The sequence below is a fragment of the Acinetobacter sp. UBA5984 genome (genome assembly GCF_002429925.1).
In the GTDB taxonomy this organism is placed as follows: Bacteria; Pseudomonadota; Gammaproteobacteria; order Pseudomonadales; family Moraxellaceae; genus Acinetobacter; species Acinetobacter variabilis.
On sequence record NZ_DJBE01000072.1, the window covers coordinates 57,672 to 155,354 of the forward strand.

The 97,683-nt window shown below is 42.7% G+C and carries 88 protein-coding genes and 3 pseudogenes (1 of these 91 cut by a window edge); 52 read left to right on the forward strand and 39 right to left on the reverse strand.

Annotation, left to right across the window (positions count from 1 at the left end; translation table 11 throughout):
• The 5 genes from B3J29_RS11960 to B3J29_RS11980 all read right to left on the reverse strand — a co-directional run.
• A protein-coding gene (locus tag B3J29_RS11960) for an META domain-containing protein (protein WP_034702341.1) crosses the window boundary here: on the reverse strand, positions 1 to 9 show its beginning. The gene continues 453 nt to the left of window position 1, outside the view; 9 of the gene's 462 nt are visible here — the first part of the coding sequence; it begins with the start codon at positions 7 to 9; its stop codon lies off the left edge, out of view.
• Positions 10 to 112: 103 nt separating this feature from the next.
• Entirely contained in the window at positions 113 to 1,159 is a 1,047-nt protein-coding gene (locus B3J29_RS11965; protein ID WP_005232289.1) for a DUF4105 domain-containing protein, read from the reverse strand.
• A gap of 26 nt (positions 1,160 to 1,185) precedes the next feature.
• Positions 1,186 to 1,698, reverse strand: a complete 513-nt coding sequence (dfrA40, locus tag B3J29_RS11970) for a trimethoprim-resistant dihydrofolate reductase DfrA40 (RefSeq protein ID WP_005232285.1) — start codon at positions 1,696 to 1,698, stop codon at positions 1,186 to 1,188.
• 98 nt (positions 1,699 to 1,796) lie between these two features.
• Positions 1,797 to 2,639: a thymidylate synthase gene (gene thyA, locus B3J29_RS11975; protein WP_034169878.1), complete on the reverse strand. Its 843-nt coding sequence runs from the start codon at positions 2,637 to 2,639 to the stop codon at positions 1,797 to 1,799.
• 171 nt (positions 2,640 to 2,810) lie between these two features.
• Positions 2,811 to 3,302 carry a lipocalin family protein gene (locus B3J29_RS11980; RefSeq protein WP_005232256.1) on the reverse strand — a complete coding sequence of 164 codons (492 nt, stop codon included), beginning with the start codon at positions 3,300 to 3,302 and terminating at the stop codon, positions 2,811 to 2,813.
• Between the two features lie 388 nt (positions 3,303 to 3,690).
• Here B3J29_RS11980 and B3J29_RS11985 point away from each other — a divergent pair, with 388 nt between their 5' ends.
• Positions 3,691 to 4,236 (forward strand): CHAP domain-containing protein, encoded by a 546-nt coding sequence (locus tag B3J29_RS11985; protein ID WP_004781961.1) that lies wholly within the window; start codon positions 3,691 to 3,693, stop codon positions 4,234 to 4,236.
• 49 nt (positions 4,237 to 4,285) lie between these two features.
• Here the strand turns inward: B3J29_RS11985 and B3J29_RS11990 are convergent, their stop codons facing one another.
• From B3J29_RS11990 to lgt, 3 genes are all read right to left on the reverse strand, one after another.
• A complete protein-coding gene (locus B3J29_RS11990; protein WP_005232249.1) occupies positions 4,286 to 4,672 on the reverse strand; it encodes a hypothetical protein in 387 nt (128 codons plus the stop codon).
• Positions 4,665 to 5,057: a hypothetical protein gene (locus B3J29_RS11995; protein ID WP_005232248.1), complete on the reverse strand. Its 393-nt coding sequence runs from the start codon at positions 5,055 to 5,057 to the stop codon at positions 4,665 to 4,667. The genes B3J29_RS11990 and B3J29_RS11995 overlap by 8 nt, the downstream gene beginning before the upstream one ends.
• An 89-nt stretch (positions 5,058 to 5,146) precedes the next feature.
• Positions 5,147 to 5,959: a prolipoprotein diacylglyceryl transferase gene (gene lgt / locus B3J29_RS12000; protein WP_005232235.1), complete on the reverse strand. Its 813-nt coding sequence runs from the start codon at positions 5,957 to 5,959 to the stop codon at positions 5,147 to 5,149.
• A gap of 93 nt (positions 5,960 to 6,052) precedes the next feature.
• Here lgt and B3J29_RS12005 point away from each other — a divergent pair, with 93 nt between their 5' ends.
• Positions 6,053 to 6,835 (forward strand): NRDE family protein, encoded by a 783-nt coding sequence (locus tag B3J29_RS12005; protein ID WP_005232234.1) that lies wholly within the window; start codon positions 6,053 to 6,055, stop codon positions 6,833 to 6,835.
• A gap of 112 nt (positions 6,836 to 6,947) precedes the next feature.
• Positions 6,948 to 7,829 carry a hypothetical protein gene (locus B3J29_RS12010; RefSeq protein WP_004781969.1) on the forward strand — a complete coding sequence of 294 codons (882 nt, stop codon included), beginning with the start codon at positions 6,948 to 6,950 and terminating at the stop codon, positions 7,827 to 7,829.
• A gap of 258 nt (positions 7,830 to 8,087) precedes the next feature.
• Here the strand turns inward: B3J29_RS12010 and rdgB are convergent, their stop codons facing one another.
• The 8 genes from rdgB to B3J29_RS12050 all read right to left on the reverse strand — a co-directional run bounded on the left by rdgB (position 8,088) and on the right by B3J29_RS12050 (position 16,744).
• Positions 8,088 to 8,714 carry an RdgB/HAM1 family non-canonical purine NTP pyrophosphatase gene (rdgB, locus tag B3J29_RS12015; RefSeq protein ID WP_004781971.1) on the reverse strand — a complete coding sequence of 209 codons (627 nt, stop codon included), beginning with the start codon at positions 8,712 to 8,714 and terminating at the stop codon, positions 8,088 to 8,090.
• 106 nt (positions 8,715 to 8,820) lie between these two features.
• A complete protein-coding gene (locus B3J29_RS12020) occupies positions 8,821 to 9,051 on the reverse strand; it encodes a hypothetical protein (protein ID WP_004781972.1) in 231 nt (76 codons plus the stop codon).
• Between the two features lie 106 nt (positions 9,052 to 9,157).
• Positions 9,158 to 9,748: a tetratricopeptide repeat protein gene (locus tag B3J29_RS12025; protein WP_004781974.1), complete on the reverse strand. Its 591-nt coding sequence runs from the start codon at positions 9,746 to 9,748 to the stop codon at positions 9,158 to 9,160.
• On the reverse strand, positions 9,745 to 10,338 hold the full coding sequence (gene metW, locus B3J29_RS12030) for a methionine biosynthesis protein MetW (protein WP_004781976.1): 594 nt from the start codon (positions 10,336 to 10,338) through the stop codon (positions 9,745 to 9,747). The genes B3J29_RS12025 and metW overlap by 4 nt, the downstream gene beginning before the upstream one ends.
• Positions 10,338 to 11,498 (reverse strand): homoserine O-succinyltransferase MetX, encoded by a 1,161-nt coding sequence (gene metX / locus B3J29_RS12035; protein WP_004781977.1) that lies wholly within the window; start codon positions 11,496 to 11,498, stop codon positions 10,338 to 10,340. The genes metW and metX overlap by 1 nt, the downstream gene beginning before the upstream one ends.
• A 112-nt stretch (positions 11,499 to 11,610) precedes the next feature.
• Positions 11,611 to 13,308 (reverse strand): 2-isopropylmalate synthase, encoded by a 1,698-nt coding sequence (leuA, locus tag B3J29_RS12040; RefSeq protein ID WP_005232223.1) that lies wholly within the window; start codon positions 13,306 to 13,308, stop codon positions 11,611 to 11,613.
• 428 nt (positions 13,309 to 13,736) lie between these two features.
• Positions 13,737 to 14,420: a Fe2+-dependent dioxygenase gene (locus B3J29_RS12045; protein WP_005232220.1), complete on the reverse strand. Its 684-nt coding sequence runs from the start codon at positions 14,418 to 14,420 to the stop codon at positions 13,737 to 13,739.
• A 71-nt stretch (positions 14,421 to 14,491) separates the two neighbouring features.
• Entirely contained in the window at positions 14,492 to 16,744 is a 2,253-nt protein-coding gene (locus B3J29_RS12050) for a TonB-dependent receptor (protein ID WP_004781982.1), read from the reverse strand.
• A gap of 502 nt (positions 16,745 to 17,246) precedes the next feature.
• Here B3J29_RS12050 and tig point away from each other — a divergent pair.
• From tig to B3J29_RS12070, 4 genes are all read left to right on the forward strand, one after another.
• Entirely contained in the window at positions 17,247 to 18,578 is a 1,332-nt protein-coding gene (gene tig / locus B3J29_RS12055) for a trigger factor (RefSeq protein WP_005232218.1), read from the forward strand.
• A 190-nt stretch (positions 18,579 to 18,768) separates the two neighbouring features.
• Positions 18,769 to 19,374 carry an ATP-dependent Clp endopeptidase proteolytic subunit ClpP gene (gene clpP, locus B3J29_RS12060; RefSeq protein ID WP_004781985.1) on the forward strand — a complete coding sequence of 202 codons (606 nt, stop codon included), beginning with the start codon at positions 18,769 to 18,771 and terminating at the stop codon, positions 19,372 to 19,374.
• Positions 19,375 to 19,403: 29 nt separating this feature from the next.
• A complete protein-coding gene (gene clpX, locus B3J29_RS12065; RefSeq protein WP_005232215.1) occupies positions 19,404 to 20,714 on the forward strand; it encodes an ATP-dependent protease ATP-binding subunit ClpX in 1,311 nt (436 codons plus the stop codon).
• Positions 20,715 to 20,881: 167 nt separating this feature from the next.
• Positions 20,882 to 21,598, forward strand: a complete 717-nt coding sequence (locus B3J29_RS12070; RefSeq protein WP_005232213.1) for a DUF2846 domain-containing protein — start codon at positions 20,882 to 20,884, stop codon at positions 21,596 to 21,598.
• A gap of 61 nt (positions 21,599 to 21,659) precedes the next feature.
• Here B3J29_RS12070 and B3J29_RS12075 read toward each other — a convergent pair whose 3' ends face one another.
• Positions 21,660 to 23,186, reverse strand: a complete 1,527-nt coding sequence (locus B3J29_RS12075; RefSeq protein WP_005232211.1) for a fumarate hydratase — start codon at positions 23,184 to 23,186, stop codon at positions 21,660 to 21,662.
• A 722-nt stretch (positions 23,187 to 23,908) separates the two neighbouring features.
• Here B3J29_RS12075 and B3J29_RS12080 point away from each other — a divergent pair.
• Entirely contained in the window at positions 23,909 to 24,148 is a 240-nt protein-coding gene (locus tag B3J29_RS12080) for a DUF2171 domain-containing protein (RefSeq protein ID WP_004781996.1), read from the forward strand.
• Between the two features lie 307 nt (positions 24,149 to 24,455).
• Here the strand turns inward: B3J29_RS12080 and pta are convergent, their stop codons facing one another.
• The 3 genes from pta to B3J29_RS12095 form a co-directional block, all read right to left on the reverse strand.
• Positions 24,456 to 26,594: a phosphate acetyltransferase gene (gene pta, locus B3J29_RS12085; RefSeq protein ID WP_261635029.1), complete on the reverse strand. Its 2,139-nt coding sequence runs from the start codon at positions 26,592 to 26,594 to the stop codon at positions 24,456 to 24,458.
• 54 nt (positions 26,595 to 26,648) lie between these two features.
• On the reverse strand, positions 26,649 to 27,872 hold the full coding sequence (locus B3J29_RS12090; protein WP_005232206.1) for an acetate/propionate family kinase: 1,224 nt from the start codon (positions 27,870 to 27,872) through the stop codon (positions 26,649 to 26,651).
• Between the two features lie 405 nt (positions 27,873 to 28,277).
• Positions 28,278 to 29,543 (reverse strand): glutamate-5-semialdehyde dehydrogenase, encoded by a 1,266-nt coding sequence (locus B3J29_RS12095; protein WP_005232205.1) that lies wholly within the window; start codon positions 29,541 to 29,543, stop codon positions 28,278 to 28,280.
• 324 nt (positions 29,544 to 29,867) lie between these two features.
• Here B3J29_RS12095 and B3J29_RS12100 point away from each other — a divergent pair, with 324 nt between their 5' ends.
• The gene (locus B3J29_RS12100) at positions 29,868 to 31,205 is read left to right on the forward strand and encodes an alpha/beta fold hydrolase (RefSeq protein WP_005232203.1); all 1,338 of its coding nucleotides are present in this window, start codon (positions 29,868 to 29,870) and stop codon (positions 31,203 to 31,205) included.
• Positions 31,206 to 31,234: 29 nt separating this feature from the next.
• On the opposite strand, the gene B3J29_RS12105 is transcribed toward B3J29_RS12100, so the two are convergent.
• Together B3J29_RS12105 and nagZ are read right to left on the reverse strand one after the other, a co-directional pair.
• The gene (locus B3J29_RS12105; RefSeq protein WP_005232201.1) at positions 31,235 to 32,098 is read right to left on the reverse strand and encodes a class I SAM-dependent methyltransferase; all 864 of its coding nucleotides are present in this window, start codon (positions 32,096 to 32,098) and stop codon (positions 31,235 to 31,237) included.
• A 123-nt stretch (positions 32,099 to 32,221) separates the two neighbouring features.
• Complete coding sequence (nagZ, locus tag B3J29_RS12110) at positions 32,222 to 33,244, reverse strand: beta-N-acetylhexosaminidase (RefSeq protein ID WP_005232199.1); 1,023 nt, start codon at positions 33,242 to 33,244, stop codon at positions 32,222 to 32,224.
• 199 nt (positions 33,245 to 33,443) lie between these two features.
• Here nagZ and B3J29_RS12115 point away from each other — a divergent pair, with 199 nt between their 5' ends.
• From B3J29_RS12115 to B3J29_RS12150, 8 genes are all read left to right on the forward strand, one after another.
• Entirely contained in the window at positions 33,444 to 35,633 is a 2,190-nt protein-coding gene (locus B3J29_RS12115; RefSeq protein WP_005232197.1) for a carboxy terminal-processing peptidase, read from the forward strand.
• A gap of 427 nt (positions 35,634 to 36,060) precedes the next feature.
• Entirely contained in the window at positions 36,061 to 38,118 is a 2,058-nt protein-coding gene (locus B3J29_RS12120) for a bifunctional diguanylate cyclase/phosphodiesterase (RefSeq protein WP_005232194.1), read from the forward strand.
• Positions 38,119 to 38,406: 288 nt separating this feature from the next.
• Positions 38,407 to 39,999, forward strand: coding sequence for a peptide chain release factor 3 (locus B3J29_RS12125; protein ID WP_034703223.1), 1,593 nt, complete (start codon positions 38,407 to 38,409; stop codon positions 39,997 to 39,999).
• A 95-nt stretch (positions 40,000 to 40,094) separates the two neighbouring features.
• Positions 40,095 to 40,922, forward strand: a complete 828-nt coding sequence (locus B3J29_RS12130; protein WP_005232178.1) for a hypothetical protein — start codon at positions 40,095 to 40,097, stop codon at positions 40,920 to 40,922.
• 49 nt (positions 40,923 to 40,971) lie between these two features.
• A complete protein-coding gene (locus tag B3J29_RS12135) occupies positions 40,972 to 41,934 on the forward strand; it encodes an RsiV family protein (protein WP_005232176.1) in 963 nt (320 codons plus the stop codon).
• Positions 41,931 to 42,752, forward strand: a complete 822-nt coding sequence (locus B3J29_RS12140) for a TatD family hydrolase (protein ID WP_034169895.1) — start codon at positions 41,931 to 41,933, stop codon at positions 42,750 to 42,752. Before B3J29_RS12135 ends, B3J29_RS12140 begins: the two co-directional genes overlap by 4 nt.
• Positions 42,753 to 42,880: 128 nt before the next feature.
• Positions 42,881 to 43,687, forward strand: coding sequence for an enoyl-ACP reductase FabI (locus tag B3J29_RS12145; RefSeq protein ID WP_005232173.1), 807 nt, complete (start codon positions 42,881 to 42,883; stop codon positions 43,685 to 43,687).
• Positions 43,688 to 43,873: 186 nt separating this feature from the next.
• Complete coding sequence (locus B3J29_RS12150) at positions 43,874 to 44,272, forward strand: cytochrome b562 (protein ID WP_208461887.1); 399 nt, start codon at positions 43,874 to 43,876, stop codon at positions 44,270 to 44,272.
• A gap of 51 nt (positions 44,273 to 44,323) precedes the next feature.
• Here B3J29_RS12150 and secB read toward each other — a convergent pair whose 3' ends face one another.
• The 4 genes from secB to rsgA form a co-directional block, all read right to left on the reverse strand.
• A complete protein-coding gene (secB, locus tag B3J29_RS12155) occupies positions 44,324 to 44,782 on the reverse strand; it encodes a protein-export chaperone SecB (protein WP_004782070.1) in 459 nt (152 codons plus the stop codon).
• Positions 44,783 to 44,817: 35 nt separating this feature from the next.
• Positions 44,818 to 45,072: a glutaredoxin 3 gene (gene grxC / locus B3J29_RS12160; protein ID WP_004782071.1), complete on the reverse strand. Its 255-nt coding sequence runs from the start codon at positions 45,070 to 45,072 to the stop codon at positions 44,818 to 44,820.
• A gap of 21 nt (positions 45,073 to 45,093) precedes the next feature.
• Entirely contained in the window at positions 45,094 to 45,501 is a 408-nt protein-coding gene (locus B3J29_RS12165) for a rhodanese-like domain-containing protein (protein ID WP_005232169.1), read from the reverse strand.
• Between the two features lie 93 nt (positions 45,502 to 45,594).
• Positions 45,595 to 46,653, reverse strand: a complete 1,059-nt coding sequence (gene rsgA, locus B3J29_RS12170) for a ribosome small subunit-dependent GTPase A (protein ID WP_208461894.1) — start codon at positions 46,651 to 46,653, stop codon at positions 45,595 to 45,597.
• A 124-nt stretch (positions 46,654 to 46,777) separates the two neighbouring features.
• On the opposite strand from rsgA, the gene orn reads away from it, so the two are divergent.
• Positions 46,778 to 47,332: an oligoribonuclease gene (gene orn, locus B3J29_RS12175; RefSeq protein ID WP_004782074.1), complete on the forward strand. Its 555-nt coding sequence runs from the start codon at positions 46,778 to 46,780 to the stop codon at positions 47,330 to 47,332.
• A gap of 34 nt (positions 47,333 to 47,366) precedes the next feature.
• Here the strand turns inward: orn and B3J29_RS12180 are convergent, their stop codons facing one another.
• Positions 47,367 to 47,615 (reverse strand): hypothetical protein, encoded by a 249-nt coding sequence (locus B3J29_RS12180; RefSeq protein WP_005232166.1) that lies wholly within the window; start codon positions 47,613 to 47,615, stop codon positions 47,367 to 47,369.
• A 198-nt stretch (positions 47,616 to 47,813) separates the two neighbouring features.
• Here B3J29_RS12180 and B3J29_RS12185 point away from each other — a divergent pair, with 198 nt between their 5' ends.
• The gene (locus tag B3J29_RS12185; RefSeq protein ID WP_005232164.1) at positions 47,814 to 48,584 is read left to right on the forward strand and encodes a tRNA threonylcarbamoyladenosine dehydratase; all 771 of its coding nucleotides are present in this window, start codon (positions 47,814 to 47,816) and stop codon (positions 48,582 to 48,584) included.
• A 104-nt stretch (positions 48,585 to 48,688) separates the two neighbouring features.
• Positions 48,689 to 50,436 (forward strand): annotated as a pseudogene (locus B3J29_RS12190) (tetratricopeptide repeat protein).
• A 55-nt stretch (positions 50,437 to 50,491) separates the two neighbouring features.
• Here B3J29_RS12190 and B3J29_RS12195 read toward each other — a convergent pair.
• The 3 genes from B3J29_RS12195 to B3J29_RS12205 are packed head-to-tail and all read right to left on the reverse strand — an operon-like array spanning position 50,492 to position 55,249.
• On the reverse strand, positions 50,492 to 51,904 hold the full coding sequence (locus B3J29_RS12195) for an efflux transporter outer membrane subunit (RefSeq protein WP_005232159.1): 1,413 nt from the start codon (positions 51,902 to 51,904) through the stop codon (positions 50,492 to 50,494).
• Positions 51,905 to 51,914: 10 nt separating this feature from the next.
• Positions 51,915 to 53,891 (reverse strand): MacB family efflux pump subunit, encoded by a 1,977-nt coding sequence (locus B3J29_RS12200; RefSeq protein WP_005232157.1) that lies wholly within the window; start codon positions 53,889 to 53,891, stop codon positions 51,915 to 51,917.
• A 2-nt stretch (positions 53,892 to 53,893) separates the two neighbouring features.
• The gene (locus tag B3J29_RS12205; protein WP_034580270.1) at positions 53,894 to 55,249 is read right to left on the reverse strand and encodes a MacA family efflux pump subunit; all 1,356 of its coding nucleotides are present in this window, start codon (positions 55,247 to 55,249) and stop codon (positions 53,894 to 53,896) included.
• A 443-nt stretch (positions 55,250 to 55,692) separates the two neighbouring features.
• On the opposite strand from B3J29_RS12205, the gene B3J29_RS12210 reads away from it, so the two are divergent.
• Positions 55,693 to 56,082, forward strand: a complete 390-nt coding sequence (locus B3J29_RS12210) for a bacteriohemerythrin (protein ID WP_224214010.1) — start codon at positions 55,693 to 55,695, stop codon at positions 56,080 to 56,082.
• On the opposite strand, the gene holA is transcribed toward B3J29_RS12210, so the two are convergent.
• From holA to B3J29_RS12230, 4 genes are all read right to left on the reverse strand, one after another.
• Entirely contained in the window at positions 56,079 to 57,077 is a 999-nt protein-coding gene (gene holA / locus B3J29_RS12215) for a DNA polymerase III subunit delta (RefSeq protein ID WP_005232151.1), read from the reverse strand. The two genes, B3J29_RS12210 and holA, sit on opposite strands and share 4 nt — an antisense overlap.
• 9 nt (positions 57,078 to 57,086) lie before the next feature.
• Positions 57,087 to 57,620: a hypothetical protein gene (locus B3J29_RS12220; RefSeq protein WP_005232148.1), complete on the reverse strand. Its 534-nt coding sequence runs from the start codon at positions 57,618 to 57,620 to the stop codon at positions 57,087 to 57,089.
• 283 nt (positions 57,621 to 57,903) lie between these two features.
• The gene (gene leuS, locus B3J29_RS12225) at positions 57,904 to 60,525 is read right to left on the reverse strand and encodes a leucine--tRNA ligase (protein WP_214001584.1); all 2,622 of its coding nucleotides are present in this window, start codon (positions 60,523 to 60,525) and stop codon (positions 57,904 to 57,906) included.
• 120 nt (positions 60,526 to 60,645) lie between these two features.
• Positions 60,646 to 60,996 carry a DUF4124 domain-containing protein gene (locus B3J29_RS12230; RefSeq protein WP_005232144.1) on the reverse strand — a complete coding sequence of 117 codons (351 nt, stop codon included), beginning with the start codon at positions 60,994 to 60,996 and terminating at the stop codon, positions 60,646 to 60,648.
• Positions 60,997 to 61,678: 682 nt separating this feature from the next.
• On the opposite strand from B3J29_RS12230, the gene B3J29_RS12235 reads away from it, so the two are divergent.
• The 14 genes from B3J29_RS12235 (at position 61,679) to der (ending at position 76,672) form a co-directional block, all read left to right on the forward strand.
• The gene (locus B3J29_RS12235) at positions 61,679 to 63,406 is read left to right on the forward strand and encodes an acetolactate synthase 3 large subunit (RefSeq protein ID WP_034580267.1); all 1,728 of its coding nucleotides are present in this window, start codon (positions 61,679 to 61,681) and stop codon (positions 63,404 to 63,406) included.
• Positions 63,403 to 63,894, forward strand: coding sequence for an acetolactate synthase small subunit (gene ilvN / locus B3J29_RS12240; protein WP_004782091.1), 492 nt, complete (start codon positions 63,403 to 63,405; stop codon positions 63,892 to 63,894). The genes B3J29_RS12235 and ilvN overlap by 4 nt, the downstream gene beginning before the upstream one ends.
• A gap of 107 nt (positions 63,895 to 64,001) precedes the next feature.
• Positions 64,002 to 65,018 (forward strand): ketol-acid reductoisomerase, encoded by a 1,017-nt coding sequence (gene ilvC, locus B3J29_RS12245; RefSeq protein ID WP_005232140.1) that lies wholly within the window; start codon positions 64,002 to 64,004, stop codon positions 65,016 to 65,018.
• Positions 65,019 to 66,435: 1,417 nt separating this feature from the next.
• The gene (locus B3J29_RS12250; RefSeq protein WP_004782094.1) at positions 66,436 to 66,987 is read left to right on the forward strand and encodes a phosphatase PAP2 family protein; all 552 of its coding nucleotides are present in this window, start codon (positions 66,436 to 66,438) and stop codon (positions 66,985 to 66,987) included.
• An 88-nt stretch (positions 66,988 to 67,075) separates the two neighbouring features.
• On the forward strand, positions 67,076 to 67,276 hold the full coding sequence (gene iscX, locus B3J29_RS12255) for a Fe-S cluster assembly protein IscX (RefSeq protein WP_005232138.1): 201 nt from the start codon (positions 67,076 to 67,078) through the stop codon (positions 67,274 to 67,276).
• Positions 67,277 to 67,385: 109 nt separating this feature from the next.
• Entirely contained in the window at positions 67,386 to 67,817 is a 432-nt protein-coding gene (gene ndk / locus B3J29_RS12260) for a nucleoside-diphosphate kinase (protein ID WP_004782097.1), read from the forward strand.
• A gap of 121 nt (positions 67,818 to 67,938) precedes the next feature.
• Positions 67,939 to 69,174 (forward strand): 23S rRNA (adenine(2503)-C(2))-methyltransferase RlmN, encoded by a 1,236-nt coding sequence (gene rlmN / locus B3J29_RS12265; RefSeq protein ID WP_005232136.1) that lies wholly within the window; start codon positions 67,939 to 67,941, stop codon positions 69,172 to 69,174.
• Between the two features lie 14 nt (positions 69,175 to 69,188).
• Entirely contained in the window at positions 69,189 to 69,989 is an 801-nt protein-coding gene (gene pilW / locus B3J29_RS12270; protein WP_005232134.1) for a type IV pilus biogenesis/stability protein PilW, read from the forward strand.
• Positions 69,980 to 70,765, forward strand: coding sequence for a helix-turn-helix domain-containing protein (locus tag B3J29_RS12275; RefSeq protein WP_005232131.1), 786 nt, complete (start codon positions 69,980 to 69,982; stop codon positions 70,763 to 70,765). Before pilW ends, B3J29_RS12275 begins: the two co-directional genes overlap by 10 nt.
• A 23-nt stretch (positions 70,766 to 70,788) precedes the next feature.
• On the forward strand, positions 70,789 to 71,910 hold the full coding sequence (gene ispG, locus B3J29_RS12280) for a flavodoxin-dependent (E)-4-hydroxy-3-methylbut-2-enyl-diphosphate synthase (protein ID WP_005232130.1): 1,122 nt from the start codon (positions 70,789 to 70,791) through the stop codon (positions 71,908 to 71,910).
• A 3-nt stretch (positions 71,911 to 71,913) separates the two neighbouring features.
• Positions 71,914 to 73,209 carry a histidine--tRNA ligase gene (gene hisS / locus B3J29_RS12285; RefSeq protein WP_005232127.1) on the forward strand — a complete coding sequence of 432 codons (1,296 nt, stop codon included), beginning with the start codon at positions 71,914 to 71,916 and terminating at the stop codon, positions 73,207 to 73,209.
• A gap of 30 nt (positions 73,210 to 73,239) precedes the next feature.
• The gene (locus tag B3J29_RS12290) at positions 73,240 to 73,938 is read left to right on the forward strand and encodes a YfgM family protein (protein ID WP_005232125.1); all 699 of its coding nucleotides are present in this window, start codon (positions 73,240 to 73,242) and stop codon (positions 73,936 to 73,938) included.
• Positions 73,935 to 75,083 (forward strand): outer membrane protein assembly factor BamB, encoded by a 1,149-nt coding sequence (gene bamB / locus B3J29_RS12295; RefSeq protein ID WP_005232124.1) that lies wholly within the window; start codon positions 73,935 to 73,937, stop codon positions 75,081 to 75,083. Before B3J29_RS12290 ends, bamB begins: the two co-directional genes overlap by 4 nt.
• 176 nt (positions 75,084 to 75,259) lie before the next feature.
• Positions 75,260 to 76,672: a ribosome biogenesis GTPase Der gene (gene der / locus B3J29_RS12300; protein ID WP_005232122.1), complete on the forward strand. Its 1,413-nt coding sequence runs from the start codon at positions 75,260 to 75,262 to the stop codon at positions 76,670 to 76,672.
• 56 nt (positions 76,673 to 76,728) lie between these two features.
• Here the strand turns inward: der and B3J29_RS12305 are convergent, their stop codons facing one another.
• The gene (locus tag B3J29_RS12305; RefSeq protein WP_286965682.1) at positions 76,729 to 77,208 is read right to left on the reverse strand and encodes a hypothetical protein; all 480 of its coding nucleotides are present in this window, start codon (positions 77,206 to 77,208) and stop codon (positions 76,729 to 76,731) included.
• 353 nt (positions 77,209 to 77,561) lie between these two features.
• Between B3J29_RS12305 and B3J29_RS12310 the strand changes: the two genes are divergently transcribed.
• Positions 77,562 to 78,182 (forward strand): 4'-phosphopantetheinyl transferase family protein, encoded by a 621-nt coding sequence (locus B3J29_RS12310; protein ID WP_051069686.1) that lies wholly within the window; start codon positions 77,562 to 77,564, stop codon positions 78,180 to 78,182.
• A gap of 25 nt (positions 78,183 to 78,207) precedes the next feature.
• Here the strand turns inward: B3J29_RS12310 and B3J29_RS12315 are convergent.
• Positions 78,208 to 78,983, reverse strand: a pseudogene (locus B3J29_RS12315) (SDR family oxidoreductase).
• 89 nt (positions 78,984 to 79,072) lie between these two features.
• On the opposite strand from B3J29_RS12315, the gene mazG reads away from it, so the two are divergent.
• The 16 genes and pseudogenes from mazG to B3J29_RS12395 all read left to right on the forward strand — a co-directional run bounded on the left by mazG (position 79,073) and on the right by B3J29_RS12395 (position 95,312).
• Complete coding sequence (gene mazG, locus B3J29_RS12320; RefSeq protein WP_005232113.1) at positions 79,073 to 79,885, forward strand: nucleoside triphosphate pyrophosphohydrolase; 813 nt, start codon at positions 79,073 to 79,075, stop codon at positions 79,883 to 79,885.
• Positions 79,845 to 80,273, forward strand: a complete 429-nt coding sequence (locus tag B3J29_RS12325) for a ComEA family DNA-binding protein (protein WP_005232111.1) — start codon at positions 79,845 to 79,847, stop codon at positions 80,271 to 80,273. The genes mazG and B3J29_RS12325 overlap by 41 nt, the downstream gene beginning before the upstream one ends.
• A gap of 136 nt (positions 80,274 to 80,409) precedes the next feature.
• On the forward strand, positions 80,410 to 81,885 hold the full coding sequence (gene pcnB, locus B3J29_RS12330; RefSeq protein ID WP_005232109.1) for a polynucleotide adenylyltransferase PcnB: 1,476 nt from the start codon (positions 80,410 to 80,412) through the stop codon (positions 81,883 to 81,885).
• Positions 81,882 to 82,277, forward strand: a pseudogene (folK, locus tag B3J29_RS12335) (2-amino-4-hydroxy-6-hydroxymethyldihydropteridine diphosphokinase); the annotation flags it as partial. The gene pcnB and the pseudogene folK, both read left to right, overlap by 4 nt.
• An 81-nt stretch (positions 82,278 to 82,358) precedes the next feature.
• Positions 82,359 to 83,168 (forward strand): 3-methyl-2-oxobutanoate hydroxymethyltransferase, encoded by an 810-nt coding sequence (panB, locus tag B3J29_RS12340; RefSeq protein WP_005232106.1) that lies wholly within the window; start codon positions 82,359 to 82,361, stop codon positions 83,166 to 83,168.
• A gap of 1 nt (position 83,169) precedes the next feature.
• The gene (gene panC, locus B3J29_RS12345; RefSeq protein WP_005232104.1) at positions 83,170 to 84,018 is read left to right on the forward strand and encodes a pantoate--beta-alanine ligase; all 849 of its coding nucleotides are present in this window, start codon (positions 83,170 to 83,172) and stop codon (positions 84,016 to 84,018) included.
• An 18-nt stretch (positions 84,019 to 84,036) separates the two neighbouring features.
• Complete coding sequence (gene rapZ / locus B3J29_RS12350; protein ID WP_005232102.1) at positions 84,037 to 84,888, forward strand: RNase adapter RapZ; 852 nt, start codon at positions 84,037 to 84,039, stop codon at positions 84,886 to 84,888.
• Positions 84,885 to 85,154: an HPr family phosphocarrier protein gene (locus tag B3J29_RS12355; RefSeq protein ID WP_034169914.1), complete on the forward strand. Its 270-nt coding sequence runs from the start codon at positions 84,885 to 84,887 to the stop codon at positions 85,152 to 85,154. Before rapZ ends, B3J29_RS12355 begins: the two co-directional genes overlap by 4 nt.
• 2 nt (positions 85,155 to 85,156) lie before the next feature.
• Complete coding sequence (gene yjgA / locus B3J29_RS12360; RefSeq protein ID WP_005232100.1) at positions 85,157 to 85,690, forward strand: ribosome biogenesis factor YjgA; 534 nt, start codon at positions 85,157 to 85,159, stop codon at positions 85,688 to 85,690.
• Positions 85,691 to 86,344: 654 nt separating this feature from the next.
• Positions 86,345 to 87,613 (forward strand): sensor histidine kinase, encoded by a 1,269-nt coding sequence (locus B3J29_RS12365; protein WP_005232098.1) that lies wholly within the window; start codon positions 86,345 to 86,347, stop codon positions 87,611 to 87,613.
• 86 nt (positions 87,614 to 87,699) lie between these two features.
• Positions 87,700 to 90,450: a bifunctional [glutamate--ammonia ligase]-adenylyl-L-tyrosine phosphorylase/[glutamate--ammonia-ligase] adenylyltransferase gene (gene glnE, locus B3J29_RS12370; protein ID WP_034580256.1), complete on the forward strand. Its 2,751-nt coding sequence runs from the start codon at positions 87,700 to 87,702 to the stop codon at positions 90,448 to 90,450.
• A gap of 24 nt (positions 90,451 to 90,474) precedes the next feature.
• On the forward strand, positions 90,475 to 91,401 hold the full coding sequence (locus tag B3J29_RS12375) for a branched-chain amino acid transaminase (RefSeq protein WP_005232095.1): 927 nt from the start codon (positions 90,475 to 90,477) through the stop codon (positions 91,399 to 91,401).
• 501 nt (positions 91,402 to 91,902) lie between these two features.
• Positions 91,903 to 92,673 carry a hypothetical protein gene (locus tag B3J29_RS12380; RefSeq protein WP_005232093.1) on the forward strand — a complete coding sequence of 257 codons (771 nt, stop codon included), beginning with the start codon at positions 91,903 to 91,905 and terminating at the stop codon, positions 92,671 to 92,673.
• 21 nt (positions 92,674 to 92,694) lie between these two features.
• The gene (locus tag B3J29_RS12385) at positions 92,695 to 93,438 is read left to right on the forward strand and encodes a hypothetical protein (protein WP_005232091.1); all 744 of its coding nucleotides are present in this window, start codon (positions 92,695 to 92,697) and stop codon (positions 93,436 to 93,438) included.
• A 2-nt stretch (positions 93,439 to 93,440) separates the two neighbouring features.
• Positions 93,441 to 94,253 carry a glycosyltransferase family 25 protein gene (locus tag B3J29_RS12390; RefSeq protein WP_005232090.1) on the forward strand — a complete coding sequence of 271 codons (813 nt, stop codon included), beginning with the start codon at positions 93,441 to 93,443 and terminating at the stop codon, positions 94,251 to 94,253.
• Between the two features lie 6 nt (positions 94,254 to 94,259).
• Complete coding sequence (locus tag B3J29_RS12395; RefSeq protein ID WP_005232088.1) at positions 94,260 to 95,312, forward strand: glycosyltransferase; 1,053 nt, start codon at positions 94,260 to 94,262, stop codon at positions 95,310 to 95,312.
• On the opposite strand, the gene B3J29_RS12400 is transcribed toward B3J29_RS12395, so the two are convergent.
• Genes B3J29_RS12400 through B3J29_RS12410 form a run of 3 tightly spaced genes read right to left on the reverse strand, consistent with a single transcriptional unit; the run spans position 95,301 to position 97,552 of the window.
• Positions 95,301 to 96,401, reverse strand: a complete 1,101-nt coding sequence (locus B3J29_RS12400) for a glycosyltransferase (RefSeq protein WP_005232086.1) — start codon at positions 96,399 to 96,401, stop codon at positions 95,301 to 95,303. The two genes, B3J29_RS12395 and B3J29_RS12400, sit on opposite strands and share 12 nt — an antisense overlap.
• A 44-nt stretch (positions 96,402 to 96,445) precedes the next feature.
• Entirely contained in the window at positions 96,446 to 97,312 is an 867-nt protein-coding gene (locus B3J29_RS12405; protein WP_005232084.1) for a lysophospholipid acyltransferase family protein, read from the reverse strand.
• Between the two features lie 18 nt (positions 97,313 to 97,330).
• Positions 97,331 to 97,552 carry a hypothetical protein gene (locus B3J29_RS12410; RefSeq protein WP_005232078.1) on the reverse strand — a complete coding sequence of 74 codons (222 nt, stop codon included), beginning with the start codon at positions 97,550 to 97,552 and terminating at the stop codon, positions 97,331 to 97,333.
• Positions 97,553 to 97,683 lie beyond the last annotated feature (131 nt).

Genomic DNA, 97,683 nt, shown 5'->3' on the forward strand with positions numbered 1-97,683 from the left:
TTTTAGCATGAGAGAGACTCTAATTCTGAGTTAGCTATTTGTATATAAACAAAAAAATTAAATATATGCCAGTTGATTTTGTATCTTTCTTTAAGTTAGATAACTTGGAAAATTATCTGGAATTCGACTCAGGTAGGCCTTGACGCAGGCGTTGTGAATACTCCTGACTGGAGATCTGACCGGTATCTCTAACTCGTGGATTAACGTGTGCACGCTGATACCAGGTTTGTATATCCCAGCGTTGATCTAGCGCTTTTAAATCATATAAATAATCAGGTAAATACCCAGAAGCCAGCAAGCGGTAATCTGAAGGAAGCTGTTGTTGAGATACTGCCTGAGCCATATCAAAGACCAGAGTCGTGCAGTTACTGCTCAGGGTGTTATACCATTTAGGCTCTTTGGCCAGTTCATCAGCCTTACGCAGATATTCTTTAAATAGGGCTTGAGCTTCTGCTTGCGGCATTTTTACCGGAAAAAAGTAGACCTGCTCGCCACGAATATTGCTACGCGTATATACAATATCTTTCTCATCTGAGGCGACCAGACTTAGTTCATATTTTCGGAAGAAGCCGCCAATGGCAGAAAATTTCTCATCCTTTTCTTTGCGAATTTCGATCGAGAAGACGAGTGGTTTCTGATTGGCAAAATCAAAACTGACCAGCGTATGGGCAATTTTAGGCCCCATCCAGTAAGAGGTAATGATGTTTACTCCGGTAATGTCGTTCAGGTCAAAACTCCGGCTTTCCCAGCGTTCGGTATATTGCCCCTCTGCTTGCCAGTCAAAATTACGGATATTGTGCAAGGTGACTTGATTGCCTTGCTGCTCATAGGAGAGCAGTCGGGAAACTTCAGGATTCCAGTCACGATCCTGACGAGGCTCCATGCTTAAATAAGCCAGTAAGCTGAACAGAAAGGCCAGCAAATAAAGCACTGTATCCACCTGTCGGGAAATCAGATGCTTGGTGAAATAAATGCCCAAGACCACACAGGCAAACACAAGCCAGAGACCAACCAGAATGATGCTGCCAATTTTGCCCAAGGGTTGTTGTACCCAGAGCATCAGGCTCAGCCAAAGGCTTGAACACAGGACAAATACACTAAACAGACTCCCTAATAACCACAGGCTCCAATGCTTTTCTGAATTGTCTTGTCCTTGCATGTTCGATCTTTTATAGAAAATAGGCTTTATTTTCTGTATGTTGCGAACTCAAATGCAATACCGGTTTTGTCATCGATATGTTGTTCTGACGCAACTTTTTTGAACTCGGCCGGAATTTCCGGATAGTAGGCATGACCCTGTACATCCAGTTCAACATGGGTCAGTTCCAGACGATCAGCGATCTCCAGAGTCTGTTTAAAGATTTCACCGCCGCCAATGATAAAAATAGCATTCGGTTTTTCTGAAGCCTGCACATCGGCCACGGCTTGAGTCAAGGCATCTTCAATCGTATGCGCGACTTTGACGCCTTCAAAGGACCAGTCAGGATCGCGGGTAATCACCCAGTTCACACGTTTAGGCAGCGCACGGCCCATCGACTCAAGCGTTTTACGGCCCATGACAATTACGCCGCCTTGAGTGATTTCCTTAAAGTGCTTGAGATCTGCTGAGATATGCCAAGGCAGGTCATTGTCCTTACCAATACAGCGCTGCTGATCCATTGCCACGACATGAACGACTTCTAAATCCTGAAATGCCATACCCATACTCAAAAACAGATAAAAATTATTGCTATTAAAATGCAAAATCCCACTTTAAGCAAAGTGGGATTTGAATATTTTCCGGGGTTTAACAGGAATTAAACTGCAACTGGCGCTTTAATTCCTGGATGTGATTCATAACCCACAATTTCAATATCCTCGAATTTGAAATCAAACAGGTCTTTAACTTCAGGATTCAGTTTTAACTGGCACAGGCCTAAAGGCTCACGACTCAATTGAAGTTTAGCCTGTTCAAAATGATTGGCATATAAATGCGTATCACCACCCGTCCAGACAAAATCGCCTACATCCAGATCACACACCTGCGCAATCATATGAGTCAGCAGGGCATAGCTGGCAATATTAAATGGAACGCCAAGAAATACGTCAGCACTACGTTGATAAAGCTGGCAAGACAGTTTGCCATTATGTACAAAGAACTGGAACAGGGTATGGCAAGGCGGTAAAGCCACCTGACTCGCTTCATTCGGATTCCAGCCAGACACAATCAGACGGCGTGAATTTGGATTGGTCTTGATCTCATTGATCAGCCATTTGATCTGGTCAAAACCATCCTGATTGTAGCTGCCATCTGCATTTTGAGTGGCACCAAAATTACGCCATTGATGGCCATAGACTGGACCAAGTTCACCTTCTGGACGACCAAAGCGTGCGGTCTGTTCCGCAGTGGCCCATTCATCCCAGATGGTCACTTTATTATCCTGAAGATACTTTACATGGGTATCACCTTTCAGGAACCACAGCAGTTCAATCACGATCGAACGGAAATGAACTTTTTTAGTGGTAAGTAAAGGGAAGCCCTTGGAAAGATCAAAGCGCATCTGATGACCAAATACCGAACGTGTACCTGTGCCGGTACGATCGCCTTTATCGCCGCCGTTGTCGAGGATATGTTGTAAAAGGTCAAGATATTGGCGCATAGGTCTCTCTTAAAATCTGTTGCAAATTGCTTTTCTTTGAATTGGGCAATTTAAAATTGCGCTCATCATAACATTTTTTTGAGCACTTCCGCATAGCAGTGAAAATGATTAAACATGAGAGAAAAGGGCATAAAAAAGCACCCATGATGGATGCTTTTTTATTATCTTTTTTTAAGCCGTTGGCTTACCGGTATGTACCGTATGGATCAGATCGGACAGGTCATAACCCAGCGATTCAGCATAGGCCAGATATTCCTGTTTGGTCGTTTCATCCAGTGTCGGCTTACGATGCAGGAGCCATAAATATTTCATGTTTGGCTCACCGACCAAGGCGGTCTCATACTTGTCATCCAGTTTGAGAATCCAGTAATCCCCTTTGGTAAAAGGTACCCAGTGCAAACCTTCAGGCAAGAAACTGACTTTCAGTTTGCCATGTTCTGCATCAACAATAGTGGCTTCCCCAATAGATTCATCGAGTTTGCCCGCACCATCTAGACAACGGTTCTGGACGCGGACTGTGCCATTTTCATTCAGGCTGTAGGCTGCGGAAATATCAGTACTGTCTTCAGGTTGGTGTTTCATAGGCAGACGGGCAATTTCGTACCAGATCCCTAAATATTGTTCTAAATTGAAATTTGAAATAGTCTTTACATCATGACTCATATTTTTCTTCCTCATCATCTCAATTTAAATTTACTAAATCAGTCTAATACGAGAGTTGTTAGCCAGAATGATGTAATCCCGTAGTGAAATGTTGACTTTATTATCGTGAGTAAAATTACAGATTTAGTCAGAAAGGCGCTCAAATATTGATTTAGAAATAGTCTGAGCAGAATTGCTAATTAATTTGAAAAGTAGTGAATTTATAACTTTTTTGTGAAAATTGTAAATTTTATAAATCTAAAAGAAATAACAAGTTAAGTAAAATTAAATAAATGCGGAAAAATATATTTACATTTTTAACGTGAAAAGTAACATTTAACCGTCTAGTATTCACCGCGTGTTGAAGATTTGAAAGCCAAACTTACAGGCGAGGAGTACTTGGTCCAATATGATTTATGATCATCAAGTGAATATGAGCGAAGTGCATGCTCCTGTTCAAGCGAACGTCATAATTCGTTCCCAATCGGGACAAAATTCCAAACGTCAGCCTCAGCGCTATACCTCTGCGTCAGCTCGTAACAAAAACTCTGAATCTCGCAAGACTTTCGGTGCAATGAACGGCCAGCGTTTCGATATTGAAAAATTCACCAGCTACCTGCAAGGCATTACCCGCAGTACCAGTACACAGAAATGTGCACGCAGTATTCGCGTCGGATTGCAGTCTTCAGGCGCAAAAATTGTGAATCATCCTGTTGCCGCAGCTGACTGGGGTAACACCCTGCAGCAATTGGGCTATCGAAAAATCAACCTGTCTTTTGACCGTCCGAAAAAAGGTGATATCTATATTATCGACCGGACTTCACAGCATCAGTATGGTCATATTGCAGCGTATTCTGGTTCAGCCTGGGTTTCTGATTTTAAACAGAATGGCTATGCGGTCTATCGTAATTCCAATGTGAAATATACGTATTACCGTCTGGATTCCTATCTTTAAATCCGACGCTGAAAATTTCAGAACTTAAAAATGAAAGTCGCGAAATGGTTCAATCTTCGAAGCGTTTCGCACGTTGATTATAAATCGACACGATAAACAGTCCAATCGCCACAAAGCCTAAGCATTGTAGACCTAGCGCTACAGTTTCTCCGATCTCACCTGTTTTGGGTAAATAACCGATCAGGCTAATTACTGCCACAATCGGAATCGCCATCGTTAAAGCACGAAAACCTTCAGCATAAGGATTTTCAGGAGAAAGCTTTAATCTGAATTCACGCAAGACGTGCATCAGCATTCCAATCGCCAGACTGATTCCAACAAATATCGAACCCAGTTTCGTTACAGTCGATGCTATGTAAATTACGATACATACCGTAATAATAATGATGAGCTTGAGCTGACGATTGCAGTGTTCGGAATACCAGAATTCAAGCATGTGGTGAACCTGAATCCGGCTTGTTCTGATTAAGCAAAGACAGAGGCGAAAACAGGCAGATTGCCAAAGCCATAAAGGCAATTCCCTGAGCGCCTGGCAGCAAGATTTCACCCTGTTTCATGTTCATAAAAATCAGGCTGATTAATAAGGCAATCGGAATCCAGGTCAGGACACGATAGAACAGGCCAGTCGGATTTTTTGCTGCGAAATGAATTTTACAGTAACGACAAATCAGAAAAATAATTCCGGTACCGGCAAACATCAGGATGGCATCTAAAGGCAAAGGTTCCATCCAGTACAGACCTACGGCAATTGCAGCAATCACAACAAAGAACAGCAGTTTTTTCAGGATTGACACCTGCGGATTGAACCAGAACTCAAGCATGATGATGTGTGAACAGAAAAGATAAAAAGCACTTTAGCATATTTTAAATATAAAAAAGCGAGGCAGATGCCTCGCAATATTTAGCAAAATTATCCGTTATTTTTCTGTGGACCCCAGTCATAAACTTTCTTCTGATAGGCGTACCACAGCATCCACAGACCAATCAGGATCATTGGCAGGCTCAGGAATTGTCCTTTACTCATCCAGCCAATAAAGAGCTGACCATTATCCGGTTCACGGAAGAACTCGACGATAAAACGGGCCAGACCATAGCCGGTCAGGAATACCGCAGAAACTGCCATACGTGGACGGGGCTTGCTACTGAACCACCACAGTACAATAAACAGAATCAGGCCTTCACAGAGCGCCTGATACAGTTGTGAGGGATGACGTACCAGTTGCAGCGGATCGGTCGGGAAAATCATGCCCAAAGCAAAGTTTGGATCAGTCACTTGACGGCCATAGAGTTCACCACCAATAAAGTTACCGATCCGGCCAAACATCAGGCCTGTCGGAACGCAGGGCGCAATAAAGTCCAGTGTCTGGAACCAGGCCATCTTATATTTCTTGCACCACCACAACATCGCTACGATTACGCCGAGGAAACCGCCGTGGAAACTCATGCCACCGGTCCAGATCTGGAACAGCCAAAGTGGATTTTCCAAAAACTGAGAAAAACCGTAGAATAAAACATAACCAACCCGGCCGCCGATGATCACACCTAGCGCCCCAAAGAAAATCAGATCCGAGACCATATCTGGTGTCCAGCCGCGTTGTTTAGAGCGATAAGTCGCCAGTCCCCAGGCAAATAAAAAAGCCAAGAGATACATCAGTCCATACCAGTGGACTTGCAAAGGTCCGAGCGAAATTGCAACGGGATCTATGTTTGGATAGGTGAGCATTCCTGTTCCTTGTGATTCTGTTTTGCACAGATTTTAGCTGAAAGCGAAGAAAAATGTTGTACATTCAATGTGTAAAGATCGAGAGCATCAATTATGTGTATTGTGGCACTGGCTTGGCGGGTTCTGGATGAAACGCCATTATGTCTGATTTCAAATCGTGATGAGTTCTATCAACGTCCAACCCAGGCATTACATGAATGGGAGAACAGTCTGATTATTGCCGGGCAGGATCTTCAGTCTGGTGGTACCTGGATGGGTATAACGGTTTCAGGACGATGGGCAGTGATTACCAATTTCAGGGAGGGTAATGACAAGAATAACTACCCAACTTCACGTGGACATATCATTCAGCACTTTCTGGAATCCGAATTGACACCTATCCGGTTTGCTCAAGAACTGGAAAAATGTCAATGTGATTATGCGGGCTTTAACCTGTTTGTCGGCGATCGAGAGCAGGCAGTCTATATGAGTAACCGTGGTGAGGCACCACAAGTACTAGCACATGGCGTGTATGTAGTGTCCAATGGCTTGCTCACGGAACATTGGGAAAAGACTCGACACCTGCGCAAGCGTTTTACCCAGGAATTTCTGCCCATGCTGCAGTATCCAGATATGCCTGAATCTGATCTTTATTATGCCGTTTGGGATATTCTGGAAGATGAACGCAAGATCATTCCGGAGTTGTTGCCGAAGACCGGGATTTCACATGAACTGGAACAGTTGTTGTCTTCAACCTTTATTCAAAGTCCGGCTTATGGCACGCGCTGTTCCAATTTCCTGAGAATGAAAACCGATGAGTGGCAGTGGCTGGAAAAATCCCAGCAGGGTGAAACAGCAGGACAGATCGTTGAACAAGTTATTCCGATTATTAGCTAAATAACAGTATTGGTGATGATATTTATAAAAAGATCAGTTTAAACAGTGAACTCTGAAAACAGATAGGTATGCTAGGATAAAGCCCATCTATCTACGCATTTTCAGCTTTCCTATGGCATTGCTCCTTCCGCTTATTTCATTTCTGATTGGATTCTGGGGCGTTCATTATTTAAAGTCGATCCGTCCATTCATGGCGGCCTTGCTGGCACGTCTTTTGATTCCCTTGATTGTCATTTACAACATGGTGTTTTATAAGCCGGGCAGTTTGTGGCTGATCGGTTTTAGTATCTTTAGCTCACTGTTTCTATTTGGCCTGTTCTTTCTTTTCTCCAAAGATAAATTGCGGGCATTATGTTTTAGTTATTTAAATGGGGTCTGGCTTGGCTTTCCTTTTGCCTTAGCTGTATTTGGTCCGGATGCCTTAAATACTATTGTTGCTCTTTATATTGGTGGTTCCTTATTTGGCAATGTCAGTGCAGTAGTGGCAGTCAGTGCTGAAAAACAGGCTCCCCAATTCATTATTAAAAATATGCTGAAATCCCCGCCAGTGATTGCGCTTTCTATTGCAGCGATTCTGTCCTTCTGGGATTTTAGTGCCTATGAAGCGCATCCGCTGATTCAATGGGGCTATGCAGCCAACAAGCTTCTAGTGACTTTTGCCGGTATGTGTATTCTGGGAATGTGGCTGAGTAAAGTCAGGATTCAACTGAGTGATTTAAAACGTAGTTTGATCTTGATCAGCGGTCGTTTTGTGCTGGCTCTAGGTCTGGCGGCAGGGGCTTATTTCTTGTTACCGATTCCACATCAAGCCCTGATTTATGCTGTGATGATGATGTATTTCCTGCTTCCACCCGCCGCGAATATTGTGGCACTGGAGACCCATTATCAGGGCACAGGTTATTCAGCCAAATATATCGCTTCAGGAACGATTGCGAGTTCAATTTTGATTGGAGTATATGGGGTGGTGGTGCATATGTTGGTACCGGGTTTATAAATTTAAAAGTTCTCTCTCCCTCTGGGAGAGAGTTAGAGAGAGGGTATAAAGTTTTTGAAAGTCCTTCCTTTATTAGGGAAGGGATTGAGGAGGATTAAGTTCTTTGTAGAAATGAATGAGAATAAAAAGTAAGGGGTGAGATGGAAGAATCCCTCCCAACCTCCCTTTGAAAAAGGGAGGGCTCCTTCTCCCCAAGGGTGAGGGAATGACCTCTAACTCCCTCCTAAAAGGAGGGAGGACTCCTTTTAGGAATTAGATTTATTTTTCCAAACTCGCCTTAAACAGTTTCATCGCCTGACCACGATGGCTAATTTTATTTTTTTCTTCTTTGCTCAGTTCCGCACTAGAAGTTCCTAGTTCTGGTAACCAGAATAATGGATCATAACCAAAACCATTTTCACCGCGTGGTGCTTCCAGAATTTCACCTTTCCAGATGCCCTGGAAAATTTGTGGCAGTGGATCTTCAGCATGCTGGACTAAGGCCAGTACACACACAAACATACCTTCAATCGCTTCACCATCTTTGCGTAACGGTTTTAGTCTGTTTAAAAGCTTTTCATTATTGGCTGCATCATTGCCATGTTCACCGGCAAAACGGGCTGAATAAATTCCTGGCATACCACCGAGTACGGGCACACAAATTCCTGAGTCATCGGCAATGGCTGGTTTACCCGAAATTTTGGACGCATGACGCGCCTTGATAATGGCATTTTCTACGAAGCTTAAACCGTCTTCAATCGCATCTCCGATATTTAGCTTGCCTTGAGGAATCACTTCAACCGGTAGTTTAAGCTCGGCAAACATCTTTTCGAATTCTGCAATTTTGCCTTTGTTATTACTTGCTAATACCAGTGTGCCTTGGGATAACCAGTCAGTTGAAGTCATGTTGAATCTCGTTGTTGAACTTTAAGGGAGGGACTATTTTAACCTTGCTTGCCAATTTACGTGAAATAAACCGGTAATAAAAAAGCACCCGAAGGTGCTTTTAATTTTATCTATTTCTAAAACCTTGAGCCTTCATACAGTTATTAACCATATCTTCTCTATCCATTGCATCAATTTTGGCTAAGCCTAAATCATATTTACATTTTGCGAGAGCATTATCTGCTTCATATCTAGTTATGCCAGGCTTATTCCAAGTGTTGTAAGAAGTTGTTGAGACTGTACATGCGACTAATGGAAAAAATAACAGCAATGATGCATATCCCTTAAATTTTTTCATGTAAATTCCCTTTATAGGCTTTAGAAATAGTTTATTATTTTTAATATGTTACAGTTTTTTTAAAGTATAAAAAAAGCACCCGAAGGTGCTCTTTAAAAATTTTAGCTTATTGTGCCTGAATCCATTTGTCTGCACGGTCACGTGCCTGACGGATCTGTTCTTGGGTTAAGTTAGCTGCCAATGCAGTTTTCTTACCTTCAGATAAAGTAATCACTTTATTGTCCAGCATGCCATCGCGGGTAGAGAGTTCATACCACTGGTAAGCACCCATGTAGTTTTTCTTCTTTTCTTCCATCATGGCCAGATTGAAGCTGGCACGGTTATCACCACGGCTAGCTGCTTTTTCGAAGTACTGGCGAGCCAGTGTTTCATCTTTTTTGGTACCAATACCATCTGCCAGCATACGGCCAACATTCAGTTGAGCCACTGCCAGACCTTGGTCGGCAGCAGCTTTGTACCATGCAAAGGCCTGACGTTCATCTTTCTGGACGTCTTTGCCATATTGATATTTGGTTGCTAAATAAAATTGTGCACCAGGCTGACCCGCTTTAGCTGCTTTAGTCAGACTATGAATGTCCATTACTGAATATTGCGCTGCTTGGCTGGCCACAGAAGGCGTTGGTGCAACGTAATCGGCATGGGCCTGCATGCCAAAAAGTCCAGCCAGTAGCGTCGTACTTAATAATAATTTTTTCATAGAGCGCTCACTCGATAAATTGCGACTTCACCAAACAGATTTGGGAGATGTTTGCTAAGCAAACTATCTTCTTGATTCCCATTCACAGCGAGTCGATTAATAATTTTTATGTTGTTTTCCGCGCATAATGCTTCAAAGTCACGGAAAGTACATAGGTGAATGTTCGGGGTGTTATACCACATATAGGGTAAGGCTTCCGAAACCGGCATTTTCCCTTTTAATGCCAAGAAAGAACGAGTCTTCCAGTGCGCAAAGTTTGGAAAGGTAATAATGGCCTGTTTCCCTACACGCACCATGTCACGCAATAATACGTCTGGTGCATCTACAGCTTGCAAAGCCTGTGCCATCACCACATAGTCAAAAGACTGGTCAGCAAAACGGCTTAAACCGAGGTTTAAGTCCTGCTGGATGATATTTAACCCGCGACTGATCGCAATTGCAATCTTTTCTTGATCAATTTCTAATCCATATGCACGAATATTGTGCTTTTTGCTCATATGGGCCAGCAGTTCGCCATCACCACAACCGAGGTCGAGGATACGTGAACCGGGCTTGATCCATTTTTCAGCAAGTTGTTGGTCAATACGCATTACACAGCCTCCTTCGGTGTTGATCGCAGATGTTCTTCACCGCCCAGGAAGGCGCGCAAGGATTTTACATACAGAGGAATCGGGAACAGGAAGGAGTCATGGCCTTGCTCAGCATCAATATCCAGATAGCTGACAGGCTTATTATTGGTAATTAAGGCGTCTACGATTTCAACAGAACGTGAAGGTGAGAACCGCCAGTCTGTGGTAAATGAAACCACCAGGAACTTACATTTGGTTTGCGCCATCGCTTTGACCAGTGACTGCTGATATTCACGTGAAGGATCAAAGTAGTCTAGTGCTTTGGTCATGATCAGATAAGTATTGGCATCAAAGTTACGGCTAAACTGTTCACCCTGATAACGCAGGTAGCTTTCGACCTGGAATTCCACATCGAAGCCATACATGAATTTGCCAGATTTTAAATCACGGCCAAATTTCTGCTTCATGGCTTCCTCAGACAGATAGGTAATATGACCGACCATCCGTGCCAGAATCAGGCCTCGTTTTGGATAGCTGTCATTTTCTAGATAACGGCCATGATGGAAGTCCGGATCAGACAGAATCGACTGACGCGCGACTTCGTTAAAGGCAATATTTTGTGCAGACAGTTTCGGTGCACTGGCAATAATCACGCATTTTTGCAGACGGTCCGGATAATCTACCGACCATTGCAAGGCCTGCATGCCCCCGAGTGAGCCGCCAATGATGGAATACCACACATCAATCCCCAGACGGTCAGACAGCATCGCCTGAGTTTTCACCCAGTCACGCACAGTGACTAGCGGAAAGTCTGGACCATATGGGCGGTTATCATTTTCGGGATTAGGAGAGGTAGGACCAGTAGAACCATTACAACCGCCGATATTATTCAGCGCCACCACAAAGAATTTATTGGTATCGATTGCCTTACCCGGGCCAATACAAGCATCCCACCAGCCTGGTTTTTTATCATCTTCATGATGATAACCTGCAGCATGATGATGGCCAGACAGGGCATGGCAGATCAAAATGGCATTGGACTTATCGGCATTCAGTTCGCCATAAGTTTCTACCATCAGTTCAAAACGTGGGAGGATGCGACCGCATTCAAGCTCTAACGGCTGTTCGAATTGGAACTTTTGTGGGACAACAAGGCCCACTGAGTCAGCTGGAAAAGACACGGGAATGATTCGCCTTAAATCTTTAGTATGAATAAATAAAAGGATACCATTTGCAGGTATCCTTCTAAAGTCTTTTTACTGCTATGAATTATCGCTAATTCAAATACCGGGTTTAGACGGCAGCAGCAATCACCTGTTCAGTGCTTAACACATCCTGGTCGATCAGGCGGTTGGTACAGGCAATAATCGCTTCAATTGAAGAGGTCACGATGTTGTCATGTACGCCCGCACCAAAGGCAGATTTACCTGTGCCTTTTACTTGAAGTTCAACCAATGCCAATGCTTTGGCATGTGCACCTGAGCTGATGCTACGTTCTTCATAGTTCAAGACATCAATCGGCAATTGTAAGGCATCCAAGATTGCAGAGATCGGACCGTTACCTTCACCACGCAAGTGCTGGGTTTCACCATTCACTTCAATATCCAGCTCAATCACCTGATTACCATTTTCATCTGACAATTTGTAGTTTTTCGCTGAATAATGTGCATCTTTCGCCGCAACATATGTTTCTTTGAACAAGCTCCAGATTGCTTGTGCTGAAATCTCAGTACCATCTTCATCAGTTTTTTGCTGCACGATTTGCGAGAATTCGATCTGTAAACGACGTGGCAAGGTCACGTTGTAGTTCGATTCTAACAAGTAAGCGATACCGCCTTTACCAGACTGTGAGTTCACGCGGATGACAGCGTCATAGTCACGGCCCAAGTCTTTCGGATCGATCGGCAAGTACGGCATATCCCAGATTTCCTGGTTTTTCTGGAATTCGAAACCTTTTTTGATTGCATCCTGGTGTGAACCAGAGAATGCTGTGAAGACCAAGTCACCCGCATATGGATGACGTGGGTGTACAGGCAAGCCAGTACATTCTTCAACAGTCGCAATAATTTCGTTGATATTCGAGAAATCCAAGTTTGGCGCAACACCCTGGGTGTACATGTTTAAGGCAATTGCTGCCACGTCCACGTTACCGGTACGCTCACCATTACCGAATACACAACCTTCGACACGGTCAGCACCGGCCATGATCGCCAATTCAGACGCTGCGATCCCACAGCCACGGTCATTGTGACAGTGAACTGAAATGATCACGCCATCACGACGCTCGATGTTACGGTGCATCCATTCCACTTGGTCGGCATACACGTTTGGTGTAGAGACTTCGACAGTGGCTGGCAAGTTCAAGATCACTTTGTTTTCTGGAGATGCTTCCCAGATTTCAGTCACAGCGTCGCAAACGTCTTTCGCCACTTCCAATTCAGTTGCAGAGAAACATTCAGGGCTGTACTGGAAAACAAATTCAGTTTCAGGCTGTTTTGCTGCGTATTCTTTCACTTTTTGCGCTGCATTAATCGCTAACTGTTTTGCACCTTCAACATCTACGTTCAACACTTTTTGACGGAAGGTTGGAGAGTTAGAGTTGTAGATATGCACGATTGCGCGTTTCGCACCTTGTAAAGATTCAAAAGTACGTGCGATCAAATGGTCACGTGCCTGAACCAGTACTTCAATGTAAACATCAGCCGGAATATGACCTTCTTCAATCAATTTACGGGTGAAGTCGAAATCAATTTGAGATGCAGAAGGGAAGCCGATTTCAATATGTTTGAAACCGATTTTTACCAACATCTGGAACATTTTGAACTTCTGCTCGATGTTCATTGGCTCGAAGATCGCCTGGTTACCATCACGCAGGTCAGTACTCATCCAGATTGGCGCTTTAGTGATTTCATTGTTCGGCCATTGACGGTCTGGTAAGTCCACACGTTGATACATGCGACGGTATTTTTTACTTGGATCAGCCAACATCATGAGAGAGCTCCTTAGGTAGCCTGGCAAATTCGCTTGGTGCAGCAGTTGCTCGGTCTACAGTATAGATTTTGTCTATATATTCGTTTACAGGCAGGTGTGGGTAAATAAGATCAATCCTGTATTTTTTAAAGTCTTGATCATCAGGATCGACCAGACACCTGCATGGTGAACCTATAAGATTAATTTTAGTCCAGAAAACGTGAAAAGTTTTTGCTTTTTCTATGGATTTTAGTCGTATGTTAATAAAGATTTTCTTATAAACTTTAAGAATTGAAAAATATTTTCACTTATTCTAAATATTGTATTTTATATTTTCTTAATTTGGACATAATGCGTTATTTATTACGTTCAATTGTGCCACAACTCAGTATATTTTGATAAACAATAGATCCAGTTGTTTATAAAGATCATTGAAGACAGAGCCTCTTTTAAAGTTCAGCCCATTTACGCATTAAATTATGATACAGGTTGGTCAGTTTCATAACTTCTGAATGCTGATCACCCAGCTGCACTCTCAAGTTTTGAATACTCTGATCCAGATTAAACAACATATGCCGCTCTGCATCATCCCTGATCATGCTTTGTACCCAAAAAAATGAAGCAATTCGACAACCGGAAGTGATTGGCGTAACTTCATGCAGGCTGGTGGATGGATAAAGAATCATATCGCCGGCAGGCAATTTTACTTCGTGATAACCGTAAGTGTCTTCGACTACCAGTTCACCACCGACATATTCGTCCGGCTCGCTTAAAAAAACCGTACAGGATAAATCCGTTCTGAGGCGTTCACTGCTGCCGCGAATACGACGAATTGAATTGTCGACATGAAAGCCGAAAGATTCATTATTTTCATAGCGGTTAAAAAGTGGGGGAATAATATCCAGTGGAATCGCCGCCGATAAAAACAGAGCATGCTGTCCCAGCGATTCCAGAATAATATTGCTGAGATGATGAGTGAGTGAATGATCTTCAGGTAATTGCTGATTCTGTTTCACGGTGGCAGAGAGCGTACCCGCGGTAACCTTGCCATTGACCCACTCAATCTTATTCATCTCCTCACGGAAATATTGCACCTGTTCTTTGCTCAGTACATTTGGAATATGATGCAGCACGAGAAACCCCTGAATAATCGTCTTTTAAAAATAACATAGCCCCCATCAGGAGGCTATGCGGTTGCATTGAATTAATATTTAAAGTTGACTGCTAACACTGCACTACGTCCTTCTGCTTCAGTAGCATAGTGAGAAGCATAGGCTTTAGTGAAGTAACGTTTGTCAGAAAGGTTATTTACATTCAACTGTAAATCCACATTTTTGTTAACGTTATAACGCGCCATAGCATCGTAGCGTACATAAGATGGAGCCCATTTGATGTTTGCAACATCACCATAAACTTTGTCTGAATATACTGCACCACCACCCAAAGTTAATTGCGGCAATATCTTATAGGTAGTCCATAATGTTGCTGCTTGTTTAGGTACATTAGGCATTTGGTTGCCATTATAAATGGCATTATCTGTACAAGTTGCTGTTGAACCTGAACCACGGCATGATTTACCATTTTTTGTTAATTCACTATTAAGATAAGTATAACCTGCCGAAATATCCCATTTATCGGTAATTTGACCATTTAATCCTAATTCAACACCATCAACTTTACTTTCACCTACATTCGCATAAGTTGTTGGGTCAAGTTGTACACGAGTATTTTGTTTTTCAGTACGGAAGATCGCTGCTGTTAAATTCAAACGATCATTTAACAAGTCCCACTTAGTACCTAACTCGTAAGTTTGTGCTTCTTCAGGATCGATCATTTGGTTATTAGCATTTATGGTTTCGCTGTTATCTCCCCAACCAGCATTTAAGCCAACAGGACTGGCAGAGGTAGCATAACTTGCATAAATTGAACCATTTTCAACAGGTTTAAAGGTTATACCTGATTGATATGTAAAGAAGTCTGAATCATTGTTAGCTGTATATGCAGCAGCTGAAGATGTAGCACGAAAGTTTTGTGCAGCTTCAAACTTGTCCCAGCGCACACCAAGATCAAGTAACCATTGTGGTGTGATTTCAATACTATCTAATAAATATACAGAAGTGCTTTCAACCGTGGCATCAAAGTCTTGGCGGGCTTCTAGACGATCTAAAAATGGTTTTTGAGTTGGATTGTTTAGAGAAGTACACCAATTGCTTGAAAGGTCTTTACAGTCGCTGTAAAACCCAGTTGAGGAAACTTTGCCATCTTTACTGTTAATGATGTTATAACCACCTTTGTCAGTTTCTTGCTTGCTGTATTCAGCACCAACATTAAAGCTATGATTAATGGCACCTGTAGCAAATTTACCTATCAATGCTAATTGATTTGTAAAGGTATCGCTATCTGTGATGGCAGAGTTTTGACGATGCCATACTTGGCCATTAGCTACATTGCCTTTAGAATCATCAGGGTTTGTCCAGACATAATCATTTTTAGATTTGCTGTACATTGCAGTGTTTGTAACGGTTAGATTGTCAGTTAAATCATGTTCTAACTTGATTGTCCCTGCTTGGTTCTCTTGTTTTTGGAAGTCACGATCTTTCCAACCATAATAAACGCCTTGTTTTACTTCCGCAGGTTTACCTTGTGGTTTACCTAAACCAGCATCCCAATATGGTATACCTGAATCGGGAGTATCATCCGATTTTAAATAGTAATAACTTAAAGTTGCACGAGTAGGGGTGTCTAAGCCGAAAGTAATACTAGGGGCAATACCAGCACGTTTATATTCAGCACCATCAGATTGACCTGCTTTCTCATTCATGTGGCCCATAACGGCAACACGTGTAGCAATCCCATTGCCAAAATCTTTGTTGCCATCAAGCGTCACACGTGCGTAAGCATCTGTACCGCCAGCAACAGTACCTTCTAAAAAGTCACCTTTTTTGGCCACTTTAGAAATCATGTTGATGCTACCGCCAACAGTACCTGCACCACCCATAGCAGAAGCAGAACCTTTGGTGACTTCAACTTGTTCTATGGCAAACATTTCACGGTTTTGTGAGGTTGAATTACGAATACCATCTAAATACATTGAGCTTTCAGAGCTATAGCCACGGATAAATGGACGGTCGCCATTCGGGTTGCCGCCTTCACCCGCACCCAAGGTAATACCCGGTACAGTACGTAAAGCATCAGAAAGTGTAGTGACTTGAGTGTCTTCAATCAGTTGTTTAGAAATGACTGATACAGATTTAGGTGTATCCAGTAAGGGTGCAACAAATTTCTTATTTGCGGAATTATCTACTTTTAAACTTGGTGTCTGTTCAGCTTTAACTTCTTGATGAATAGTTTCGAGCTTGACCACATTTTCATCAGCCACAGCATTTACAGTTACGATCGAGAGGGAAGAGGCAATCGCCGATGAAACGAGTTTTTTACGTGATTTGATAAACGACATGTGGGAACCCGAAAAAAGCATAAAATTTATGTATGCGAATAATAATAATTCTTATTTAAATTAAGAATTACTTTTAGATAGGAAATGACGATTTTAAAAATTATATTAATTGCCTTTAGCGATGTTATGGTGTATCAAAATGTTTCTAAGTTAATGTATTTAAACTAAATCTGATTAATAGATTATTATCTTTACTTTTATTGAGATTATTAGAGTTTAAAAAAATTGAAGAAAAGATAAAGAAAAGTTTACTAAAAGCACTATAAAAATCCATAAATGCAGATTAAAGAGATGATCTGTCCAGTTTCAGTAATCAATATATCTATTCTTATTTGAGGGAAGGGATATTTAATCAAAGAAAAATGAATTTGACTGAATAAATTTGATTATTACAGCATTAATAAAGACGATTCAAGTATTGTGTTTTGTATATCTGCAAATGTTGTCATATAATGTGGCACATTTTTATAAACCTGTTATTACCAAATATATAGAGGAAGCCATGCAAGTAACTTCTGAAGCGGTTTCGGGCGTTGCCCGTCGTTTAAATGTTTCTGTACCGACGAGCCGTATTAATGAGCAATTTGAAGCTCGTTTAAAACGCACTGCTAAAACTGCGAAGATCAACGGCTTCCGTCCAGGTAAAGTACCTGTAAACGTAGTTCGTCGTGAATACGGCGCTGGTATCTACCAAGAAGTTGTCAACGACATCATTCGTGACACAGTTTTCGAAGCAATCCAACAAGAAAAAATCAACGCTGTTGGTATGCCAAACATCGAAAAAACTGAAATGAAAGACGACGCTTTAGTTTATGAAGCGACTGTTGAAGTTTATCCAGAAGTTGAAGTGAAATTCGAAGGTCTGGAAGTTGAACGTAAAGCGTCCGAAGTAAATGACAAAGACGTTGAGAAGATGATTGAAAATCTTCAAAAACAACGCGCTTCTTGGGCTGAAACTAAAGGCATGGCTAAAAAAGACATGCAAGTAACTTTCGACTTCGAAGGTACTGTTGATGGCGAAAAATTTGAAGGCGGCGCTGCGCAAGACTTTAAACTTGTTTTAGGTTCTGGTCGTATGATCCCTGGCTTCGAAGATGGCATCATCGGTATGAAGAAAGGCGAAGAGAAAGTGATCGATGTTACTTTCCCTGAAGATTACCAAGCTGAAAACCTTGCTGGTAAACAAGCTCAATTCAAAATCAATGTAAAACTTGTTGAAAAACAAAAACTTCCAGAAATTGATGCTGAATTCCTGAAAATCTTCGGTATTTCTGAAGAAGATGGCGTTGAAAAACTGAAAGCTGACGTTCGTAAAAACATGGAACGTGAAGTGAAAAACGGCCTGCGTAACCAGGTTAAAGGCGCAACTTTCGATGCACTTGTAGCTGCAAACGAAGTTGAACTTCCATCTGCAATGGTTGCTCAAGAAATTGACCGTCAACGTCAACAAATGATCCAGCAGTTCACTCAACAGTTCGGTGCTCAAGGCGCGAAAGCATTTGATTCAAGCATGCTTCCAGATGACCTGTTCAAAGAACAAGCTGAGAAATCAGTTAAACTTGGCGTATTGGTAAGCCGCATTCTTGCTGATGCGAAAATTGAAGTAGATCAAGCGCGCGTTGAAGCTTATATCGAAGATATGGCTTCTTCTTACGAAGATCCAAATGAAGTGATCGAATACTTCAAAAATGACAAGCAACAACGTGCTCAAATCGAAGCAGTTGTACTTGAAGACCAAGTTGTTGATCACATCCTAGCATCTGCTAAAGTGACTGATGCGACTGTAAGCTATGAAGACTTATTGAAAGAGCAACAAGCTCGTCAACAAGGCTAATTCAAGCTTTCCCTAAAAAGGCGCTTCGTGCGCCTTTTTTCATATTAGTAATTTCTTGACATATCTGATTTTCACAAAACTAATGCAAAAAATATGATGGAATTATTCGCGATTATTTTGCAATTTCATTGATTATCCCTCATATTGTGATTATGGATTAAGTCACAAAAATTTAGGAATAAATAAACCTATGTATGTTCCAACGATTGAAAACGCTTTAGTGCCAATGGTGGTAGAACAATCCTCTCGTGGTGAGCGTTCTTTTGATATTTATTCACGCCTTTTACGTGAGCGGGTAATTTTTCTGACAGGTGAAGTTGAAGACAATATGGCCAACCTGATCGTTGCGCAAATGTTGTTTTTAGAAGCTGAGAACCCAGATAAAGATATTCATTTATATATCAACTCACCGGGTGGTTCGGTGACTGCTGGCATGGCGATCTACGATACCATGCAGTTTATTAAACCGGATGTTGTGACTTATTGTATGGGTCAGGCAGCATCAATGGGCGCATTCCTGCTCAATGCAGGAACTAAAGGCAAACGTTACTGCCTTGAAAATGCACGTGTCATGATTCACCAGCCTTTGGGTGGTTTCAAAGGCCAGGCATCAGATATTGAAATTCACGCACGTGAAATTCTGTTTATTAAAGAACGTTTAAACCGTTTAATGGCTGAACATAGCGGTCAGGACTATGAAAAAGTGGCACGCGATACAGACCGTGACAACTTCATGACTGCTCAGCAAGCGAAAGAATACGGTCTTGTGGATGAAGTTCTAACGAAACGTCCATAAGTTTTAGAGATTGAGATATTGGAGTAAATATGTCCGAACATCCTCAAGGACAAAAGCATTGTTCATTTTGCGGTAAAACGCAGTCTGAAGTCGGAAAGCTGATTGCAGGCGAGGACGCATACATTTGTAATGAATGTGTGGACGTATGCTTAGATTTGGTTCAAACCAGTCAACAGGTCGAAACCAATGACTGGGCGAACCGTCCTTTACCGAAACCGCATGAAATCCGTGCGGCGCTCGATCAATATGTGATTGGTCAGGACGTAGCGAAAAAGACATTATCTGTGGCCGTATACAACCATTACAAACGTCTGAAAGTACAGACCAATGGTAAGAAAGCAGATGATTCCGTTGAAATTGCCAAAAGTAATATCCTGCTGGTGGGTCCGACCGGTTCAGGTAAAACCTTGCTGGCACAAACCCTTGCCCGTCTTCTGGACGTTCCATTTGCCATGGCAGATGCAACAACCCTAACTGAAGCGGGTTATGTGGGTGAAGATGTTGAAAACATTGTACAAAAGCTTTTGCAAAAAGCTGATTACGATGTCGAAAAAGCGCAAAAGGGCATTATCTATATCGATGAAATCGATAAGATTACCCGTAAATCTGAAAACCCATCCATTACACGTGATGTATCAGGTGAAGGCGTACAGCAAGCCTTGCTGAAAATGATCGAAGGTACGGTTGCTTCAATTCCACCACAAGGTGGTCGTAAGCATCCGCAGCAGGAATTCATTCAGATTGATACCTCGAATATCCTGTTCATCTGTGGCGGTGCATTCTCAGGTCTTGAGAAAATCGTACAGCAGCGTCAGGAGAAAGGTGGTATTGGCTTTACTGCAGAAGTCCGTAATAAAGACGAAAGCAAAAAGCTGTCTGAATTGTTCCGTCAGGTCGAAGCGACTGACTTAGTGAAATTTGGTCTGATTCCAGAATTCATTGGTCGTTTACCAGTGATCGCGACTTTAGATGAGCTGGATGAAGAAGCTTTAATGCAGATTCTGACTGAGCCGAAGAATGCATTAACCCGTCAATATAAACATCTGTTTGAGATGGAAAATGTGGACTTAATCTTTGAAGATTCAGCACTACGTGCGGTTGCGAAAAAAGCATTGGAACATAATACAGGTGCGCGTGGCCTGCGCTCGATTCTGGAAAATTCATTGTTAGAAACCATGTATGACTTGCCGAGTCGTAGCGATGTAGGCACTGTGGTAGTCAATGAAGCAGTCATTAATGGTGAAGCTGCACCAGAATTTCTTGCTGAACGTCAACCACATGATGAACCAGAAACAGCGGTAAAAGTTGATTTAAAGGTGGTGAATAGCAAATCTGCTTGATTGCTATTCGTCAGAAACGTGTGAAAACCCCGTGTTTTCGCACGTTTTTTATTTCCAAAAGATAAAAGCAGATGCTAATCTCAACATCTAGGCGTGGATGCCGAAAGCTATAAAAATATATCGCAAAGTACTTACATACAAGAATAAAGACGCAGTGAGGGATAAGCATGCGTGGAGTCGCAATGGTGCTCATCGGCAGTTTGGCGCTGATGGGTTGTCACGGTAAAAAAGCCGTAGTTGAGCCTACACAGCCACTCAGCACTTTAAAAAATATTGATCTTGAAAAAAAACCGGGCTTCGTCGAACAGCATCGGGTGGGGATGTTTACGATTGGTGGCTGGGTCAACCAGAAACAGGGTAATCATTTTCAGGCAGTTAAACCTCAGCATGAGGATGCTGCAATCGTTTATTTATACCGCCCGGATTCCAAATGGAACCGTCAGGAAATTGTCGCTGCCAGCCTATTTATCAATCAGCATCGTATTCCGAGTTTATTGCATAATCATCATTACTGGATTGAGTTGCCTGCAGGTACTTATCGCTTGAGTACCAGTCGCCCTTTAGGTGCGTTGCACTTCCAAAAACCTAAGTATTTGGACTTTACAGTAGAAGCGGGTCAATCCTATTTTATTAAGTATGATGAAGAAAATTTAAGCACCCGTCGTAGTGTTCCGGGACCTCTGATGCTAATGCCAAGCAGTATGGGACTCAATGAAATTGCTTTTACCCAGTTAAAATCGGACAGTTTTAACTTTTTTGCACAGGATCAGGAAACTGGGAAAATCCGCAAGAAAGCCCAGAAAATTAAGGCGACTGAATATGATCCATCTACAGATGTACAGTTAACCACACCGTTTAAACTCTGGGATCCAAGAACCTGGTAATTAATTTTAAAATTCCAATAAAAAAGCACCCATTAAGGGTGCTTTTTTCATGCAGCTTAAATTAGCCTGCAGCAGCGTCAACTACTGGAATCTTGCCAATTTTCGCTTGCCAGATTTTTGGAGCAGTCGCGTGTACAGATGTACCATTTACGTCAACTGCAACAGAAACAGGCATATCTTTCACTACGAACTTGTAGATCGCTTCCATACCCAGATCAGCAAATGCAACCACTTCAGCTTCACGGATTGCTTTAGATACGAGGTATGCAGCACCACCAACCGCCATGAGGTAAGTTGCTTTGTTGTCTTTAATTGCTTCAACAGCAGCAGGACCACGGTCCGCTTTACCGATCATGCCGTAAAGACCAGTTGCTTCTAATACCTGACGAGTGAATTTATCCATACGAGTCGCAGTTGTTGGACCTGCAGGGCCTACAACTTCGTCACCTACTGGATCAACAGGGCCTACGTAGTAGATAAATTTGCCTTTCAGATCAACAGGAAGTTCTTCACCGTTGTTCAGCATGTCTACCATACGTTTGTGTGCAGCATCACGGCCAGTATAGATCGTACCGTTAAGAAGTAATGTATCACCTGGTTTCCAAGAGTTCATTTCTTCTTGGGTAATGTTGTCTAGGTCAACACGTTTAGAAGATGAGGAATCCCAAGTGACTGATGGGTAGTCTTCAAGGCTTGGTGCTTGAATATGCGCAACACCTGAACCATCAAGCGTGAAATGTGCGTGACGGGTTGCAGCACAGTTCGGGATCATGCCGACTGGTTTGCCCGCAGCGTGACAAGGATAATCTTTGATCTTGATGTCTAGAACAGTGGTTAAACCGCCAAGACCTTGAGCACCAATGCCCAATGCGTTTACTTTCTCGAAGATTTCGATACGAAGTTCTTCAAGTTTGTTTTGTGGACCACGACGCAGCAATTCGTCCATGTTGATCTCTTCCATCAATGCTTCTTTTGCAAGCATCATGGCTTTTTCAGCAGTACCACCAATACCGATACCCAGCATACCAGGAGGACACCAGCCTGCACCCATAGTTGGAACAGTTTTCAGTACCCAATCTACGATTGAGTCAGACGGGTTCAACATTGCCAGTTTAGATTTATTTTCTGAACCGCCACCCTTAGCAGCAACAGTGATGTCTACTTTGTTACCTGGAACAAGTTTGTGATAGATCACAGCAGGCGTGTTGTCTTTGGTGTTCTTACGGCCAAAAGCAGGGTCAGCCAGTACAGATGCACGAAGCACGTTAGAGTTTTCAAGATAACCTTGACGTACACCTTCGTTGATCGCATCGTCCAGGCTCATGGTTAAATCAAATTTAACATCCATGCCCACTTCAACAAATACGTTGACGATACCAGTATCCTGGCAGATAGGGCGGTGGCCTTCTGCACACATGCGTGAGTTAATTAAGATTTGCGCGATCGCATCTTTCGCAGCTTTGTTCTCTTCACGGTCGTACGCACGGCTCATCGCTTGGATGAAGTCTTGTGGATGATAGTAAGAAATGAACTGAAGCGCATCTTTAACCGATGTGATCAAGTCATCTTGCTTGATAATAGTTGTCATACAAATATCTCTTGAGCGGGCTGTTAGCTAGCGGGCTAAATTATAAGACAAATGAATCTGGTTGTGGGCGTTTTGCAGGGACATTGGCCAAAAGTTTATAGTTTAAGCAATAAGGCATATTACTTTGGCTGAAAGATTGGTTAAAAATGACCGGTTTTTGTCATATTTACTGTCATATTTCAGCTTAAAGTTTATTTGAATATAATTAAATTTATTATAAATATATGATTTTTATTAATTAATTAAAATTATGGAAATTTCATCATTGTCATATAACTGTCATAAAACTTTTACATAATGCGCTTATCAAATGAATGATGAGTTTTCTTTATGACCCTGACTAGTGTATTGATGGTAATTGCTTTTAGTCTTTATATCGCTGCTACTTGGTTCTACGGCCAGAAAGAAGATCAAGCTTAAGCTTTATCTTCTTTTTTACATTTTAAGAGCTAAAAAATTAGCCTATCTTCAAATCTTCAAATCTTCAAATCTTCAAATCTTCAAATCTTCAAATCTTCAAATCTTCAAATCTTCAAATTACCTTAATAAAAAAAACAATATTTCAATCATCTTGGTCTTGCCACAACATGCCTGTGACACAGTTATTTTTCTTCATTACATTATTAACCTAGAAAAACCCAAAGCCTGAAAACCCTTACACACAGCCAATTTTTTAGGGCTTAAACTGAGGTCTCTCAACTTCTATAAATAGGGCAATTGGAATGAGTAACTTTAATACAAATGACATCAAAGAACATGCTTCAGTAATTGCTTCAGATGGTACTCAAGTTGGTAAAGTGGATCATTTAGAAGGTCAGGACAAGATTAAATTGACAAGAAGTGATGACGAGAATAATGAGCATCATCTGATTCCGATTAGCTGGGTAAGCGAAGTGAAAGATGACAGCGTGATCTTGAATAAAACAGCAGAAGATGTGCACAAAGAATGGACCACGGTATAAGTATGATCGTTGCCTGACTTATTCTGGTTTGGCTTAAATACTCAAACTGGATGTAAGTTTAAAATAGGCAAATCTGATCTGTTAAAGTGGTAAATGCCAGCCCGATCGGCTGGCATTTCTTTTGTGTCATCAATATTTTTATTTTAATTTTATTTACTCATAGAGCAGATTACGAACTTGCATAATTTTTTGAGCTAGACAATCTGTAGATTATAGCTCCTTCAATGATTATTGAGAAAGTTTGTTAAATAGATCACTAAAAAACCACCCGATCTTTTGACCGGATGGTTGTGAGTGTTAAAGAAAATTAATTAGCTTGCTGATCTGCCTGAATCGCAGTTAAAGCAATGGTAAACACAATGTCATCGACCAGCGCACCACGTGACAGGTCATTCACCGGCTTGTTCAAACCCTGTAGCATCGGACCGACACTTACGACATTTGCCGCACGTTGTACTGCTTTATAAGTGGTGTTACCGGTATTTAGGTCAGGGAAGATAAACACATTGGCACGACCAGCCACTTGTGAGTCAGGTGCTTTCTGACGGCCCACACTTTCAACTGAAGCGGCATCGTATTGCAGTGGACCATCAATCAACAGATCAGGACGACGCTGTTTAGCAATCTCAGTCGCTTTCGCGACTTTTTCTACGTCTGCACCTGTGCCTGAAGTCCCGGTAGAGTAAGAAATCATAGCAATACGTGGATCAATGCCAAAGGCTTTTGCAGAGTCAGCAGACTGAATTGCAATTTCAGCCAGTTGTTCGGCATCCGGATCTGGATTAATCGCACAGTCACCATAGACATAGACTTCATCTGGCAGCAGCATAAAGAATACAGAAGAGACTAATGAATATTCAGGTGCTGTCTTGATCAACTGGAAAGCAGGACGAACGGTATTTGCTGTGGTATGTACTGCACCAGAAACCAGACCATCCACCTGATCAAGTGCCAGCATCATAGTACCGAGTACGACAGTATCCTGTAGCTGTTCACGTGCCTGCAATTCGTTGATTTTGCCTTTACGCAGTTCAACCATTTTTTCGACATAATTCTCGCGAATCAGGTCGGGATCAATAATTTCAAGATCGTGCGGTAAGTCAATATTACGTGCTTTGGCAACTTCAACCACTTCTTCCGGTTTTGCCAGCAAGATACAGTGCGCAATCCCGCGAGATTGACAGATCGCAGCCGCCTGAATGGTACGTGGCTCATCACCTTCCGGAAGCACAATACGTTTTTTCGCAGTAATCGACTTTTGTACTAGCTCATGACGGAATGCAGAAGGAGACAGACGTGGCTTGTAAGAACCATTAATTAGCTGTGCAATCCATTCTTCATTTAAATGACTGGACACAAAACGAGTGACCTGTTCAGCACGTTCAGTATCATCACATGGAATTTCATTGCTTAAATTGGCTAGACTTTGGGCAGTTTCAAAAGTGCTGAGTGGCGTATGCAGAATAGGCAGACCATGTTTAATCGCTGTCTGGCAGAACTCCAATACAGTCGAATTTGGCTCATAATGTTCAGTCAGCACCAAACCTGCCAATGGAATGCCATTGCTGCTCGCCAGGCTACTTGCCAGCAAGACATCAATCCGGTCTGATGCACTGATAATCAGTTCGCCAGCCACGAATTTATGTAATTCATGTTCAATATTGGACGCAATTAAACTGCTGTGTAAAACACGGCGCTGCTTTGCTTCACCCAGATTGACCCAGTCTGCTGAAATATGTGCTGCTAGGTCAGAAATACGTGGCACACTTAAAGTATTGCTGAATGGAACCAGACCAATGACTGGAAGCTTTTCAGAACCAATATGGGCATGGGTTTTCTGAATAGCTGCTATAAATTTGTTGGTATCACTGATCAGGCGTAAACCGGGATCAATAGTCACCGGGATCTGTGCAGAATCTTCTGGTAAGCCTTTGGTGCGCATAAACAATACGCCAGCCATACGGGTAGAAGAGGAACCACCTAAATAACGTAATTGGCTTTCAATTTTTTCAGCTGCCACTTCAGGCTGGTTGATATCAGCATTGCTGACAATGATGACTTTGGCATCTAGTGCCTGCGCCAAGGCTGCATTAAAGCTTGGCGCAAAGGTATCGCGGCTATTTGGTACCAAACCTTCAACAATAATCAGGTCGTGATTTTTGGCAATCTCACGATGCAGGCGTACTGCATCTTCAAGCAATTCATCTGTTTCACCCAGATTAAAGCGTTGAATCAGGCTTTCATAAGCAATCGGTTCAACAGTTTCACTTTGGGATAAATGACGATAGAGTGCTGTAGTGCGATCTGTTTCCTGGCTTTTTTCCTGTGAAAAAGGTTTCACAAAACCTGCTTTTACCCCTTGGCATTCTAAAGCATATACCAAACCTAAACAGGCTGAAGTTAAGCCGACGCCTTCCCCGGTCGGCACCAATAAAATCGTTTTCATAAGTAATATCAGTCGCGCAATAATAGAAATTAGGTAAAAGGGAACCGGGCTTGCTTATGCAAGCGCAGCTTCAGGTTCAGACTTTTTTGCAGTAGCTTGCTCCACTTCATGCTCTACCACATAATGAGTTTCTTTTGCGATTCGGCCTTCTTCATCAGTCGGAACTACCCAGATTTGTGGGCCTGTACCGTTATCGATCCGGCCTTCAGTGCCGCGCTTCAAACTGCTATTAGCGTCTTTATCCAGGTTGAAACCGAAATGTGGTAAATAAACCATGGTTTTTTCACGAATATACGCCGAGTTTTCACCAATACCACCGGTAAAAAACAGACCATCAATACGTGGCAGACCACAGCTTAAAGCAGCTAAAGATTTCGCCAGACGGTAGCAGAATACTTCAATCGCAAGAGTCGCATCTTCATTGCCTTGTTCTGAGGCTTCAATCAAAGTACGCATGTCATTAGACAGATTGTCAGATAAACCAAGCAAGCCACTTTCTTTGTTGAGCATCTTGTCAATTTTATATACATCCCAGCCTAAGTTTGCAGCCAGGAAGCTATGCAAACTTGGATCGACATCGCCACTACGGGTACCCATCACCACACCTTCAAGTGGCGTCAGACCCATTGATGTATCTACACTTTGGCCATTCCATACGGCACAGGTCGAACTACCATTACCGAGATGCGCTGTTAACCAGCCACCTTGTTTGAAGCTGCCCGCAAGTTCAGAACCGCGATCTGATACATAAGCATGGCTGGTACCATGGAAACCATAACGACGTACGCCATATTCGGTATAAAGGAATTTAGGCAGGGCATAACGGTAAGCATGTGCCGGCATGGTTTGATGGAAAGCTGTGTCGAATACTGCGACTTGTGGCAAATCTGGGAATAAACGTTTAGTCGCTTCGATTCCGATCAGGTGAGCCGGATTGTGTAAAGGCGCAAGTGGAGTTGCTTCGCGAATTTTTTCAATAATCTCGTCAGTAATCAGTTCTGCCTTGGTCAGGCTGCCGCCATGTACCACACGGTGACCAATGGCATCCGGCTTGTAATTCGCTAGACGCTCTAAACCTACTTCTAGCGCTTTCTTATGATCTGCAAAAGGAATATGAATATCGACGGGTTCATTACCGACAGTCACACCTTTAATACGGGCATTTTCTGTGCCTAAGTTCTCAGCTAAGCCGTGAATACGGAAATTCTGTTCTTCAAGCAATAGGGCAAACTTGATTGAAGAAGAGCCACAATTAATAACTAATACTGATTTAGACACGATTGTTTACCCGATTCTAATTAAAATTCTCATCCATTTCGTTGACCTGTCTGCTGGCAAAAGCGACACAAGATAGGTCTGTGATCATGTTTTAACATGGGTTTTTTTACTGTCCTAGATAGACTTTAGCCGATTAGACTTAAGCATTATCGACCATAGCGACAATAATAATTAAAATTTATCAGTTCATAGTTTTCATTTATAAATAAAATACTGTTAAAAAATGATCTATCAAACTGTAGCTTATATTTCTTAAAAATAATGTTTATTTATTCTATCTTTTAGGTATGGATATGAAGAAATTATATGCAATTTTATAAAGGTTGCATATTTACTTGAACATGTCTTTTATCAACTCAATGCATAAAAATCAGCCTTGCGAACAAGGCCGATTTTATTATCTATTTACTGACGAATCTGACCATCACCGAAGACTACCCATTTCTGGGAAGTCAGGCCTTCTAAGCCAACCGGGCCACGGGCATGAATTTTATCTGTCGAAATGCCGATTTCCGCACCCAAACCATATTCAAAACCATCAGCAAAACGGGTAGAAGCATTGATCATGACTGAACTCGAATCTACACCAGCTAAAAATTCGCGAGCGATGCTGTAATTTTCCGTAATAATTGAATCGGTATGATGCGAGCCATATTTATTGATATGTTCAATAGCTTCCTCAACACCTGATACGATTTTAACTGCCAGAATCGGACCTAGATATTCGGTGTACCAGTCTTCCTCTGTTGCTGCGACTACCTGATTGCCCAAGATACGCTGGGTTTCACGACAACCACGAAGCTCTACCTGTTTTTCCTGATACAGCTCAGCAATTCGAGGCAAGAAGTCTTCTGCAACTTTCTCATCAACCAGCAAAGTTTCCATGGCATTACATACGCCATAACGATGGGTTTTGGCATTTAAAGCAATGGGCAGTGCTTTGAGCAGATCAGCCTGTGCTTCAACATAAACATGACAATTCCCGTCCAGATGTTTAATCACAGGCACACGTGCCTCTTCAGTAATGCGCTCAATTAAGCCTTTGCCACCACGCGGTACAATCACATCGACAAATTCAGTCAGGGTAATCAGCTGGCCAACCGCAGCACGGTCAGTTGTATTAATCACCTGAACTGACGCTTCAGGCAAACCTGCTACTTTCAAGCCATGCTGGATGGCAGTTGCAATGGCCTGGTTAGATTCCAAAGCTTCTGAACCGCCACGCAGAATAATCGCATTTCCGGATTTCAATGCCAGTGAAGCAGCTTCCAGAGTTACATTGGGACGTGATTCATAAATCATGCCCACTACGCCTAAAGGCACACGCATCTTGCCAAGCTGAATGCCTGTAGGACGGTAAGCCATATCGGTAATTTCACCAATTGGATCTTTCAGGCTGATCACATCTTTCAGGCCCTGTAACATACCTTTAAAGCGTGCGGGGTTGAGTTCTAAGCGATCAAGCAGGGCACTGTCCAGATTGTTCTGGTGAGCTTTATTCATATCAATCTGGTTGGCAGCCAGAATAGCGGCCTGACTGTTTTCTAAAGCGGTATAAATTGCTGACAATGCGCTGTTTTTAGTTTGGGTAGACGCACGAGCCAAAATGCGAGAAGCCTGGCGTGCCTGCTGTCCTACCGTTTGCATGTATTGTTCAATAGACTCTTGCATAGCGGTTCAATCACTTAGAAATTTCACTTTGATATTAACAGTCTGATGCCGGACAATGAAGCCCATCACTTAAAAATCATAAGCTTTTCACTGTTTCTAAACATTTTGAAATTGTTTTATCTTTAAAAGCAGATAAGTGGTTGTCGAATCAGTTGCTTGTGAAAAGCCGCTCTGTATAGAATGAAATGTAGCGACATAGATGTCATTGATATAATTACTACAGCGCAGGATGCGTGTTCAGGATAATCGGAATAATCCTGAAGCATAAGATCTGTAAATAATGACTTGCACAATAAAAATAAGGCAAGGACGGAGGAAAGGAATATGAATTCCATTATCCAGATGGATGCCCAGGCATTGGACCAACATAGCCATTATGGTTTTTTTGATCTTTATGATAAGCACAGTTTCAAGCAACCAGCACGTACGACATGGATCGATGGCTGGAAAATCGAGTATATGGCCATTGCGCGTTCTGATACTTTGCATATGCGCCCAATGGTGATTATTGGGGGAGCTTTTCAGAACTTTAATTCTTACAAATATTGTGTAGAACAGTTATTTGATGCGGGACCTATTATTTTAATTGATTTACCTTCCATGGGGGCCAACCAGCAAATTACTAACGTTGATACCGGCTTATCTGCAGGAACACTTGAACTCGAAGATCTGGCCGCGATGCTAGGCCAATGGCTGGATCAGATGCAATTGCCTAAGGTGGCTATTCTGGGAATGTCTCTGGGTTCAGTGGTGGCTTCCTGTCTGGCGGATCAGCGCCCTGAACTGGTAGACCGTATGATTTTAATGGGTGTGATGCAAAAGACCCGTAAAAGCTGGCGCATGCTGCTGGAAGAATCTCTGCATTTAATGAAAGAACAGCGCATGGATGAATTCGGCCAAGCGGTGATTCTGTATCTGGTCAATCATGCACGTTTAAAAGAAACCCGTATGTCGCCAACAGCAAAACGGTTGTTCTTTAAGCAGATGTCCGAGTTTACTGCCACTGAGCAGGACCGCTATGATATCAACTGTAACCGTCTTTTAAGACTGACCAATGTACCGATTCCTCAATGCAAAGTTTTGGTGGCTTGTGGGCAATATGACAGCTTTACCTTGCCACATGAGAATGCCAATTTTGCCCTGCAATGTCCAAACATGCAGTATGTGCAGATTGCTTCTGCAGATCATGTGCCTCAGTTACAGCGCCGTAAAGAAACCATGCATTTGTTTGCAACTTTCTTGCGTGATGAACCGGTTGATCAGCTCGAAGGTATTATCCCGTTCACCCGTGAACAGATGCAGCAGATCGAACGGCGCGGTGAAGAGCGGATTACGGTTCAGGATCCACAGCGTTATTTAAGTCATCGTCATTCTGATCTGGTACTCAAGGCAGAAATTATTGATATGAATTTCTTTGGGGTATTGCTGGAATTGGAACCTGGATTAACCGATCTGGCAGCCGCATATCCACGTGATCTGGCTTTGTATCTGGAAGATGAAGAAGGCGAATTCAAGATCGAATGTTTGATCTTCGAACATGATGATACTCAGTTACGTGCTTTGTTCAAGCATGGCAGTTTTGATGTGGCAGAGCGTTTACTACGCTTTGTCCAGAAAGAGAAAGCCCTTCAACAGGCTGAAGTATTCGATGCAGTCATCTAAACAATAGAATTCATAAAAAAACAGCGTAATTAAACGCTGTTTTTTTTCACTGCATGAATCATCCAGACCAAATCGCCTAGATGTTCATCCTGTTCATAATGAGGATTCTGCTGTCGAGGCTCTGCAAAATAACGTTTTGGTTGTTCGACCTCCACCTGCATAAACCCAGCTTGCTGAAAAAACTGCTGTAGTTCTTGAGGTGATTTAAAATGAAAGGTAAACGCACTGCGTGACATGAATTTCAGCAGACGGCTGCAGGCCCAGATAAAGCTCGCCAGTTTATTTTTGACCGGTTCAGGATAAATATCACTGAGATAATGCACTTCACTAAAGTCTTGACCATATTCGGTAATGCCTTTGAGTAAAGTAAACAGCATTTTTTGATCAAAGTAATTGATCAGGCCTTCACTAATAATAACGAGAGGTTGCTGCGGGTCAAAGACTTTAAAAATATTCGCCAGTTCTGCACTAAAAATATCGGCACTCAATACTTCCGGGGCATCCTGATCAATCTGCTGCAAAGCATTGGTTTTGATCCTAGCCATATCGGGCAGATCCAGCTCCCGATAATTAATCCCGGGAAATTTCTGTCTAAAATTCCAGCTGCGTGGGGATAAGCCACTGGCAATTTCCAGTACCTGTAATTGAGGATATTCACTAATTAACTGACCTAGGTGTTCGTCAATCATTTGATGACGCTGTTTCAGGGTGGTGCGCATACTGCCGCCTACATGACGTTCAGCCCATGACTCCAGTGGATGAACCAGTTTGGCAAGGAATTTACCTTTAGAGGTAGCAAATACCGGATGTGAAATCCCCATTTTGTACCAGATATAGCCAGTATAGTGTGCAGTAAAAGAAATATGGCGATGTTGTGAAAGAGATTCTGTCATGTCGTCCTGACCTTATTGTTGTTTTAATTCAATGCTGCTCATTAATATAGCAGTCTTTTCAACATGATAATAAAAAAGGAACACCTTGTCGTGTTCCTTTGTCGTATTCAGATCATTAAAAAATTACAGAACCTGATCTTTAAACTGGCTGATTTCATCACGGATCTGGCGCCATTCATCTCCAAGATCCAGTTCAGTGCCGATCCGAATCTCTGGAATTTTTCCGCGCATGCGTTCCAGGCGGTGCTGATTGGGCAATAGCAGATCCTGAATGCCCTCAAGTGCAATACACTGTGCTGCGCGATCATTACAGACCAATCCCATATCACAACCTGCTTTTAATGCCGCCTGAATCCGGGCATCAGCACCGCCAGCCACACAGGCAGCCTGCATGCTTAAATCATCCGAGAACAGTACGCCGTCGAAGCCAAGTTCTTGACGTAACACTTTCTGAATCCAGAATTCTGAGAAACCGGCTGGATTTGGATCAACCTGACTATAGATAACATGGGCAGGCATAAGCGCATCGAGTTGTGATTGTAACTGGATAAAAGTCTGCATATCCTTTTGCTGGATTTCTTCATAGCTGCGCATATCAATGGCAGCGGCCACATGCGAATCGGCCTTAACCGAACCATGTCCCGGGAAATGTTTGCCAGTCGAAGCCATACCAGCACGTTTCATACCTTTCAGGAAAGCACCAGCCAGTGGAATAATATCCTGAATATTTTTAGCAAAGCTACGGTCGCCAATCACATCACTAATATAATTCAGATCCAGCACAGGCGCAAAACTAAAGTCAATTCCGACAGCCAGTACTTCGGTGGCCATTAACCAGCCACATTTCTCGGCCAGTTCCAGTGCTTTTTCACGATCAGTCTGGTAAAGCTCACCAAATTTACCCGTAGCAGGCAGCAGGGTAAAGCCCTGTTTCAGGCGCTGTACACGGCCACCTTCCTGATCCACTGCAATCAGAATATCTGGACGAACCTGGCGCATATGATCAGTCAAGGCACGGACTTGGGCAGGAGATTCAATATTGCGACCGAATAAAATCACACCACCGACTTGTGGTGCACCCAAGAGTTCAATATCTTCTTGAGTAAGGGTAGTGCCTGCGATGTCGAGCATCAATGCGCCAATCATATGCGGAATCCATTTTAGAATTTTCGGGGAAAACAATACCTGAATTCTGCAATGATTTGCTACACTTTGTCAGCACAGAATATGATAAAACTACACGACATAAACATATTAAGTTGTTTAAGATGCTGAATACTTTAAGTTCTGCTCGAAAAGCAACACGGTCAAATTGGTCTTGAGGCCAAGGAAGTACGAATTATTTATGAAATTTCAAACAATAGCTTGTGCAGTTGCGATTGCGACAGGCGGATTATTTTTTACCCATGTGGTGAATGATGCAATTGCAGCTGATGGTAAAGAAGTAGTCAGCAAAGCAGTGCTTCAACCTTCTCAAGAACAGGCATTGGTATCCCGACAACTGGCAACTCTCGTTGATCGCCAACATTATTTGAATATGCGTCTGGATGCTCAGACTTCACAGCGTATCTTTGATTTTTATATTGACAGTCTGGATGCAGATCACAGTCTTTTTCTGGCATCTGAAATAGAAGATTATAAAAAACGCTATGGCGCTACTTTCGGTGCCAATCTGAAAGCTGGTAATTTGTCTGGCCCTTATGAAATTCATGCACAGTATCGTGAGCGTTTAGCCCAGTTCTATACCTTTATGCTGGAAGAACTGAAAAAACCGCAAAACCTGAATCAGAAGAATGTATATATCGAAACGGATCGCGAAAAAGCGCCATTCTTTAAAACTCAGGCTGAACAACGTGCTCACTGGTCAAAAATGCTGCTTTCTCAGCTGATTAACCTGACGATCAGTAAGGAAGAAGAGCAAGCTAAGCAGAATGCACTCAAAGCCAATCCAGAACTGGCAAATGGCCAGGATCTGACTGGGCCGGAAGATTTAACACCTGCTCAAACTCTGACTAAGCGTTATACCCGTCAGTTAGAACGTCTTAGCCGGATCAAGAGCGATGATGTACTGGACAAAACCCTCAACGCGATGATGCTGACTTATGATCCGCACAGTAATTATTTCCCGCCTGTAGATGCGATGGAGCTGAACCGTCAGACTACATTGCAGCTGGAAGGGATTGGGGTGTCGATTCGTCCGGAACGTGGTAATGAAGATTACACCAAGATTGAAACCATTGTAGAAGGTGGGCCTGCCAGCAAATCAGGACAGGTAAAATCAGGTGACCGTATTGTTGGCGTTGCTCAAGACGGCGAACAGATGGTCGATGTAATCGGCTGGCCGAGCAATGAAATTGTTGGCCTGATTCGTGGTAAGCGCGGCACCAAAGTAACGCTGAAGTTATTAGGCCCGGGTGCGACCATGGGACAGGCGCGTAATGTCAGTCTTGTACGTGATGTGATTCAGGAAGAAGATGCCGGGGTTAGAACCCGTACCGTTGAAATCCAGCGTGATGGTAAAAAATATCAGTACGGTGTGATTGAAATTCCATCTTTCTATCTGAACTATCGTGCCCGTCGTGCGGGTACCGACTATCGTTCAGTATCAGAAGATACCAATAAAGCTTTGAAAGAACTGGCTGCGAAGAATGTTGCCGGTATTATTGTGGACTTACGCAATAACCCGGGTGGTTCACTTGAAGAAGTGGCACGCATGCTGGGACAGGTCATCAAATCGGGTCCTGTAGTTCAGATTCGTGATGGTAACGGTAATGTCAGCGTCTTTGAAGATGATGATGGCGGCGCACAAACCTATGCTGGCCCATTGGCAGTAATGGTGAACCTGGCTTCTGCATCTGCAAGTGAAATTTATTCAGCAGCAATTCAGGATTATGAACGCGGCATCGTGATTGGTAGTACCACAACAGGTAAAGGAACTGCACAGGTTCAGCTGGATAGTTTGGCGCATGGTCAAGCAACGCTGACTCAGCGTAAATTCTACCGTGTGACCGGTGGTAGTACCCAAAATAAGGGCGTGATTCCGGATATCAAACTGGTCGATATCTATAACGAAGAATTTGGTGAACGTAAGGCTAAAAATGCCCTAGAGTGGGATACGATTCCAACTGCACCATTTAAACGTGAAGGTGTGGTACAGAAATATGTACCGGAACTGGCCAAGTTATCTCAACAGCGTGTCGCTCAGAACCCTCAATTCAAGTATCTGGAACAGCGTACAGCGGCCATGAAAAAAGTCGAAGACCAAAAACGTGTAGTTCTGGATCTGGAACAGCGTAAAGCTGAGTTGCTGGATATCGAGCGTAAAGCTTTAGAAGCTGAAAATGCCCGCCGTGCTGCAACCGGCCTGAAACCTTATCCGAACTGGGAAAGTTATCAGGCTTCTCTGGATGCCATGGTTGAAGCTCGAGCAAAAATGAAAGCCAAAGAGCGTCCAGCATTACCGGAAGAAGAAGCTTTTGTACTGGAAGCCGCGCATGTCTTGGCTGACTATGCTCAAGCACAGTCTAAACAGTAACTTTCACATAAAATAATATGATTTCTAAAAACAGCCTATCTCGATAGGCTGTTTTTTTGTGCAAATAAAATGCAATATCAATTAAATATAAAGTGCTATGTAACTAAATAAAAAAGAAAAATTTGTGATTTATGTCGAATAAAAAAGCTGGAATATTAAAGTTAATCAATTGATAAAATCTCAAAGACTTCTAATATATAAGCTGAATTTTTTATTTTATCGATTCAGGGCAATTTTAAACTCCACTCCAGCTACTGAAGAGATAAAAATATTGCAATAAATTTTGTATATAGCTTCAAGTTTGAAGCAGCCGGGATGAACTCTGAAAAGAGTATTTTATTTTTTATAGGGCGTAAATTTAGCGGGGAATCGTGCGAATACAGCTGCGCAATAAAATAAAAATGATCGCCCAGATGGAACATTTTATATGATTCATGCTCATCATGATGTCAGTCTGCTTATTGGATCGATGGCTGTGGCATTTATTGCCTGCTATTTGACGCTTACGCTTGAGCAGATTCTATTTCGTAATGTGTCGCTAAGGTTGAAAACCCTTATTTTACTGTTTAGCGGTGGCTTGCTGGGACTGGCGATCTGGGGAATGCATTATGTCGGCATGACGGCAGCTCATTTTCCTGATGCTTATGATATCGATACTGCACTCACCTTAAGTTCTTATATGATTGGGTTTGTAGGAGCAACCTTTGCCATCTGGCTCACCACCCGTAAAACCTTGCCTTGTGCCCGTCTGATTCTAGGTGCTGTTCTGATGGGGCTAGGCATGTCAGGAATGTACTATGTGGGGATGCTGGGCCTGAATGTTAAAAATCATGTGACTACCTATCACCCTTTATTAATGATCTGTTCGATCCTGATTGCAACGAGTGGAGCGGGACTCAGCTTCTGGGTGGCATTCAAATATCGACAGGCAGTACAAAGTACGATCCGGATGAAGCTCGTGGTCGCGAGTATGCTTACGTTGACCATTGTCGGGATGCATTATACGGGTATGGCGGCACTCAGTTTTTATGAAGATGCCCATCCATTGAGCCAGATCAGTCATTCCCATTATGACTTGTTATTTTCAGTCATACTGATTAGTTGTCTGGTACTGGTGACTGCATTTGGTGTAGCCATGCTGGAGTTACGCTTTGAATCACGTAACCGTCAGCTGATGCTGGCCAATAAAGAGCTGGCGAATCAGGCGATTCAGGATAATCTCACCAAACTGCCAAACCGATTATATCTGGTCAAATATGCACAATTGCTATTTTCTGACCGGCAGCAAGATGCCCAGCATGAAATCGCTTTTCTATACATTGACCTAGATCGCTTTAAAGCCGTGAATGATGTATTTGGCCATCACGTTGGAGACCAGCTACTGATTCAGCTGGCTTATCGTATTCATCAAATTCTGGGAGATGATTCCAAACTGCTGTGCATCGGTGGTGATGAATTTCTGCTGGTGCTAGAAAATACTTCAGTAGAACAGGCCTCGAAAATATCAGAAAAGATTCTGGAACTGATTCAGGAAAGTTTCCAGATCAGTGGCAAGACCATTAATATCTCGGGCAGTATCGGGATCACCATGTATCCGAAGCATGGTCAGAATCTGCAGGATCTGCTGATCAATGCAGATGCCGCCATGTTGACTTCCAAGTATCAGGGACGGAATACCTATTCTGTTTTTAATTTCTCGACCGATCAGCATGAAAGCAAAAGCCAGAGCAAACTGATCAATGATCTGTATAAAGCAGTAGAAGAGCAGCAATTTATCTTGGTTTATCAGCCAAAATTTACCCATGATGAGCAGATCTGTGGTGTAGAAGCGCTAATCCGCTGGAAGCACCCATTGCATGGTTTGTTGGGTCCGAACATGTTTATTCCCGGAGCAGAAAAAACCGGTCTGATTATTCCGATGGGCTACTGGGCTTTGGAGCAGGCCTGTAAACAGATTCAGCTTTGGGAAGCTGATCATGCTGATTTTTTCCCGATCGGAGTCAATTTATCTGCAATTCAGTTTGAGCATAAGCATCTGATCAGTACGCTGGAGCAACTTCTGAATCAATATAAAATTGATCCTCAACATTTGATGATTGAGATTACTGAATCGACTGCCATGCATCATATTGATTCGAGTATCCGGACTTTGCAGCAGTTGCGTCAAATGGGCATCCAGCTAGCGATTGATGATTTTGGTACTGGGCATTCCAGCTTTCTGTATTTAAAAAACCTGCCTGTCGATGAGTTAAAAGTTGACAAGGAATTTATTCAGGGTCTGAGTGCAGGTTCCAAGGAAGAAATGATTCTGGAAAGTATTATTCAGCTGGCCATTAAACTCGGCCTGAAAGTAAAGGCTGAAGGAATTGAAACTGTGCAGCAAGCGGAAATTTTGACCCGTTTGGGCTGTCAGCAGATGCAGGGCTATCTGCTGGGTAAACCGATGGATGTTGAGCAACTTGAAGCTAGGACCTTTGTTTCTTAAATTCATTAAATCACTATTTAGAATTTTTTTTTATTAAACTAATCAATTGTAAATTATAAAATTTATGTGGTTATCGATTTATAATTTTTAGATTGAGTAGTGAATTCAATCTGCTAAATAAACGAGTCAAAAAAATATCAGTTCAACCGGAAAAGAGAATGGGAAACTACGATTTCTCCAGTTTATAGGGCTGCTTATTGGCTCTAGAAATCTGCTACAATATCGTCAATTTTTTCATATTGATCGTATTTGATCTTGAGCACTGCGGTTCTGCAGTAGGTATTTTCCATGAGTTTTAAAGATGAGTTAGCGGCGCAGGTCGCTCAGCGACGTACATTCGCCATTATTTCCCACCCCGATGCCGGTAAAACCACCATGACAGAAAAACTGCTGTTATGGGGTCAGGCCATTCAGGTTGCAGGTATGGTGAAAAGCCGTAAATCGGATCGTGCAGCCACTTCTGACTGGATGGAAATGGAAAAAGAGCGTGGGATTTCGATCACCACGTCCGTCATGCAGTTCCCGTTCAAGGACAAGATGATTAACCTGCTGGATACCCCGGGGCATGAAGATTTCTCGGAAGATACTTACCGTACCCTCACTGCGGTAGACTCAGCGCTGATGGTGATTGACGGTGCAAAAGGTGTCGAGGAACGTACCATCAAATTGATGGAAGTGTGTCGTATGCGTGACACTCCTATCATTTCTTTCGTCAACAAAATGGACCGTGAAATCCGTGAGCCTTTAGAGCTGCTGGATGAGATCGAAAATGTCCTGAAAATTAAATGTGTCCCGATTACCTGGCCACTCGGTACAGGACGTGACTTCGCTGGTGTCTATAATCTGCTCGAAGAAAAGTTCTATGTCTATAAAGCCGGTTTTGGTTCAGTGATTACTGATATCGAAGTTCGTGATGGCTATGACCATGCTGATTTACGTGAAAAAGTCGGTGAGCTGGCTTGGGCGGCATTTGAAGAATCATTGGAACTGGTACAAATGGCCAATGAGCCATTAGATCGTGAAGAATTCCTGGCAGGCCGTCAAACTCCAGTGCTGTTCGGTACAGCTTTAGGTAACTTCGGTGTCGACCATGTTCTGGATACATTTAGCGAATATGCACCGCCTCCCAAAGCGCATCCAACTCAAGACCGTAAAGTAGAGGCAGATGAAGAAGGTTTTACAGGCTTTATCTTCAAGATTCAGGCCAATATGGACCCGAAACACCGTGACCGTATCGCTTTCATGCGAATCTGTTCAGGTAAGTATGAAAAAGGCATGAAAATGAAGCATGTGCGTATCGATAAAGATATCCGCATTAGCGATGCCTTGACCTTCCTGGCTGGTGACCGTCAGCATCTGGAAGAAGCATGGCCGGGTGATATTATCGGTCTGCATAACCACGGTACCATCCAGATCGGTGATACTTTCACTTCAGGTGAAAAACTGCAATTTACCGGTATTCCGCACTTTGCACCGGAAATGTTCCGCCGTGTCCGTCTGAAAGATCCGTTGAAGTCAAAACAGCTGCAAAAAGGTCTGAAAGAGCTGTCTGAAGAAGGTGCAACTCAGGTCTTCATGCCACAAAACAGCAATGACCTGATTGTTGGTGCTGTGGGTGTGCTGCAGTTCGAAGTGGTGGCGTATCGTCTGAAAGAAGAGTACAAGGTGGACTGTATTTATGAGCCGGTGAGCATCAATACAGTACGTTGGGTATCTTGCGAAGATGAGAAGAAATTTAATGAATTCAAGAAAAAAGCCCATGACCAGTTATCTGTTGATGGTGGTGGTCATTTGACTTATCTTGCACCAAGCCGAGTGAACTTACAGCTGATGCAGGAACGTTATCCGGATATCGTATTCCGTAACACACGCGAACACTAAGCCTTCAGGCTTGGAAAATGTTAAACAGCTTCTCCGGAAGCTGTTTTATTTTGTGCTACATTTAGACGACTCATTACTTATATCTCTAAAAAATCATGAAGTTTAGTAAGGAAATCCTGCTCGGTTCAGTCATTGGCTGCAGTTTGTTACTTGGTGCATGTGATAAAAATGAAAAAGAACAGCCAGTGACGGAACAGAAAAAATCTGCAGCAGTCACCCCTGAAGAAAAAGCCAAAGTTTTGCCTTATCTGAATATCCAGGAGAAATCGGCCGATATTGCTTTGCCATTTTGTGAAACTAAAAACTGTATTAATCTGGATATTCAAACCTTAAAGACAGCTGATTCCTGGCTAAACCAGTCTATTGAAAAGCAGCAAGCAAAAGTCATTCAGGATCAGATTGGCCTAAAGCAGGATATGAGTCTGCAGCAGGCGGTTAATGCGTATGTAAAAAAATCAGATGCCTGGCAAGCCCAGCTCAAACTGAATAAAGCCTATGAGTTATCGCTGTATACCCGTATTCCTTATCAGCGCAATCAATTTGTGTTAATGCAAATTGGGGTAGACAGCACTCAGGAAAATATCCGCGTCAATGAACGCTATTATTTCTTTGTGGCTGACCGTGTGCAGCAAAAAATACTCAGTCCGCTAGATATTATCAATCCTGAGCAGCAATTGCAGATGGATCAGATTGTGCAGCAGGCTTACCAAAAATGGTTAAAGGACAATAATGCAGAAGTCCAGCAGAAAGCACCAAAAAAACTGTACTGGGGGCAGGCGGACTGGTTCTTCGATCAGGAAGGAATTGGCTTACATTATCGTAGTCAGGAAATTAGCAAAGATGCCAAACAACTGGACATCTATTTAACCAAAGAACAAACACAACAAGTCTTGAAAGTGGATATTTATCAGAATATGTTCTAACAGGTAGGTCCTGCAAGGATAAATAATGATGTTGAACAAAGGTTAATGCATGTCAAATTATAAGAATGTTTTATGTCTGTCAGTATTGGCATCAGCGGTTTTGCTGAGTGCCTGCCAGCCTAAGGAAAAAGAGCCGAAAGAGCCTGCTGCGCCTGAAGTGGTACAGGCTCAGCCTGAAGTGCTGAAGCTGAGTGGTGATACTGAGAAGCTGAAACTGGCCTTGCCTGAATGTGAAGGAAAAAACTGTCCTGAGATTTCTATCGAGAGATTGAAAAGCAATCAGCCATTTATCGATGAATGGATAGATCAGCAGATTCTGCAGCAGCTACAGGGCATTTTGTCTATTGATGCGATTGAACCGGCGAAAGCATCTGCAGCAAGTGAAGCTGAAGCCGCTGCTTCCGAACCAAAAACTGCATTAGCCAATGTCAAAACTCCAAAACAGCAGCTTGAACAGCAGATTCAGCCGCATATGCAGACTTTCCTGAATCTGGATAAGGAGTTGAAAGCACTCAGTGCCAGCCATAGTATCAGCTTGATGATCAAACCGAGAATTCTACAATCTGGTGATCCACTCGCGACTGTGGTCTTAAACAGTACCCATTATCTCGGTGGTGCGCATGGCGCTTCTGCTCAAACCTACTACAATTTTGATCTTGAGCAGAAAAAGCTGATTAAGCTGGATGATATCATTCTGCCTAAACAAAAGGCTCAGCTCGAAGCCAAAGCTTATGAGGCTTTTAAAATCTGGGTGATGGAATCCAAACTGGCCAATGATGTAGCTGAATATGAACAGGCCTGGAAATTTAAGCTGACAGATAATTTTTACCTGTCTAAACAGGGACTGGCGCTGCAATATGCCGAATATGAGATTGGTCCTTATGTGGTGGGTTTGCCACGTCTGGTCATTCCTTATGAACAGCTGAATGGCATTCTGAAACCTGAATATCTGCCTCAAACAGAGAACGCTGCTTCAGAAGCCGAGCCTGCAACTCCTGCCAAAGCACGCTGATGGTTTCGTTATTTGATACCCATACCCATTTTGATGTTCCCGATTTCGATCATGATCGGGAACAGCTGGCTTATGCATCCAAAGCAGCAGGGGTGGAGCATCTGGTCTTAATTGGTTTTTTACAGAGCCGGTTTAAGGATTTATTGCAGACGCATCATTTTATTAATCAGTTAGACAATGCGCCTCAAAGTCATCTGGCACCCGGCCTGCATCCATTTTATATTGAGCAGCATCAACCTGAGCATTTACAGGATCTGGAGCAGTTATTAAGCACAGAGCCTTGTATTGCCATTGGTGAAATTGGTCTGGATACTTTCGATAAACGGCATAAACAGCCGGAACTTTTTCAGAAACAGAAAGATTTTTTTGCTGCACAGCTGGAACTGGCGCAGCAGTTTGATAAACCTGTGTTACTGCATATCCGTAAATCTCATGCCGATGTTTTACAGATTCTAAAACAGCATCAGTTTAAACAGGGCGGTATTGCCCATGCCTTTGGTGGCGGGATTGAAGAAGCCAAAGCCTTTATCAAGCTGGGCTTCAAGCTTGGAATAACAGGACAAATCACCAATCCGAATGCTAAAAAACTGCATCAGGTGGTACAACAGGTAGGGCCGGAATATCTGGTGCTTGAAACCGATTGTCCGGACATGACGCCTTTATGTTGCCAGCATTCTACTGAGCAGCGAACTCGCAATACGCCTGCCAATCTGCCTTATGTCCTGCAAGGCCTGGCCAAGAGTCTGCACATGGATCAAGATGAACTAGCACAGCAGCTCTGGAAAAATACCCATCAGGCTTTACATCTGGCGATTTAAGATAAAACCCTACATCGGTCGGAAACTGGATTCCAATTTATGATCCAGTGAAAAAAGGCGCATTATGCAATTTCTAAAATGCTTTAGACTTGGCATCATGCATATAAATTATTTTGAGTGAGATTCACATGGCACAAGGACTATTGGCGGGTAAGCGCTTCTTGATCGCAGGTATTGCAAGTAAATTATCAATTGCTTTTGGTATTGCTCAGGCATTACATCGTGAAGGTGCAGAACTCGCTTTTACTTATCCAAATGAAAAGCTGAAAAAACGTGTAGATGATTTTGCTGCACAATTCGGTTCTGAATTGGTTTTTCCTTGTGATGTGGCAGTAGATGCAGAAATTGACAATGCATTTGCAGAACTGGCAAAACACTGGGATGGTCTGGATGGCGTCGTACATTCAATCGGTTTTGCGCCAGCACATACCCTAGATGGTGACTTTACTGATGTAACCGACCGTGAAGGTTTCAAGATTGCCCATGACATCAGTGCGTACAGCTTTATCGCGATGGCACGTGCTGCGAAGCCATTACTGGCTGTACGTCAAGGCTGCCTGTTAACGCTGACTTATCAAGGTTCTGAGCGTGTGATGCCAAACTACAACGTGATGGGTCTGGCGAAGGCCTCTTTAGAAGCAGGTGTACGTTACCTGGCATCTAGCCTGGGTGCAGAAGGTATCCGTGTGAATGCGATCTCAGCAGGTCCAATCCGTACATTGGCGGCGTCTGGCATTAAATCATTCCGTAAAATGCTGGATTTGAATGAAAAAGTGGCTCCACTAAAACGCAATGTGACCATTGAAGATGTCGGTAATGCAGCCTTGTTCCTGTGCTCACCATGGGCAAACGGGATCACTGGTGAAATCATGTATGTCGATGCGGGTTATAACACAGTAGGCATGAGTGCTGAACTGATGCTGGATGCAGAATAAGTCTTTTTAAAAGATCAATTTTCAGCAAAGAAAACCCCTCATTATTGAGGGGTTTTTATTTTTAACTTTAATTGTTAATGATGTAAGTCTGATGACAAGGGATACAAGAATTCGGATCAAAATAATTTATCTTTCAGGACTTTCCCACTAAGATGTTTAATATAAAAACAATACAGGATAATAAGGATGTTTAAAAATTTTTTAATCAGCATGATTTTTGTGATGGGCACAGTGGGGATCACCACGTCGAGCATGGCAGAAGAAAATCACTATCATGACAATATGCATGAAATTGACCATCATTTAAAAAATTTCAAATCTGCCAAAGATAGCAAAGAGGCGCGGGCAGCATTGCAAGGTATGCAAAAATCTGTGGAAGTTTGCCAGAAAAATTTACCCTCAGGTCTGCAAAAGCTAAAATCCAAAGATGCGAAAGTTACGGCTTATCAGGGATTGTTAACTGACTTATTGAAAGAGATTAAACAAGCTGAACAATTTGTTGCAGCCAATCAGCTAACCAAAGCCCAAACTCTCACAGTGAAAATGGATCAGATTAAAAAGCAGGGGCATCAAGCCTTTAAATAAGCCATAAAAAAGACCGCTATTGCGGCCTTTTTTAACTTCAAGATCAAGTGATTAAGCTTGACCTTCAACAGCAGCAGCTTGCGCACGTTGCATGTTCGCTTCAAATTCAGCATCGAAGTTGATTGGTGTAAGCAGTAATTGCGGGAAGCTGCCTTTAGTCACCATATCATTCACCGCTTCACGAAGGAACGGGAACAGGATGTTCGGGCAGTAAGCACCAAGAATGTATGGCAGACGCTCTTCTTCAACGCCATCAATCAGGAAAATCCCTGCTTGAGTCACGTCAACGATAAACGCTGTATCACCTTCATTGGTCGCTTGAACCACAACTTTTAAAGCCACTTCAAAATGAGTCGGATCAATTTTTTCTGCAGAAGAAGAAAGGTTGATGTTTAACTCAGGTTGCCATTGCTTGGTAAAAACTTGTGCCCCAGGAACTTCAAAAGAAATATCTTTAGTGTAAATACGCTCTAATGCCAATTGTGGTTGAGCTTGTTGTTCTTCACTCATTCTTTAATCCTTGATATGAGGTAGGTTTTAGTAGATTAAGCCAATAATTCGTCTAGTTTGCCTTCACGCTCTAGGGCATAAAGTTGATCAAAACCACCGATAAATTGTTCATTAATAAAAATCTGTGGCACGGTACGATGATTGGTGCGTTGCATCAATTCAAGACGTACTTCAGGGGCTTCATTGGATAAATTAATTTCTTTAAATGCAACACCTTTGCGCTCAAGGAGCTGTTTTGCACGGATACAATACGGACATACTGTCGTCGAATAGATAGTAACTTCAGCCATGATCAATCTCCTGTTCGCAGATTATTTGCTTTTCACCAAAGGTAAACCTTGAGCTTTCCAGTTTGTAATGCCGCCATCCAGACGGTAGGCATCTGCATGACCTACCTGTTGAAGCGCAGAACCTGCAACTTGCCCAAGATTACAAATGAACACCAACGGGCGATCAGATGCTTTTAACTCATCAACGTGTTTTGTAATTTGGCTATATGGAATGTTACGGCTACCACTAATGTGACCTTCACGGAAGTCTTTGGCATCACGTAAATCAATCAGCATGGCATTTTTTGCTTTAACTAAAATTCCCAGCGATTGCGGAGAGATTTTGCGACCATTACGTTGACCTTCGATGATGAAGAATACAACCACGAGTACCGCGAGTGTTCCAAACAAGAAGGGGTGATTCCCCATAAACTCGAACCAACGTTCCACAATTCACCTAATTACAATTTTAAAATTGCCAAGAGTATAGCTCATAAATATGGTGATCAAAATCACCGCTTCAAGGGCTAAGCCTTAAGAAAATTAATTTTTTTGCTGCGCTTCGTTAATTTCGTCAATTAAACGTAAATAGCTGTCTAGTCGGCGCGGCAAAATTTCCCCTGTCGAGGCTGCCTGACGTAAGGCACACTGCTTTTCATGTTTATGTGTGCAGTTACGGAACTGGCAGTGACCGAGCAGGTTTTCAATTTCCGGAAAACCGCTTTGGACTTTGTCCAAGGTCAGATGCCAGAGACCAAATTCACGGATTCCCGGTGAGTCGATGAGAGCAGCGTCATTACCAAAGGAAATCAGACGTGTGGAGGTCGTGGTATGTTGCCCCAGTGCTGAGTTTTCAGAAATGACATTGGTTTTCTGTGCAGCATCCGGAACGATCGCATTAATCAGCGTACTTTTACCCACACCAGACTGACCGACAAACGCTACAGTTTCCTCATTCAGACGAGCGGACAGTTCTGTCAGATCGCCATCGGACTGGGTTTGCATGACTTCATAACCCAAATCTTTATATTCTTTAAGCAAATCCAGAATCGGATCATTTTCCTTAAGCAAATCTGATTTATTGAGCACTAAAAGTGCTGGAATCTCTGCATCTGCACAAGCCACCAGATAACGGTCAATCAAACCCGGGGCTGGCTCAGGCAATGGTGCAAACACAATCACAATCAGGGAAATATTGGCGGCAACCGGTTTAACCTTGTGGTAACGGTCAGGACGGGTCAGCAAAGAAGTGCGCGGATGAATCGCCGTAATAATGCCGAGTCCGGTATTTGGATCAGCCTGCCATCTGACTCGGTCGCCTGTTACCAGCAATTCCAGGTTGGTTCGGGTATGGCAGCGCCAGACACTACCCAGTTCAATCGGCTTCCAGAAGGGCTCAGGTTCGCCTTCAGCCACGACCGGTTTTTCAGGATGCTGTTCAGGTACGGACAAGGCCTGGACTTCAAGCTGGCGGCCATAATGCTGCACGACCAGCCCTTCCAGGTCTTGAGAGGTATCGATCTCTTCCTGACGCGTTTTATGCTGTTTTTGAATACGACGTTGTTGTTGTTCAGTTAAACGACGTTTACGTATTAAAGCCATTCAAATCCTAAAAAACCATGGGAGCGAGATGGCAAAAATAGCATGAAGCGAGGTGTCAGTTACAGCATCGACGTAATAAATTTGCTACTATAAATGTTTTATAGCCTAATAAGATTGCACATTTATGAGCAGCACCCCGGATAGCCGCCTGATTTGGATTGACCTGGAAATGACAGGTCTGGATACAGACAATGACCAGATTATTGAAGTTGCCACGATTGTAACGGACGATAACCTAAATATTCTTGCCGAAGGGCCCGTGCTAGCTGTGCATCAATCTGACCGTATCCTGAATGCGATGGACGAGTGGAATACTCGCCAGCATGGTCAGTCTGGCCTGATTGAGCGCGTACGCCGCAGTAAATTGACTGCTCAGGATGCAGAACGTGAAACCATTGAATTCCTGAAAAAATGGGTGAATCCAAAAGTATCGCCTATGTGTGGTAACTCGATCTGTCAGGATCGTCGCTTTCTGCACCGTTTAATGCCTGAACTGGAACAGTATTTCCATTACCGTAATCTGGACGTATCTTCAGTAAAAGAGTTGGCAAAACGCTGGCGTCCTGAAATCATGAGTGGCCTGAAGAAAAATGCTTCGCATCTAGCCATGGATGACATTCGTGATTCGATTGCTGAACTGAAATATTATCGTGAATATTTCTTCATTATGAATAAATAATCCGAACAGTGAAAAAGAGGCGAAAGCCTCTTTTTTATTTGCTCGCAGAAAGTTTCTTGCGATAAAAGTTTTCACTACTCTCAAACAGTACCCAGGTCAGAAGCACCAGAGCAAGATGGGTCTGGGTTTCATATTGATCCAAAATAATCAAGGCAAATAATCCCAAAGTCAGGATACGGATCATGATACTAAGATAATAGTTTTTCTGCTTTTTAAAGGTTAAACCGTAAAGATAGAGCAGGAACAGTAAAACCATCAGGGCAAAAAGGGCGTTAAATAGCATGCTGATCTGACTCCCTTTAAGGTAATCCTAATTGAAATATTGTGAAGTTTATTATGGTTGTAATTTGATCGATTTTACGTGTTTTAGCGATGGCGCAAGAAGGCTTTTTTGACTGATTTTGTATCTGGATTTTAGTGGCAGTAAAGTGCCCATGATTTTGCTAAAATACTCTGGTGTTTTTCTTGCTATTGATGACCTATGACTGATCTGCTTCAAGATGATGAGTATGACCGCCGCTTTGCGGGTGTAGCCAAAATTTATGGTGACGATAGCTTTCATCATTATGAAAACAGTCATGTGATGGTGATCGGAATTGGTGGTGTTGGTTCATGGGCAGTCGAAGCACTGGCACGTACCGGGATTGGCGAGCTCACACTGGTCGATATGGATGTGGTCGCAGCATCGAATATTAACCGTCAGTTACCAGCCATGACCGCAACACTGGGATGTGAAAAAATCGAGATCATGGCAGAACGCTGCCGCTCGATTAATCCTCGAATTAAAATCAATCTGATTGATGATTATCTGACGCCAGAAAATGTGAAAGAAATTCTGTCAGGAAATCCTGACATCATTCTGGACTGTATCGATGACGTCAAAGCAAAGTTTGCCTTGATGCTGCATTGCCGTTTTAACAAGATTCCATTGATTGTATCCGGTGGAGCAGGCGGTAAACTGGATCCGTTAAAAATCCGGGTAGCCGATTTATCCAGAACCGAACAGGATCCAATGCTTGCAAAATTACGTGCGCAATTACGTGCTAAAGGCATCTGTAAAAAGCCAAAAGAAAAATTTGGGATCACTTGCGTCTACTCTATCGATAATCCATTCTCGAGTGCAGATGTTTGTGCAAGCGCAGGCTTGCGCTGTGGTGGTTATGGTTCTGCAGTGGTAGTGACTTCTAGCTTCGCCATGGTTGCGGTATCGGAAGTATTGAAAAAGCTTGATAGCAAAAGACTGAAAGCCTAATTGAGTCAACAAAAAAAGCACACAATTTGTGCTTTTTTTTATGCTAAGTTTAAAATGAATTTTTATACATATAACAAAAACAATCTTTTGGTTTTGGAGCAGCTATGTGGTTTTTGCTAGTGCTGGTTTTGGGGATTGGGGCTTTAGCAATCTGGATGTGGAAACGTCCTGATCCGGTGAAACGTGATCAGGCCAAAGCCGTGCATCATGATCTATGGATTGAGCAGATTGATGCTCAATTGAAATATGCAACCCGTCTAAGTACGGATCCACATTATCCGGATTATGAACGCGCCTATCAAATTTATCAGGGGCTGGCCCAGCAGCAGGAATTGCCACAGGCTTATGTGGGTATGGCCTTGATGCATTTAAACGGACAGGGGCGTGAGCAGAGCACGGAAAAAGCGATTAGCTTTCTTGAAAAAGCTTATAGTTTAGGTGGGGAAGATGCAGCCTATCATTTAGGTCAGATCTATGATGGTCATCAATACCAATTAAATAATCCTGAAAAAGCCTTGTACTGGTATCGGTATGCGGTCGCGCGCGGTCATCTGGATGCGCAGTATCGCATCACTGAGCTGTCCGAATCTGATCATGACACTGCAGAACAGCAACGTCTGCAACTGTTAATTCGAAATGCCGAGCAGGGACATGCCAATTCACAGTATCAGTTAGCCCAATATTATTTGGCAGATGGTGCAGCGCAAGATTTAAGTTTGGGGATCCATTATCTGTTTCTGGCAGCACAGCAGGATCACTTGGCGGCCAATCAGGATATTGCCGAAGCCTATNNGGTGATCAGAGTGGTTTATATGATTACTATGCTGGCGTGTTACTCGGCACTATTGATCCTGATCAACGTCAACGGGTGTTTCAGCATCTATTACAGCAGTCCAAAGAACATAAAGATGCACAGGCCAAAACTCTGATCGGTCTGGCCTATTTTCATGGTTGGTATGTGCAAAAAAATGAAACCATGGCATTTCGTTACTGGTCTGAAGCAGCACAAACTCAGCATCCTCAGGCCTTGAGTCTGATTGCCGCACTATATTTTGAATCCTATCTGGTCGCACATGAACCGGAGAAAGCATTTGAACTCTATCAACATGCCTTGCAAAGCGATCCTGGTCATCGATTTAGTCATATGGGTCGGGCACTCTGCTATTTAAACGGAGTGGGGGTAGCCAAAGATACGACTAAAGCTACCCAAATGATTCAGGCAATCGCACAGCAAGAGCAACTTGCAGCACAGTCTGAAGCTGATCTGATTTATATAGTGGGACGTTTTTATGGCTTGCCTGAATATCCACTACCGACACGAGAAAAAGCAATTCAATATTTGAATCAGGCGGTGGCGAAAGGTTCAAGTAAGGCTGCCTGGTATTTGTATCAGGCTTATAGTGATTTTTATCCAGTCTTTGCAGTGAATGAGGAACAGGCCAAACGTTATCTGCATCAGGCAGCTCAATTGGGAAATGCACAAGCACAGGCCGAATTGGGCATGATGCATTTAAAGGGCAAGAAGGTGGAGCAAGATACGGCTTTAGGACTGAAGTATCTGCAACAGGCTGCGAGCCAGCATAATGGTCTCGCACTAAATGCTTTAGGTGAAGCTTTGGAACAAGGAATTGGTATTGAAGCCAATTTGGATCAGGCAATCCAGTGCTATCGTAAAGCGGCTGCGCAGGTGAATGCCGATGCTTATAGTCATCTGGGGTGCTTATATACCAAAGGCATTGGTGTAGAACGTGATATTGCAATTGCCCGTCAATGGCTGGAAAAAGGCAGTCTGTTAGGACATGAGCCTTCTATTGAACAGCTCAACAATGTAAATGCTTATCTGCATATGTAAACTTCAAAAAAAGCCGCTGACTAACAGCGGTTTTTTATTGAGTTAAATGTATTGCTTAAGGCAGTTGCTTGATCGGGCTACCCCCCAAAGCTTGCATTAGGGTCACATAAGCATTGTATTGGCTTTGTCGGGTTTGCACCAAAGACAGACGGGCATTACGTGTAGTCTCTTGTGCATCCAGCAGATTTTTTAATGCCACTGCACCATTACGATAACGCACTTCAGTCAAACGTTCTGTACGTTCAGCCAGTTCAACATTACGTTGTTGTAACGCAACCTGTTTGGTGAGTTCAGTGCGATTAGACAGGGCATTCTCTACATCGGCAAAAGCTTCGTACATGGTCTGACGATACTGGATAATTGCCTTTTCGTATTCCAGTTCATTCACCTGTAAATCACGTTTCATATCATTCCATTGCAGGAATGGCAGGCTGAGTCCTGCGCCTAAGGTCGCCACCGGATTTTTAAGTGCATCTGACAATGATGAACTGGTGCCTACGCCAGTACTTAGGCTGCCAGTCAGGCTGATCGAAGGATAATAACTGGCCTTGTTGGCATCCTTGTTGGCCAAGGCTTTACGCAAACGCAGTTCAGTGGCTCTCAAGTCAGGACGGCGGGAGAGAAGGCTAGCAGGCAAGCCAGCTTCAATCGACGGTAAGGCAATATTCGGTAAACGTTGAGGTTCCTGAATCGAAAGCTGTTGCACAGGCATATTCATGAGTACTGCCAGTGCCGTACGTGTTTCCACACGCTGCTGTTCAATTTGGCTTAAGGTCGCTTGCTGGCTTTGAATGGCCTGTTCAGCTTGAGTCAGATCGAGACCAGACACTGCACCGGCACGATACTGGACATTGACCAGATCATACGTACGCTGTGCAGTCGCCAGGTTTTGTTGAACCACGCTATAACGTTCATTTAGATAACCCAGCTGCCAGTACAGTTGAGCAGTCGTACCAATCAGACTTTGTGCAGTCGCCTGTAAGTCCTCTTCAGATGCCAGGGCCTCCCAACGCGCTGCTTCAGTCTGATTGGCCAGTTTACCGAACAGATCCAGTTCATAGCTTAAGCCAGGGAAATTAACCCCAAAACCGGATGAACTGCTGCCATCTTCCAGATCAAAGCTTCTACGTGTGGTTAAACCAGCATCACTGATACGTACACCTTGCTGGCTTTGTGTCTGTCTGGCTTGAATACGGGCTTGCTGCAAATTGATCCCGGCCACGGCCAGATCACTATTGGCTGCCAGTACGTCATTCACCAGACTATTTAATTGGGGATCTTTAAATAGAGTCCACCATTGATCTGCGAGAATATCAGCATGAATTTGCTGACTTACAGCTTTACTGTTTTGAAAGTTATTAGGTACCTGTACAGCAGGTTGTTCATACGGCGTTTTCACCACGGCCGCACAGCCGACCAATGAACTCCCTAGAATCAGGGCACTGGCAAGTTTGGTAAGAGTATGCATATCAGATTCCTTATTCTCGAGAAAGTGCATCGACCGGATTCAAACGGGCTGCATTACGTGCCGGGATAAAGCCGAACACAATACCGATCAGACTTGAGCAGACAAAGGCCGCGACAATCGATGTGGTTGAGTATGCCATCTGGAAGGTTCCTTCAGCAAAATGGGTAATCAGCTGACCGATACCGAGTGACAGCAATACGCCTAAGATACCGCCCAGAATACAAACCAGAACAGCTTCAATCAGGAATTGCTGCAGAATGTCACTTTGGCGCGCACCGACCGCCATCCGTACCCCGATTTCTTGCGTACGTTCAGTCACCGAAACCAGCATAATGTTCATCACACCAATACCACCGACCACTAGGGAAATGACGGCGATAGCCGAAACCAGAAGCGTCATGGTCTGAGTGGTTTCTTGAATGGTTTCACGAATACTGTCGGAGTTTTGCGTAAACACATCTTGAGCACCATGGCGTTGTACCAATAGGCTTAAAATGGCATTTTCCGCAGCCGCACTTGGATATTCATCTTTAATACGCACAATGATACTGCGTACATTGGATTGTCCCAGCATACGGCTCATGACGGTTGAATAAGGCAAATACACATTCAGGCTGTCTGAGTTGCCCATCATGCTTTTTTGTTCTTCAATGACGCCAATCACCCGACTCGGTACACTACCCAATAGAATGACTTGACCGACAGGATTAGTGCCATCCGCAAAGAAAGTGTTTTTGGTATTGCTATCAATCACCACGTCCTGAGCTTGTTCGGTCACACTTTCTTTATCAAAGGGCTGACCTGACTCGAAGTTCATACCTTTGACATAGAAGAAGTCTTCACTGACACCGTTGACCGTGGTCGATGCTTCGATCTCTTTGAAGCGTCCGGTGACACTACTGTTGACCGATGGACTGACACCATCGACATAAGGTTGTTCCGATAGGGCAGTAGCATCATCAGGAATCAAGGTTTTCACTTGTGCAGTTCGGGAATTATCCCCAAAGCCCCGGCCTTGGAACACGGTAATGGTATTGGTCCCAAGACTGCTGATATTTTCCAGAATCTGCTTTTGTGAGCCATTACCGAGGGCAACGACTGAAACCACCGACGCGATCCCGATAATGATGCCGAGCATGGTCAGGAAGGTCCGCATCCGGTGTGCATTCATGGCCAATAAGGCCATACGGAAAGCTTCACCGAGACGGTCTACTGCAGAACGCCAGCTCGAGATTTTCTTTTGTTCATTTCGAACCAGATTTTCTTTCTCGAAACCATCATCAACTTCAGGCACATTCGGTTTGTCTGAAATGATATTCCCGTCTGAAATTTCGATAATGCGCGTGGCATTTTTAGCAACGTTATGATCATGGGTAACCAAAATAATGGTATGACCTTTGGCATTCAGTTCACGCAAAATGCGCATGACCTCAATACCACTGTTTTTGTCCAATGCCCCGGTGGGTTCATCGGCCAAGATCACATCACCACCATTCATTAAGGCACGAGCAATCGATACACGTTGTTGCTGACCACCAGACAGTTGGCTCGGACGGTTTTGGGTTTTGTCTCCCAGTCCTAGATCGGTCAGTAATTGCTTGGCACGAGCATTACGCTCGGTCGCATCGGCACCGGCATAAATTGCGGGTACTTCAACGTTGCCCGTAGCATTTAAATCACCCAATAAGTGATAGCGCTGGAAAATAAAGCCGAAATACTCACGACGCAATTGAGCTAATTCATCAGGCTCAAGCTCGCGGGTTTCACGTCCTTTAACTTTGTAGCTACCGTTGGTGGGTTTGTCCAAGCAACCTAAAATATTCATTAAGGTTGATTTACCTGAACCCGACTGACCTACGATTGCCACTAATTCACCGGGATAAATCTCAAGATTAATCCCTTTAAGAATCTGAACAGTGCTTTCACCGGCGGGGAATTCACGAGTCAGATTCTTAACCTCAAGTAGAGGTGTTTGATTTTGACTCATAATTACATTCTCATTGGGCCGCCAGCACCACCACGATTGCTGCGTTTAGCTGAATCATTTGAAGTATCTGAACCATCTGCAATCACCACTTTATCGCCTTGATTTAAGCCGCGGATGACTTGAGCTGTGACGCGGTTATTCAGACCAATTAATACAGGTTGAGGTTTTGCAGAACCATCTGCTTGTAATACACGAACCATCGATACAGTTGCTTTTCCTTGTTTAACCAAGGCTTTTTCTGCTTCAGTGAGTTCTAAGCGTTTAGGTCGATCCGTTTTATTTTCACCTTGTTTCGCATCAGCAGGAGCGGCAGCATTATTGGCTTGTGTTTTATCGCTATCGGGACTTTGTGCACGGCGCTGCGGACGGTTTGAGGTTTGCACCGCTGCGGCAGGAATAGTCAGCACATTTTTCGCTTCATCTAAAATGATGTAGACCTGAGCAGTCATATCAATACGTAATTTACCATCTTCATTCGGTACATCAAATAGGGCGTTGTAATACACCGCAGTACTTGATGATGAAGTCGATGTGCTGTTGCTTTCGGTATTGATCGAGTCCGGTGCAGGTTCAACTTGACGTAATGTTGCATAGTGTTTGGTTTCACTGTCACCTAAAGTGGTGAAGTAAACACTTTGACCTTCCTGAACTTTCATCACATCGGCTTCAGAAATTTCCGCTTTAATGGTCATGGTATCCAGCTGCGCCAGTTTCACAATCGTTGGTGCACTTTGATTGGCGTTTACAGTCTGACCTTCTTCAGTCACGATCGCTACAATGGTTCCGTCCATTGGCGCCACAATTTGGGTATAACCGAGATCTTCTTTCGCAGTGGCTAGAGTTAAACGTGACTGTTCGATCTGTGCATTAATCGCGGTGATATCTGCCTGAGCGGTTTTGTAGCTGGCTAATGCAGATTCTAGTTCTGAACGCGAGGTTGCATCTTGGGCATACATGGCTTGCTGACGCTTATACTCGGCTTCCACCTTAGCGAGGTTGGCCTGTTTCACGGCAAGCTGTGCCATCTGGTTTTTAATACTGGCTTCAGCAGTCTTTAAATCATTTTCCTGACGAACAGAGTCAATTCGGGCAATCAGTTGGCCTTGTTTGACCTGATCGCCAAGTTGCACATACATTTTTTTAACCTGACCCGAAACCTGGGCACCGACACTGACCATTTTGGTGGCTTCAAGTACACCAGTTGCCAGTACCGAATTTTCAATATCCCCTTGGGTCACTTCAGCTGTAATGTATTGTGGCTGCTGCTCTTTAGGTTTCAGAAAATACCAGGCAGTGGCTGCCACCAGGATGGCAATTACAATCGCCATAATGAGTTTCGTAGGTTTTATTTTTGGCATATGGATTCAGATTTGGGTCGTAGGATAACAGTTGATTATAAAAGCGAAATTAGGATAAAACGTGAATTTTTTTTATTTAAAATGAGAACTATTTTCCACTGCCTGGTTTAAAAAAACATATAAGATAAAACCTGATTTTATATAAGGGATTCATTGAACTACTCCTATTAAAATCATCTTTTTTAGATGAAATTTTATACGATTTAGTTATCTGAAAAATATTGATCATATGATTAATCAATTAAAACTTCATGGGAGTATAAAGTACGTCTTAGATAGACTACATGCAAAAACCTGGCCACTAAACTGCTGATAAAAATACGCCATAATGCTGCTAATGAGCGAAAAAATAATACGACTTTACTAAGAAAATTGATGAGGTTCATAGATGGAATGAAAGTTACAATATTGGAATTGAGGTGATTGATCATCAACATCGCTAGATTCTGGACTATATAAATGCTTTAGAGCAGGTCAAAAGTACCGGAGATCGCGATAAAATCAGGGAGGTTTTAGACGATTTAATCGACTATACCCAGTCACATTTCAGCTTTGAAGAAAACCTGCTGGAACAGGTGAGTTATCAATATTTGACTTCACATCGCGGTATACATGAATTATTTGTCAAAAAATTAAATGATTATCGCCTGAAGTTTGAGCAAGGTCAGTCCATTGAAAAAGATTTGCATTGTCTTCTGTCCAAATGGCTCATCAACCATATTCAGCACGATGATCAGGATTATGTCGAAGCAGTACGGGACAATATGTTGAGTTATCTGCGAACACAGGAAAAGAAAAAAGGCAAAGGCTGGTTCGCGCGTTTCTTTAGTTAGGCACTCGGGGATGTAAACAAGCTTTGACCACACATTTCAGCAATGGCCTGCAAGATCAGATGTTCAGGGTTCTCTCTGGACATCCCTTTGATTGCAGCGTCGATCCGGATCAAAAGCTGAGGCCAGCTTAAAAAGCGCTGTGGACTTAAACGACGCAAGGCTTGCTGATATAAGCTCACTTTAGTCTTCCAGATACCGATTTGTAAGGCATTTTGTGGCTGTTCAAATAATTGCATCAATAGACGCATTTCTTTGCTGATACTCCACAAAATCAGGCTCATTGGCTCGCCTGATGCAATCAGATACTGGAAAATCTTAATTGATTGCGCTAGATTCCCATTGAGCAGGGCATCACTCAGGTCATAGGTGTTGTAACGGGACTGGTCCTGCAAGCAGGCATACAGATGGTCAATCTGGATAATATCTACTTCAGCAAAGGTATCCGCCACTCGCATCAGGCTATTTTTGGCAGCTAGTAAATTGTGTTCATGATGCTGCTCTAACCATTGCCAGGCATCATTGGCCAGCTTAATTCCCAGTTTTTCCGCTTCAATCCCGAGGATCTGTTGACGATCTTTTGGGTAGTTCGCTACCAGTGATACATTCACGCCATTGGCATCAATGGTCTGGAAAAAGCTGGATTTCAGACTGCTGGAATCCTGCTTCGGCATGACCACCAACAGCAGGTTATCACTGTCCTGTTGCAGATAGTTTTTTAACAGTTTGAGACCGCTGGCATCAGGTTTGATATTGCCATGCACTTCAATTGCCAATTGGCTAGAAAATAATGACAGGCTGTTTAAAGCATTGAAGACATTTTTCCAGTCAGAGGCAGAGCTAATATCATAACGCTGGCGTTCAACTTCACGGCTTTGCCAGCTGCTACGAAAGGCATCTACCAGATTCTGTTCCAGCAAAGGTTCCTGACCATGCAACACCCAGGCACCGCGAGCTTCATTGACACGTTTTAATGCCTGGAGGTAATCAAGTTTCATTGGGTCGTCTTATTTGGCTGGTTGAGTCGAAGTTTCTGGTTTTGCCAATGGCAAACGATTCGATGAAATTTGACGGGCAATCTGCTGGGCCACATCATCAATCAGGACCTGATTTAAGAATTTTTGTTCCTGGTCATCCGTATTCACGGTTTCAATATCATATTGATAGGTACGGGTCGCGATTACTGTACGAGGTTCAGTCACCGGATTGCCTTGTGCATCTTCAATTCGGAAAGTAACATTCAGACGCAATAAGGTTTCTACCAGTTTGCCATTCAATTCTAGACGGCGAGGGGTGTAATCTAGGACACGTAAGACATAAGCATTAGGTGCATTACTCAGCTGTACTCCGGCAGCACCCAGATAAACGGCTAGTTTTTCCTGAAGATCTTCAGTATTGTCAGGCAAGGCCAGACTCATGACTGAGTAAGCTACAGGTGCGGAACTCGGATTGGTTCCTTTTAAATGAAAGCCACAGCCAACGAGGCCTGCACTTAGACCACAAGTTAAAACAATTGCTGCTAAACGTTTGCCTAAATGCATGAGTATCCTCTTTTTCCCTCAGGGAAATATTTGAAATCCTGAACCGGATTGTAAAGTCAAAGCCCGTTGGCTGGCAACGGGCTTTGTTTGGAATTGTGAAATCCTTTCCCTCATCCTAACCTTCTTCCAAAGGGAGAAGGAATTTCCCTCTCCTACAAGGAGATGGTTAAGGATAGGTTAAATTTAATCCCTCCCGACCTCCCTTTAAAAAAGGGAGGAGACTTCATTTTTTATTTGAAGTGGGAAGTCCCTCTTTTGCAAAGGGGGATTTAGGGGGATTAAATTAAACCACCAAGTTCACTAGCTTATTCGGCACCACAATTTCTTTCTTGGTTGGACCAGTCAGGAATTGTTGAACTTCAGGCAAGGCTTTCGCTTGCGCAAGAATGTCATCTTTAGATGCATCCACAGACACTTCAAGTTTGCCACGAAGTTTACCGTTGACCTGAACCACGATGGTTTGGGTATTACGAGTCAATGCAGATTCATCCACTTGTGGGAACTGCGCTTGAGTTAACTCGATTCCAAACTGAGCCAATAAAGTCTGACTTAAATGTGGTGCAAATGGCGCAAGTAAAATTAAAAGCGTAGTGATCGATTCACGTGCTACAGCAACGTCATTATCATCTTTCGCTTCAAACTTGTTGTTCGCATTTAACAGTTCCATCATTGCTGCAATCGCAGTGTTGAATGCGTGACGACGTTCGATGTCATCACCCACTTTCTGGATGGTTTCGTGAGTCTTACGGCGTAAGTCTTGCGCAGCTGTAGAAAGAGCGGCTTTATCGAATTCAGTCGCAGTATTACCTTTTTCAAGGAAACCTGTTGCCAAACGCCATACACGTTTCAGGAAGCGGTTTGCACCTTCAACACCGGCATCAGACCATTCAAGTGATTGATCAGGTGGTGCAGCAAACATCATGAACACACGTGCAGTATCTGCGCCGTATTGGTCAATAATCGCTTGCGGGTCGATCCCGTTGTTTTTCGATTTCGACATCTTCTCTTGACCGCCAACGACAACGTCTTGACCATCTTCTTTGTATTTCGCAGAAGTGATACGACCTTTTTCGTCTTTTTCAAGCTCGATGTCCGCAGGGTTGAACCATGTTTTCTTACCTGATTCCGCTTCGCGGTAATACGTATCAGCAAGCACCATACCTTGGGTTAACAAGTTAGTGAACGGTTCGTTACCTTGTACCACACCTTCATCACGCATCAATTTGTGGAAGAAACGTGCATAAAGCAAATGTAGAATCGCGTGTTCAACACCACCGATGTATTGATTGACAGGAAGCCAGGTTTGACCCGCTTCAGGTTTCACCATGCCATCGGTAAAGTCTGGAGATGCATAACGTGCATAGTACCAAGAAGATTCTACGAATGTGTCTAGCGTGTCTGTTTCACGACGCGCATCGCCACCACAGCAAGGACAAGTGGTTTCGTAGAATTCAGGCATTTTGTTCAGTGGGTTACCTGAACCATCTGGAACCACGTCAGTTGGCAGTACAACAGGAAGCTGGTCTTCAGGCACTGGAACTTGACCACACGTGTCACAGTTGATCATTGGAATTGGACAACCCCAATAACGTTGACGAGAAACACCCCAGTCACGTAAACGGAATTGAACTTTCACGTTGGCAAGACCTTGTGGTTCTAGTTTTGCCAAGAAAGCATCAAATGCGCCTTGGAAATCTAAACCATCAAATTCACCTGAATTAACCAGTTTACCTTCTTTAGAACCGTACCATTCTTGCCATTGTTTTGCATCAAACTCGCTATCATCAGCACCTTTGGCATCAATCACTTGCTTGATGGTTAAGCCATATTTATTGGCAAATTCGAAGTCACGTTCATCGTGTGAAGGCACCGCCATCACCGCACCTGAACCATAAGACATCAATACATAGTTTGCAATCCAAACAGGAACTTCTTCACCTGTTACAGGGTGCTTTACAGAAAGACCTGTTGCCATGCCTTTCTTCTCGGCAGTCGCTAGATCCGCTTCTGCCACAGAACCCATACGGCATTCTTCAATGAATGCTTGAAGCTCAGGATTATTTTCTGCTGCTTTCAATGCCATTGGATGTTCTGCTGCAACTGCAACATAAGTTACACCCATTAAAGTGTCAGCACGTGTGGTGAATACTGTTAAACCATCTGCATAGATGTCTGGATTCGCTGAAGGGAAGGTAATGTCCATCCCTTGTGAGCGACCAATCCAGTTACGTTGCATGGTCAAGACTTGTTGTGGCCAACCGTCTTTGAGTGTGTCTAAGTCATCCAATAATTCTTGCGCATAGTCAGTAATGCGGAAGTAGTACATTGGGATATCACGTTTTTCAACCAATGCACCTGAACGCCAGCCGCGACCATTTTCAACCTGTTCATTGGCAAGAACGGTCTGGTCTACTGGGTCCCAGTTGACTGTAGAAAGTTTACGGTAGATCAGGCCTTTTTTATAAAGCTGAACGAATAGCCATTGTTCCCAGTGATAGTATTCTGGTGTGCAGGTTGCGAATTCACGATCCCAATCTACAGACAGGCCAAGTTTCTTCAACTGATTACGCATGTAATCAATATTTTCGAACGTCCATTTTGCAGGAGCGACCTGGTGTGCAATAGCAGCGTTTTCTGCAGGAAGACCGAAAGCATCCCAGCCCATTGGTTGTAATACAGTTTCACCTTTTAAACGGTGGAAACGACTGATTACATCACCAATAGTATAGTTACGCACATGACCCATATGCAGTTTGCCACTTGGGTAAGGGAACATCGAGAGGATATAACGACGTGGACCTTCTATAGTGTCGGCAACTTTAAAGGCTTTGCGAGATTCCCAGTCCTGTTGGACTTGAGGCTCAATCGCACTGGCTTGGTATTCTGAGTCAATGTGAGTAGTCATATACGTAATACAAGAGAACGGTTAAAAAATTATGAGGCACAGCATAGCGCAAAATGCACTTATAGTGAATTTTGCGGATGGGATTCTGCAGGAAAAATCTAAATTGACAGACGAGTATGATTAGAAAGCTACACGCTCAGACTGACCACGTTGTAAAGCTTCATTGGCTTCACGCTGTTGCTGCTCATTTTCAGAAACGACAGGCACAGGTGCAGATGAATTTGAGTTACCCGTTTCGGTCTGGTTCTCATTTTCGGTTGTTCTTGATGGTGTAGGCGCGGAATTGGTCCAGCCATAGGTTTCTACTTTGCTTTTGTGCTTGGCATTTTTAGGAGGCGGGGTTTTAGTGTAGTGAGTCACGCCTTTGGCATCTACCCATTTATAATATTCAATCGCTAAAGCAGAGCTGCTCGCTACACCTAAAACAAGCGTAGTAGCAAAATTTAATGCGGTCAGGAAAGATCTTTTCATCAGTAAAAGTCCTGAAAATTTCAAGCGGTTAAATAGAGTTTTTATTGTAGAGAGTTTTTTGCCATAAGATGATTTTTAATTCAATTAATTTTGTGATCAGTAGTGGTTTTATGTTTCAAGCTAATGCTAAAAAAGAGTAATTTTATATAAAAAGAAATTTATTTATAAACAGTTGCATTGAATTTCTTAAAAATTCATTCAATTTTTTTATATAAGACATATTAAAAATTTATAAAATTAAAATTTTAAGTATATGAAATTTATTGATTTAAATTAAAATTTTAAAGCTAAAAACCACAGTTAAAGTCGAAATTGTCTGTAAAAGCAGCAAATTTTAGACGTATAAACAATAATAGCCTGTTTTTTAAACTTGACTTTACAGACTGAAAACACAAGAATGCTGCAGTAGTTTTATATGCCTTAGATCGATCACCCTTCGAACAAGTGTCATTTCATGCAGTGGGCGATTTCTCTAGCCGAGAAATTGAACAAAGCTAAGCAAAATATGTTTATCCCAACATGTTTTAGGTCTTGTATTGCTCGAACAGTAAAGAGACCAGATTTTTTTTCCTATTGCTATGAAAACTATGAAATTTATGTGCTATAACAGTGCAGACAGTTAATGAATGAACACTGCAAATGCCTCCCATTTGTGCAGTGAATAATATTAGGGTGAATCACGTTGGAACTTTTATCTGGTGGTGAAATGCTCGTTCGCGCATTAGCGGATGAAGGCGTTGAACATGTTTTTGGATATCCAGGCGGCGCAGTTCTACATATCTACGACGCGCTATTTCAACAAGACAAAATTAATCATTACCTCGTACGTCACGAACAGGCTGCCGGCCATATGGCAGATGCATACTCGCGCGTAACAGGTAAAACTGGTGTCGTGCTTGTGACATCAGGTCCGGGCGCAACCAATACCGTAACTCCAATTGCAACAGCTTATATGGATTCCATTCCAATGGTGATCCTGTCTGGTCAGGTTGCAAGCCATTTGATCGGTGAGGATGCGTTCCAAGAAACTGATATGGTCGGTATTTCTCGCCCAATCGTTAAGCACAGCTTCCAGGTTCGCCATGCCAGCGAAATTCCGGCAATTATCAAAAAAGCATTCTATATCGCGTCATCTGGCCGTCCAGGTCCGGTGGTTGTTGATATTCCTAAAGATGCAACTAACCCGGCAGAGAAATTTGCTTACGAATATCCTGAAAAAGTGAAGATGCGTTCGTATCAACCACCATATCGTGGTCACTCAGGTCAAATCCGTAAAGCGATTGATGAACTGATTCATGCGAAACGCCCAGTGATTTACTCAGGCGGCGGCGTGGTTCAGGGCAATGCTTCAGCACAATTAACTGAGCTTGCACATCTATTGGGTTACCCGGTTACCAATACCCTGATGGGCCTTGGTGCATTCCCGGGCGATGATCCACAATTCATCGGCATGTTGGGTATGCACGGAACTTACGAAGCCAACATGACCATGCACAATGCAGACGTGATTCTGTGTGTAGGCGCGCGTTTCGATGACCGTGTAACCAATAACCCGGCGAAATTCTGCCCGAATGCGAAAGTCATTCACATTGACATCGATCCGGCGACCATTTCTAAAACCATCATGGCGCACATTCCAATCGTGGGTGCAGTAGAACCTGTGCTGAACGAAATGCTGAACCAGTTGAAGCAAATGAATGTGTCCAAGCCAAATCCTGAAGCGATTGCGGCATGGTGGAAACAGATTGATGAATGGCGTCAGGTTCATGGCTTGAAGTTCGATGTACCGACTGATGGTTCGATGAAGCCTCAGCAAGTGGTTCGTGCTCTAGACAAAGTCACCAATGGCGAAGCGATCATTACCTCTGACGTTGGTCAGCATCAGATGTTCGGTGCATTGCATTATCGCTACAAGCGTCCTCGTCAATGGATCAACTCTGGTGGTCTAGGTACCATGGGTGTGGGTCTGCCATATGCAATGGCGGCTAAGCTTGCATTCCCAGATCAGCAAGTGGTTTGTATTACTGGTGAAGCGTCTATTCAGATGTGTATCCAGGAACTTTCTACCTGTAAGCAATATGGCTTGAACGTTAAAATTCTATGCCTGAACAACCGTGCCCTGGGTATGGTGAAACAGTGGCAAGACATGAACTACGAAGGCCGTCACTCTAGCTCTTATGTAGAGTCTTTACCTGACTTTGCAAAATTGATGGAAGCTTATGGTCATGTAGGTATTCAGATTGACCATGCAGACGAGCTTGAGTCTAAGCTTGAAGAAGCGATGGCGATCAATGACAAGTGCGTATTTATTAACGTAATGGTTGACCGTACAGAACACGTATATCCAATGCTGGTTGCGGGTCAATCGATGCAGGATATGTGGTTAGCAAAAGGGGAGCGCACGAAATGAGACATATTATCTCTGTACTCGTAGAAAACGAAGCAGGCGCGCTTTCTCGCTTGGTAGGTTTATTCTCACAACGCGGCTACAACATTGAAACATTGAACGTTGCGCCAACTGAAGACCCAACACTTTCACGTCTGACTTTGACGACTTATGGTGATGATCACAAGATCGAACAGATCACTAAGCAGCTGAACAAGCTGGTAGAAGTGGTTAAAGTGGTGGATCTGTCTGAAGGTGCGCATATTGAACGTGAATTGATGTTGATCAAAGTGAAAGCTTTAGGCGCAACCCGTGATGAAATCAAACGTACGACCGATATTTTCCGTGGTCAGGTGGTTGACGTAACGCCAACAACTTACACGATTCAAATCGCGGGTACGACTGAGAAAATCGACGGTTTTATTGATGCATTAGCGGAAAACACGATTCTGGAAGTGGTGCGTTCAGGCGTATCAGGTATCGCACGCGGCGAAAAAGTACTAACCATCTAAATTTTCTAAATTATTTCCTCATTCTAATAAGAAGGGGGCTTCAGGCAATGTGATCAAGGATCATTGCCTGATGAAACGGACACACAAGCATTTAAGCGGAGACAGCAATGCAAATTTTTTACGATAAAGACTGCGACTTATCTATTATCCAATCTAAGAAAGTAGCAATCATTGGTTACGGTTCACAAGGTCACGCACACGCGCTTAACCTTAAAGATTCTGGCGTTGACGTAACTGTTGGTCTACGCGCGAATTCTACTTCTTGGAAAAAAGCTGAAAACGCTGGTCTTAAAGTTGCTGAAGTTCCTGCTGCTGTAGCTCAAGCTGACGTAGTAATGATCTTGACTCCAGATGAGTTCCAAGCTCAACTTTACCGCGACGTGATCGAGCCAAACATCAAAGAAGGCGCGACTCTTGCATTTGCTCATGGTTTCTCTGTTCTTTATAACCAAGTTGTTCCACGTAAAGACCTAGATGTAATCATGGTTGCGCCTAAAGCTCCTGGTCACACTGTACGTTCTGAATACCAACGTGGTTCAGGTGTTCCTGACTTAATCGCGATCCACCAAGATGCTTCTGGTAATGCTCGTAATGTTGCGCTTTCTTACGCTTCAGGTGTAGGTGGCGGCCGTACTGGTATCATCGAAACTTCTTTCCGTGAAGAAACTGAAACTGACTTGTTCGGTGAGCAAGCAGTTCTTTGTGGTGGTGCTGTTGAACTGGTTAAAATGGGCTTCGAAACTCTGGTTGAAGCTGGTTATGCGCCTGAAATGGCTTACTTCGAATGTCTACACGAACTTAAACTGATCGTTGACTTGATGTTCGAAGGCGGTATCGCGGACATGAACTACTCAGTATCTAACAATGCTGAATACGGCGAATACGTAACTGGCGTTGAAGTAATCAACGAACAGTCTCGTGAAGCAATGCGTAATGCGCTTAAACGTATCCAATCTGGTGAATACGCGAAGATGTTCATCCAGGAAGGTGCGTTGAACTACCCATCTATGACTGCTCGTCGTCGTCAAAACGCTGCACACGGTATCGAACAAACTGGTGCTAAACTGCGTGCGATGATGCCTTGGATTCAAGCAAACAAAATCGTAGACAAAGAAAAGAACTAAGTTCTAATTTCTGAGTTACAAGGCCCTTGTTTTATAACAGGGGCTTTTTTATATCTTGTAAAAATGACTGACATCCTTAGTTAAAATTGTGTGTCTCAAAGAAAGGAAAGCAGTGGTTTTCATTCCTTGCGCTTCATTCAAAGCAATGCTTTGCTTCCTTGCACTTCGTACAAAACAGTGTTTTGTACTCGTTCATACCTTGGATTCAAGCAAACAAAATCATAGATAAAGAGAAAAACTAATTTCTTGAATCATTTGATTTGAATGCGAAAACCCACTCACTAGAGTGGGTTTTTATATAGTCAAATAATAATTTAAATAAATATAAGAAGATAAGATGAAAGATCGAACTGAATTTTTAATATGGAAAATCATATCTATGCTTGGACTGAAGTGGGAGTAGGTGATTAAGAGCTTGAGCAATGTGGAGTCGAATTTAAAAATACCGAAACTTTATAGCAACAAATCCAAACGATTATTTATCGTGATGTATTGGGGATTTAGCTGGTTTTCATTAAGTTTATTGTTAGCTGTCTTAATTCCAATTTTATGTTTATTGTTTGGAGTAGATTTGTTGCCTGACTGGGAATTTGAGGATAAAAGGTGATCTCAAAAAATAAATCATATCCCAAAATGGCAATTATTTTATAAGTTGAATCCATCGGCATGAATCAGGTATTTAATCGGTTATTAGTTGAGCAGAAGTATAGTAAAGAAATTGAAAAGGCAGATAGAACAGGCGTAAAGCATCAGCAAGTTTAATAATGTAAGAAATATTCAGCCCCCATAAATCAATTCATAAAACAGTCACACCTTAATTTCATACTTGATCAAAAGTATGGATAGTTATATCTCTTTAACTTTTAAATGCTTTGAAATAACCAAATTTTGAGTAAGAGCAAGGCAAGAAGCGGCTTCCAGATACATTTTCACCAAAGTCTTGGGCGCTATAACTGCACTATACTCGAAGCACATTCGATCCTTCTCAGGTTTTGTTAAAGGCTAGATAATTATTCTCAAAGAATGAATTGAATGTGGTAATTCAGACTTATTTCACTGAATACCAGTATAAATAAATTATCTATTAACAGTTCAGGGATAGGTCGGATTGAAAGCTTAGAAAATATAGTGCAGGAGGCGATGGCCAGCGGTGGAGCAATGATCGCTAATGATCATGGATGTACTTGTTTACAGCTGCAACATGATCGGAAAAGTTGGCTGAGTAGGTTGGGATAGTAGTAAGAATTCATCTGTTAGATGTTTGAATTAGGCGATTTATAACGATTACAGAAGGATGCAGGTATTAAGAAACTAAAAAAGGTGAATAGCGATTATCTCATGCGTCAATTTGAACAAGCTCTATTTTTCAGTCGTACAAAACCTGAAATGCAGGGCATAAAACAATAAGAGCTCTACAATGAAATTTCAGAATGCAAAATTAAAGTTTTTAGAAATTGATTTAAAAGGCTGTATTTATCTTAATCATTTTTCACATTCAGAACGCATTGCGGCTTTTTTTAAAATCATTAGCCGGTTGGGCAATGGCGTATTCTGGTATTTGATGCTCATTGCCGTCTGGCTGATTCAGGGTCTGATGTATACCTTACAGATTGTTTATCTGGTGTTTGGCAGTATGGTTGGGACCCTGATTTATAAACTCTTAAAAACCAAAACAGTACGGCCACGTCCTTACCAGGTGCATCAGGTGATTCGGCTTTGTGAGCATCCGCTGGACCATTTTAGTTTTCCTTCGGGACATACCTTGCATGCGGTGATGGTCACAATCGTACTGGGTTATATCGTACCTTTCTTGCTGTTTTTAATGTTGCCATTTGCCATTCTGGTGGCGATCTCTCGAATGGTTTTAGGCTTGCATTATCCGAGTGATGTGGCGGTAGGAGCCATATTGGGCGCACTGGTAGCCACCATGATTGTATTTACGGCACCTTTTTTTAATATCATGTTGTAAAAAATTACGAGATGATCTGGCAAAGGCTCGCAGAAATTTGCAGATTTGCTAAAGTACTACATCACAGTAAATAGGCTTAGGAATAGACATGGGTTTACGTTGGACTGATACCCTCGATATCGCGATTGAATTGTATGAAGCGCATCCAGACGTGGATCCGCAATGGGTTCGCTTTACTGACCTGCATGCCTGGGTATGTGCACTTCCTGATTTTGAAGATGATCCAACCAAATCAACCGAAGGGCTTCTGGAAGCCATTCAAATGGCATGGATTGACGAAGCACGTTAATTGCCAATTGAAAAAAGCAATTTTTTTACAGTTTAAAGGCAGAAAAAAGTCCATTATTCGGTATAATGCGGCAAATTTTCATGTCAACAATTGACTTAAGGAGCCAATCATGGCTATTGAACGTACATTATCTATCGTAAAACCAGACGCAGTTGCTAAAAACCACATCGGTGACATCTTTGCTCGTTTCGAAAAAGCAGGTCTTAAAATCGTTGCGACTAAAATGAAACACCTGACTCAAGCTGAAGCTGAAGGCTTCTACGCTGAGCACAAAGAACGTGGTTTCTTCGGTGACCTAGTTGCATTCATGACTTCTGGTCCAGTTGTTGTTTCAGTTCTTGAAGGCGAAAACGCTGTTCTTGCTCACCGTGACATCCTTGGCGCGACTAACCCTAAAGAAGCTGCTCCTGGTACAATCCGTGCAGACTTCGCTGTAAGCATCGACGAAAACGCTGCTCACGGTTCTGACTCTGTAGCATCTGCTGACCGCGAAATTAACTACTTCTTCGCGCAAACTGAGATTGCTCCACGTACTCGTTAATACGCAGTATTCAAACCAGATAAGTGTTATTATACTTATCTGGTTTTTTTATTCTCTGAATAATTCTTTGCTCAGATATTGAGCTTCTCCTTTCATCTTTAGACATGGTTTAGGTATACACATGAGTACTGAAGTGGTCGCTACATCAGCAGTTTCTGATGCACAGCAACAATCTCCGTCCACTCCTGCACAGCAAAATTCTGTGGAAAAAGTGAACTTACTAGGCATGTCACGTCCGCAAATGGAAAAATTCTTCGAAGATATGGGCGAGAAGAAGTTCCGTGCCGGTCAGGTGATGAAATGGATTCATCAGTATTTCGTGACTGATTTTGCCGAGATGACCAATATCTCAGGCAAGCTGCGTGAAAAACTGGAAAAGATTTGTGAAATTAAAGCGCCAGAAGTGGTGCATAAAAACTATTCCAAAGACGGTACCCGTAAATGGGTATTCCGTGTCGGTGATGGTGACGGCTCTCTGGTTGAAACTGTCCTGATTCCGGCAGAAGACAAGACCGGCTCACGTAAGACCCTGTGTATTTCTTCACAAGTAGGCTGTGCCCTGGACTGTTCATTCTGTTCAACCGGTAAGCAAGGTTTCCAGCGTGACCTGACTCAAGCTGAAATCATCGGTCAGTTGTGGATGGCAAACTACTCCTATATGGAAGAAGTGCCTGTGGCTGAGCGTGAGCGTTCAGTGACCAACGTGGTGATGATGGGTATGGGCGAGCCATTGCTGAACTATGACGCTGTATTAAATTCTATGCGCATTATGCTGGACGATTTTGCTTATGGCATGTCTAAACGCCGCGTGACGCTTTCAACGTCTGGTGTCGTGCCGAAAATTGACCAGTTGGCACAAGATATTGATGTGGCTTTGGCGATCTCATTACACGCAACCAATGATGAACTGCGTAATGAACTGGTGCCAATCAACAAAAAATATCCACTAGAGCAGCTTATTGCCGCTTGTCAGCGTTATATCACTAAAGATGGTAATGAAAGTGCGCGTAAGCACGTAACCATCGAATACGTAATGCTGGATGGCGTAAATGACAAGCCTGAACATGCCCAGCAGATGATCAAGCTGCTCAAAGATCTGCCAAGCAAGATTAACCTGATTCCATTTAACCCGTTCCCGCATGCGCCATATGGCCGTTCAAGCCGTAACCGGATTATTTCTTTCCAAAAAACTTTGTCTGATGCCGGTTTTGTGTGTACGATTCGTCAGACACGTGGTGATGATATCGACGCTGCGTGTGGACAACTGGTAGGACAAGTCGCTGACCGTACCCGTCGTGCGGAACAGTGGAAAAAGAAAATTGCGCAGTCCAACGAGATTATGCGCTCACAAGGATAACAAGAGGTCGCCAATTGAGTAATCTGACATCTAAACTTGCTTTGGTTTCAGTAGTATGTGGGTCTTTGGTTTTAACTGCGTGTCAAACGCCAGATCTGGGTCAGAAGGACCCGGAAAAAGCCACCAAGGTTCGTACTCAGTTGGCGGTTGAATATCTTAAAAACGGTGATCTGGATTCAGCTAAACGTGCGCTGGATCAGGCACTGGAAACTAATCCGCGTGATTCGCAAGCCAATATGATGATGGGCGTGCTGCTTCAGCAGGAAGGCAGCAAACCTAATCTTGAAAAGGCCGAAGGTTATTTCAAGCGTGCAATTTCGGCAGATCCCAAAAATGCCCAGGCACGAAATAACTACGGCACCTATTTATATCAGCTTGAGCGCTATAAAGATGCGATCGAGCAGTTCGAAATTGCCGGCGCAACTTTAGGTTATGACCAGCGATTTCGTGCCCTTGAAAATATGGGACGGATTTACCTGAAACAGGGTGATTTGGTGAATGCTGAAAAATCATTCAAACAGGCACTACAGGCTAATCGCGCTTCGTATATATCAATGTTAGAGTTGGCAGAAATTTTTTATCTGAACCAGCAGTTCCCGGCCGCGACTCAAATGTATGAACAGTTTGTACGTGGCGTGGGGCAGAAAAACCAGAGTGCCCGTGCGCTCTGGATTGGCATTCGCACTGCGCGTGCCAGTGGCGATCAGTTAGGCATGCAGGTATTGGTCAATCAATTACGTGCATTGTTCCCTGAAAGCCCGGAATACCAACGTTATTTGCAATTACAGTACAGTACTGAGGCCGTATGGAAGTAAATCCTAATTCAGATTCGAATAATTCGAGCGTAGCTCCAAACGCGTTAGGAAATGTTCAGCGTCCAGGTGAGTACTTACGCAAGATTCGTATTAATCAGCAACGTGAGCTTGAAGACATTGCCAAAGAACTCAATATTCCGGTAAAGACCCTGAATGCCTTGGAAAAGGATGATTATAAATCTTTGCCTGAAGCGACCTTTATCAAGGGCTATTACCGCACCTATGCCAAATATCTCGGTGTCGATGCTTCTAGCCTGATTCAGCGTTTTGATGAAATTTATGCCAATGATACCGGTATGGTTGCAACGCACGCCCTGAAAGATTCTCCAATCAAGATCATGGGTAAATTGCCAGGTTCAAAACGTGATCGTAACCGCAAATGGTTAAAGCGTGGCCTGATTGCACTGGTTATAGTACTGATCTTGGGTGCACTGGTCGCCATGATCCAGAACTGGTCAGAGAGCAGCGAGAATAGTGCCGAAGTTGCGGACACCTCTTCTGATGTCGAAATTTTAAATCTGGATGCCGGTGCTGCCATGTCCGGTGATCAGCTCAAGCTTGATTTTAGCCGTCCGACCTCTGTGCATATTGTAGATGCAGGTGGTAACGTGCTGGCCACTGGTCGTCAGGCGTCTACTATAGAGCTGAACGGTGAAGCGCCATTCCAGATCCGACTGGATGATGCGACAGCAGTATCACTCAGTTTAAATAATGAAAGTATTGCATTGTCACCTTATACGGTTAACGGAAAAGCAGATTTCCGTTTATCACGTTAATGGTGAGCAGATAGGGCGAAATCATGATCGTAAATCCAATTCAGCGCCGTCCAACACGTAAAATCCGTGTCGGTTCTGTCTATGTCGGTGGTGATGCACCGATCACTGTTCAGTCAATGACCAATACTGAAACCTGCAATGTCGCAGCAACTGTTGCTCAAATTCAGCGTTGTGTGGATGCAGGCGCAGACATCATGCGTGTCTCTGTTCCAAGTATGGAAGCAGCGGCCGCATTTGGTGAAATTCGTAAGCAAGTTGACGTACCACTGGTCGCAGATATTCACTTCGACTATAAAATTGCGCTGGCTGTTGCTGATCTGGGTGCAGACTGTCTGCGTATTAACCCGGGGAATATCGGTTCGGAAGCCAAGATTCGTGAAGTCGTGGCAGCAGCACGTCATAATGACATTTCTATGCGGATTGGCGTGAATGCCGGTTCACTGGAAAAAGATATCCAGAAAAAATATGGCGAGCCAACAGGTGAAGCATTGCTGGAATCTGCGATGCGTCATATCGACATTCTGGATCGTCTGAATTTCCATGAATTTAAAGTATCGGTTAAAGCTTCAAATGTGTTTTTGACTATGGATGCTTATCGTCTGCTGTCTAAACAGATTGATAATCCACTGCACTTGGGTGTGACTGAAGCGGGTGTGTATCGTACCGGTTCAGTAAAATCAGCGATTGCTCTTGGCGGTCTACTGATGGAAGGCATTGGCGATACCATGCGTATTTCTCTGGCAGCCGAGCCTGAAGAAGAAATCAAGATTGGTTTTGATATCCTGAAATCGCTGGGTCTTCGTTCTAATGGAATTAACTTCATTGCCTGCCCAAGCTGTTCACGTCAGGAATTTAACGTGATTAAAGTAATGCAGACCCTTGAAGAACGTCTGGAAGATGTCCGTGTTCCGATGGATGTGTCTGTGATTGGCTGTAAAGTGAATGGTCCGGGTGAAGCCAAAGAAGCCGATATTGGTGTAGTAGGTGCAAGTCCGCGCTCACTGGTGTATCGTAATGGTGAAAAGAGTCATTTAATCGATACCAATCAACTGGTTGATGAAATCGAATCAATGGTTCGTCAACGTGTTTCCGAGCTTGAAGAAGCCAAATCAAAAGAAATTATTCGCACAAGTTTTTCTGAGTAGATCATGAGTTCAATCGTCGCAATCAAAGGTTTTAATGACATTCTCCCAACGCAAACCCCAGCTTGGAGACGTCTTGAACAGCATCTGTCAGGTCTGATGGATGCCTATGGCTATCAACAGATCCGTTTGCCGATGGTTGAACAGACCAATCTGTTTAAACGTTCGATCGGTGATGCCACAGATATCGTTGAAAAAGAAATGTACACCTTCCTGGACAAAGGTAATCCGCCTGAGTCTCTGACTTTACGTCCTGAAGGAACAGCGGGCTGTGTACGTGCGATGCTGGAACATAACCTGCTTCGTGGTGCAACACCGAAAGTGTGGTATATCGGACCGATGTTCCGTTATGAAAAACCGCAAAAAGGCCGTTATCGTCAGTTCCACCAGTTTGGTGTGGAAACCTTTGGTGTGGCAACACCTGATCAAGATGCAGAGCTGATTCTGATGACTGCGCGCCTTTGGAAACGTATGAGCGTTGCTGACAAAGTTCAACTTGAACTGAATACACTGGGCGAGTCTGATGAACGTGCAGCGTATCGTGCGGCACTGGTAGAGTTCCTGCAAGCGCATAAAGCGGATCTGGATGAAGATTCTCAACGTCGTCTGACGACTAATCCGCTGCGTATTCTGGATTCCAAAGATGCCAAAACTCAAAGCATTCTAGAAAATGCGCCAAAACTTCACGACTTTATGGGTGAAGAAACACTGGCACACTTTAACCAGTTACAACAGTATTTGTCAGATGCCGGTATTAGCTTCGTCATCAATCAGAAACTGGTACGTGGTCTGGACTACTATAACAAAACCGTATTTGAATGGACCACTACTCACTTAGGTTCGCAAGGTACTGTGTGTGCTGGTGGTCGTTATGATGGCTTGGTCGGTCAATTGAAAGGCAAAGCGGATCAATCTGTGCCTGCAGTTGGTTTCGCGATGGGGATGGAGCGATTATTGCTTCTCCTGGAACAGGTGGAAGACAATACGCCAGTACGTGATTGCGAAGTATTCCTGGTTGCCGATCCTGCTTCTCAAGGTAAAGCACTGGTATTGGCTGAACAGATTCGTGATCAATTGGAAGCTGCAGGCAGTAATATTCGTCTGAAAGTCGGCTCTCAGGGTTCAATGAAATCGCAAATGAAAAAAGCCGATCAGGCCGGTGCTTTATATGCAGCCATTATCGGTGAGCGTGAACTTGAAACACAAAGCTTTACGGTGAAAGAGCTGGCGACTGCAGAGCAATCTACTGTGCCATTTGCTGACTTTGTCGCATTTTTCAGTACTAAAATTTCTTCAAAATAATCGATAAAACATTAGGAAAAAGGTAATCGCATGAGCGCAATGACTGATGATGAACAACTTGAAAGTTTGAAATCCTTCACGAAGAAGTATGGTTCTTCGATCATTATCGGGATTCTGGTTGCGCTGATTGCCTTTTTCGGATGGGAATATTGGCAGAAGAAAAACTTGGCAGAATCGCAAATGCAGACTGCCAAGGTTCAGCAATTGATGGATGAAGCACAGGCTGCAGATGGTGATGCTTTTGCCAAGCTGTCTGAAACTGCAGACAAGATTGTTAAAGAAGCACCGGATTCGGCCCAAGCGATTCAAACCCAGCTGGTCATGGCGAAACTGGCTTATGACAAGCAAGATTATGCTGCCGCTGAGAAAGCATTGCAAAAAGTTGAAAACTCTAAAGTTGACGATAAAGGCCTAGTTCAGGTTGTTAAATTGCGTCTGGCTTATGCACAATTAGCACAGAAAAAATATGATGCAGCCCTGAAAACTTTAGATGCAGTCACTGAACCTGCATTTAAAGCAACCGCTGATGAAGCTCGTGGCGATATCTATGTTGCCAAAAATGATATTGAAAATGCCAAAAAAGTATATCAAAGTGCATGGGATGCTTTGATTGAACGTAAAGAAGAACGTCAAATTTTACAAATTAAGCTCGAAAGCGTAGGCGTGTTGGTCGATGACCCGGAAATCGAACGCCCAATTATAGAAACACAAGTGGAAGAAGCTGAATGAACAGAACATATAAAATCACCTGTGCTTTAACTGTTTTAACTCTTGCACTCGCTGGCTGTGCGGGTAAGACCAATAAAGTACCAGAAGTAAAACCGAATCCACTTCCAAAAATCAGTCAGACTAAAACACTTGTTCCTGTATTTTCGACCAGTGTTTCTTCAACAGAGAAGGCTGATCCGCTACGTTTACGTCTGGATGCGGATAACGGAGTCGTATTTGCGATCGACCCTAAGGGTGAAGTCACTGCTTTTAATGGCAAGCAGCGCCTGTGGCAGAAAAAAGTCAGCAAAGATACTTTAAGCTCTGGCGTTGAAGCCGCTGATGGGATCGTGGTGGTTGGCAGTAATAAAGGCCAACTGATCGCACTAGATCAGCAGACTGGTGAACAACGCTGGACTGCACAATTGACTGGTGCCATTTTGGCGCCTTCACTGGTTCATGCAGGTCGCGTAATTACTGTTACTAATGATGGTACTGTATATGCCCACGAAGTGGCTTCAGGCGCTCAGGTATGGACCTACGATTTACCGAATGTCCAGTTTAGCCTGCGTGGCATGGCGGCTCCAGTGCCTTTAGATGCACGTAATGTATTGATTGCGACTTCAAATGCTTATATTTATGCAATCGATGCCCTAAGTGGTGTGCCTAAATTGCAGCGCCGTGTTGCGATTTCTGATGGTCGTTCGGACATTCAGCGTTTGATCGATATTGACGGTGATCCTGTCGTAGCAGGTCAGTTTATTGTGACCACTAGCTATCAAGGTCAGGTGACTGTATTTGATCTGGCTTCACAACAGGTAATCTGGAGTGAAGATGCTAGCAGTATCCAGCGACCGGAAGTGGTTGGTAATGGCGTGTTTGTTGCCCAAACCGATGGTAAAATCAGCGCTTATGAAATTACCACTGGCCAGCCTTTATGGGAAAATGACCAGTTGTTGAATCGTCAGCTGAGCAATCCGGTAATGCTTGGAACTGAACTTGTCGTAGGTGATCTGGACGGAGTACTGCACCTGTTAGATCCATCAACAGGACAGATTATTGGCCGTGCTAAAACTTCTGGTGAAGTGCGTCATTTACGCGTAATTGACAACCAGCTCTATGTTTCGACTCGCAAGGGTGCATTAAGCATCTGGCAGAATCGTTAATTTTTGTTTGGCTTATGCTAAAATAAGCCAACCGTATTTTTTACGCGGGGTGATTGAATATTCAATGCCCCGTGTTTTTATTTATTTTAGGCTTTAATCCTATTCCCTTTTTCTTCCAAAACTTTCTGATGTTCAGGCCATTTTTAGACAGCCTGATATTGAATAAAGGTTAATCTATGAAACCCGTAATTGCGCTCATTGGTCGTCCGAACGTCGGAAAATCAACTCTGTTTAACCAGATAACCAAGAGCCGTGACGCATTGGTGGCAGACTTTGCAGGTCTGACACGCGACCGTAAATATGGTGATGCGATCTATCAAAACAAATCTTTCATTGTCGTAGATACCGGTGGTATCGGTGAAAATGAAGGTGGTATTGACTCCTACATGGCTGAGCAGTCTAAAACCGCGATCCATGAAGCTGACATGATCATTTTTGTGGTCGATGCACGTGCCGGATTACTGGCATCTGATGAACAGATCGCTCGTGAACTGCGTACTTTGGGCAAGAAAGTTTTCCTTGTAGCTAACAAAGTTGATGGTGTACATGCTGAAGCTGCTCTGGTTGAGTTTTATAAACTCGGTATGGGTGAGCCTATGCAGGTTGCTGCCAGCCACGGCCGTGGCGTACAGCAAATGCTGGAAGAAGTACTTGAAGGTGTGCCTGAAGATGAAAGTCCGGAAGAACATGACAAGAATACTGGTCTACGTCTTGCAATTATTGGTCGTCCAAACGTAGGTAAATCGACACTGGTAAACCGTCTATTGGGTGAAGAGCGTGTTGTAGCGTTTGACCAGCCAGGAACGACGCGTGACTCGATCTATATTCCTTTTGAGCGTGATGGTCGTCAATACACCCTGATTGATACCGCTGGGGTACGCCGTAAAGGTAAGGTTGATGAAATGATTGAGAAATTCTCAATTGTGAAAACCTTACAGGCGATGAAAGACGCGCACGTAGTGGTGATCGTGGTGGATGCTCGTGAAGGCATTGTAGAGCAGGACTTGCACCTGATCGGTTATGCGCTGGAAGCTGGCCGTGCCATGGTGATTGCGATCAATAAATGGGACAACATGTCTGAATATGATCGTAAACAATGTAAGCTCGATGTAGAGCGTCGTTTTGACTTTATTCCTTGGGCTAAAATCCACCTGATTTCTGCGTTACATGGTACAGGGGTCGGGGAGATGTATCCATCGATTCACCGTGCTTATGATTCTTCACATCTGAAAGTATCACCAGCGAAGTTGACCCAGATCCTGAATGATGCCACTGAAGCGCACCAACCACCTACTGTACAAGGTCGTCGTATCAAGATGCGTTATGCGCATATGGGCGGACAGAATCCACCGACCATCGTGGTTCACGGTAATAAGGTAGATAAGACACCTGCGGACTATCGCCGCTACCTAGAAAACGTATTCCGTAAAGTGTACAAACTTGAAGGTACACCGGTAAAAATTGAATTTAAAACCTCAGAGAACCCGTTTGAAGGCCGTAAGTCACAATTGGATGAACGTACTGCTGCGCGTCGCCGTCGTTATGTACAAAAATTCAAGAAAGCCGAGAAAAAATTTAAACGTGGTTAATTGCCATATTTAAATAAAAAAGCCTGCAAAAGCAGGCTTTTTTATTTATTCATATTTTAGATTGAGCATTTTTTTGCTTTTTGATAAATACGGATATTTTCAAGATTAGCTAAAGCTACGTCAGCATCGGCTTGAGAAGCAGCAATATTATTTTGATTGTTATTGCCAGTAAAAGCATTGGTAATTTCAGTTGCGCGCGCAACTGTTTGTGATTGACCTGCAAAAGCAGATAATGCACCACTTGCAATACCTGCCAATTTAGAAACAGGATTATTGGCTTGAGCATTCGCCTGGTTGAGTGCATTTTGACTTGCTTCTAAGGTGCGTTCAAAGCTGCGCGCTTCTACTGCCAAATCTGTACAATCTAATCCTTTTAAGTATGTTGTTGAGTAGACACCGTTATTTTGATTTGAAGCATTATTATAATTGGAAGCATAAGCACGGTCTGCACGTGCAACAGCAGCATTCGCCTGTGCGCGGCTACGCTCCATATTTGCTTCAGCCTGATCCATGATTGCGCCGTTTCTAGCTCCCATAACTGCAGTAGCAGCTTCTAGCCAAGAGCCAGCTTGTGTTGAAAATGATAGTGCAGCAATTGCAGTACTGAGTATGATTTGCTTAAAGATATGACCCTCTGTTTTTTCTATGTATAAAATTGTAGTTGGATTGTAACTATTTTTTATTCAATTAAAAATAGCTTGAAAGCTCAATTATTTATTTTGATTTACAGTATATTTTATTGTTTTATTTAAGTTTTATTAAAATATATTTTAAGATATTAGCTATAGTTTGTCAGAGAGGCAATCAGGTTGATTTATACTGAAAGCCCTAAAAGTAACATTTTTTATAAGGGCGACTATTTTTGAAGTTTATTATTCATATTGATTGGATTGCGCTGGCACCACGATTTAGACATTTACAAGACTTAGATCGGAAAACCTATATTCAGCAGCGTAAACAATTAATTTATAACTATCGTAATCAGTTACTTTCAAAACAACTCAATCGACCGGTCCAGTCTTCAGATTTTGCTGCCACCGAATACGGCAAACCCTATCTTCCGGCCTATCCAGACTTTGGCTTTAATCATACTCATAGCCAAAACTTCTATGCATTAGCAACAAGCAAAAGTATTCAGAATTTGGGGATCGATATCGAAGAACTTAATCGAAATGTACGTTTTGAAGCCTTAGCCCAACATGCTTTTCATCCTGAAGAGCTGAAACAGTGGCAAGCATTACATTATGATCCTGAATACTGGTTTAAAGTCTGGACCACCAAGGAGGCAGTCCTAAAAGCGTCAGGACTTGGAATCCGGATAAACCTGAATGAGCTGAATACCCAGATTCATCCACATCAGGATGGAGGACGTTGTGAACATCCAGAAATTGGAATTTATGCCTATCAAAACTATATCTTAGCGGGTTGCATGCTCACTGTGGCCTGGCAAAGCGAGCATTCCTGTAAAGGCCTAAGATTTCCAGCGATTCAGATTCATCAAGCTGTTTAAAAGTAGAGTAAGCCCAAAATATTTCTTATTGTTTGGCAATCATTAAATTACTCAGCCGGTTAACGAACTGTGGACTTATTCGAGATAAGTGAAATAAAAACTTACTCTTGAATCCGACCGGATGATGCGTCACTTGCCAAATTGAATCTTTTAGCTGTGCCAGTTTGAAAATATCCTGCACTACATCCTCAGCTTTTAGATGCACGCCCATTTTTTTGATACTTTCAGCCTGCATATCTTTCACCATTGCAGTGCTAACAAAAAGCGGCATCACATCGAATACCCGAATGCTATATTTTTGCCATTCAATATCCAAGCCTTCAGTCAAACCACGAACCGCAAATTTGCTGGTTGCATAGGAAGCCAGATCCGCTTGGCCATAAATCGCTGATGCTGAAGATAGGTTAATGACCCGAGCAAAGGAAGCCTGCTTTAAATAGGGCAAAGCAGCATAGCATGACAGCTATTCAGGACGCCTTTGATATTCACGTCAAGGGTACGATGGTGATCTGTAATATTGGTTTCTTCAAAAGGACCGGAATATAAAATTCCGGCGTTATTTACCAGAATATTGATTTCACCGGCCCAGGATGCGAATTCAGATAAGGCTCTTTCCCATGAAGTATAATCGGTTACATCCAGAAAGCCGGCTTTGGCATGTTCACCGAGTTGCTGGGCCAATTGTTCTGCCTGTTCATGATTAATATCATAAATTCCGACTTTATAACCTTGCTGGTAAAATAGCTTAGCTGTCGCGGCACCAATTCCTTGTGCTGCACCACTAATCAATATACTGTGCATGTGCTTGATCTCCTTATTGTCTTTTTTTCTTGAGCATAGGAAGAAACAGGCAAAATAATGCGGCTATTTGGTAAAGAAGAGGTTTTACAGTGGAACAATTACTCCAAGTCATGCGTGAGTTACGTGAAAAATGTCCATGGGATCGGCAGCAAACTCCCGAATCTCTGACCAAATATGCGATTGAGGAAGCCTATGAAGTTGAAGCAGCGGTGCGTTCTGGCCAAGCTGATGAGGTGCGGGATGAACTGGGTGATTTGCTCTTACAGGTCGTATTTCAGTCACAAATGTATAGCGAGCAGGGCGCTTTTGATTTTCAGGATGTGGTGCAGGCGATTACCGATAAACTGATCCGTCGTCATCCGCATGTGTTTCAGGCGGAACAGTTTGCACAGCTGAGCCCTGAAGATGTCTCGGTGCTCTGGAAAGAAATCAAGCAGAAAGAAAAACAGGGTAAGCCACGTTCACGTTTGGATGAGGTTAAGCATGCACCCGCACTGCAACAGGCGGATGAGATCCAGAAAAATGTCGCCAAAATCGGCTTTGATTTTCCAGATGTCGCGGGTGCCTATGGCAAGCTGGAAGAAGAACTGGATGAGCTAAAAGAAGCCGTTGCTGGACAAAATTCCGATGAAATACTCGAAGAATTTGGCGACTGCTTATTTTCACTGGTGAATGTTGGTCGTAAACTTGGTGTCTCAAGCGAGATGGCATTATTGGGCACAATCCATAAATTCCGGACCCGCTTTGCCCTGATGGAAGATCAGGCAGAACAACAGCAACTCAACCTGGAAAGCCTGTCATTGGCTGAATTGGATCAGCTCTGGGAACAGGCCAAATTAGAATTAAAACAAAGAGCCGCTCATGAACAAAGTACAACATCGCATAGGTCCGGCATGGATTAATACTGTCCTGCTAGGCATTTGGCTGGCCTATACTTCAATTGAAACAGTACATGCAACTGCAACCGATTATGCAGAATGGAAAGTACGTCAGCAGCAGCATGATGCACGCCTGAAGAAGAAAATTGCTGCTGCTACCCCCGTTTCTGAAAACAATCATTATCTGGCTAAACCTGCATTATCCGCCTCTTCAGCTACTGATAAAATTAGCTTGAATCAGGCCAGTATCGAGCAGTTACAGCAGTTAAATGGCATCGGGCAGAAGAAAGCGGAAGCGATCATTGAATACCGGCAGAAAAACGGTAAATTTAAAACAATTGAAGATATTCAACAGGTCAAAGGAATCGGGCCGGCCTTATTTGCCAAAAACAAGGATAGACTGGCTTTGTAACCCTGCTGAATTTAGCGTAAATAAGCCATCCATCTGAACCATGAGAATGACATAATCAAATTGCCCTTTAGCGGTGTAAGCGATATGATTAGCGTCATCTTAGAATTTTACGTTCAGACGTAGGAGACAGCGTCTTTTGCAAACTTTGCGCGCGTCAAAATGTGGTTTATCAACCGCTCAATTACCTTCTTATATTCTCGATGTGATTGATGCCTTAACTAAGGCAGGCTATGAAGCTTATATCGTAGGTGGTGGTGTCCGGGATCTGATGCTGGGTTTAAATCCCAAAGATTTCGATGCAGTGACCAATGCTACACCAGCTCAGGTTAAAGAAGTGTTCGGACGGCGTTGTCGGATTATCGGACGACGTTTCGAGCTGGCGCATGTCTATTCGGGCCGTGAACTGGTTGAAGTGGCAACTTTCCGTGCGCCTCCTAAAAAAGCGGTGACCTCTGCAGCAGGGATGATCCTGCGCGATAATAACTGGGGCACCATTGAGCAGGATTTTGCTCGTCGAGATTTTTCAATCAATGCCATGTATTATCAGCCACGCAAAGGTATCGTGCTGGATTTTTGCAATGCAGTAGATGATATTAAACATAAAACACTGCGTTTACTGGGTGATCCGACTTTAAGATTTGAGGAAGATCCGGTTCGGATGCTGCGAACTTTACGTTTTGCAGCCAAACTCAATTTCAGTATTGATGAAGCCATTCTGGATATTTTCACTCCGGAAATGACCCAGCTTCTACGTGATGTGTCTCCACACCGTCTCTATGATGAATCGCAAAAGCTATTCACTATGGGACATCTGAATCGTGTGATGCCAATGCTGATCGATTTTGGCATCTGGCGTCAGCTGTTTGCGGATATCAAACCAAACATTACTGCATTTATTGAACTGGCAGCGAAAAATACCGATCAGCGTATTTCAATTGGCAAGACCATCAACCCGGCTTTCTTCTATGCGGTATTGTTGTGGCAACCGTTCCTGGAGCGCTGTGATTTCTATCTGTCCAAAGGTGTAGTGCCGGCGGAAGCACGTGCGCAGGCAGGACTGGATGTACTGAAACGTCAGGCCACTCGTACCGTGATTCCACGCTTTGCGGAAACTTTCATTCGTGAAGTCTGGGAAATGCAAACCCGCTTGCTCAATCCAAAACCACAGCAAATTGAAGCATTATCAGGTCATGCACGTTTCCGTGCCGGCTTTGACTTTTTGTTGCTGCGTGAAAAATCAGGCGATGAAACTGCACAGGGCATGGGAAGTTGGTGGGAAGCCTATCAGCAAATGAGCAGCGATGAAAAAGAGCGTGCCATTGCCCAATATAATCGTCAGCGTGCCAAGAGCCGTCGCAAGGCTTCTCAGGAAGAACATCTGGAACAGCGTCTGGCTGCACAAGATGTAGTAACCGAGATTGAACCTCTGGTGAATGAGCCGGAACCACGTAGCCGTCGTGCGCGTAAAGCCAAATTTGAGAATGAGCGTAGCAAACCGGTTTCTCATGTGGCGGCCGGTGCCAGCGGTGACATTGGTGCAGACCATCCAATTACCAAGCGTAAACGGGTGCAGCGTGATTTAAGCCAGGTTATTTTTGGGCCTACACAATGACAGTGACCTATATCGGTTTAGGAAGTAACCTGGGCGATTCACGCCAGATTCTGGCTGAAGCCGTGCAAAAGCTGGCAAGTCTGGGACAGGTCAAAACCTCGCATCTATATCAAAGCCCACCTATGGGGCCACAAGATCAGCCCAATTATTTTAATGCTGTCGTACAGTTAATTACGGATCTAGCACCGCTGGATCTGCTGGATCGTTTGCAAACCTTCGAACAGGAGGCTGGGCGTGTACGTCTACGCCATTGGGGTGAGCGTACCTTGGATCTGGATCTGCTCATTTACGGTGATGAGCAGATTCAAAATGAACGGTTAACCGTACCGCATGTGGGCGTGCTGGAACGTGATTTTGTATTGGTGCCATTACTGGATATTGATGCCAACTTGCAGCTNNCACGAATTGGGCAAATATTTAATTTTTAATTATTGGCATGTTCGAGAGAACTTCAATAATAGAGGAACATCTTCATGATCAGTCTCAGTGATTTAAGACGATATAAAGCGGAAGGACGCAAATTTTCTTGCCTGACTTGCTATGATGCCAGTATGGCCAAAGCCATGGAAATTGCTGAAGTTGACAGTATTCTGATTGGCGACTCTTTGGGTATGTCGATTCAGGGTCGTGATTCAACCTTGCCTGTGACTGTAGAAGATATGGCTTACCATACCGCAGCGGTTCGCCGTGGCAATAAGCATGCACTGATTATGACTGATCTGCCATTTATGAGTTATGCCACTCTGAATGATGCGTTACAAAGCTCAAAAACGGTGATGCAAGCCGGTGCACAAATGGTCAAGATGGAAGGTGGTACCTGGTTGGCGGAAACCGTTCAGATTCTAACCCGTAACGGGATTCCAGTCTGTGTTCACTTGGGTCTCACTCCACAGTCGGTGCATGTCTTTGGTGGCTATAAGCTACAGGCTCGTACCCGTGAAGCGGCCGATCAACTGATTGCTGACTGTAAGGCGGTGGTTGAAGCCGGTGCAGCAGTGTTGTTACTGGAATGTGTGCCTGCACAATTGGGTCAGGAAATTACTGAACTATTCCCGCATATTCCGGTGATTGGCATTGGAGCAGGGGCAGCCACTGATGGTCAGGTACTGGTCGTTCAGGACATGCTCGGTCTGACCTTTGGCCACACCGCAAAATTTGTACGTAACTTTATGAAAGAACAGTCTGGTGCGACTGCAATTCTGGATGCATTTAAGGCCTATCATGCGGCTGTGTTAGATGGTTCATTCCCAGCACCTGAACAAACATTCCAAGTCGAGTTGTAACATGAAAACAGAAACAACCATCCAAGGATTATCTGCTTCGCTCAATCCTGCACGTTCTGCGCGTAAAATTATTGGTTTTGTCCCGACCATGGGTAACCTGCATCAGGGGCATCTGAATCTGGTGCGTGAGGCGCGTAAACTGTGTGATGTCGTTGTTGTGAGTATTTTCGTTAATCCGATCCAGTTTGGACCAAATGAAGATTTTGATAATTATCCACGTACTTTAGAACAGGATCAGCAGTTACTGGCAGATGTAGGTTGTGACATTGTCTTTGCCCCAACGGTAGAGCAGATGTATGGTAACAAGCCACGTCTAACCAATATCAGTGTGTCTGGTATCACCAATGACCTGTGCGGCTTACAGCGTCCAGGTCATTTTGATGGTGTAGCGGTCGTGGTGACTAAATTATTTAATATTGTTCAGCCCAACTATGCCTTCTTTGGTCAGAAAGACTATCAGCAACTGGCTGTGATTCGTCAGTTTGTTCAAGACCTCAATATTCCGCTGGAAGTGATTGGTGTACCAATTGCCCGTGCTGAAGATGGTCTGGCACTCAGTTCACGCAATGGCTATCTAAGCGAGCAGGAACGTGCGACAGCACCGGTTATTTTTCAAAGTCTGAAAACTGCTGAGCAGCAGTTACATGCAGGTAAAACTTTGGAGGAAGCACTGGCAGGTATCCGCCAAACTTTGACAGATGCAGGTCTGGTAGTGGACTATGTAGAAGCCCGTACACCGGAATTACAGAAAATTGATGAGTTTAATCAGGATGTCGTGATTCTGATCGCGGCAAAATTAGGAAAAACTCGTCTGATTGATAATCTGCAGATCAAATACGCAGCTGGATAAGTAAAAGGATCGTAAGGCATGAAGCGCATTTTAATTATGACAGGACAATCTGGCTCAGGTAAATCTTCTGCATTGCAGGTACTTGAAGACTTGGGTTATTACTGTATTGATAATCTGCCTTTGGCCTTACTTCCTGAAATTGTGGCGAAGCTGGATTGTGAAAATAATCTGGAACAGTTAGCGCTTGGGGTGGATGTACGTAGTACCCGTGCAGATTTGCAGGAATTCGACCATGTATTTGAACAGTTGCAACAGCATGGTACGGTAGATGTCATCTATCTGACCACGCAGGATCAGGAGCTGATTGCCCGTTTCAGTGCATCACGCCGTCCGCATCCTTTGGCTGCTCGTTTTAAGAGCCTGCATCAGTGTATTCAGGAAGAAAAAGTCCTGCTAATGCCGATCCAACTCCGTTCCACAGTGCATATCGATACCACCGATAAAAGCGTGCATGATCTGAAACATACCTTGCTGTACAAGCTGGGGCAGACCGATAACCTGATTGTGATTCTGCAATCTTTTGGCTATAAGCATGGAATTCCTTTGGATGCTGATTATGTTTTTGATGTCCGTCATTTGCCGAATCCGCATTGGGAACTCGAACTGCGCAAATACTCAGGCCTCGATCAATCAGTACAGGAATTCCTGGAGAAAAGTGATCAGGTCGAAGACATGTTTCAGGATATTTATCACTTTTTAGACAAATGGCTGCCGACCTTTGCTGAGGGTCATCGTCATTATATGACCATCTCAATTGGTTGTACTGGCGGCCAACATCGTTCTGTTTATATTGTGGATAGACTAAAAAAAGCGCTTGAGGCAAAATGGTCTATTCAAGTCCTCCACCGAGAAATGAAGCACTGGTCATGATTGATACGACTGTTGACGTAATTAATAAACTAGGTTTACATGCGCGTGCGTCAGGTAAACTCATTGAAGTTACCACCAAATTTCGTTCCAGTATCCAGATTGGCAAGTCGGACAAATTGGTTGATGCCAAAAATATTATGTCCTTGCTGATGCTTGGTGCGGGCAAAGGAACAACTTTACGCTTAGTGATTGAAGGTGCAGATGAGGAAAAGGCTTTATCTGAAATTCAGGCACTGTTTGCGGCAAAATTTTATGAGGCAGATTAATCGTGGCACGTCGACCGAGCAGTTTAACTGAAGAAGACTTTGAATCTTTAGAGGGACGCGCAAGTAAAACCGAACAGAAAAAAGCAGTTCAGCGTATGGCTGCTTTAGGCGCACAGTTGGCAGAACTGAGTGCGAAACAAATTAAAAATTTACCCGTTGAAGAGCGTCTGATTGAAGCTTTGCTGGATGTCCAGCAAATCAGTTCACATGAAGCACGCCGTCGTCAATTTTCACGTATTGGTAAATTACTCCGTAATGAAAATGAAACCGTGATTCTGTCTTATCTGACTCCGAAACAGGGTTTGAAAAAGACAGCACAATTGCAGCGTTGGGTTGACCGTATCGTGAAAGATGGTGATCCTGCGATTAACGAATTTACCAAAACCTATAATGCGACAGAGCGTCATACCTTACGTCAGCATTATTTACGTGTGCATCGTGATCTAAAAAATCAGGCACCGGAAGAAGAAGTGGCAGCCTCAAAGCAAAAGCTGTTTAACTATGTGCAGCAAGTTGCCCTGATTTCAGATAACTGATTGTAATCTGAATTAAAGAAAAGCGACATTTTGTCGCTTTTTTATTCACTCTAATTAATTTTAATTTTTTATAAGAATTCAAGAATGTTCCTATAAGTCATTGTTAACTGTAAAAAAATGTAAACTTTTAATATTTTTGATTACTTAAGAAATAGGTTTTAGTGCATAAATAAACTATTTAAATTTCTCAATATTTTATGATTGTTAAGAATATTTAAAAGGTAGAAATAGATTTAGGTCAAAGTTAATATTATCAGCGCTCTACTTTTCTAGAAAGTGACAATAGGTAGTATCTATATATTTGAAAATTCAAAGGCTTTTATTTACCTGAAGATCAGAAGAAAAGTGAGCTGTTTTTATCTTCGTATAATTTGGATATTAAGGTGATATCGAAACAATTTGAAATGAATTCAGGAATTTCAAATAATTATATGTAATTTTTTATAAGGAGAATATTTTCTCAAGTAATTCTTAATATTTAAATATCAATGCATTGAAACAATGAATGTATCTTTAGAGAAATAAGTTAACAAATACTTTGGTCCATAAATGAGATTTTAACGTTGAGTAAATATAGAATCTTTGTTATTGATTGTATCAATTTAGTCGGTTGTAATTTTTATTCTCTATTCCATAACATCCAGAGAGGCAGACATGGAACTAAAACTGCTAGAGATCGGTCAGAATACGGAGCAGTTAAGCTCGTGCCGTATATCTCTCATTTTAGGTGTCTATACCTCTGACAATTTATTAGACACCTTCTGTAAAGTCGCGCGTAAAGTACTCGGCGCCAAGACCTGTATCATCGGATTCCATACGGAACCCTATATCTGGCACAGCTGTCCGCTCGGTTTTCGCGGTTTACACGTACCACAGAATGTGGACATCCCTAAATATTTACAAGAAATGGATGTGATCGATCAAAATCATCCTGCATATGCAGAATTATCAGATTACGTAAAAAGCCTTGGTGTCGCCCATCAGCGGCTGGTGGCATTTAATTTAAAATCAGCTCAAGGGCAGTCTTTAGGGCAGGTGGTTTTCTTTGATGATCAGACTGAAGGGTTTGATCAGGAAGATATTATTATTGTTCAGCAATTTGCTGAAACTTTAGTCAAGCGAGTCAAACTGAATGAAGAGCATACTGAACTAAAAGAGTTATACGAACAACAATGTGCACAAAACTTTAGTAAAACCAAATTCTTCCAGATTATTGCTCATGACCTGCGTGCACCTTTCCATGGCCTGTTAGGCTTCTCGGAAGTATTGGCGCAGGAACGTGACACTCTGGATGAATCCAGTATCCAGAGTATTTCTGATTATTTATATGATACGGCTCAATCGACGTATAACTTGTTAGAAAGTCTGTTGACCTGGGCGATGGCAGAGGGTGGACGTTTTGTTTATCATCCGATTAATTATGAATTAAAACAGTCTACTAAAATTGTCTGTGATGTACTGAAAAGTCTGGCGCTGAAAAAGAATATTGAGCTGATTGACCAGGTTCCTGAAGATATCAAGGTACATGCTGATATCAACATGATTACTTCGGTCTTGCAGAACCTGGTATCGAATGCTCTGAAATTTACTCCAGTGGATCAGGGTGGACAGGTGATTCTGGCTGCTGAAATGGAAGGTGAGCAAGTCAAGATCACTGTTCAGGATGCTGGTCTCGGTATGACTGAAGAACAGATGGAAAATCTGTTTAGACCAAATCTCACGGTGAGCTTAAAAGGCACAGACAATGAGAAAGGCGCAGGTCTAGGTCTGGTACTATGTAAGCGTTTTGTAGATCTGAACCATGGACAGATTGCCGTAGATTCTAAAGAAGGCGCTGGAACCACCTTTATTGTGTATTTACCTAAAGTGACCAATGATCATCAGGCATTGGTACTTGAAGATCTGCATACTGAAAAGTCCTGAAAATCATAAATTTCTTTTAAAACCGTTCCCACTCGGCCTGAACTCCTGCTATAACTAAATAAAAGTTTTGAGGGAATCACCGAGTGATGGACGCGGTACAATTGCAGAAAACCTTAAGAGCCAGTCAGTATGCAGAACAGGTATTGGCCAATCATCAAGATCTATTGAATCAGGATTATGCAATTGATCAGTTTCAGGGATCACTCGGCACTGAACAGATTCAAAACTTAATTAAGGCCAATTTATTAAATATCAGTGATGAAACCATGTGGATGCGTAGTTTACGTATTCTACGTGCTCGTCTGATGTTTCGCTGGATCTGGCAGGATGCCAATCAACTTACCAATGTCATCACGCTGACTCGCGAGCTGTCTGATTTCGCCGATGCCTGCATTTGCGCTGCCAAAGAGTTTGCCCGTATTCCTCTAGTCGCCAAATATGGTCAGCCAGTTGGTTATAACGGTAAAGTTCAAGATCTTATTATTATTGCGATGGGCAAACTGGGCGCTCAGGAACTCAACCTTTCCAGTGATATCGACCTGATTTTTGCCTTTGATGAACAGGGTGAAACGGATGGGCGTAAATGCATTGACGTTCAGCAGTTCTGTATCCTATGGGGACAAAAGTTAATCTATCTGCTGGATCATATCACTGCTGAAGGTTTTGTATTTCGTGTCGATATGCGCTTGCGCCCTTGGGGTGATGGTTCTGCTTTAGCCATCAGTCATGCCGCACTAGAAAAATATCTCAGCCAGCATGGCCGCGAATGGGAACGTTATGCCTGGATCAAAGCCCGCATCGTCAATCCGAGTCCAGAAGGTGATGAACTGCTGGATATGACCCGTCCTTTCGTCTTCCGTAAATATGTCGATTACAGTGCTTTCGAAGCGATGCGTGAAATGAAAGCAATGATTGAGCGTGAAGTACAGCGCCGCAATATTGAAGACGATATCAAGCTTGGGGCAGGCGGGATCCGTGAGGTTGAATTTATCGTGCAGGTTTTTCAGCTGATTTATGGCGGAGCCAAGTTAGAGCTGCAAGATCGGCAATGTCTGGTCAGCTTGAATCATCTGGATGAGGCTGAACTTCTGGATGAACAGGCGGTGACTGATCTCGAAGATGCCTATTTATTCCTTCGTCGGGTAGAGCATGCTATTCAGGCGCTGCATGATCAACAAACCCAATGTTTGCCGACTGAGCCAGATTTACGTCAACGTATTGTGGATACTTTAGGCTTTGCAGACTGGTCCGCCTTTATGGAAGTGCTGGATCAAAAACGCGCTAAAGTGATTTACCAGTTTGAGCACTTGATCAAGGAAAATGGACCAGAGCCTCAAGGCAAAAGTTTTTCTCAGTTGGAACAACAGCTGAATGAAGTCTTGGATGATCATGCAAAAAATCTGGTGCATGAATTCTGGCATGGTCATGCCTTAAAAAAATTGCCAGCTAAAGCCATTCAACGTTTAAAAACGTTTTGGCCTTATCTGATAGAGGCGATTCTAGAATCAGATAAACCGCAAGTTGCACTGGTTCGCCTGATGCCATTGGTTGAATCAGTCATGCGTCGTACGGTGTATCTGGTGATGCTGATTGAAAGTAAAGGTGCTTTACAGCGTTTGGTCAAGATGGCGACTGTCAGCCCCTGGATCTGTGAGGAACTTACCCATTATCCGGTATTGCTGGATGAGTTCCTGTCGATGGATTTCGAATTGCCTAAACGTCAGGATCTGGAAGACAGCCTGCGTCAGCAATTGCTCAGAATTGAAATTGACCAAGTCGAAGACCAGATGCGAGTGCTGCGCCTGTTTAAAAAATCCAATGTCCTTGCGGTAGCTGCCAGTGATGTACTGGCAGAAAGTCCTTTAATGAAAGTCTCGGATGCCTTAACAGATATTGCAGAAGTCTCGGTGAATGCTGCGCTGCATCTGGCCTATCAGATTGTGGCCAAACGACATGGTTTTCCGCTGGATGCAGAAGGGCAGCGCTGCTCAATAGAACATACGGCTTTTGCCGTCATTGGCTATGGCAAAGTCGGTGGCATTGAGTTGGGTTATGGTTCGGATCTGGATCTAGTCTTCATTCATTATATGGGTGAGCAGGCAGATACGGACGGTCTCAAGCCGATTAGCGGTTTTGAGTTTGCCATGCGTGTGGCACAGAAGTTTATGTCGCTCATGACCACACAAACACTGGATGGGCGTGTCTATGAAGTCGATACCCGTCTACGTCCTTCTGGAGAAGCAGGGCTACTGGTCACTAGTCTGAAAGCATTTGAGCAATATCAGTTGAAAAATGCATGGTTATGGGAGCATCAGGCCTTAGTACGTGCACGCTCCATTGCTGGGGAAGATAGCCTGAGAGAGACATTTGAAGCACTACGCTGTAAGATTCTTACCCAGAAACGCGATATCTGTCATGTACGTAGTGAAGTTCTGAAAATGCGTCAGAAAATGAAAGATCATCTGGGTTCTTCCAAAGAGCAAAAAAAAGATGGGATTTTTCATTTAAAACAAGATGCAGGTGGTATCGTTGATATCGAATTTATGGCACAGTATGCGGTGTTAGCTTGGAGTGGGACGAATAAAGATCTCGCCCATTACTCCGACAATGTAAGAATCCTTGAGGATGCCGCAAAATCAGGTTGCTTATCCAGCGACGATGCGACTGCTCTGATTCAAGCTTATCTCCGTGAACGCGCCGAGAGCCACCGCTTAGCCCTTGCAAATCAATCCATGCAAGTGTCTGCAAGCGACTGGCACGATACCCGAAAGACCGTTTGCAAGTTATGGCAAAGACTGATTGATCCAAGTGCATTATTTGCACTGGATAGTGAATAATTGTGAAAAATTGGAGTTTGTGGCATGAATTTGGCTGATCGTGATGGTTTTATTTGGCAAGATGGACAACTAGTAGACTGGCGTGAGGCGAAAACTCACGTATTAACACATACTTTGCATTACAGCATGGGTGTGTTTGAAGGTGTCCGTGCTTATGAAACCCCGAATGGAACGGCTATTTTCCGTCTGAAAGAACACACCAAACGTTTGCTCAATTCTGCAAAAATTTATCAAATGAAAGTTCCATTTGATCACGCAGCTTTAGAACAAGCGCAAATTGATGTGGTTCGTGAAAATAAATTGGCATCTTGCTATTTACGTCCAATTATTTTTATTGGCTCTGAAAAATTGGGTATTGCCGCAACTGACAATACTATTCATGCTGTAGTTGCAGCATGGAGCTGGGGTGCTTACCTTGGTGATGATGCGATGGCGAAAGGTATTCGCGTAAAAACTTCATCATTCACACACCATCATCCAAACGTGACGATGTGTAAAGCAAAAGCATCTGGTAATTACACATTGTCGATTCTTGCTCACCAAGAAGTGGCACATTCAGGTTATGACGAAGCAATGCTGCTTGATCCGCAAGGCTATGTATGCCAAGGTTCAGGCGAGAACGTATTCCTGGTACGTGATGGCGTAATTCACACTCCAGACATCGCTGGTGGCGCGCTAGACGGTATCACTCGTCAATCGATTATTACCATTGCTAAAGATCTTGGCTATGAAGTGGTAGAACGCCGTATTACCCGTGACGAATTCTATATTGCAGATGAGGCTTTCTTCACTGGTACTGCTGCTGAAGTCACACCAATCCGTGAATATGATGACCGTCAAATTGGTGAAGGCGTACGTGGTCCAATCACAACTCAAATCCAGAAAGCTTATTTTGATGCGGTTCAGGGTAAAGACCCTAAATATGCACACTGGTTAACTTATGTAAAATAAGTGAATTAGTAGACTTCTTGCGTTAGTCAAAATTTAAACAGCCCAAAGCTACATTTTATAAGGTTTTAGCCAATTCAAAAATTAGGTAAAACGATACTTTCGCAAGAGGTTTAGTAAATAAAAAAGGACTCGTTTGAGTCCTTTTTTATTTTTATTGAATCTTAGGAAAAATACTAAAACTATTAAGTTGTTAGGTAGAGAAGTCAATAAATTGCAGAAAAATGACGAGTTTCATATTTTGGAAAGTTATATATTTACTGTAAAAATAAACTAATAAGCGTAATGAACGACTAAAATTAGTGTTGTTCTATATTTATCATTCAAATATGAACTTTATTTCGATCTAAGCTGCTGGAAAAATATTCAATTCTTGTGATGAAAAAATGAAGATTATATTTTTTCATAAGATTTACGGTAAACTGTGCGGAAATGAAAAGCAATAGGTTCAGTCAGTACCAGTAATGGTATGATACTGATATTGCATAGGTGGATGATGGGTGCATGAACGCAAAGCAAAATGACCTTAAGACTCAGGGTAAACAATCACCTGAGCAAAATATTGTGATCTGTATGAAATGGGGCACAAAATATGGGTCTGAATATGTCAATCGCCTTTACAATATGGTGAAGCGACACACTACCGTTGATTTTCAAATGGTGTGTTTAACTGACCGTACTGAAGGGATTGATCCAAATGTGCAATGCTTTCCTATTCCACCTTTGGCATTGCCTGAAGGTGCGCCTGAGCGTGGCTGGAACAAGCTATCTACCTTTGAACCTGATCTCTATGGTTTGAAAGGCAATGCTTTATTTTTAGATCTGGATGTTGTCATTGTCGATAATATTGATGAATTCTTTACGCATCCGGGTGACTTTCTGATTATCCATGACTGGAAACGACCATGGCGTATTACTGGGAATAGTTCAGTTTATCGCTTTAAGCTCGGAGCTTTTCCAGGTCTGTTGGCCTATTTCCGCGAACACTTTGATGAAATCCGTCAAAAATTCCGTAATGAGCAGGCTTATCTGTCTTGGTATGTAGACCAGAAGAGGAAACTTAGCTATTGGCCGGATAGCTGGTGCAAAAGTTATAAATACCATTGCCTACAAAAAATTCCAATGGCTTATTTCAAGCCGCCAGTAAAGCCTGAGGGCGTAAAAATTATTATTTTCCATGGGGAGATTAACCCACCTGATGCCATTAATGGTGGTGGGGGTAAATGGTATCGGTATGTGTTGCCATCCCAGTGGATCAAGGATGCTTGGCAGTAATTCAAATTAAATGGTTTAAACATGCCTGTAAGAAAGAAAAGTAAGTTTGAACAATGGTTTTCATTTAGCCGACATCAGCGTCGCTTTGGTGCTGACAAGGTTTATGCCCAATTCGATGATATTGATATTGAGCAATTAAAAACTGAAATGATCGCGGGCGATACTCCGAATTATACGCATGGTTCAGCCAAAGATCTCAATGAACATATCGAACAGCTGCAATCAGAATTTATTGGGCAGCCTAAATTAAATTATTACCATGCCAGTCTGATTGTCTTGATTCGCCGTGAGGTTGATACTCAAAATAATTATGCGAAATTTAAAGCATTATGGATGACTGAACGGGATTTTCTTATACAGTCGCTAAATATCCGCTGGCTAATTTCAGCATGTGATACTTTTATTGATTTTGATGAAGATATTACTTTAAAAGCGATTCTTATGAATGCTGTGGTTCTTATTAATACTTTAAAACTACAGGAAACTGAGCGTTTTTTATGTGATCAGTCTTTAGTAGTAAATCAGCAACATCAGCATTTATTACAAAACCAGCGTTATGCACTATTTGACGGTACATCTGCATTTTCGGTAGGCACAGATGATACTTTACGGAATATGCGCTGGCGTTTGGAACAGATCTGCGATATTCATCCACTTGGGCAAATTGTACTGGAAATTTTTGATCGGCTTCAGCTTGAGCAAAATAATAATGTCTATTCCCGTTTTAAGCAGCGTCATACGCGTGAAAAAACCAGGTGGTGGTAATTGTGAATACTTTAATTATCAATTTAAAAAGTTCACAGGATCGTCGTGATTTTCAAAAAAGACAATTTGGGAAATTAGGACTGGATTTTGAAATATTAGAAGCATTTTCAGTTGCTGATCTGAGTGAAGAACAATACCAAAAATTTGGTTTTGGCTGGCAAAGGCCTTTGCGTAAAGTTGAGGTAGCGTGCTTTCTCAGTCACCAAAAAGCCTGGGAAGAAGTAATAAAAAGGAATCAGCCCTGTTTAATTCTTGAAGATGATGCCGTATTGGCTTCCAATACAAAAGAAATTTTAAACGAAATTGAACAGCATCAATTTTCAGATGTGGACTTAATTAATCTAGAAGTAAGAAGTCGTAAAAAAATTATTAGTCGGACACCCGTGTGTATCTTAGGTTCTACTCAGGTCAAATTATATGAATTATATCAAGATCGTACTGGAGCAGCAGGTTATATCCTCTACCCGAGTGGCGCGCAAAAATTATTAAATCGTTTGGCGCAAACAGCACCAGCAATTGCAGATGGATTTATATTTTCGGCTTATGAGTTACAGTGTTTGCAAGTTGAACCTGCAGTGATTATTCAAGAAGACCAGCTTGGCGCTTATGGTCTCTTACAACAAGAGAGTTTTGATTCGACCATTGGGCGCTCTGAACACTTTAAACCTGAATTCATCTCTATCAAAGAAAAATACAAGTTTAAAAAAAGGCGGTTAGCGGGACAAATAACTATGGCTATACGATATTTGCAGGTCATGGGAAAGGCAGAAAAAAGATTGATCAATCTAGATCAAGAAAAATTTATTCAGGATTAGTGCTTCATGAAAAAAACAATCGTATTAGCCATTTTTACTTTACAGGGAAATGGCGCTGAACGTTTTGCTTTAACCTTGGCAAAGGGCCTAATTGATGCAGGTCATGAAGCACATATTGTTTATTTTAAAAATATTATTGATTTACCGATTCCTGAGGGCGTAAAACTTCACTTTTTTGATTATCAAAAGTATCGTGCAATTCCTAAATTTATGCGTGCCAGTTTTGCAGCAAAAGCATTTGATCGGTTTGTTATTAAAAATATTGGGATCCCTGATCTTGTCCTATCAAACTTATTTCCTGTTGATTTTATATTATCAAAAAGTCAGTTACCGAATGTTCATTTAGTCATTCATAACACGACGAGTTTAGAATATGGTGAAAGATTAGAGGGAATGAAAAAACAGTTGGATAAAGTTTATTTAGCCAAGCCTTGTGTAGCAGTAAGTAAGGGTGTCGAAAAAGACTTTATTAAAGTATTTGGCTCAAAAAGTCGGATTACTACAATTTATAATCCGATTGATGTGGAACAAGTGGTTTCAACAGCAAATGAATATATTCCTGATATTGAAAAACCATATATTGTAAATGTTGGAAAGTTTAAGCAACAGAAACGACATGATATTTTAATTAAAGCTTATGCAAAAGCCAATGTTCAAGAAAAGCTGGTTTTGGTCGGGACTGGTGAACTATTAGAAACTTCTAAAAAATTGGTTAAAGATTTAGGGATAGAAGGCAAGGTTATTTTTACAGGCTTCAAAAAAAATCCCTATCCATATATTAAGCATGCAAAATTTATGGTTTTGTCGTCTGATTTTGAAGGGTTGGGTTTAGTAATTTTAGAAGCTTTAGCTTTGGGTATTCCCGTTATAAGTACTGATTGCCCTTCAGGTCCCAATGAAATTTTACAAGCTAATAATCTCGTTGCTGTAGGCAATATTTTTGAACTTTCGCTTAAAATCAATCAAGCATTAAAAGAGGTAGATAATTATTCAACAAATTTGAATCCATCTTTTACCCAAAGTTATGCTGTTGCGGAATATATACGGTTAATCGATTAACTTAATAAATTTATCAGCCATCTCTTTAATATCGTAACGTTCTGATAAGTTTGGGGGAATTTGATATGGATTTTCTAATATATCTTCGATAGAATTTTTTAATTCTGCACGATTATTTGGTTGTACTAGACCGCGTTGCATATCAGGGGTAAAAAATTGATGTGATACTCCTTCGCTGCAATTATATGCAACGACATGAGTGCCATTTAATAGAGCTTCTCCAATAACAAGACCGAAGCCTTCTGTCTGAGAAGGGAGAACTAATATTTTACTCTTTTTAATATACTCGATAGGCTCATCCACCCAGCCAGTAAAATGAACACGATCGCTAATATTTAGTTGATTGACTAATTTTAAAAGTTTGTCTTTTCTTGCTCCATCACCAATAATAATCATATTTTTAATAATATGAGAATTTTTTAGAGCAAATAAAGCATGTTCAATTTGTTTGGAAGGTGATAAACGACCAACATAGCAAATATCCCATACTTTTTCTTTCTTTTCAGATTGTATTGTATCTTTTAAATTTAATCCATTATAAATAACATTTATATTAGAATTCTCTAAAATTTGAGAATATTTCAATTTTAAATCTTTATTAAGTACGATAAAATTTTTGTTTGAAAACACTTCCTTAAATTTATTAATAAATTTTCTCTTCTTATATATATTTCTTAATATTTTAATCGGGTTTAAAGTTTTATTAAATTCAGGAAGAATGTCTGCTTGTGACCATATCCATATATTTGGATGATTAATAAATGATATGCTTAAATATGCATACCAAATAGTTAATATAACAGCTTCAGGTTTTATTTCATCAATAAGAGACTGGAGTTGTTCTTTCTTACTAGATTCTAATTTTTTGTCTATTAATAACTTTCCACTAACAAATTTAATAGGAAAATCAATAGATTGAATATTGAAACTCATAGTCTTTTCTTTATAATTATTTATATTAATTAAGGTTATGATGTTTATTTCATAGCCTCTCTCTTGCAGTTTTTTTGCAAGATTAAGAGTCATAATTTCTGCACCACCACCTTTAAGATGATCAATAATAAAAAGAATTTTTTTCTGATCTTTCATTTTAAACCTAATTTTTAAGTTTTAATTTAAGTAGCTAATTTTTACTATGAGTAATATAAACTTTTGTCATTTTCCAACTTCCTAAACCGTTTATATCCCCACAAATACTGCTCTGGAGCAATGTTAATCATTCGCTCCATTTCCTTGTTTAAGGTATCTACAGAAAGCTGTAAGTCTTTAGAGAGAATATCAATTGATAACTCAGTTACATGAATATCAAAGCCGTTTAGATCATCATGACGTAAACAACTTAGACCAATCACAGAGCATTGGGTTTTTGCAGCCAATTTAGAGAGCAGGGTAGAAGATAGAGCATTCTGTCCATAAAAAGGTGAGTAAATACCACCACTTTCTTTGGGCACATGGTCAGGAAGAATGGCAGCGAATCCACCTTGTTTTAGATGCTTGAATAAAGCCCGTACTCCCGTTTCATCAGTTGGAACAAGGGTAGCATTTAAACGCTGCCGTGCTTCCAGCATAAACCGATCAATATCAGGATTTTTACTTGGCTTATACATGATGAATGGACTAGTGTGTTGATTCACCCAGGCATTAAGCAGCTCCCAAGTGCCAAAATGAGGAACGACTGCCAAAGTTCCATTCGGATTTTTCAGTGCATCAATAAAAATCTCTGGATGATGAATATTCCGGATTTGTTTTAATGCAAACTCAGGTTCAGAACCCCAAATTTTAACTGACTCGGCATAGGTCATGCATTGGCTTTGGACACTTTGTTTTGCCAGTCGTGTGCGTTCCAATGCTGACAGTTCAGGATAGGCAATTCCTAAATTAATTTCTGTAGTACGGCGAATCGATGAATTCGTGATATAGAGAAGTGATCCAACACTTTTCGCCAAATTTTGAATGAATCTTAACGGGAGTTTGGAGAAATTCTTGAGTAATGCGTACATAATATGCAGCTTGCCTGATTAAGATTCTTGATCAGGATTGCCTTTAAGCACCATATAAATCAGGCCTACAAAAATGACAAGTGCACCTAAAATACTGCTCAGACAGAAGTACACAATACGGTCATTGGTGTCCAGGTTAAACAGGTTGTTTGCAAGGATATAGCGCATGAACAGCCATTGTACGACTGAAAACACGATCAGCATGATGCCACGGTTACGAACAGCAGGACGCATCGCCATTGCCAAATCACCTAAAAATAGAAACTGAAGCTATTATGCCACTGTCGTGCAGGCTTCTCAATGCAATAAAAAAGCCCTGCTAGAACAGGGCTTTTTTTACTTAAATCATTGTCCCGTCCTGAAATAAGTTT

Coding starts and splice junctions, on each gene's coding strand:
- B3J29_RS11965 (WP_005232289.1), bottom strand. CDS start 1,159: ATGCAAGGACAAGACAATTCAGAAAAGCATTGGAGCCTGTGGTTATTA.
- dfrA40 (WP_005232285.1), bottom strand. CDS start 1,698: ATGGCATTTCAGGATTTAGAAGTCGTTCATGTCGTGGCAATGGATCAG.
- thyA (WP_034169878.1), bottom strand. CDS start 2,639: ATGCGCCAATATCTTGACCTTTTACAACATATCCTCGACAACGGCGGC.
- B3J29_RS11980 (WP_005232256.1), bottom strand. CDS start 3,302: ATGAGTCATGATGTAAAGACTATTTCAAATTTCAATTTAGAACAATAT.
- B3J29_RS11985 (WP_004781961.1), top strand. CDS start 3,691: ATGATTTATGATCATCAAGTGAATATGAGCGAAGTGCATGCTCCTGTT.
- B3J29_RS11990 (WP_005232249.1), bottom strand. CDS start 4,672: ATGCTTGAATTCTGGTATTCCGAACACTGCAATCGTCAGCTCAAGCTC.
- B3J29_RS11995 (WP_005232248.1), bottom strand. CDS start 5,057: ATGCTTGAGTTCTGGTTCAATCCGCAGGTGTCAATCCTGAAAAAACTG.
- lgt (WP_005232235.1), bottom strand. CDS start 5,959: ATGCTCACCTATCCAAACATAGATCCCGTTGCAATTTCGCTCGGACCT.
- B3J29_RS12005 (WP_005232234.1), top strand. CDS start 6,053: ATGTGTATTGTGGCACTGGCTTGGCGGGTTCTGGATGAAACGCCATTA.
- B3J29_RS12010 (WP_004781969.1), top strand. CDS start 6,948: ATGGCATTGCTCCTTCCGCTTATTTCATTTCTGATTGGATTCTGGGGC.
- rdgB (WP_004781971.1), bottom strand. CDS start 8,714: ATGACTTCAACTGACTGGTTATCCCAAGGCACACTGGTATTAGCAAGT.
- B3J29_RS12020 (WP_004781972.1), bottom strand. CDS start 9,051: ATGAAAAAATTTAAGGGATATGCATCATTGCTGTTATTTTTTCCATTA.
- B3J29_RS12025 (WP_004781974.1), bottom strand. CDS start 9,748: ATGAAAAAATTATTATTAAGTACGACGCTACTGGCTGGACTTTTTGGC.
- metW (WP_004781976.1), bottom strand. CDS start 10,338: ATGCGTATTGACCAACAACTTGCTGAAAAATGGATCAAGCCCGGTTCA.
- leuA (WP_005232223.1), bottom strand. CDS start 13,308: ATGATGTTGGCTGATCCAAGTAAAAAATACCGTCGCATGTATCAACGT.
- B3J29_RS12050 (WP_004781982.1), bottom strand. CDS start 16,744: ATGTCGTTTATCAAATCACGTAAAAAACTCGTTTCATCGGCGATTGCC.
- tig (WP_005232218.1), top strand. CDS start 17,247: ATGCAAGTAACTTCTGAAGCGGTTTCGGGCGTTGCCCGTCGTTTAAAT.
- clpP (WP_004781985.1), top strand. CDS start 18,769: ATGTATGTTCCAACGATTGAAAACGCTTTAGTGCCAATGGTGGTAGAA.
- clpX (WP_005232215.1), top strand. CDS start 19,404: ATGTCCGAACATCCTCAAGGACAAAAGCATTGTTCATTTTGCGGTAAA.
- B3J29_RS12070 (WP_005232213.1), top strand. CDS start 20,882: ATGCGTGGAGTCGCAATGGTGCTCATCGGCAGTTTGGCGCTGATGGGT.
- B3J29_RS12075 (WP_005232211.1), bottom strand. CDS start 23,186: ATGACAACTATTATCAAGCAAGATGACTTGATCACATCGGTTAAAGAT.
- B3J29_RS12080 (WP_004781996.1), top strand. CDS start 23,909: ATGAGTAACTTTAATACAAATGACATCAAAGAACATGCTTCAGTAATT.
- pta (WP_261635029.1), bottom strand. CDS start 26,594: ATGAAAACGATTTTATTGGTGCCGACCGGGGAAGGCGTCGGCTTAACT.
- B3J29_RS12095 (WP_005232205.1), bottom strand. CDS start 29,543: ATGCAAGAGTCTATTGAACAATACATGCAAACGGTAGGACAGCAGGCA.
- B3J29_RS12100 (WP_005232203.1), top strand. CDS start 29,868: ATGAATTCCATTATCCAGATGGATGCCCAGGCATTGGACCAACATAGC.
- B3J29_RS12105 (WP_005232201.1), bottom strand. CDS start 32,098: ATGACAGAATCTCTTTCACAACATCGCCATATTTCTTTTACTGCACAC.
- nagZ (WP_005232199.1), bottom strand. CDS start 33,244: ATGATTGGCGCATTGATGCTCGACATCGCAGGCACTACCCTTACTCAA.
- B3J29_RS12115 (WP_005232197.1), top strand. CDS start 33,444: ATGAAATTTCAAACAATAGCTTGTGCAGTTGCGATTGCGACAGGCGGA.
- B3J29_RS12120 (WP_005232194.1), top strand. CDS start 36,061: ATGATTCATGCTCATCATGATGTCAGTCTGCTTATTGGATCGATGGCT.
- B3J29_RS12125 (WP_034703223.1), top strand. CDS start 38,407: ATGAGTTTTAAAGATGAGTTAGCGGCGCAGGTCGCTCAGCGACGTACA.
- B3J29_RS12130 (WP_005232178.1), top strand. CDS start 40,095: ATGAAGTTTAGTAAGGAAATCCTGCTCGGTTCAGTCATTGGCTGCAGT.
- B3J29_RS12135 (WP_005232176.1), top strand. CDS start 40,972: ATGTCAAATTATAAGAATGTTTTATGTCTGTCAGTATTGGCATCAGCG.
- B3J29_RS12145 (WP_005232173.1), top strand. CDS start 42,881: ATGGCACAAGGACTATTGGCGGGTAAGCGCTTCTTGATCGCAGGTATT.
- B3J29_RS12150 (WP_208461887.1), top strand. CDS start 43,874: ATGTTTAAAAATTTTTTAATCAGCATGATTTTTGTGATGGGCACAGTG.
- secB (WP_004782070.1), bottom strand. CDS start 44,782: ATGAGTGAAGAACAACAAGCTCAACCACAATTGGCATTAGAGCGTATT.
- grxC (WP_004782071.1), bottom strand. CDS start 45,072: ATGGCTGAAGTTACTATCTATTCGACGACAGTATGTCCGTATTGTATC.
- rsgA (WP_208461894.1), bottom strand. CDS start 46,653: ATGGCTTTAATACGTAAACGTCGTTTAACTGAACAACAACAACGTCGT.
- orn (WP_004782074.1), top strand. CDS start 46,778: ATGAGCAGCACCCCGGATAGCCGCCTGATTTGGATTGACCTGGAAATG.
- B3J29_RS12180 (WP_005232166.1), bottom strand. CDS start 47,615: ATGCTATTTAACGCCCTTTTTGCCCTGATGGTTTTACTGTTCCTGCTC.
- B3J29_RS12185 (WP_005232164.1), top strand. CDS start 47,814: ATGACTGATCTGCTTCAAGATGATGAGTATGACCGCCGCTTTGCGGGT.
- B3J29_RS12195 (WP_005232159.1), bottom strand. CDS start 51,904: ATGCATACTCTTACCAAACTTGCCAGTGCCCTGATTCTAGGGAGTTCA.
- B3J29_RS12200 (WP_005232157.1), bottom strand. CDS start 53,891: ATGAGTCAAAATCAAACACCTCTACTTGAGGTTAAGAATCTGACTCGT.
- B3J29_RS12205 (WP_034580270.1), bottom strand. CDS start 55,249: ATGCCAAAAATAAAACCTACGAAACTCATTATGGCGATTGTAATTGCC.
- holA (WP_005232151.1), bottom strand. CDS start 57,077: ATGAAACTTGATTACCTCCAGGCATTAAAACGTGTCAATGAAGCTCGC.
- B3J29_RS12220 (WP_005232148.1), bottom strand. CDS start 57,620: ATGCATTTAGGCAAACGTTTAGCAGCAATTGTTTTAACTTGTGGTCTA.
- leuS (WP_214001584.1), bottom strand. CDS start 60,525: ATGACTACTCACATTGACTCAGAATACCAAGCCAGTGCGATTGAGCCT.
- B3J29_RS12230 (WP_005232144.1), bottom strand. CDS start 60,996: ATGAAAAGATCTTTCCTGACCGCATTAAATTTTGCTACTACGCTTGTT.
- ilvN (WP_004782091.1), top strand. CDS start 63,403: ATGAGACATATTATCTCTGTACTCGTAGAAAACGAAGCAGGCGCGCTT.
- ilvC (WP_005232140.1), top strand. CDS start 64,002: ATGCAAATTTTTTACGATAAAGACTGCGACTTATCTATTATCCAATCT.
- B3J29_RS12250 (WP_004782094.1), top strand. CDS start 66,436: ATGAAATTTCAGAATGCAAAATTAAAGTTTTTAGAAATTGATTTAAAA.
- iscX (WP_005232138.1), top strand. CDS start 67,076: ATGGGTTTACGTTGGACTGATACCCTCGATATCGCGATTGAATTGTAT.
- ndk (WP_004782097.1), top strand. CDS start 67,386: ATGGCTATTGAACGTACATTATCTATCGTAAAACCAGACGCAGTTGCT.
- rlmN (WP_005232136.1), top strand. CDS start 67,939: ATGAGTACTGAAGTGGTCGCTACATCAGCAGTTTCTGATGCACAGCAA.
- B3J29_RS12275 (WP_005232131.1), top strand. CDS start 69,980: ATGGAAGTAAATCCTAATTCAGATTCGAATAATTCGAGCGTAGCTCCA.
- ispG (WP_005232130.1), top strand. CDS start 70,789: ATGATCGTAAATCCAATTCAGCGCCGTCCAACACGTAAAATCCGTGTC.
- hisS (WP_005232127.1), top strand. CDS start 71,914: ATGAGTTCAATCGTCGCAATCAAAGGTTTTAATGACATTCTCCCAACG.
- B3J29_RS12290 (WP_005232125.1), top strand. CDS start 73,240: ATGAGCGCAATGACTGATGATGAACAACTTGAAAGTTTGAAATCCTTC.
- bamB (WP_005232124.1), top strand. CDS start 73,935: ATGAACAGAACATATAAAATCACCTGTGCTTTAACTGTTTTAACTCTT.
- der (WP_005232122.1), top strand. CDS start 75,260: ATGAAACCCGTAATTGCGCTCATTGGTCGTCCGAACGTCGGAAAATCA.
- B3J29_RS12305 (WP_286965682.1), bottom strand. CDS start 77,208: ATGGGAGCTAGAAACGGCGCAATCATGGATCAGGCTGAAGCAAATATG.
- B3J29_RS12325 (WP_005232111.1), top strand. CDS start 79,845: ATGAACAAAGTACAACATCGCATAGGTCCGGCATGGATTAATACTGTC.
- panB (WP_005232106.1), top strand. CDS start 82,359: ATGATCAGTCTCAGTGATTTAAGACGATATAAAGCGGAAGGACGCAAA.
- panC (WP_005232104.1), top strand. CDS start 83,170: ATGAAAACAGAAACAACCATCCAAGGATTATCTGCTTCGCTCAATCCT.
- rapZ (WP_005232102.1), top strand. CDS start 84,037: ATGAAGCGCATTTTAATTATGACAGGACAATCTGGCTCAGGTAAATCT.
- B3J29_RS12355 (WP_034169914.1), top strand. CDS start 84,885: ATGATTGATACGACTGTTGACGTAATTAATAAACTAGGTTTACATGCG.
- B3J29_RS12365 (WP_005232098.1), top strand. CDS start 86,345: ATGGAACTAAAACTGCTAGAGATCGGTCAGAATACGGAGCAGTTAAGC.
- glnE (WP_034580256.1), top strand. CDS start 87,700: ATGGACGCGGTACAATTGCAGAAAACCTTAAGAGCCAGTCAGTATGCA.
- B3J29_RS12375 (WP_005232095.1), top strand. CDS start 90,475: ATGAATTTGGCTGATCGTGATGGTTTTATTTGGCAAGATGGACAACTA.
- B3J29_RS12380 (WP_005232093.1), top strand. CDS start 91,903: ATGAACGCAAAGCAAAATGACCTTAAGACTCAGGGTAAACAATCACCT.
- B3J29_RS12385 (WP_005232091.1), top strand. CDS start 92,695: ATGCCTGTAAGAAAGAAAAGTAAGTTTGAACAATGGTTTTCATTTAGC.
- B3J29_RS12395 (WP_005232088.1), top strand. CDS start 94,260: ATGAAAAAAACAATCGTATTAGCCATTTTTACTTTACAGGGAAATGGC.
- B3J29_RS12400 (WP_005232086.1), bottom strand. CDS start 96,401: ATGAAAGATCAGAAAAAAATTCTTTTTATTATTGATCATCTTAAAGGT.
- B3J29_RS12405 (WP_005232084.1), bottom strand. CDS start 97,312: ATGTACGCATTACTCAAGAATTTCTCCAAACTCCCGTTAAGATTCATT.
- B3J29_RS12410 (WP_005232078.1), bottom strand. CDS start 97,552: ATGGCGATGCGTCCTGCTGTTCGTAACCGTGGCATCATGCTGATCGTG.